The organism is Cyclobacteriaceae bacterium (assembly GCA_025808415.1).
In the GTDB taxonomy this organism is placed as follows: Bacteria; Bacteroidota; Bacteroidia; order Cytophagales; family Cyclobacteriaceae; genus UBA2336.
Genome location: CP075525.1, coordinates 1,842,272 through 1,957,614, shown reverse-complemented (window position 1 = coordinate 1,957,614; position 115,343 = coordinate 1,842,272). Strand labels below are relative to the sequence as shown.

The window sequence follows — 115,343 nt, the reverse complement described above, 5'->3', positions numbered from 1 at the left end:
ACCTTAGTGGATGGGAAGGGGAAACAAGCCAAAACTTATAACCTCAACGCTTTCTTTATTGAAGATGACGACCTTGTAGCAAAACGTCACAAAGCCAAAATAATGGATGAACTCAAAATCCATCCGTTGCAGCTATCGGATACTGCCTCGGTAAAACAGGATTTCTTTCAATACATGATTTCCAATTCCGATTGGTCTGCCGTACAGCAACACAATGTTAAAGTTATGCAACTGAAATCCGGTGGATACATACCACTTCCTTATGACTTCGATATGTCGGGGGTGGTGAATGCCCCATACGGCCAGGTGAGTGAACTTGTGGGCACATCAACTGTACGTGAACGGGTTTATCGTGGCTTTTGCAGAAACCCTGAACTTTTTGAATACGCGCGAAGAGAATACCTGCAACTGGAACCTTCCATAAAAACCGTAGTCAGTGGATTTGAAAAACAACTGAACGCAAAAGAAATAACCGGTTTAAGCAAATACCTGGATGAGTTCTTTGCTGTGCTGAAGAGTGATAAAATTTTTAAAGAAGAAATTACACAGAAATGCAGGACAAAATAGCAAAAGCACATAGAAGTATGATTGCCTTGTGGCTGGTCTGCTGCAGCGCAACAATCAGTGCCCAAACCTTTTTGGTACCCCCCTATCTTCAACCTGGCAATTCACCTAATTTAACAAAGGAACAAAAAGTGCTGATCTGGCAAACCGATAGTGTGCCGGGAAGTTTTACCGTGCTGTGCCAATCGTTGTCCACCGCTTCTGCCAAGCCCCTGAAAGTAAAAGTAACAGCCGATAGACTTCAACTGCTTAACAAAACATCTTTTCTATACAGGGCCGAACTTGCCGGATTGAAATTTGATGAGACTTATTCCTACGAAGTTATCCTCAACAACAAATCCATTTATAAAGGACAATTTGACGCGCGCACCAAAAAAACACAAACACGGTTTGCTGTTTTTGGCGATTGTGGAACGGGCTCACCGCAGCAGGCACAGATAGCCTACCAGGTTTATCAGCATAAACCACAGTTCGTATTGATTACGGGAGATCAGGTGTACTCCTACGGTCGTGAGCTGGAGTACAGGCATCGGTATTTTCCTTTTTATACTTCACCCGAAGCCTCACCTGACAAAGGAGCCCCCTTAATGAACTCCATCCCTTTCTATACCATACTGGGCAATCATGATATCTATAGCGCTGATTTTAACAAACATCCCGATGGCCTGGCCTTCTTTTATTACAATGATTTGCCCAGAAATGCGCCCGTGCCTGCCAACGTTATACAACCGGAAGGAAACACGGAGTTGATAAAGGCTTTTAAAAAGAATACCAGTCCGCGTTACCCGGTTATTTCCAATTATTCTTTTGATCACGGAAACGTTCATATTACCTGCCTGGATGCCAATACCTATGTCAATCCGCTCGACCCTGAAGTAATGGAATGGTTTAGAAATGATATCAAAAACAGCAAAGCCGACTGGAAAATTATTGCCTACCACCACCCTGCATTTAATGGTAGCCCAACGCATTATGATTACCAGGTGATGCGTTTGATTGCACCCATTTGTGAAGAACTTGGTGTTGACCTGGTGCTTACCGGCCATGTTCACAACTATCAACGAACTGTGCCCTTAAAATTTTCACCCAAGGTGGATGAGACCAATAATCGCTATGTCGTTACCGATGCCGGAAGTGTAGATGGAAAATTTTCCTTGGATAATACATTTGATGGAATTAACAATACACGAGCAAACGGAATCATTTACATTGTTACAGGGGCAGGCGGTGCAGGCTTATACGATAAGGACATCAGTGATAAACCGGAGTTATGGAAAAAAGGATCTCCGGAAAATTGGGTGCCTTATACGGTTAAACTCATATCCGATAAACATTCCTTTACGATGATTGAAACGGATGGAAAAAAACTCAACCTGAAACAACTTGATGTAAGCGGAAAAACCCTTGATGAAATAACCATCACCAAATAAATCTCTAATCAACTTGAAGAAATTATCTAAATGGCTAGGCTATGGCATTCTGATCGTTTTCGTTACCATTTTCCTTTTTCTTGCTTTCAATTACAAAGCAGATATACCTGTTGAAGCACTGGAAGAAAAATACTTCACTCCGGAATCAGCATATTTGGAGATTGACGATGTAAAACTTCACCTTCGGAAACGCGGTGAAGGGCCTGCCATTTTTCTTATTCATGGAAGTTTTGCTTCGCTGCATACCTGGCAGGGTTGGGAAAATGAATTGAGCAAATCCTTTACTACCATTTCCATGGATTTGCCTGGGCACGGACTTACCGGGCCAACAAAGGCAGAGGACTATACTACCGATTACTATGCTAAACTGATCTTTAACCTGGCTGATAAATTGATGATCGATACATTTTATGTAGCAGGCAATTCCATGGGCGGAAATGTAGCCTGGAAGATGGCCCTTCATCAACCTGATCGCATAAAAAAACTTATACTGGTTGATGCTGCAGGCTTTTGGAAAATAACATCCGACTCCACTATAAAACCAACCAAGCGTCCGTTTATCTTCACACTTCTATCAAATGATGCTGTTGGAAAAGTCTCCACCAAAATAACACCCTATTTCCTTTTCAAAAGTAATCTCCAACACGTGTATGGCGATAAAACAAAAGCAAAATCAGAAACCATTGAACGGTACTATGAATTAATGTTGCGGGAAGGAAATCGTGAAGCAACGCTAAAACGCCTGCGTAACTCCGGAAGGGATCTTCAGGATAGTATTCCCTTTATAAAAACACCCACCCTGATTTTATGGGGCAAAAAGGATGCATGGATTCCGGTCGAGCATGCCCATCGGTTTCATCAGGCCATTGAGCACTCCCGACTCATCATTTTTGATCATGCAGGACATGTGCCTATGGAAGAAACACCGAACCAATCTGTTGAGGCAGCATTATCATTTCTGAAAGAATAATGTGAGTATCTGCTTCATCTCCTAAAACTCATATACCCATGGTTCGTGTCCTCACGAACCACATACTTATTCGCACTTTCGGTCTGTGGGACACAGACCGAGAAGATTTAATCTTTATTTAGGACTTGAAACGGATACTCAGAAAGAATTCGTGATAGATTCAGCCAAACTGATTTCAAATCTTAATAGTGACATTATAAATACCCCTTGCTTTTGAAGCCGAACTGCCCTGAAGCATACCCGCATATTCCAGCTTAAACTTTTTGGCATTCAACGCCAGCAGCGAAGCAAAGTGATCGCTGGCCACAATTCCTCCACGGGGTGAAAGGCGGTTCATCTCCTGTATCAACGTTATATTTTCACCCTCCACCATTTTAGCATTCCTCTGTCCATCATCCTCCAGATAAACCGGGCCGGCATGAAGGCTTAATTTAATGGGATGATCAACTTTCGGCTGTTGTACCATAATCAACTGGACAAAATCGATGGCACTGGTTTCCGCATCAAAAGAAATGAAGATTGAATCTGGCTTTTGCTCAAAGGCTTTATAGGGTATTAGCTCGTCTGCCAGCTTTGTTTGTACAACTTTATTCACCCGTTCTCTTTCCAGTACGGGTAGTTGCGACAAATCGGCAAGCACCAGGTACAACACCGGGCGGGCAATTTTCTTTTCTATTGTTGGAAAATCACTTGAAACGGGCGCTGCCACCGTTTCCGGGGCAACAAACTGATCGGGGTTAACATTGATATACTTATCCGCAAAAGGCCACACCCGTACGGTATCACGCGTACCGCCTTCCTTTCTCCTTAAATCTGTATCCGAAAGAACGGTTAACAAGGTAGGCTCCTGGTGGTACGATGCACTGCGCAAAACAGCAGTGCCAAAAATTATCCGGCTTTGAAAACTAAAGAGGTCATCAAATCCACCATACTGTTCTTCCGTAACATAGGTAACCGGAAATTTATTCATCAAGCGTTCAAACCGTTCAACCCAGTGGTCACCGGCAAAACGCACACTGATGTTTACAAAATCATCCTTGGCAAATGGAAGAAACAATTGCACCTCTCCACCTGCCTCTTCCATGGCTTCTGCAAACAGAATGTCGCCACCGCAAGCCAACGAACAATAACCTATGCTGGCATTCAATGTTTTGATGGCACCTTTGATTGCCTCCTTAACGTTGCTTTCAATAGACGCAGGGAACCTGGGCACGGTCCGCTCCGGATGATCAATCATATGACCTACAAAGGCCACCACAGCAGGCGGACTGAATACCTTTTGAATTTCTTTGGGTACCGGTGCATAATGGTTCAGCAACCAAAGCTGATTGTAAACGCTGGTAACTTTCCCCCAATCCGTTCCGGCCAATTGCCGTGCTTTAATAAAAAACTCAACCGACTGTGTTCTGTTCTTGGTTAACAGGTGAGCCTCGCCCAACGTGGCCAATTCCCAAAAGTCGGTAGACTCCGGATTAAGCAATGCAATCACCTGAGAAGCAATCTCCCGCCCCTGCGCTGCCCTGCCCGCAATGGCCGACATGGTAGCGGCATTAATGCCAGGATAATAATTCTTAGTAGTCTGAAAGTTTTTTAAGTACGTGTCGCGGGAGAGAATGGCATACTTTGAATCCTGATGTTTTTTGAATAAATCTTTATAGATACCTCCCATGATCCCTGCTGTCTCCGGATCATCGGCATGTTGCTTATAGACCGGTTCCAGATGCTCCAGCGCTGACTCCGGTGAGCCAGACTTGGAAAGACTTAACGCAAGCAATTGATCTACCCGAACCTGATTGACATCTTGAGAACCTTTCAATTTAGTAGTAAGCTGGCGTGCTTCCAGGTAGCGACCGGAACTAACTAATTTCTCGAGAAGTTGTATGGATTCAGACACGTGCGTTTCACTTTTTATCGGAACTTACATGACGCTCAATAAACTTATCATACATTTCTTTAAACTCCTCATGCTTGTACTTACCATCAACCGGTTTCTCCTCCCCTGATTCAGCCTGATTTACCAGTTCAAAATACTTTTGCGGAAACTCATCAGAATACATTTTAGGAATAAAATCAATTTTGGTTAATCCCATATAGGCGGTAAACAAAAGAAATAGAGCGATTAGTACAATAGAGCGATCCCTAACACGTGAAACAAAAGTAAATGCTGATAATTTCTCGCCTTCCACCAACATTTCCCGCTTTAGCCATCCCATAACCAAAAACAACAGCAGCAATAATAATCCAGCACCACCCAATGGCTCAGCCAGTGCGGGTATAAAAGGAACGAACGTCATGGACGCAACATAACACAGTATGCTGCCATGGAACATCACCAAAAGAATAGCCAGCGCACGATTTTTTGATTGCAGATTTTGCCACGTTCGAAATAACCTTAACGAATACGCTGCTAAAAGAATCAGACCAGCCAGACCAAACACTGCTTCCACAAGCGGAAAGCGTATATAGAATACACGCATGGAAAGAATAACCGCTATAACGGTTAAGCCTAGTAATTCAGCAACGGTAACGACTTCCGTTTTGTGCTTTGACCTTAGCTCACCCATTAGCTGGATCAGGAACAACAGACCAAACACAAAAGCTGCGCCTCCCAGAATTTTAATGCCGTAATCATTCTGTGCCATGGAGGCAAATGCACCGAAAATCAGTAGCACAAAAAGCAGGTAGTAATATGGATTATAACGACTCATAGCTGAATTCCTGAGTAATTAATATAGTACGTTTCCCATTCTATAAACCGATCCATGGCTGCCCAACGGGTATCACCTGCAAGGGCATCTCTCTTTTTACAGGCTTCATACAAAATCTGGGTACGGCATATCAGGTCTTCAAATTCGGTAAGGGTATTGGGTATAGACATGCGTGCCCGGAAGAAATTCCCTTCATACGCCACCCCGGTAACCCGGGCAAAAATGGCGTCAAACTTGGCGCCTTCGGGTATTTCGCGTAAAATTTCTATTGCTTCATTGTTGATTGTATTGCTCCCGATGCGGGAGAGTACTAAGATCAGGTTAACACGGCTGTCAAGCCCGTTGGCCAGCGGAGTAAAATCAATCCGGTTTGCATACGTAAATGCAGAATCCAGGTAAACAAAGGTCTCCGGATCAGCATTTTGTTTGAACAACTTTTCTGCAATAAAAATGTAGGAGAATATACGCTCTTCGTTTGTTATAAACTGCCGGATAACCTTTTCGGCATCTTCACGGTAACCAGCCATAATTAAATTTATGGAGAGTTCCTTGAGCATATTCAGGAAGAATATCTTCTCAATGTACTCATACCTATTCTGGGAGCTTTCTATAGTGCCGAAGCTCATCTGCCGGTAATACTCCACACCCACAGTTTGATCACCCCGGTCGAAGGCTCGATTGGCCAGTATCATCAGCGGTAAATTTTTATCGAATGATTTTCCCTGCGGATGCTGAGCGGCAAAGCTTAAGGCATCCTTCAGCACCTGATCAGAAAGCGGATAATGGTTACGCAGGGTAAGTGGTGGCCGGACCGGACTAAAATCGAAGGGCCTGGTTATCCAGGCATGCAATAACTCCATATCCTCAGCCGACCTGAAATGCTCCGACATTCTGCCTGTTCGCTTTAGCCAGTTAAAAAAATAATCAGAATGGTAGTTAGCACTGAACCACCCGTCACGGTAATCAGGATAAACAAATTGCTCCCTGCGGGTAACATCGGTGGTGCGCACACCATCGGAATAATAAGGCAATGTGGTTGAAACCTTGCCTTCCAGGTGAGCAGGATTAACATTTTTATAATGTGTCCAGGCCTCTTCCAGCCAGGCATCCAATTGTTTTTCATCAACCGGCATCTGCCGGTCGTACCAGTATTTGTGTCTGTATAAGGCTTTTCGCTTGCCGTTAAACGCCAGTTGAAATTCCCGTTCATTGGGATCCTTGATGGCGCGGATCACTTTTTCATAATCTTCCATGATCTGATCAAAGAGGGCGCGATCCATGAAATACAAGTTCGGGTAGAGGTAGCCCCGGTACGATCGGAAAGAAGTCTTTTCAATATTCGCCTCTACATACATGGGACTGATGTACCCACCCCTGAGAATCATATTCCGGTAAATCGTAAGGCGTGGATTGTCATCGGTATTTTTTTCGATCCAGTTCAGCACCCGGTCAGCTTTGCTGCGGTGTCCGAACTGGTAAAGAATGGCCAGAATATGCTGATGGTTGTTAAACATGCGGCCCAGTTCGAAGTAACTTCGCTGACCCTCCTGCAACAATGTATTGAAGCACTTTTCCAGGCCGTCAATATCGCCCAGGGCGGCATGTAACGAGGCTATCGTATGATACCCGTTGTTAAAATCATTGGGCTGGCGGCCATTGGGTTCAAAGCTGCCTTTCGGGTAATACACATCAAAGACAGTTTTTGCCTGCGGATTACTGAATGGTGAAATAGCCTGTGCAAGTGTTGTGATCTTTTCCTGAGTTGGATTGGCCAGGGTAAGCCAGTACTGAATGGCCACGTTCAGTTCGAAAGGAACGGCTGGTTTAAATAAGGAAGGCTCTTTGTAAAACCGAAGCACCAGGTTGTTGTTCAGTTCCAGCGCCTTTTGCAATAACTGAAATTTGAAATTATCAGGAGTATAGTACCAGTCGCGTGAAAGGATAATGATAAACTTGTTGCGCTCCAGCAATACGTTTTCAGGCTCCGCTGAGTTAACTAACGCTGCGGAACTTTCATCAATAAATTTCAGCAGATTGGTTTTCAAATCGCCCTCCAGCCGCTTGTCGATGTACATCAGCACGTTGTAGGTTTCTATTGCAAGGCTAAACCGGTTTTTCAAATCAAGTGTCTGCAAGTAGGGCATCAGCGAACCTGAATTGTACCGTTCTTCCATTAACAGATGAAAAGCCTTTGCCTGCAGGTTTACCTCTTCGCTCTTCATCAGGGTCATGGCTTCACTACGCACCCGCTCAATTACCCGCTCATTCTTTTTTTGCTCGGCATCGTACCAATAAAACCCGCTCAGTACCAGCATAATGATAACGGCCATAACCGTAGCGATGCGCTGGGGGCCATACTTCATAAATGCACGGGTCACCATCACTTTTCTCGCGCTCCGTTTCAGGAACGATTGAATATCAGTCAGGGTCTCTTTTGCTTCAGTTGTGGCTTGCTTCTTGTCATCCTGAATATCGGAGTACCTCCGGAGCCAGGCCACATTGGGTTTACAGGTGTTATACCAGTTTTCAAAATAGGTAAGCGGACCGATGGGCAACAGGAAACCGCTGCTCTTTCCACTTTGTTTCCATCGGTTAAGCTGCTTGCGGAAGTCCAGATAAGTGGAGTAAAACTCAAATTCTTTTTCGGCCCACCGGGTGAGTTTGCTCCAGTTGCGTATCAGGCTTTCATGCGTGATGTCCAGCACCGTTTCGGTAGCTAAGGTCTGACTGGTGGGATCATCGGTGATGAACGGCCGGATAAACGAGTTACCCTCCTGCCGGAAAATATTAATCACATCACCAACCACATCGGCTGTAAACTCAGGCGTATTGATAATCTCCGTAATCTCACCGAGCGTCATCCGGTTGCGCACAGCCCGGCTGTTATCAATTTTGGTAAGGCAGCAAAACGCATTCACAATAATGCGTTTGGCATCGTGCTGGCTTAACGGTTTATCGGGATGCTTTTGATTATAAAACTCCCATGCATTTTCGTACAACGTGCTCGCATGTATTTCGATGATCTTGTTCAGCCCGGTTGCCTGGTAAAACTTTTTCTGATTCTCGGGCAAAGCCGAAAACCACGACTCAAATCGCTCCTGCTCCTCATCGGGCAACTCACCGGCAGGCATACCGCCTACCATGGCATAATGAATGAGGTCCATCTCTTCCTGTCCGTTATTGGCTGCGCGCCACACCTGGCTCAGCGCATGCTGAAGTATGGGTAACTGATCTACTCCCTCAGCAATATCAAAAACCAACCGCTCGATCAGTCGTTGCGAGATGCGATTACCACTTAAGATAGCTGGTTCTTCAATAACCTGCTTCAGGTCTTTGCGTTTCAATCGCGGCACAAAGAATTGTGAGAAGCCAATATACTCCGGCAGCCCGCGGAAGGCCGAGCACTGCCCGATGTAATCAGACCGCATGGTGCACACAATGTACACCGGCAGGTTGCGCTTCATGGCAATACGTGCCGTTTCCAGAATCAGATTAACCACCACCTGCGAATCCTGTGATGGAACCTCGTTGTGGTAATTTTCCGGATTGGTGAAAAATTCTTCAAACTGGTCAACAATCACCATCAGGTTGGCGGCATTTCGTTTGCGGTCGCGTTTGTCTGCATCCGAAAGGTTTTTCCAGGCGGAATCTTCCTCATCGGTATAAAACTCGGAATTGGTGTACAGGTCAATCAGTGATGAAAAGCCCCGCTTCAATTCGGTTTCAACAGTTGCTGTGCTCTTGTCGAACTTGTCGGCCAGCGCTACAGCCATATTCCTTACCGGGCTTCGCTCAGGCCTGAAATCAGCCACCACCCAGTTGGTGTACTTCGCTTTAAAAAAGCCGGCACGGGCATTGGGAATTAACCCGGCATAAATCAAGGATGATTTACCTTCACCCGAGGCACCGGTAACCATCAGAAACTTGTTCTGCTCTAACAAGGCAGTTATCTGGTCAACCTGGTAGTCGCGGCCTTTAAAATAAAGACTCTCCTCTTCGGTAAACGACCGGAGGCCGGTGTACGGGCAAACCAGGGTTAACTCAGATGTTTTCATCTATGTAAATTATAAATTCAGTTTGTGGCCTCGGTATGTTCCGGTCAACTTGTTTCCACGATTCGGGCAAGGTGTTTAAGCCAAGCCGATAGCCATACAACAGGTACCAATTAAAAATGGCCTGGTCCGTATCGCTGATCAGCGGTGGAAAATATTGCCTGCCTTCATACAACTTTCCATGAAACCCGTGCGCGGCCGTTACGCGTTGTTGCGCATTGGATTTTCCAAACAGGTTTTTGATAAGACGATTGGCTTCTTCTGAGTTCAATACAGGATCACGCAATGTTAAGGCGTAAGCCACCACCTGCCGGTGAGGCTGGCCTGTGGTAATGCTTCCCACACGATGCAACTCCACCATGGCCGAATCCAGCAACTGTTGTGAACGCGCTTCATCGCCTTTCTCCAGTTGCAATAACACCGATGCCAGTGCATAGACCGATGAACGGTTCAATGGTTTTTTAAATGCACTCAACAGGTTGTAGCCTTCATCAAAGTAGCCGTGTTTGGCAAAGGCTTTTACGGCATACGCGATCAGCCGAAGCGATTGGCCGTTAGCCTGGCCCGGAAATTCCTTTGAACGCAACAGGTTCAGGAACGTAGCCGGTTTTAAGTTGCGGTAGTAGCGCAGCATGCCGGTGGTATCGCCCGCCAGCTCGGCATCACGGCCGGCATACAAATGCATCCAATTGAGGTCGGCCGCTCCGGCATAGTTGTGTTTTGAAATTTCGGCCTCCAGCTTTGCAAAAACTTCAGTCCGTATAGGTTTCGCTACAAAATAAATGGGTGCCCATATTTTCTGGTTGTAATCTTTGAACCAGGTGGTCAGATAACCCAACTCGCTGGCAGTCGGGTAAAACTGGCTGAACAGGTTACGGTCAAGAATATAGCTCATCCACACATCGCTGTAATAAAAAAACATGAAGCTACGGGGCTCCTGGGGATGGAACGGGTAGCGAATATCGGGGTATACAAAAAGGTATTTGCGCGGCACAACAAGCTGGTCAGCGCCCGACACACCCAGCATAGTTTCGGATTGATTAAGGTAGCCGGCATCAATCTTTGTAAAGTAGTCAACGGCCTTATCGAAATAACCGGTTACAGGAAGTTCACCCGCAAGCGGGCTTTCTTTGTTAAACGATTTCATGATACCCTCATTTTTATAGGAGAGCGCCAGTTGATAGTACTGCTGATTCCGGTCTTTGATTGTTGATTCAATGACGGTGCGGAGTTTTTGAAAATACCGGGTGAGGTAGCTCCTTCCGGGAAACTGCAGAATGAGGTTGGAGTTTACATCAAAAAACGGTAGCAAGTGAAGGTTTGACGGTGCACCAAGATAATATTGAAGGGTACGACCAATCATCCGGTCATAAAAATTCTCTTCGCTGATGCCTTTCTTCCGGCAATAGCCTTGCACAAACTGGCCCAGTTCATCACCTGTTTTTCCATACCTGAAGTACATGGCTGCAATGTTCGCTGCATTGTCAGCTCCTGTCGCATAATCCAGCTGAAAGTTCTGCTGGCTGTAACGCAGCAGGGTATCCATACACTGCAGTGATTTGGGTGAATTCCCTGAAGCTGCATATAGATAGGCCAGCACCTGGTACAAGCCGTTATGCCGGAAGCCGTAATCCTGCGCTCCACGCACCAGGAATTTTTCCCTATCGTAGTTTGATTTAACCCAGGAAGACTGTTCATTGCTTTCAAATGGCGATAAAACAGCTAGCCATTCTGCAACCTGCTTTTCATCAACCTTGTGAATGAGCGCATTTTCCAACGCCAGGTTAAAATTCTGGATGTCGTGGAAATCAGCAGGTTGTTTGGATAAAATGTAATTCACCCAATCGGCCGAACGCTTGGCATTTTGTTTTCGCCAGGCGTCAATCTGTTCATCCGGGTTGTGCTGGTAAGCAAACTCCAGCGTTACCCGGAATTCAACTATCCGTCTGAGTATTTTAGAGAGTTCCGCAGTTGAAAGTGTCGAGTAATCAAACTGGCTCAGCAGGCTATCGGTAAGGGCAAGGCTTTCGAAAATTTCCTTCTTCGGCTCATCACCACCGTAAAAGATAAGCATAGTTGAAATCCCTGCAGCAATGTGCTCGCGCTCAACCGGATCGTTAATGGAAGAAACTACTTTCGGGATTGTTGTTATTCCCTGCTTCAACTGCTCCACAATCAGGTTAATCCGGTCAAAGTAGTTTACCTTGGGGTTAGCCGCCAAGGTCAGTGTTTGTTCATAAATGGACTTTAGCACATAGCTGTTTTGCCTTTTGAAATAATCGCGTACAGCAAACGAACTGAGTGTTAACACAATGAGTACGCCCAATACCGCGGCAATTCTTCGCGCCCCATAGCGCATTACAGTGCGGGTAACCGCATGCTTACGTGCGCTTCGTTGCAAGAATTCCTGCGAGTTGCTCAGCACCTGCCTCGCCCGGGTCAGTTTCTTGTTCTGCGCAATGTCTTCGGGCAGGTAGCGGGCAATCCAGTACACATTGGGCTTCACCTTGTTGTACCAGTTTTCAAAATAGGTAAGTTGCCCGATGGATAATAAAAAGCCATTTGATTTTTTGCTTTCCACCCAGCGGCTTAGCTGTTGCTCAAAATCAAGCGACACCGTGTAGTTATCAAACTCTTCTTTCGCCCACTGTTCCAGGTACTCCCAGTTACGAATTAAACTTTCATGGGTAATGTCAAGCACATCATCATCCCGCAAGGTTTGGGTATCCGGATCATCGGTAATAAACGGACGAATAAAAGTATTGCCGGGCTCGCGGAATATATTCAGTACAACACCAACCTCCTTCGATGTGTATCGCTTATCGCCAAGAATGTTGGTTATCTCAGCCAGTGTCATCCGGTTACGAACAGCACGGCTCTGGTCAATTTTTGTGAGGCAGGTAAACGCAACTTTTATAATAGCCTTTGCATCGTCATCGGAAATAACTTGCCCCGTTTTGGTTTGATAGTACTGTGCGGCCTGCTCATAGAGTTTATTGGTGTGCGTATCCAGTACATTCTGAAGGTTCGGTTCATGATAGCAATCTTTAATTTCAGGGGTTAACGATTCAAACCATTTTTTAAAGCGATCAACATGCTCATCAGGCAACTCATTCACCGGCATACCACCCACCATGGCATAATGGATCAAGTCCATTTCTTCGTTGCCGTTGTTGGCGGCCACCCAGATCTGGTTCAGGGCATGTTGTAAAATAGGAAGTTGATCCACGCCCTCCGTAAGATCATGAATCAGGCGCTCGGTTAACCTGCGGGTAATTCTATTACCACTTAGCGTGGCGGGTTCTTCAATAACCTGCTGAAGCTGGGAGCGATTCAATCGCGGAACAAAGAATTGCGAAAACCCGATATACTCGGGCAAACCCCTGAAAGCCGCACACTGACCGATAAAGTCAGAGCGCATGGTGAACACTATATATATTGGGAGATTTTCCTCCAGCGCTATACGGGCTGTTTCGAGCAATATATTGAGTACCAGGTTGGAATCACGCGAAGGCGCACCACGGTGATAATTTTCGGGATTGGTGAAGAATTCCTCAAACTGATCGACCAGAATAATCAGGTTTGCCGAATCACGCTTCAACGCTGCCCTGCCGGCTTCATCAGCTTGCTGCCATGCAACAGAATCCGGATCGGTATATCGCTTCGAGTTTCTGTACAAATCGACCAATGCCGAAAAGCCATGCTGCAATTCTGATTCAACCGTGTTTACATTGGCTATATCCAGTTGATTGGCTACCGACTTACAGAGATTCTTGAATGGTGACCGCTCTGGACGAAAATCCGCCACGCACCACTGGGTATATTTTGATTTTAAAAATCCGGCACGTGCATTTGGGATGATACCTGCATAAACCAACGAAGACTTACCATCACCTGAAGCACCGGTGAGCATTAAAAACTTATTGCGCTGCAACTGCTCGGTTGCCGATTCGATGTTTTCTTCTCTGCCTTTAAAATATAGTGACTCCTCTTCTGTAAAAGAACGAAGGCCGGTGTAGGGGCAAATCTGGTATTCTTCGAACATTTAGGATTGAAGAGTTTAGAGTTTAGAGTTTAGAGTTTCCATATCCCTTCAATTATTTCAGATCAATCACCGTAGTATAAACTTTCTTTACTTCAGCCGGCACTTTGTCTTTGGGCACAATGGTAGAAACTACTTTAGGCGCTTTGAAATTTCGGGCGAGGTTACTCTTGGGATCATCCTCCCCTACCAAAAATAAAGGTGTTGGTGATGAAGCTCCTCCCACTTGTTTCCAGACTTGTTTAATAAAGGGCAGCGCCCAGTCGGCTGCATATTTAAAATAAACAACCGCAAGCTTGCTCCTGGGAATTTGTTGTGTACTGATTTCGCGGTATTGATCCTCACCATCCGGCATAATATTCATGATTTCCACCGGGTACTCATTGCTAAGCTGATCGGTTATTATTTTTGCTTCCACTTCATCCTGCTGATTAAAGATGAAGAATATATCGGTATCCTTTGAGTCATAAACGGTTACGTCCTGCTTCATCATCACCACCCTTATATCATCAACCAATTGCATGGGCCCCTGGCTGTTCGAGAACATCATGTTTCGGGTAATGTTGTTACGGATGTATTTTATAAAGCTCTGCTGGGCAGGCTTAATAGATCCGGCATCCGGATAGAGCCAGATGAATGTGTTAAATTCACCTGATGAATCAATACACTTTTTGGCCTCCAGAAACTGATACTTTGGGAAAGAAACTTCATCATCTGATTCAAATCGTCTTCCATATTCACCGCTGAGCATATGCAGGGAACAAGAGCATTTGGCCAGGTCTTCGGCTACTTTTTTCTTAAATGTTTCGTCATCCGCGGGGCAATCCGTTGCGGGCAATACATTAAAGCCGGCCTTCTGTAATATGATAGCCATCTCCTCGCGCTGCTCTTTTAAATCCGATGACGTCCAGGCCAGGTATATACTCGGGCGTTGGCGGTCTATCACCTGAACTTTTATAGCCGAAGGCAAGGATGTGGTGAATGTTGTGGGGATAATTTGACGGGCGGTAAGATCATGTGCCGAAACAGGAGTGACCGCTTTGCGTTCATTTTGTTTAATTCCCTGAACAATTTCCTTTATGGCATTGGCCAGTTTATTGATCTGGTTTCTATACAGCACTTTGCCGCTGGCTGTTCCGATTTCATCATCTACCGGTCGTAACGGGCGATTTACACCGGCATCGCGGTAAATAAAATCAATGGAGCGCAAAACCCCATTTAATTCCGACTCGAGCAATTTAGTGTCTTCCGTTTCTATCTCATGAATTTTAATAGGCAAAATGCGCGACCCCACATTGCCATTCGGTAACTTAACCATTCTTCCAATGGAATCGCTCTCCGATTCCCGTTTGAAAACTTTAAATTCCTGATTCCAGGCGAAGGATTTCGTATCACAATAGGTTTGTGATATGATGGGAATAAAAATAAGGGACTTAATCTTGGAGTTGATAGACTGATCAACATGATGGGTCTCTTGCAAGCCTTCCTTAGGATTTTTATCAAAAAAAATGGACAGCTTATCTTTTAAGGTAGCGTCCAGTTCCTGATTGAGTTTTTCAACAAACTCGGTTACCCATCCGTCATACTTATTGTCATTGTGCCTGTAACTAACGAAAATATCGTATTCGAAGCCAGAAAGGATAGAGGGCATAGGTGAGGTCTTTTAGTGGCTGTAAGTAATTTACAGTTTAGGGATAAAAAACCAGAAAAGCAATGGAAAGATTTTGTTGAAGTGTTGAATACGATTGCTGAACGAATTGTTCGGGCATTTTAAGCAAGCACCAGGTTAAGCAAACCACTACCCGTTTTTTAGGATTAGTGCGGCATGTTTACCCTGGTGTTTCTATTATATTTGAAACATGCCTTCTATTATCCCCGGTTACGAATACGACATCTTCATCTCTTACCGTCATAAAGACAACAAATACGATGGGTGGGTAAGCGAGTTTGTTAACAATCTTAAAAAAGAAATCTCGGCCACTTTTAAAGAAGACCTGTCAATTTATTTTGACGAGAACCCGCAAGATGGTTTGCTGGAAACCCAGCATGTTGATAAAAGCCTGGAAGGTAAATTAAAATGCCTGATCTTTATCCCCATACTTTCACAAACCTATTGCGATACCAAAAGTTTTGCATGGAAGCATGAGTTCTGCGCATTCAATGAACTGGCCACCAACGATCAGTTCGGCATGTATATTCGGCTGGCAAACGGAAATGTAAACAGCCGAATTTTACCCATCCGCATCCATGAACTGGACGACCAGGACCATGCCTTACTGGAGCAGGAACTTGGCGGAACCCTTCGTGCCATTGATTTCATTTACAGGACACCCGGTGTAAACAGGCCACTTCGTGCACAAGAAGATGAGCCCAAGGAAAATCTCAACCATACCTTTTATCGCGACCAGATAAACAAAGTTGCGAACACCATAAAAAAGTTAGTGGCCGGTATCCGCATGACAAACCCCGGCAGCGAGAAAGTTTCACCTGAGACCAATGCATTTGCAGAAGAAGAGACAAAACAGCCCTTGCGGAAAAGATATCTGTTTCTTGCAGTACCCATGCTTGCCTTGCTATGTGCTTTGTTTTTCTATTTCAAATTTGGGAACGACACAACTACCACAACAGTTGAAAAATCAATTGCCGTACTTCCGTTTGCCGATTTAAGCGCGGAAAACGACCAGGAATATTTCTCTGACGGCCTAAGCGAAGAGTTACTCAACTTACTGGCCAAAATTCCAAATCTTAAAGTTATCTCCCGCACATCGGCCTTTTCGTTTAAAGGTAAAAATGAAGATATACGTGAAATCGGAAAAAAACTTGGCGTTGAAAATATATTAGAGGGCAGTGTACGAAAGTCGGATACGAAAATCAGGATAACAGCACAGCTTATAAAAGTTAAGGATGGGAGCCACATTTGGTCAAAAACGTATGACCGTAACCTGGATGACATCTTTAAAGTGCAGGATGAAATTGCGAATGCCGTTGTTCAGGAATTAAAAATTACCCTTTTAGGGCATGAACTTCATGTTGCACCTGCAAATTCCGAAGCCTTCAACCTATACCTGCAAGGCAAATATTTCTTCGCCAAACGTGACCGGGATAATGTAGAGCGTGCAATTGATCGGTTTAATCAGGCACTGGCCTTGGAAGAAAACAACCCAACCATTTGGGCATCGCTTTCCATTGCTTATGCTTCGCAGGCCAACAACGGTTATATCGATGCAGCAACAGGTTTCGATAAAGCACGTGAAGCTGCACTCAAGGCAATAAACCTGGATGATAATGTAGCCCTTGGGCATTATGCATTGGCCTATATAAAAACATCCTACGATTGGGACTGGGCCGATGCCGATGCCGAATTTAAAAAAGCCCTTTCGCTTGACCCCGCCAACATCGGTGCCATTAACGGTATGGCTAACCTGGCCCTTGCCCTCGGGCGGTTCGATGAAGCCACTGCCCTCTACAAAAAAGCGCTCGAACTTGATCCGCTGCGTCCCATTATCCGGATTAACCTGGGCATGACGATGATGCACAACAACCAACCCCGTCAGGCAAGCGAAATACTTCAGCAAGCACTTGATCTGAATCCTGGATTTCCAACAGCCCATTACAGGTTGGGTTTAAGTTACCTGTTGCAAAACAAAGTTGACGATGCCATTCGTGAATTGAACCTGGAAAGAATTGAAGACTGGAGACTACATGGCCTTGCGTTGGCTGCATCAAAACAAAGCATGAATAAGGCAGATTCGCTCCTGCAAACATTTATCAAAAACTATGGTAATGTAAGTGCCTTTCAGGTTGCCGAAGTTTACGGATATCGAAATGAAAACGACCGCGCTTTTGAATGGCTTGAAAAAGCTTACCAACAACGCGATGGCGGTTTGGGTACACTGCTTGGAAACCCCTGGTTAAGGGGACTTGAATCCGATCCGCGGTATTACTCTTTTCTAAAAAAAATGGGGTTTAAAACCAACTAAATCCACTTTTAGAACATTTCAGGCAGCTACAACCCCTCCCAACTTTAGGATGGGAAATGAAATCTTTTTACATTTATTATCCTCATCTCTCAATAAACCTAAACAATCAAAGTCTATGGAAAAGTCAAAGAAAGTATTCCTTGGCGTGGTGGCTGTAGCCATTATTGCAGCCGCAGGATACTACATGGCCGGTGGCACCTTCAACTTCTCGGCCGAAGATGCTGAAGGCTCCGGCATTGGCGGAGTTAAAAAGGCCAAGAAGTACAAAAGCGAAAATGCAACCGCTGAGGTTGACCTGGAAGGAACCGATGTACAGCAATTGTTGCAGAACGATCAGTTCCAACGCATGATGAACGACCGCAACTTTCGCGAGTTGATGAAATCGCCCGAGTTTACTGAATTGGCGAAGAATGCACAGTTTCTTGATCTGGCAAAAAGCCCAGCCTTTACCGACCTGGCAAAAAATGCACAGTTTCTTGACCTGGCCAAATCATCAACCTTTACGGACCTGGCAAAAAATCCGGCCTTTGCCGAACTGGCGAAAAACGCGGAGTTCATGGAGCTGGCAAAGTCACCCGCTTTTGCCGAGTTAGCAAAGTCACCTTCATTTGCTGAACTTATGAAGTCATCGCAATTTATGGATGTGGCTAAAAATCCAGCCTTCGCTGAACTCGCAAAAAATCCCGCTATGATGGACCTGGCACGTTCCAGCCAGTTTTCAGAGCTCGCAAAAAATCCAGCCTTCGCTGAACTCGCAAAAAATTCCAGCTTCCAGGAATTGGCCAAAAACCCGGCTTTTGTTGCGCTGGCAAAAAATGCGCAGTTTGTTGACCTGGCGAAAAATCCTGCCTTTGCTGACCTGGCCAAGAACCCGGTGTTTGTGGAACTTGGTAAGAATGCCCAGTTTATGGAACTGGCAAAGTCACCAGCCTTTGTTGACTTAGCTAAAAATGCACAGTTTGCTGACTTGATGAAATCACCTCAATTTTTGGAAGTGGCCAAGTCACCTCAATTTGCTGACCTGGCACGTAATGCCCAGTTTGCCGACCTGGCGAAGAATCCGGCATTTGCTGACCTCATGAAAAATCAAACCTTTACCGAGTTAATGCGATCATCCCAATTCTCGCAGCTTGAAAAAATGGCATCGGCTAATTTCGAATAACCAAAAGGTTAACCCATAAAAAAGAGATAACAGTAAAGTTATCTCTTTTTTTTCAAGATGATTTTTTGTGGCATGCTTAGAAAATTAACCTACCTGCTCATTCTTTCAATCATAAGCCCTGCGTGGGCTCAATTAAACATGATTGAAACCAAAGACATGCGGTTGGTTTCGTACGACTTTGGCCATAAATATGTACTACCGCATGCTGGCAGATGCTTTCACAATGCCCTGAACTACCACCGAAAACTTTTCGAGTACGAGCCCACTGAAAAAATAACCGTGCTTATTCAAGACTTCGGTGATTTTGGAAATGGCGGGGCCACGGCTGTTCCACGCAATGCCATAAGCATGGGGCTATCACCCTTCAGTTACACCTTTGAAACCAGCCCGGCTGGCGAACGTGTTTTCAGCTTAATGAACCACGAATTGGTACATGTTGTGGCGCTTGACAATTCCAGCAGCAGTGATCGGTTTTACCAGAAATTTTTTTTTGGAAAAGTGTTGCCCACCAATTCCAATCCAATATCCGCCTTCTACAGTTACCTCACCAGCCCCAGGCGCTACGCTCCACGGTGGTATCATGAAGGTATTGCCTCGTATGTTGAAACATGGATGAGCGGTGGTGTAGGCCTGGCTATGGGCAGTTACGATGAGATGGTTTTCCGCACAAAAGTTTTACAAAACGACCGCATTTATACGGCACAAGGTCTCGAGTCGGAAGGAACCACTACTGACTTCCAGGGAAAAACCAATTCTTATTTATATGGTACACGTTTTATGGGCTACCTGGCCTATGAATATGGACCCGATAAAATTATCGATTGGGTAAAACGGAAAGACGGCAGCCGCAGATCGTACTCAGCAAATTTTAAACATGTATTTGGTCAATCGCTGAATGAAGGATGGAGGAACTGGATTGAGTTTGAACGCACCTGGCAAGAATCCAATATAGAACGCCTGAAAGAATTTCCCATTACAGAAGCCCAACCGGTAACCACCAAAACAATCGGATCGGTTTCGTATCCCTACTACGATCGTAAAAGAAATAAGGTATACATGGCCGTAAATTATCCGGGCCAGGCACCGCACCTGGCAGCCTTGAACTTGCAAAATGGCAGGATGGAAAATCTTACCGATATAAAAGGGGCAGCTTTGTTTTATGTTTCGTCTGTTGCCTTTGATGAAGACGCTGACATACTTTACTTCACTACAGACAATGATGCCTGGCGCGACCTTAACAGCTATAACATCAAAACAAAAAAGGTTACCCGTCTTCAAAAAGATTTTCGAACCGGTGACCTCGCCCTCAATAAAACCGATAAATCCATTTGGGGCATTAAACATTTAAACGGTTTCTCCACCATTGTAAGGATTCCGAAAGAAAACCCTGAAGAGACACAGGCACCCTACAGCTTATGGCAACAAAAGTATACCCTACCCTACGGCCATGACATTTTTGATATTGATGTATCGCCTGACGGAAAAAAACTCAGCGCAGCGGTGTCGGACTACAAGGGCAATCAATCCCTGCTGATTTACAACCTCGACAGCCTGATGCTCAACAAAGTTTCAGTTGACACCGTGTTTAATTTCGAAGTATCATCACCACAAGGGTTTCGCTTCACCGATGACGGAAAATACCTGTATGGGTCATCGTATTACACAGGGGTGAGCAATATTTTTAAAGTTGACTTAACCGACTCGCTGCGGATAAGCGCCATGAGCAACGCCATTACCGGCTTGTTTCGACCTATCAAAATTTCAGATGAAAAGCTCTTTGCTTTTAATTTTACCAGTGATGGCTTTCAGCCTGTATTCGTGCCCAACAATCCACTGGAAGATGTTCCGTCAATCGAATTTTTAGGAAATGAAACCATTGCCAAACATCCCGTGCTTCAAACATGGGAGCTTCCTATTGCAAATCCCCAACAAATAAAAATCGAAGAACTTGTTACGAAAGAAGGCCGCTATCAACCCGGCAAATTAATCCGTTTAAATTCGGCCTACCCAATCCTTACCGGTTATAAAAACTTTGTTGGTGCCGGTTATACCGTAAACCTTGGCGATCCGCTAAGCTTCAGGGAAATTGAAATTACCGCAGCGTACACACCACAAGCGTGGCGCAACGGCCTGGCCACCGAAGCCGACACCACCAATCTTGTTATTGATAAAGACGAGCAGTTTCATTTTGCGGTTACTGGCAAAATCGGTCGGCTCAATTTCAACTTCGCTTACAACCCCACCAGTTTTTACGATCTTTTTGGCCCTATGCGCACCTCCCGAAAAGGTACCATGGGACGCGTGGATTTTACCCGAACGCTACTGTGGGATTTGCCCCGTAGACTTGATTTGACTGTTGGCCTTGGCGGATTCTATGGGCTGGAAAAATCGCCCGAGTTCCAGCAGATCGAAACAAAGGGGTTTGACAATAACCTGTTCGTAAATTTCGATGGTACCTTGTTATACACCAACCTGCGTGGCTCGCTTGGGGCTGTTGATGCAGAAAAAGGCATTAAGGCTATGGCACGGTCCATTTCGGCAGTATCCAATGGAAAAGCCTACAGCAGTGCTATTGCATCGCTTGACCTGGGCTTTCAATTGCCTATCAATCATTTCTCGCTTTGGTGGCGAACTTCCGCGGGTCACTCATTTAGCGATTCGTTCAATCCTTTTACACGCTTTGGCTTCGCAGCCTTCGGCAATAACTATATCGACTACCAAAGCGCCAGGCGATACCGTAATATTTTTTCGTTTCCGGGTTTAGGCTTTGAAGCAAGCAAGTTTATCATCGCCAAGTCTTTTACTAAAAGCATGGTGGAATTTGTACTGCCGCCTATCCGCTTTCGCGAATTCGGTGGCCTTAACCTGTATTCCAATTGGATGCAGTTCACCCTGTTTTCATCCGGCATAGTAACGGGTGACCGAACAGCTTCCGACAATCGTTTTATCAATGTTGGTTCGCAGGTTGATTTTAAAATCGTAATTTTCTCCCTGATGGAATCAACTTTTTCTATCGGTTACGCCAATGCATTTGATTTGAATGACAACAATAAGCGGTTCAGTGAATGGATGGTTTCTTTAAAATTGCTTCGCTAACTTTTAATTACTAACGATTGTGCATACCTTCTTTCTTGTCACCATTGCACTAACGCCCGGCATTGCCATTGCCATTTACATGTATACGCATGACAAACATGAACCTGAGCCAATACAATTGCTATTACTGAGTTTCTTTTATGGGGCGCTTAGTTTAGGCGTTAACCTGGCCATAGCCCTTCCGGTGGATTCACTCATTCACATTAGCGAAAAGAACCTTACCAACCAGGCGGTATATGCTTTTGGCGTAGTGGCCTTCCTGGAAGAGTTCAGCAAATTTATTTTTGTTAGAGGAATTCTGTATCGAAACAATAACTTCAATGAACCACTTGATGGTATCGTATATTCCGTAATGGTGGGCATGGGCTTTGCTACAGCCGAGAATATCATTTACGTTTTACAGGGGGGTGGAGGTACTGCCATTGTTCGGATGTTTTCGGCCATACCGGCACATGCCCTCTTTGCCGTGCTGATGGGCTATTGGTTAGGCAAAGCAAAGTTCACAAATACCCGCGAGTTTTATTATGGTACGGTAGCCTTAGTGGTGGCCACACTTTTCCATGGTATTTACGATTACTTTCTTTTTATTTCCTTCGTTCCCGGTATTTGGGTATGGTCATTTGTTTCCCTGATTATTGCCTTTGCATTGGCGCGGAAAGCTGTGCGGCTCCATCAAGCGGCATCGCCATTTATCGATACCAAAAAAGAAACACAAGAAATTGTCATTAAACCGGATTAATCTTGATTATGGACAAACGAACATTTTTAAAAAGCATTTCATTGGTGGCCGTAAGTAGCAGCCTACCAACATTAAAGGCCATGGATAAAATTATTAACAAGGTAAGCCACTTGCCCGCTGAAGCTGTGGCCAGCGATGAGGACTTTTGGGAAACCGTTCGCGATGGCTACCGGCTTAAGCCGGATTACATCAACCTTGAAAACGGATACTATTGTTTTCTGCCACAGGAAACATTAGAAAACCATATTGATCATATTCGGGAAATCAATTACCAGGGATCGTACTACATGCGTACGGTACAATGGGAGAACAAACGCAAAGCCGCAGCTCGCCTGGCCAGTATTGCCGGATGCTCACCTGAGGAATTGATCATTACCCGTAACACAACCGAATCGCTGGATATGATTATAGGCGGGCAGGATTGGAAAAAAGGCGATGAGGCAGTGATGGCCGAACAGGATTATGGCTCCATGCTGGGCATGTTCAAGCAAGTTCAAAAACGCTACGGTGTTGTACTGAAAACAATTTCAGTACCTAATCATCCAAAAAGTGATGAAGAGATAGTGCAGCTTTATGAAAAGGTCATTACGCCAAAAACAAAATTGCTGATGGTTTGCCACATGATCAACATCACCGGGCAAATACTTCCTATCCGTAAGATCTGTGACATGGCCCATCGAAAAAATGTAAAGGTGATGGTGGACGGAGCGCATGCCTTTGCGCACATCAAATTTTCTATTCCGGATTTGGGCTGTGATTTTTATGGATCAAGTTTGCATAAGTGGTTAAGTGTACCACTCGGAGCAGGAATCCTGTATGTAAAGAAAGAACACATCAATTCCATATGGCCGGTGTTTGCACCTTTCGATGACAAAGCGGATGACATTTACCGGCTCAACAATGTAGGAACGCACCCCGTCCACACCATATTGGCCATTAATAATGCCATTGATTACTACGAAAAAATAGGGGCAGAAAGAAAGGAAGCAAGGCTTCGGTATTTGCAAAACTACTGGACTAGTAAAGTTCGCGATTTACCGCACATTGTTTTTAACACACCGGCTGATCCTGGGCGCTCGTGCGGTATTGCCAATGTGGGTGTTAAGGGAATGAAGCCACAAGATCTGGCCAAGACACTGATGGATAACTACAAGATATTTACCGTGGCTATTGATGGAGCCAACGTGCACGGATGCCGGATAACCCCGAACATCTACACCACCACCCAGGAACTGGATGTGTTTGTTAAAGCTTTGAAGGAATTAGGATGAGGCGCTAGCTGCGAAGCACTTTATTCAAAATACGCCTGGCATTGCCACCGGCAATTTTGGCAACATCTTTATCACTGAGCCCCTTCGCTTGCAGACCGTTAAGCCACTCGCCCACCTGCAGGTAGCTGGAGAGTACAGGCCTGAAGTTGGCATCCATGTCAGTACCCAGCCCAACGTGATCAATACCAACCACGTCAACCAGTCGCAGGGTGTTGTCAACAAAATCAGCGAGGTCCGCATTCAATCCGCTGGGCCACACACCGATAACACCATCGGTGCCGGCTACAACACGTGCATGATCAACCGATACCATTCGCTTGGCTACGGGGTGCTGACTGCCGTTATGAAGCATACTGTGCGACAGCATGATGGGATGCGTTGTGACTTCGGCAACCGCTTTGGTTGTTTCATAACTGGCATGCGCCACATCAATGAGCATACCGAGTTTGTTCATTCGTTTTACCGCTTCAACACCCGCTAGCGAAAGACCGTTGTGCTGCGGGGATTCGGTTTGTAAATCGCCCAACTCGTTTGGGTGGTAGTGAACCAGTTGAATGGACCGGATGCCATCGTTATACATTTCTTCCAGGCGGCCGGCATCGCCCTCCAGGTAATCGCCACCTTCAATTGAAATGAAGGCCGATACCTTTCCTGGATTTTTATCAAACGTACTCTTTTCCGTTGCCAACACAACGGACGTGGAAGTCTGAATTGCCTCCCTCACCAAACCAAGCTGGCGTTTGTAATCTATCCAGGCCTCGCCTTTTGCAAAATTTCCAAAAGGCCGGACGCCATCCGGGCCTACTTTAATGATGCGCGCATCGGCCACCAGCGAAAAAAATGCTCCGGCCACATTGCCATCTTTCATCTCTGATAACGTCTTCTTAAACGCGGCATCACCCGGATACTGCTCACTGCCTTTGGCAAAAAAAATACCCGGGTGGGTGTGTAAATCAAAACACGGTATTGTTACGAAAGGGGTAAAACTGAATAACGGTTGAACCAGCGCTGCGCCTGTTGCCAGGGTAGCAGTTGATTGGATAAATTTTCTGCGTGTCACCATAATGTAAAAATAAAACATCCCTAATTATTTCCAGTAGAGTCCTATTTTGCAACTATATAAAATAATATTCCTATGAGACGCCATTGGATTTTTGCGCTGATTGTGCTGCTTTCTTGTGCCAAAAGCCCGGAACCCTTTAAACACGAAATGAACCCGGGCGGTACATACCCATGGACTTATAAGCCGGTCGGTAAGCAAACGGATGATTTCAGCTTTGCCGTTATTGGCGATTTACACAGTGGTGAACGGGAAGGAATATTTGAAATAGCCGTTGAACAACTGAATTTAATAAGACCTGATTTTATTCTCAGCGTTGGCGATTTAGTAGACGGTGGCACAGAAGATACGGTTGTACTTAAACAACAATTCGATCATTTTGATAATCGGGCCAACAAACTCAAATCACCCTTCTTCCACGTGGTCGGCAATCATGATATCACCAACCTCACCATGCGAAGCTATTGGGAGAAAAGATATGGCAAGCGCTACTATCACTTCATTTACAACGATGTACTGTTCCTGGTTTTAGATTCAGAGGATTACAGCGAAAGCAGAATGCAGGAGATTTTTGTTGCCAGGGCCAAGGCTATTGAAGTGTTGGAAGGGCCAAATCCGGAATTGGCCCGGCAAATGGATTACTTCAAAATGACCGAACGTGCTACAGGAGAAATTGGTGCTGAACAATCAGCCTACTTTGAAAAAGTTATTGCCGATAATCCCAAGGTGCGATGGACGTTCCTGTTTATGCACAAGCCGGTATGGAAAAGAGAAGGTGATGGAAATCTATCCCGTATTGAAACGGCTTTGGGAAATCGCAATTATACTGTGATCAACGGTCATTTTCATGAATATTCACACACCGTGAAAAATGACAAGGACTATATTATGGTGGCCACAACCAGTGGTGGGCAAAATCCATTAAGCCAAAATGCATTCGATCATATTACCTTGATCACGCTGGATAGTGAAGGTCCACACATAGCCAATCTCCGCCTCGATGGCATTCTGGACAAAACAGGAAAAATACCGTTAGGGGGTGATAGCTTATGCTTTCAGGCATCAAGATGCAGGGAAAAGTAGCCACAACATTTAATTATACCTTACCGATATAAGGTTCTGATTAGCTAGGTATAGGTTTAACAGAACACTGAAGGCAGTCTTTAGCATCAACTTTTTTACTAACTTAAGGCAATGTATCACCTTGTTTATACGAGCCATGCCACCAACCCACTTACCCCGGAAGAACTGATTCAGCTTTTGAAAGAATCAAGGTTGTACAACAAACAACATCACATTACCGGTATGCTCTTGTACCTCAATGGTAAGTTCATTCAAATATTAGAAGGCAAAAAAGAAGATGTTACCGGGGTTTACGCAAACATATGTCGTGACAAGCGCCACCATCGGGTAATCACCATTATGGAGGGCAATTCACCAAGTCGCATTTTTCACGATTGGTCAATGGGCTTTAAAATGCTTTCCCATTCAGAGTTTGAAGACATTACTGGCTTTAAAGATATTGATCACTTCTTTGAACGTAATAAAGCCAAAGACAAGGGTAACTTGCTTTACACCTTTCTTACACTTTTCTACAAAAAAAACATTGTGGATTATGCTGAGTTACCTGAATGAATCCATGATTTTTATCATATCCTGAACGATTATCCCACCAGGCCTGTTGCCCTAATGTAGTCATACGCGTGATTACCGGATTGTTCTGAAAGTATCAGAATGGTAAAACTACATTAAACCTTAAGGTATGAATACAACAACTAAAGTAGCGATTGGCGTTTTGGCCGGTGCATCGGTAGGCATTCTGACTGGACTCCTGCTCGCCCCCAATAGCGGCAAGAAAACCATCAAAAAACTGATGGGAAAAACAAACGAACTGAAGGATCAGATGACGGATTCAATGCTTGATGTAAAAAAGGCTTACAACAAGCGTGTTGATGTACTGGTAGATGATGGGAAAACAGCCATCAATTCGTTAAAAAGCAGCCTGAAAGTATAGCGGCAAATCACCATAATTCTTTAGAGGGTTAAGGCCCTGCATACACCGCCAAAAGGCGGTGTATTTTTTTACCCGGCAATAAACCAGGGTATGATGGCAATGAGTAAACTAACCAAAAACCAAAACAGGAGTTTCTTATCTGTCTTCGACATATAACGATTGGTATGCACCTTGGAACGGAGGAGTGTTTCAAAAGTTTGAAGATTAACTACCCGTTAACAAATTTTAACCTTCAAAAAAGAGGTGTTATACTTGTCTTTTCAACCACCAATAACCATCATGACCAAATTTACCTTTACCGAAAAAAAAGATACCCGCTCAGGCTTTGGTATCGGGTTGCTGGAACTAGGCCGTAAAAATCCCAATGTGGTTGGCCTTTGTGCCGACCTTACAGGCTCGTTAAAAATGGATGCCTTTAAAAAGGAATTCCCTGAAAGATTTTTTCAAGTGGGCATTGCCGAAGCAAACATGATGGGGCTTGCAGCCGGCATGACCATTGGCGGCAAAATTCCCTTTACCGGAACGTTTGCCAACTTTTCTACCGGACGGGTTTATGACCAGATTCGTCAGTCAATAGCCTATTCACACAAAAACGTTAAGATATGTGCATCTCACGCGGGTGTAACCTTGGGTGAAGATGGTGCAACACACCAAATACTGGAAGACATTGGCATGATGAAAATGCTGCCGGGCATGACGGTGATTGTTCCGTGCGATTATAATCAAACCAAGGCCGCTACTTTGGCACTTGGCGATCATCATGGGCCTGCCTACCTGCGCTTTGGCCGCCCTTCGTGGCCTATTTTTATGGCGGCCGATAGGCCATTTACAATAGGCAAAGCCGATAAACTGATTGACGGAACCGATGTAAGCATTTTTGCCTGTGGCCACATGGTGTGGCAGGCTATTGAAGCTGAAGCTGCATTGGCCGAAAAAGGAATCCGTGCAGAAGTCATTAACATTCACACTATTAAACCATTGGATGTAGAGGCCGTTCTGGAATCCGTACAGAAAACAAAGTGCGTTGTTACCTGTGAGGAACATCAGATCAATGGCGGTTTAGGCGACAGCATTGCCCAGGTTTTAGGTCGGCATTTCCCGGTTCCCCTTGAAATGGTAGCGGTAAACGATTCGTTTGGGGAGAGTGGTACACCCACTCAATTATTAAAGAAATATGGTCTTTCGCCTGAAAACATCGTTAGCGCAGCCGAGCGAGCGGTCGCCCGGAAAAAATAAATTGTAAAATTTCGTGAGGCAACGAAACTTAAATCGTAATATTACGATTAATCAAGCATGGGATTAACCAAAACCACAGGCTTCAGCAAAGCCGAAATTGAAACTGCCGAACTGGCCAAAGCACTGGCACATCCTGCCCGTATCGCTATCCTCAAGCACCTGGTCAATACAAAGAGTTGCATTTGCGGTGATATTGTAGATGAACTCCCCCTCTCCCAGTCTACAGTATCGCAACATCTAAAGGAACTCAAAGATGCAGGCATTATTAAAGGAAACATCAGCGGCACCAGTGTGTGCTACTGCATTGATGAAAAGATGTGGAACAAAGCCCGCAAAGTATTAGTTGATTTATTTGAAAGCTACAAAGGCCAAGACTGCTGCTAAAATTTTTTGCCTCGTTGAATCGCAATATTACGATAATACACTTTAACTTTATACCATTATGAATACCAGCACAACATCCGAAAATCTTAAACAACTGGTTAAAGAAAAATATGGTCAGATTGCCGATCAGAGCTATACCGAAAACGCAACGAGCTGTTGTGGTGCCGGTGGTAGTTGTTCCACCATTGATTACGCTATCATGGCAGAAGACTACACCAAACTAAAAGGTTACGTTGCCGATGCTGACTTAGGATTAGGCTGCGGCTTACCAACTGAGTTTGCCCTGATTAAAGAAGGTGATACGGTTATTGATTTAGGATCAGGAGCCGGCAACGATGCCTTTGTTGCCAGAAGCTTAACCGGAGAAAAAGGGAAAGTGATTGGTATTGATTTTACGGAGAAGATGATTGATAAGGCCCGCATCAACGCAGAAAAGTTGGGATTCAATAATGTAGAGTTCCGGCATGGCGATATTGAACGGATACCCGTTACAGCGAATGTTGCCGATGTGGTCGTGAGCAATTGCGTACTCAACCTGGTGCCCAACAAAAAACAAGCTTTCGCAGAAATGTTCCGGGTAATAAAACCCGGTGGCCACTTTAGTGTTTCAGATATTGTTCTTCAGGGAGAATTACCTTCAGGTCTTCAAAAAAGTGCCGAGATGTATGCCGGATGTGTAGCCGGGGCCGTTCCTCAGGAAAAATATCTTCAACTGGCTAAAGATGCCGGATTTGAAAACTTAGTTATTCAGAAGGAAAGAAAGATTACCATTCCGGAGGAGATACTTTCAGCATACCTGAACAAAGATGAACTGATAAAATACAAAGACGGAGCATTGGGCATCCTTAGCATTACCGTGTATGGAGAAAAACCAGGAGCAGATCGGGTTAAGGAGTTGGCTGAAGAGAAAAAAGCCGCTTGCTGCGGACCAGAATCGAATTGTTGCTGAACCGTTACTAACTAATACTTACGCAGTGAAGAAATTGGTGTTTTAGTGCTATTGTGGCAAAGAAAATTTTTCATGCCACGAAAGCACAAAATCCTAAAAAGATTTTTAGATACGCTACACGTTATGATTTTATGAAGAAGAGAATTTTAGTCCTCTGTACGGGTAACTCATGTCGTAGCCAGATAGCACACGGTTATCTGGAGTATTTCGGTGGCAAACAGGTTGAAGTACGAAGTGCCGGAATTGAAACCCATGGTGTAAATCCCCGCGCCATTGCTACCATGAAAGAAGATGGCATTGATATATCCCATCACACTTCCAATAATGTTAATGAATACGCAAACGAGTCGTTCGATTATGTGATTACCGTTTGTGACAACGCAAAGGAAAACTGTCCCTACTTTCCCGCAACCGTTAAATCCTTTCATCATAACTTCCCCGATCCGGCCAAAGCCACAGGTTCCGAACAGGAAATACTGAATGAGTTCCGAAAAGTGAGGGCTATGATTAAAGATTATATGAAAACTTTCATTGAGGCTAACGTTCATTAGTCTGTAGTCTTTCAAAGTATTTAAACAATATCTTCTTACGGTTTATATATTTGAGTTTTCAAGCGCCCAATGAAACTCAACAAGTACATCGTAATCGATTTCGATAGCACCTTTACCAAAATAGAAGCCTTCGACCTCTTGGCTGAAATCAGCTTAAGGGATCATCCGGAAGGAGAAGAAAGAAAAAAGATGATCCGTGAAATCACCAACCAGGGCATGGATGGTTCCATCTCTTTTCGTGAATCACTGGAAAAACGTGTAGAACTTCTGGCACCAAACAAATCGCACTTATTGCAATTAGCAGAGCGTTTAAAAGCACAGGTTTCCGAATCTTTTAAACGTAACCGCGAATTCTTTAAAAAATATGCCGATAATATCTATGTGATCAGCAATGGCTTTCACATGTTTATCGATCCTGTAGTCACCGAGTTTGGCATCAAGCCTGAGAACATCTTAGCGAATCGTTTTCATTTTGATGAGAAAGGGGAAGTTATTGGTTTTGATAAAGAAAATCCACTCTCCGCCAACAATGGAAAAGTTGAACAATTAAAACGACTCAACTTACCAGGAGATGTTTATGTAATTGGCGATGGCTATACCGACTATGAAATAAAACATGCCGGTCTTGCCAATAAGTTCTTTGCGTTTACTGAGAATGTTGAGCGCGAAAATATTATGGAAAAGGCTGATCACATAACCCCCAGCCTGGATGAATTTCTATACCTCAATAAATTAAACACGGCTATCTCCTACCCCAAAAACCGAATACACGTTTTGCTTTTGGAAAATGTGCATCCGGTGGCGGTGGAATTAATGCGGGCAGAAGGCTTTACTGTGGAAACCTATCCGGCAGCACTGTCAGAAGAAGAGTTGTGCAAAAAAATCAAAAATGTATCGGTACTGGGTATCCGTTCCAAAACCCAAGTTACTGAAAAAGTATTGGAGCAGGCCAACCGGCTAATGACCATAGGAGCCTTTTGTATCGGCACCAATCAAATCGATTTAAAGGCAGCCACACAAAAAGGTGTTGCTGTGTTTAATGCACCCTTCAGCAACACACGCTCGGTGGTAGAGCTGGTGGTAGCGGAGATGATCATCCTTATCCGAAAGATTGTAGAGAAGTCAAACAAAATGCACCAGGGTAAATGGGATAAATCCGCTGCCGGAAGTTATGAGATACGCGGAAAAAAACTTGGGTTAATCGGTTACGGGAATATTGGTGCACAACTTTCTGTGTTGGCTGAATCAATGGGAATGAAGGTTCTCTATTATGATATTGAAGAAAAACTTTCACTGGGCAATGCCACCCGTTGTAAAACCATGAAAGAAGTTTTGGAGCAGGCCGATGTTGTTTCCCTGCATGTTGACGGCCGTGCTGCAAACAAAAACCTGATCGGTGAACGCGAATTCGGTTGGATGAAAAAAGGCGTTATCTTCATAAACCTGAGCCGGGGCCACGTAGTGGATATCGCGGCACTAAAAGCGAATATTCTTAATGGAAATGTTGGCGGTTGCGCTATTGATGTATTTCCTGTTGAACCTAACAACGAAGAAGAGTTTATTTCCGAATTAAGGGGTTTACCGAATACAATACTTACACCGCACATCGGAGGAAGCACGGTGGAAGCACAGGAGAACATTGGCAATTTTGTTCCGGGTAAATTCATGGATTATATAAACACCGGAAGCACTTCCAACAGTGTAAACTTTCCAAACCTGGTTTTACCAACACTTGAAAATGCCCACAGACTTATTCACATTCACGAAAACGTTCCGGGTATACTGGCGCAGATCAACAAGGTATTGGCCGATCACAACATCAATATTGCAGGGCAATACCTGAAAACAAATGAACAAATCGGGTATGTGATCACCGATATCGATAAAGCATACAGCAAAGATGTAATTAAAGAACTTCGCAGTATTGCACACACCATAAAATTCAGGGTGCTATATTAGCCCTTATGGAAGAAAAATACAGACTAACTGGTCTAAAACTCAAAATCTACGAGGTCATCTTCGAGTCGGACACACCCGAAGGAAGATACTTCGACATCATATTATTAGTAAGCATTATTCTCAGTGTTGTTGTTGTATTGCTGGAGAGTGTTCATGACATAAAAATCGGATGGGGTAACTGGCTGCTTGGACTGGAGTGGTTCTTTACCGGAATATTTACGCTTGAGTATCTGGCCCGTATATGGGTGGTGCTGCACAAACGAAAATACATTTTCTCCTTTTTTGGCATTGTCGACTTACTTTCAGTTTTACCAACCTATCTGACGATCTTCTTTGTGGGTGCTCAATCCCTGCTTGTTATCAGAAGTTTACGCTTACTCCGGATCTTTAGAATTTTCAAGTTAGCCCGATTTATTGGTGAGAGTCAGAACCTTACCACAGCCTTAAAAGCAAGTCAGTATAAAATCATCGTATTCCTGACTACGGTGATGACCGCAGTGATCATATTTGGTACATTAATATTCCTGATAGAGGGGCCCGAAAATGGTTTTACCAGCATACCGATAAGTATTTATTGGGCCATTGTTACCATGACAACCGTTGGCTATGGCGATATAGCACCGCATACTACACTGGGGCAAACACTGGCATCCATCATTATGATTATGGGCTATGGTATTATTGCTGTGCCCACAGGCATTGTTTCTTCGGAAATGATAAAATTAAAAACGAAGGAAAAGATAACCACACAGGTATGCCCGCATTGTCTGAAAGAAGGGCACGATAGCGATGCGATTTACTGCAAGTATTGCGGTGGAGAGATTAATTAAAATAAAAAATCCACCGAATTTGGTGAGGAGTTTCTGAACCTCATAAAAGACAAGTTTTGAGCTGCCAACAACCGCAACCTTCTTCTGTTATCCTGCTTTTTGGGCGAGGTACTGACGGTAACCGTCAGCATGAGGCCTGATTTTGGTTGTAAGCTTCACTCGGTATTGTAAAAATGTTAGGTTCAGCAAACGTGTCCCAAATTCGAGTGGATTCTTGCATCAAAGGAAAATAAAAGATAGCCACTGCGAAACATTGATTAACTACTTATTTTTTAGTAATCAGCAGGCTTAACAAACTATGAAACCAACAATAAATTTTACACCCGGTCCCTCACAACTTTTTTTTACGGTAGAAGACCATATGCGCAAGGCTTTCCGCGATGGTATACCCTCCCTATCCCATCGAAGCAAAACCTTTGAATCCATCTATAAAGAAACTGCCGAAGGATTAAAAGAACTTATCGGTATACCGGAAGATTTCACGATTGTATTCACATCATCAGCAACAGAAGTATGGGAAAGGATTATTGAAAACCTGGTAGAAGATTCTTCGCATCATTTTGTTAACGGAGCTTTTTCAAAACGCTTTTATGAAATCGCACAACAACTAAACCGTAATCCTCAAAAAACTGAAACGAAAGAAGGTTATGCTTTTTCAAAACCAGAGGCACTACCTGCAACTGAACTGATTGCACTTACACAGAATGAAACCAGTACCGGTGTTTCCTTGCCTGTATCTTTTATCAATGAATTTAAACTAGTGCAACCAGAGGCGTTAGTGGCTGTGGATGCCGTTTCGTCTCTGCCCTATCCTGAATTTGATTTCACCAAAATCGATACATTATTCTTCTCGGTACAAAAAGGATTTGGATTGCCGGCAGGGCTTGGGGTTTGGATTGTCAACCATCGGTGTAAAGAAAAAGCAGAAGCACTTCGTTCAAAAGGAATCTCCATTGGTTCCTACCACAACTTACCAGGGTTGCTTGAACTTGCACAAAAGAATCAAACACCCGAAACACCAAATGTGTTAGGCATCTACCTGTTGGGAAAAGTAGTTCAGGATATGTTGCGCAGGGGTATTACTACCATCCGCAGAGAAACAGATTATAAAGCAGCCATACTTTACCAAGCCTTAGAACAACACCCCGTACTACAACCATTTGTGTCGGACAAAACCATTCAATCCAAAACAGTAATTATTGCCGATTGCGGAGAATACACCAGTCAACTTTCAGATTATCTGCAATCAAAAGGATTATTTCCGGGTGAAGGTTACGGTTCATTCAAAAAGCAACACCTGCGATTCGCCAACTTTCCGGCTCACTCAAAAGAGCAGTTTGAACTTCTTGTCGATTCCATTGAAGCCTTTAAACCATAATGGTTACCATTAACCCAGATTATGCATTAGGAATAGGTTACGACATAAATAACTGACGAATGCTGACGGTGCCATCAGCATTGTCAGGGTTTAATCTTGACAATGAAAATCACCAAAAGGTCTAAAGTCTTTACGTGTAAGTTGTTGATTTTCATTCGTCAAATTATGCAATAGAATATCCTATTGCATAATTACGGTTAAACCTTTCAAAAGTATCTTTGTCTAACGTAAGCCTTTAACCCTGCCTTCTTTGGAAGACAACGAACTCCTGTCGAAAATCCGTAACCCGGAAACCCGGAACTATGGCTTTAACATGCTGGTACGCACCTATCAGCAGCGGGTGTACTGGCACGTGCGTAAAATGGTTATCGACCACGATGATGCCGATGATCTCACCCAGGAAGTGTTTATCAAAATCCACCGCTACATAGATACATTCAGGGAAGACTCCCAACTTTTCACCTGGATCTACCGCATCGCCACCAACGAATGCCTGAGTTTTTTAAACAGGAAAAAGAAAAGGTTTTTCCTGCCCATCGGTGATGTAACGGCTGAGTTATCGGGTAAACTCGACAGCGCAGCGCACATCTCCGGGGATGAAATACAGTTAAAACTTCAAAAAGCCCTGCTAAAACTACCCGAAAAACAACGGCTGGTTTTTAACATGAAATACTTTGATGATCTTCCGTATGAAGAAATAGCAAAAATCACCGAAACCAGCGTTGGAGCCCTGAAAGCCAGCTATCACCATGCGGTGAAGAAAATTGAAGATTTCTTAACCGCAGATTAAACGTTTCCTCTATATATATGTCTAAGCACCGATAATGAAAAAGCTCGAAAACATACCTAAAACGAACATTTTTGAAGTACCCGAAGGCTATTTCGATAAGCTGCCCCTTCAGATTCAGGCACGTGTAGCGACTGAAAACCCTGCGCCCCAACAACAGCCCTGGCTGAGGTACTCGCTGCGATACGCACTACCCATGCTGGTATTTGCCCTGGCAGCCATTTTTGTTTTCAGGCCAAAGGTTGATAAAGTGGAAAAAATTCTGGCTTCCGTGAGCACTGAAGAACTGGTAGCCTACCTGGAAAGCAATGCGCTCTCCACCGATGAACTTTTGGATAGCTATGATTTTGATGACGCAAGTGCTGAAGCCATTGAGCAAGAAGTTTACTTCAGCTTTGATTTTGATACCGATGATGTAAATGAACTTCAAGACTTAGAACTTTGAAATTTTTAACGGTGTGTTATGAAAAAAATATTTAAAATTTTTCTGATGGTGTGGGTTGCCCTCCCGCTGTGGGCACAAGATGGTGACGCAGGGAAAATGGATCCGAAAGCGCAGGAAAAAATAAGGGCTGCACGCATTGCCTTTATTACAGATCGATTAGGGTTAACACCGGAAGAGGCAGAACGCTTCTGGCCCATCTATCGTGAATTTTCCAATAAACGATTAGAGTTAAACCAACGATTTGAACAAGCCAAACGTAACCCGGAGATAAACAGACCTAAAGAGGAGCATGAACGAGAACTGGTCGAGTTGGGCTTTAAACTAAAACAGCAGGAACTCGACCTGGAGAAAGAATACTCAACGCGCATTCTTAACGTAATACCGGCTCAAAAACTTATGGCGTTGCGAACGGCTGAAGATGATTTTAGAAGATTATTGATGCAACAAATACAACAACGCCAGTTACAAGAGCAACGAAAACAACAAGCACAGGACCGAAACGAACAACGCCTGCGCCAACGCAATAACTGACCCACATATGCATGCGCTGTAGCGGGCAATGGTTTTTAACCCTAATCATTTCAGTGTCCTCGTGTAAACTTTTCGCGCAGGACACTACTGCTTTATTATCCAAACCAGATTCCACGCTCACCTTCAGCGATTCACTGAACATCTTCAGACTGATTGATAGTCTGATGAACATGGAAGAATTTAACAGTACTTCTCAACTTGCCGTGCGCCTGACCTACAACAGTAATGTACTTTGGACGGGTCGAACCCTGGGCATTGAACAATTTGGATTGTCGCCTGGGGTATCCTATTATCACAAAACGGGTTTGTTTGCGGACCTTTCCTCCTTCTGGAGTAAAGACTTTGAACCCAAATATTACCTCACCATTTTTACGGGAGGATACATGCACTCCTTTTCCAAGCGATTTTCCCTCATCGCCAGTTACGACCACTACTTTTACAATCTTGAAGATGACTATATCCCCTACAACAATGCAATAACCATTACCCCTTTCTATGATCTGAAACCAGTCAACTTCAGGTTAGATTATTCGTTCTTCTTTGGCGACTACTCCGTTCATCGCCTCATGCCCTCGATAGGTGTAACATTAGAGAAGAGGAACATCTTTAAACTAGATCGCATTTCATTTTTCCCTACTGTATTTATTCTCTTCGGTGATCAAACGTTTTCTGAAATCAAATTCCCAACCACGCGACAGGAATGGATTGCTGCAGCCCTGCGTGTTCGTCAGGGGCTGCCTTGGTATACCATTGAAACTAAACGTGTTTTTGGTTTAATGAACTATGCCGTCTCGGCACCGCTTTCGATCAGAAATAATCACTGGAACTTTACAGCCAGCTATGTATTCAATATTCCTAAGGCGCTACCGGGCGAAACCCTTACCCTTGAAAACAGTAGCTTTATCACCGCTTCCTTCACCTGGTTTTTCGATCTGAGTCGGAAAAAATCACCTTTGTAGAATCAGCGGGTTTGGATATTTTGCGGCCAAACCACGCTTACTATGATTCGCTTATCCTTATTTCTCCTCTTTGTCATTTCAATAACAGCAACCATGGCCCAGGACTTCCGCTGGCAACAACGCGCGGAATATACAATGGACGTTCGGCTGGACGTAAAAACCCATAAAGTTACCGGTACACAAAAATTGGTTTACTACAATAACTCACCAGACACGCTAAGCAAGGTTTATTACCATCTTTACTTTAATGCCTTTCAACCGGGTAGTATGATGGACGTACGGTCAAGAAACATTCTGGATCCTGACGGACGTGTTACTGACCGCATATCAAAATTAAAGGATGAAGAAATCGGTTATCAGCGCATCCAAAGCCTGAAGCAGGATGGAAAAGATATAAATTTTCATGTTGAAGGAACAATCCTGGAAGTAACCCTAGCCAAACCTATTCTGCCAAAAGGCAAAGCGACATTTGATATGAAGTTTGAATCCCAGGTTCCGATACAAATCAGAAGATCGGGAAGAAACAGCCGTGAAGGTATAGCCTATTCCATGACGCAGTGGTATCCGAAAATGGCTGAATATGATTTTCAGGGATGGCACGCTTACCAATATGTGGCCCGTGAATTTCATGGTGTGTGGGGCGATTTCGATGTAAAGATTACGCTTGATCCTTCCTTCATTATCGGTGGAACGGGTAAACTTCAAAATGCCGACAAAGTTGGGTATGGTTATGAAAAGCCTGGTGTAAAAGTAACGCGCCCGGCTGGCGAACTTACCTGGCACTTCCTGGCTAAAAATGTAATTGACTTTGCGTGGACAGCCGATCCGGATTATGTACACGAAATAGCCCAGGTACCTGACGGGACCGAAGTGCATTTTTTCTATCAACCCGGTGAGAAGACCACAGAAAACTGGAAAAAGCTTAAGGACTATACCGTAAAGCATTTTGAGTTTATGAACAAAACCTTCGGCAAGTATCCGTACGAAGTCTACTCGGTTCTTCAAGGTGGTGATGGCGGTATGGAATACCCGATGTGCACACTCATTACCGGTGAACGATCATTGAACAGCCTGGTTGGCGTAATGGCGCATGAAGTAGCCCACAGTTGGTACCAGGCCGTACTCGCTTCAAACGAATCGTTATACGCGTGGTTTGATGAAGGCTTTGCCGATTTTGCCACCAATGAATCGATGGCGCTGTTGTTCGATGAAAAAAATCCACACGGTGGAAGTTATAACGGATATTTCTCGCTGGTAAGAAGTGGCCTTCAGGAACCGATGAATCAACATGCCGATCACTTCACCACAAATCGGGCTTACGGAATATCAGCGTATAACATGGGAACTGTTTTCCTGCATCAACTGAAATACATTATCGGTGATGCAAACTTTTACAAAGGGATGAGAAGGTATTACAACGCATGGAAATTTAAACATCCTGAACCCAATGATTTTATCCGCATAATGGAAAAAACAAGCGGGCTCCAACTAAAATGGTATATGACCTATTGGGTAAATACAACCAAACGAATTGACTACGGCATCAAAAATGTTGTGGCAGATAATGAAGCTACTTTTGTAACCCTTGAACGGATTGGAGAATTTCCAATGCCCGTTGATTTGATGATAACATATGCCGATGGTTCAAAAGAACTGTTCTACATCCCCCTAAATGAAACCTTGGGAAATAAACCGGCAGAAGATACAACCCTGGCGCGAGTAGAACTTGAAACCTGGCCGTGGGTTAACCCAACCTACACGCTTAAAATAAACAAACCTGCCAAGGGCATTGCAAAACTCGAAATTGATCCATCCTTGCGTATGGCTGACATTGACCGAAAGAACAATGTAGTGGATATGAGTGCGGCATTTAAAGCGTATCAAGATCCGACACGGAAGTAGCTTTATTTTATTACCCATTTTCGATACAAAAAATGACAAGGGAGCAAGCCCAAAACGAAATACATGAACTTGTACAAGCAATAAACTATCATAACGATCTATACTATCAGAAACACAAGACTGAAATAAGTGATTATGAGTTTGATCAATTGCTGGAAAAACTTATTGCTTTAGAAAATGAATTTCCGGAACTAAAACAGCCCGACTCCCCCACTCAACGGGTTGGCGGCACCATTACTAAGGAATTCCAAACGGTATACCATAAATACCCAATGCTTTCGTTGGGGAATACGTATTCGCAGGAGGAGCTTACAGATTTTGACAGTCGGGTGGCAAAAGGATTGGATGGCGATCCGTATGAATATTTCTGTGAACTGAAGTTTGATGGCGTTTCCATCAGCTTGATTTATGAAAATGGTTTGCTGGTTCGCGGGGTTACGCGTGGCGATGGCGTGCGCGGTGATGACGTGACTGCAAATGTTAAAACCATCCGTAACATTCCGCTCAAGGTAAGTGGAAAAAATATCCCTCAGAGCTTTGAAGTGCGTGGTGAAGTTTTTCTACCGAAAGATGTTTTCACACAACTCAATAAAGAACGGGAAGACATTGGCGAAGAACGTTACGCCAATGCGCGCAACACGGCATCGGGTACGATGAAAATGCAGGACTCCTCCATTGTGGCACAGCGTAAACTGGATTGCTTCGCGTATTACCTGTTGGGGGAAGATCTCGGCATTGAAACGCATGAAGCAGGAATCCATAACCTTGAGAAATGGGGTTTTAATGTTTCGGATACCTATAAAAAGTGTAAATCAATAAAACAGGTATTCGATTACATTGATCATTGGGAAAATCGCAGAGGAGAGTTGCCGCTGGAAACAGATGGTGTAGTCATCAAGGTAAACAGCCTCGAACAACAGGAACGCCTGGGCTTCACAGCAAAAAGTCCGCGGTGGGCCATTGCCTACAAATACAAAGCGCAAAGCATCAGCACGCGACTAAATGGAGTAACCTACCAGGTGGGTCGTACTGGCGCTATTACACCGGTTGCCGAGTTGGAACCCGTATTTCTATCCGGCACAACGGTAAAGCGCGCCTCCCTGCACAATGCCAACGAAATCAATCGCCTCGACTTACACATTGGCGATTATGTATTCGTAGAAAAAGGCGGAGAGATTATTCCCAAAGTAACCGGGGTTGACCACACCAAACGCAAAGGAAAAACCCAACCCATACACTACATAACACGTTGCCCGGAATGCAACACGCCACTGGTGAGGCAGGAAGGTGAAGCCGCGCATTATTGTCCGAACATAAACGGCTGTGCGCCACAAATAAAAGGGCGCATCGAACATTTCATTCAGCGCAAGGCTATGGATATTGATTCGCTGGGGGAGCAAACCATCCGACAGCTTTATGAGCTTAACCTGGTGCGCAGGCCATCCGATTTGTATTTTCTTACGAAAGAAGATTTGCTTCGGTTAGACAAGGTAAAGGATAAGTCAGCCGAGAACATGCTGAAAGGCATACGCGAATCCAAACAGGCGCCTTTTGAAAATGTGTTGTTTGCCATTGGCATACGGTACGTTGGCAAAACCGTAGCCGAAAAACTGGCCCGTCATTTCAAAACCATCGACCGGTTAATGGATGCCACGTATGAGCAATTACTGGAAGCCCCTGAAGTGGGAGAAAAAATCGCGCAAAGCGTAATCCTTTTTTTCAGCCATCCGGAAAACCGGGAAGAAATTGAACGGTTGCGTCAAGCCGGGCTGAATCTTGAAGCGGTGATTAAGGAAGTAGTACTCGACAGCCATGTGTTAGAAGGAAAATCCTTTGTGATTTCGGGTGTATTTGAGAAATATGAGCGCGATGACCTAAAGGATATCATCCTTAAAAATGGCGGAAAAGTGCTATCGTCCATTTCGGGCAAGCTGGATTACCTGCTGGCGGGCGATAACATGGGGCCGGCCAAGCGCGAAAAAGCCGAAAAGCTTGGTGTACCGATTATTTCAGAAGCTGATTTTAATGTTTTACTTTCGGGCGGAAAATTGTAAGGGGCATGAAAATGAGTTTTCTGAACATCCGCACCAAATCACAACTCAAAAGGAACAAAACCGTTCGGACCTCCATCCCCTACACCCAGGTGCAATCGGTAGGTGTGCTGTTCAGCATTGAAGACAAGAAAAAGCACGATGAGATCAAAGACTTTATCCACCGGCTTGAACGCGATGGAAAAAAGGTGAAAGTGATGGCCTACCTGCCTCCCAACAAGGATAACTACGAATTTCTGTTCGATTTCTTCACTCAAAAAGAAATTTCTTTTTGGGGAGCGTTTACTTCTGAAACAGCCGTAAAATTCTTTAACACCCCGTTCGACTACCTCTACTACCTCGATACCAAACCAAACCCCATGATGCTGAATATACTGGCACGCAGCAAAGCCCGCTGCCGTATCGGTGGATATTGGGAAAACAACAAATCGTTTTTCGAATTCATGCTTAGTGAAACCTCCACGACCAGAAACCTGATCGATAGCATGTACAAATATTCAACACAACTGAAGTAATATGAAAAAGTTATACGGAACCGGTGTTGCGCTTGTAACACCCTTCGATTCAACGGGCGCAATTGATTACAAGTCATTAAAAAAACTGTTAACCCATACCGCCAAAGGCGTTGATTATTACGTGGTAATGGGCACAACAGGCGAATCGGTGACCGTTTCATCTGCTGAAAAGCAGGAAGTGCTGAACTTTGTGAAGAAGAGCAATACCGCTAAACTTCCTATCGTGTATGGCATTGGTGGCAATAACACGCAGGCTGTATTGGATACGATTCGCAGCACCGATTTAAAAGGCGTTGATGCCATCCTTTCGGTAAGTCCGTATTACAACAAGCCCTCGCAAGAAGGAATTTACCAGCATTTTAGTATGATTGCTGATGCTTCACCTCTTCCAATAATACTGTACAATGTTCCCGGAAGAACCGCATCGAATATTACTGCGGAAACAACCCTTCGGCTAGCAAGACATAAAAAAATAATTGGTGTAAAGGAAGCCTCGGGCAACCTGGAGCAGTGTATGCGCATTGCCAAATCGATGCCGCAGGATTTCTTGCTGATATCAGGAGATGATTTGTTAACTGTTCCGCTCTACGCGATTGGTGGCAAAGGCGTGATCTCTGTTTTGGCCAATGCCTTGCCCATCCCCTTCAAGAAAATGAAAGAATTCGCCTTTGCCGGTAACTATGCAAAAGCCAGTCAGCACCAGTTTTCCTTGCTGGAGATCAACGGCCCCATGTACGAAGAGGCCAATCCTGTTGGTGTGAAACAATTGCTGAAGGAAATAGGAATTTGTGAAAACTATGTACGTATGCCTTTGTTGCCGGCTTCGCGCGGGCTCCAGCAAAAAATAAGTGCAGCATATGCTGAGCTCAGAAAAGGGTAACAATCTCACCTGCATATCAACGCTATCGAACGTGACTAACTAAGGGAGCTTTCAGGCGGAATTGGGAAATTTACGCTTTGGGTAAACCAATTTTAAACGAGAGTGTAAACCTGGCCTTAAAAACAGAAAAGGATAACCATAGGGTTATCCTTTCCAACAATCTTTACAAAGTAACCAGGTTACTAAGCTTTATTCTTTAGATCCTGAACCTCAGACCTGATTTGCTGGGCCAGGTTTTTCAATTCCTGCATGCCTTTCCGTAGACGCGTACCTGCAGCGCTGTTGCCCTTTGCATAGAACTTGTCAGCATCGCCTTCCAATGAAGCAATGAGGTTTTTGAGGTCGTTGAATTTTTGCATTTTTCTATTGTTTAAGATTAAAAATGTTTGATTTCTAATGCCAATTTAAAGAAAAACCTTAAAAATCAACCCAAAAAGGCATTTTTTTATTAAACCTTAGTTACGGCAACCAGTTCTTCGTTTCGGTAAAAACCGCTATCCAACTTGTCCTTTAGCACCGAAAAGGCCTTTAAGGTGCGCTCCACATCTTCCATGGTGTGGGCTGCGGTGGGGATTATCCGGAACATGATAACATCCTTAGGCACAACGGGATAGATAACTACCGAACAAAAAATATTAAAATTTTCACGCAGGTCCATGGCCATGTTGGCCGCCTCGCCAACACCGCCTTTAAAGAGTACCGGGGTAACCGGAGAAGTGGTGGTCCCAATGTTAAAGCCACGCTCTTTTAACCCATTTTGCATGGCGTTTACAATCTTCCAAAGGTTATCCTTTAGTTCGGGGCGGGTACGCAACAACTCCAATCGTTTAATGGCACCAATCACCAATGGCATAGGCAAGCTCTTGGCGTAGATCTGCGAACGCATGGAGTAACGCAAAAACTTGATAATGCGAGCATCGCCTCCCACAAAGGCGCCTATGCTCGCCATTGATTTGGCAAAGGTTGAAAAATACAAGTCAATCTGATCTTGTACGCCTTGCTCCTCGCCTGTTCCGGCACCGGTTTTACCCATAGTTCCGAAGCCGTGTGCATCATCAACAAATAGTCTGAAATTATATTTCTTCTTAAGCTCAACAACACCTTTCAGGTTACCCTGCTTACCCGACATACCAAAAACACCCTCGGTGATAACCAGAATACCTCCCCCAGTTTCAGTGGCCAGTTTGGTGGCACGCTGCAATTGCTTGTCCAGGCTTTCCATATCGTTATGCTGGTACACAAAGCGCTTGCCCATATGCAGGCGAACACCGTCAATAATACAGGCGTGAGATTCAGCATCGTACACGATCACATCTTTACGGTCAACAATGGCATCAATAATGGATACCACACCCTGGTAGCCATAGTTGAGCAACATCACATCCTGTTTACCAATAAACTCGGCCAATTGCTTCTCCAGAGCAATGTGGTGCACCGAATTACCCGACATCATACGGGCGCCCATCGGGTGACCCATTCCATACTGGGCCGCTGCTTCGGCATCCACCTTGCGCACTTCGGGGTGGTTAGCCAGCCCGAGGTAATTGTTCAAACTCCAGTTCAATACTTCCTTACCGTTAAACTTCATATGTGGGCCGATGTCGCCCTCCAGCTTGGGGAAAAAGAAATAATCGTCAGGTAAATGTGAATATTTGGCCAGCGGACCAGCCTCCATCTTAAGCTTTTCAAATAAATCGACCATTGCGTGTTCTTGGTTAAAAATTGCGGCAAAAATAACGAAAAAAGCTCAGGAACAAGTGATTAAGTTGGGCTTTGGCTGCACCACTCTTTCGGGTTGGCCTAACGGCAATTATTGATTAGCATTGTATTTTAAGCCTTTTTGAATGACGAAGATCAAGAAATTACTGGTTGCCAACCGTGGTGAAATTGCCTTAAGGATTATGCGCAGCGCCCGCGAGCTGGGCATTAAAACAGTTGCCGTTTATAGCGAGGCCGACCGCCAGGCTTTGCATGTAAGGTTTGCAGATGAAGCGGTTTGCATAGGTCCTCCTCCCTCAAACGAATCGTATTTGCGCATCGATAAACTGCTTGAGGCTGCGCGGGAAACCCAGGCGGATGCAATCCATCCCGGCTATGGGTTTCTGTCGGAAAATGAGGACTTTGCCCAGCAGGTAGAAGATGCCGGGCTGATCTTTGTTGGCCCATCGCCCAAGTCTATTGAGGTTATGGGAAATAAACTGGCCGCCAAAGAAGCGGTTTCAAAATTTAAAGTACCCCTGGTGCCCGGTACGGCCGAGCCGATTGGTGATGTAGATAAAGCAAAGAAAATTGCAAAGGAAGTTGGCTACCCGATTTTAATTAAAGCAGCGGCAGGTGGTGGCGGAAAAGGTATGCGCATTGTTGACCGTGAGGAGGATTTCGTGGAGCAAATGGACCGCGCAGTAAGCGAAGCAACCTCATCGTTTGGTGACGGATCCGTTTTCATTGAAAAATACATTACCCAGCCACGGCACATCGAGTTTCAGATATTTGGCGATAAGCAGGGTAATGTTGTGCACCTGTTTGAGCGGGAATGTTCCATCCAGCGAAGGCATCAAAAAGTAGTAGAGGAAGCCCCGTCTTCGATTTTAACACCCGAAATCCGTAAGGCGATGGGCGAGGCTGCTGTAAACGTAGCCAAGTCGTGTGATTATTATGGTGCAGGAACGGTTGAATTCATTATGGATGAAAAACTGAATTTTTATTTTCTCGAAATGAATACGCGGCTACAGGTGGAACATCCGGTAACAGAAATGATTACCGGCATTGACCTGGTAAAACTTCAACTCAGTATTGCCGAAGGAAATAAACTCCCCTTTAAACAAGGTGACCTGACCATGCATGGGCATGCCGTTGAAGTGCGCGTTTATGCAGAAGACCCTACCAATAATTTTCTGCCGGATATCGGAACATTAAAAACTTACCAGCGGCCGCAAGGCAATGGTATACGCGTGGATGATGGTTTTGAGCAAGGCATGGCAATCCCATTCTACTACGACCCCATGATTGCCAAACTGATTTGCCATGCCGAAACCCGCGAGCTGGCCATGGACAAAATGATACGAGCTATTGATGAATATGAGATAACCGGACTTGAAACCACATTAGGCTTTTGCCGGTATGTTATGCAGCACCCTGCTTTCCGAAGCGGGCAATTCGATACCAAGTTTGTTGAAAACTATTTCAAGCCGGAAGTTCTCTCTTCAAATCCTTTGCAGGAGGAAGAACTACTGGCCGCAGCATTATCATCAATACTTGAACAAAAACCCGTTTCAACCGACACGATAAATATTGGAAACGGCTCGGTAAGTAAATGGAAAAAAAACAGGCTGTAAAACCAGTCAACTGATCTTTGAAGAAACATATCCATGGCTGAAATAAAACCGGTACGTGCCTGGCGGTACAACCAGGAACTGGCACAAACTATTGAATCCCTTGTCTCACCGTTGTTTGATGTGGTCTCTGAAAAACAACGTAAAACCCTATATCAAAACCCGTATAACAGCATTCATTTATCGGTCCCCTTGGGATCTGCCCATCATGCCCGCGAATTATTGGACCAATGGAAGCAAGAGGGAATAATTAAACAGGATAAACTGCCGGGCATCTATGTTTATTACCAGTACTTTAAACTGCCGGGAAGTAACAAAGAGTATTGTCGTAAGGGATTTGTTTGCCACATCCGAACCTATGATTGGAATGAACAAGTGATCCTGCGCCATGAAAATACAATACCCAATGCCGTGAACGATCGTGTTGAATTACTGGAAGAGACGCAACTCCACGTTAGCCCAACGCATGGCCTGTATACTGATGCAGATCATGTTTTAGAGGCATATATGGACGAAGCCATCCAAACACCCATTTACGAAACGGAAGACTACCAGGGTGTACGCGATGTATTGGCCTTCATCCATGATGCCACGGTAATCCAGAAATTTATTGATGTCATTAAAGGCAAAAACATCATTTTGGCTGATGGCCACCACCGGTACGAAGGATCGTTGCTGTATAAAACCAAAATGAGGAGCACTCAGCCGCATCATTCGGGTAATGAAGGCTACAACTTTCACCTCATGTACCTCACCAACACCGAAGCGGACGACCTGCACATTCTGCCCACCCACCGGTTAATCAGCGGATTACCTGATTTTAATGAGGAGGTCATCCTTAAAAAGCTGGAGCCGAACTTTATGATTAAGCCCATTGAAGATGCCGATACATTAAATGAAATAATAATTGGTAAACCCTGGGCCTTTGGGTTAATGTTTCGTGAAAATAATTACAAGGTTAGGCTAAAACCCGAAGTAATTGACTCCATGACCTGGCATTTCCCTGAAGTGGTAAAACGATTGGACCTTACCGTTATGCACTATTTTATTATTGAAAAAGCGTTGGGTATTCCGGGCAAGGAGCAACGCCAAAGCAAAAACATATCCTTCGACAGGAGTTTTTCCGACTGTCTGAAAAAAGTATTGACCAGTGAAGCCCAGCTGGCCATTATTACCAACGAAGTTTCCATTGAAGATGTAAAGAAAGTTTGCGCCAGTGGGGCCACCATGCCGCAAAAATCAACTTACTTTTACCCCAAAGTTATTTGTGGTTTTATGTTCAGCTCGATAAAAGAAGATGAATTTCAAACACCCGCTTATTCTCGCTTCTAGCTCTCCGCGCAGGCAATACCTGATGAAGGAAGCAGGCTTTCAGTTCACCATTGAAAAGCCCGAGGTTGACGAATCGTTTCCGCCAACGTTGCCCGTTGAGCAAGTTGCCCGTTACCTGGCTTTAAAAAAAGCCGAATACTTCCGGGGGGCAATCCAACATCAAATTGTGGTGACGGCCGATACCGTGGTGATCCTTGAAAACCAAATCCTAAATAAACCCGAAAACCGTATCGAGGCCATTGGCATGTTGGAAAAACTAAGCCGAAAAACGCACCGGGTAATGACGGGTGTTTGTATCCTGTCGGCTGAAAAAGAAGAGAGCTTTGACGATACCACTGAAGTAACTTTTAAAAAACTTTCCCGCGAGGAAATCGAGTACTATGTCGATCATTACAAACCTTACGACAAAGCGGGTGCCTATGGCGCACAGGATTTTATCGGCATGATTGCCATTGAGAGAATTGTCGGGTCGTATTTTAATGTGATGGGGTTGCCCATTCACAAAGTGTACACGCACCTGATCAACTGGTGATGAAAAAACTCTGGCAGTATCTTCTAAACCATCTAAAATCCGATTTTAAACCTCGCGCCTATTTGTACATAGCCACGTTTCTGGCACTAAGCATTGTGCTTAATTATTACTTCGATTTTGAAGACAACGTAATTGACCGGCAACAGGGCATACTGAAATTCTCCCTCTTCTTTATTACTCATGCTGGTGCTTATTTCATTCCTGTATTAATACTGAAAGCATTTAAAACTGATTCCATAAAACTTAACAGTCAGTTCTGGATAAGAAGTGTGCTGGCCCTGGCTTTATTAAGCGCAGACCGCAGCCTGCTGCTGGTTGAAACCTATATATTTAAATTGCTGGATGCCCGGGTTTTTCTGTGGGGTTTTAAAGTAATCAATAACCTGGCTGGGTTACTGTACATTATGTTGCCCCTGTATATCTTTTATAAACTTAAGGATATACAGTCCAAAAACTTTTACGGCCTTTCGCAGGGCTCATCCGCTGTACTGAAGCCTTATCTTATTATTCTGGCAACTATGCTTCCGGTTATTGTTGCAGCGTCATTTTTGCCCGGGTTTCAAAAACAATACCCGATGTACATCACCACAACAGCACCTAGCTACCTCGGCATTCCCGAATGGTTAACCGTTGCCGGTTATGAACTGGCCTATGCCCTTAACTTTGTAACGATCGAATTTTTTTACAGGGGGTTTCTCGTACTGGGCATGCTGGCCTGTCTCGGCCGCTCGGCCATTTTGCCTATGGCCTGTTTGTATTGTTCGCTACACTTTGGAAAACCTATGCCCGAAGCCATCAGCTCAATTTTTGGCGGCTACATCCTGGGTGTGTTCGCTTATGAAACAAAAAGTATATGGGGCGGTGTTGTCGTTCATGTTGGCATTGCCTGGATGATGGAAATCGCTGCATTCATGCAATCCCTTTATCACCGGTAAACTATTGCAAGAGGCGATGCAGGGCGGCTTGCATCCGTGCCTGGTCCGAACCAAGCTTGTTTCTTCCAAGTTTACCCGTGGTGTAGATATTGGGAAGGTGGTGGATAATGTTTTTTTCAAACTCCGAAATACAAATTACTTTTTTCATGCCGCAATGCTGATAAATGTCCGTATTGACCTTGGGTATGGTTCTGTAGTGATCGTTACCATAAAACCGGGCAAAGTTTCCGTGCATCAGTTTAATCCGATGGAGTTGTTCTTTAGAAATTATAAAACACGATTGATTCAGGTTAGTGAAATGCGCAAACTTCTTTCCGGAATATTCTTCTACGGAATCAAAATCCCAGTCATAATTGCCGTGATAAGCCGGGTAATAAAAACCCGATGCATCATCAAATTCTTCATACTGAATCAATCCGGCTATCCTGTTTTCCGGAAGAATACGTTCATACTCGATAAAACTACTGATGTGATCCTCACGCCACAGGTGATCATTCTCAGTAAAAATGAAATAATCAAAATTTTCCGATTCCTGGTCGATGACCTGACGGCAGGTCATCGGAAGTAGCTTGTAATCAAATACCTTTCCGTTCCAAAAGCGTTTATCAATCTTGAAGAACAAGTTGGAAATATCCCACTTTGTGTATCGCTCAATTACGTTTACACGGTCAATACCGGTAATATCTGGAAGGGAAATATTCGAATTGACAAAAACAGTGATTTTAAAGGCTTTAATTTCTTTGAGTGCAGTGACCACTTGTTGAAGGTATTTTTTCTGCTCCGATCCGAAATTTACGATTACGGCTAAGACGTTTTTCATGAATAAGCAGCAAAGGTTAGTTTTGTAAAATTACTGAATTTGTATTCCAATATACTATGAATCAGTTGAGAACAAAATCAGCTTCAAATTCTTTGGCGCATATTTCTTCACTATTTTTGTTAGTTAATAACTGCTCATGTTCGCATTAAAGAAACTATTCTTATCGCATAAAAACATCAAACTCTTTTATTACGCAGGGTGCATCTGGCGCGAACTGTACCCCAAATTTCTTTGCCGGCTTGTCATGAGGCAAAAACTTAAATCGATCGATTCCTACGACCTCAACTACATAAACTATCGGCTTAACTACTACAACAAACTTACTGATAACGTTACGCTCGGTAATAATGCCATTAAGCTTGAAGCCTTGAAAATGCCGAAGCGAAAGCGTGTTTATTATTTTGATGCGGTTGAATTTACCCGCTTTTTCAACCATCAGTTAAAGGCAAGTTTCCTGTTTGGCGATATAACCCATGTTCCGGATGAACCCTCCATTACCAAGAGCCGCCCGGTGCAGGGGGAAAATAAAAATTCAGTCATCCTTAAACTTGAAAAGTCGCGGCATTTTATGTTCGTGAAGTACGACATGCCCTTTGTGAACAAAAAAAATATGATGGTTTGGCGTGGCGTAACCGGCAGCGCTTCCGAAAACCGACAACACCGGCTGAAGTTCCTTCAAATACATTTCAACTCGCCCCTGTGCAACCTGGGTAAAGTGGGTGGCGGGCTGGGGCCTGATGAATGGTTAAAAGGCAGGATGACTATTGATGAACAATTAGCGTATAAGTTCATTCTTTGCATAGAAGGCAATGATGTAGCCACTAACCTGAAATGGGTAATGTCTTCCAATTCATTGGCGGTAATGCCCCGTCCAACGTACGAGACATGGTTTATGGAGGGCACATTAATCCCGGATTATCATTATGTGGCTATTAAGGATGATTATTCGGACCTGGAAGAACGGCTAACCTATTACATTAACAATACAGACAAAGCACTGGAAATCCTAAAAAATGCACACGACTATATCAACCAGTTCCGCAACAAAAAGCGCGAAGACTTGCTTTCCCTTCTGGTGCTTGAAAAATATTTTGTAAAAACGGGGCAACTGAAACCCATTAGTAAAGCAGGAATTTAATACCTTTCAAAGATCTAATTAATGTATGAAAGCTTCCCTATTTGAACGCATAACGGTTAGCAAAAAGAAACGACTTCAGCGGCTAAAGGATAGTGTTATCGCTTACCTTTCCGCAATTCCGCAAAACAAAATTAAGGATGAGCAAAAGCAGGTGCTCGAGTTTCTGAAACATCATGATATGGCCGTATTCCCATATGAATTTACCGGAAAATACAATCCGGAAGATATTCCGATTTCGTATGATGATGCGCAAAAATTATTTTTTACCCCATGGGAAGGTGGAAACCTGTACTACAAAAACGGTTCGCAAAAAAAGAAAGCACAACGTTATTTCAACAGCCTTCGGTTAGAACAAGATATTCAATCGCCACACCGTTACTTAACCAGCGATTTTACGGTATCGGAAAATGATATTATTGCCGATGTTGGTGCAGCCGAGGGAAACTTTTCATTGAGTGTGGTAAACAAAGCGAAACATATTTATTTGTTCGAACCCGAACCGGGTTGGGTGAAGGCCTTGAAGGCAACTTTTGCCCCCTGGAAAGAAAAGGTGACAATTGTGCAGAAATTTATTTCGGATAAGACGGGCGGCAACAGCATTACACTGGATGATTATTTCAGTGGTGATAAAGTTGTTGATTTTATAAAAGCTGACGTTGAGGGGGCCGAGCACAGTCTTATCCGTGGGGCTGCCGGTCTTATACAACGGCACCAAAAGTTAAAAATAGCGTTGTGCACCTACCATAGCCAGGATGATGCTACACAACTGGAGGACTTGTTAAAAAACCATGGCTTCACTACTCGGTTTTCTGACGGATACATGCTTTACTATTACGGCAAACAAAACATAGTAAAGCCACCTTACCTTCGCAGGGCTGTTTTACGGGCCACCAAACCATAAGCAAATCGTGGACCTTTCTATTGTTATCGTCAACTTTCGCGGGTGGAAGCGCCTTCGCCAATGTCTCGAATCGTTAAGTTGCCTTAGTGATGCCCCCTTTACATGGGAAGTTATTATTGTTGACAATCAAAGTAATGATGGCCAGCTTGGTTCTTTTGAGTACGAGTTTCAACATTTTACGTTTGTTGAAAATACGGGCAACAATGGCTTTGCCAATGGCTGCAATGTAGGCGCTGCGCAGTCAACCGGAACATTTCTTCTTTTCCTAAATCCAGATACCATTGCGAACCTGCATGCCCTTAAAAAGCTAATGGTCACGGCTTTGAAAAACCCAGACCTCACTATACTCACCTGTCACCAACTTAACGACAAAGGAAAAGACACCAAGCCCTATGGGTTGTTTGTACGTCCGGGCACATTAACCAGCCTGTTCCGTTCTGTTTATCGGCTAACCCACAATCATTTACCGCAAATCCAATTGCAGTCGGGCGAAAAGGCCTTGTCACCCGAATGGGTTTCCGGTTCAGCCATTTTTATAAAGCGAACCAACTTCAATCAACTGGGCGGATGGTGCGAAGATTACTGGATGTATTTTGAAGATGCCGATTTGTGCAAGCGCGTAAGGAATACAGGTGGACAGCTTGCTTTGCTTACGGAAATCAGCATAACCCATAACCACGGTGGGGCATCGCGGATTAATCCGGTAACCAAAGCATTGACCAAATCGGAGGTGCTGATTTCAAAGCATGTTTACATCAGTAAACATTTTAGCGGGATAACGCGTTCGTTAATGCAGGCCTATATGGTTGTTGATAACCTTTTTATCAGTCATTTACTGATTAGCCTAGCAGGGCTTCTTCTGTTCTTTGTCCCCTCGATCAATGCCTATACAAAGCTATACGCAAACCTTGTCAGGTACTACCGGCATGCTATTTCAAACAAAACCTGGCTAAGTCCGCGATCCATGAGTTTCCGGCAACTTGCGAAGAAATAATCTTCACTTCTTGTAAACTTCCTTATAGTAAGTGATGCTTCGTTCAATGATCGGTAAGGCGTGTGCCCTGCTCAGGAATTCATCCACTACTACCTTTTTGTTTTCAAGTGTTTTATAATTTTCAAAAAAATGTTTGAGCTCTACGCGAAAAAAATCGGGCAATTCACTTACATCACGAATGTGGCTAACGCTGGCATCTTGTTCGGCAACTGCTATAATTTTGTCATCTGCTTCGCCACGGTCAATCATCCGCATCACGCCAATCACTTTAGAAGGAATCATACAGCGTGGAACTACAGATACCTGGGTAAGCACAACAATATCCAAGGGGTCATTGTCTTCGCCCAATGTTTGCGGGATAAATCCGTAATTCAACGGGTAATACATAGATGCGTAAAGAACACGGTCGAGTTTAATCAAACCGCTTTCCTTATCAATCTCATATTTGGCGCGCGACCCGCGCGGGATTTCAATGATCCCGTTTACCTGTTCAGGCGGATTTACACCAATGGAAACTTCATGCCAGGGATGCTGTACCATAATTTTTTATCTGAAAGGTATAAAAAACTCCCGGAAGGGTGTCCATCCGGGAGTTAAATGACAATACGGAAATGAGCTGATTATTCGGATTTATCTTCCTTCTTCGTTGATTCCTTTTTTTGTGCCTGGCGGATTCTATCGCCTTCCTTTAACCGCTTTGATACCATCAGAAAGGGACCGGTTATCACTTCGGTTGAATCGGTAATACCAGAAGTTATTTCAATGTTGTCGTAATCACTGATACCCGTTTTTACTTCAACCATTTTAGCAACACCTCCTTCATTTACGAAAACAACAATTTTATCCTGCTTCTTCTCTGATGATGGTTGATTTCCTGCTGGTTGTGATGTGCCGGTTGATTTCTTTTTATCTTCCGGGAGGCGGGTAGTGACCGCTGCTAGCGGAACCGAAATAACATTCTCCTTTCGCGTGGCCAGTATTTCCACGCTGGCTGTCATGCCGGGCCGGAAAGGGTATCGCTTGCCAGACTCGACTAAATCCTTGTAAGAAGAATTGAGGATCAATATCCTAACTTCAAACTCTGTGATCGCATCGGAAGAAACTTTGTCCTTGGCTGTATTGGCAATGTGCGTAACAATTCCCCTGAACTGCTTATTGGTGTTTGCATAAGCATCTACATCGATAATGGCCGTATCGCCAATGTGCACACGCACAATATCGTTTTCGTTCACATTTACCCGGACTTCCATGGTGCTCAAATCGGCTATGCGCAACATTTCCGTTCCTTGCATTTGGGCTGTACCCACTACGCGCTCACCCTTTTTTACATTCAGTTTCGAAACAAACCCATCCATGGGCGCTACCACACTGGTAAGCCTCACGTTTTCCCGCGCTTCGTTTACGGTAGCTTCACTGCTCCTTACGATAAATTTTGCTGCTTCTAGCGATTGCCTTGCTGATTTCAAATCGTTCTCGGCAACTTTAAAATTTTGTTGTGCCAGTTGCCAATCCGCTTCTGCAATAACTTTTTCGCCCCATAATTTTTCCTGCCGCTCAAAATCCTGTTTAGCGCGAATGTACGTGGCCTCTGCACGCGACAGGGCGGCTTCCGATGCAACCATGTTAGCGCGCTGTTGGTTAAGCGAAGCCTCTGCCCGCTCCAATTGCGAAAGCCAGGTATCCGGGCGGATCTTTACCAGCAACGTACCCCTGGAAACCGAATCACCATCCTCTACCATCAATTCCCGGATTTCGCCTGAAACTTCGGGTGCCAGTTTAACTTCCGTAACAGGCTGAACGGTGCCGGAGGCGCTAACCTTTTCAATAATGGTGGTGCGCTTGGCTTTGGTTAGCTCCACTTCAAGGTCTTTCGGTTTACCAATCCAGCCTTGTGAGCGGCCAATTGCAATGAACAGCAGCAGCACTACCACTGCCGCAATAAGTATATAAATTAATTTATTCGACTTTTTTTTCTGCTTTGCCATTATTGTAAGTGTAAAAAGTGGTTAAAATTCAAGTGGAAGGCCCTGGTAAAAATCCAATACCTTTTTTCGGAATATGAAATCATATTTAGCGCGCAAATAATCGGATTGTGCGCGGAACAAATCGTTTTCGGAAACCTGGTATTCAACAAAATTAATTGCCCCCAGGTTAAATCGTTGTTTGTTCATCCGGTACGCTTCATCAGCTGCCTGCACCTGGCGCTGTGCCGCGGAATAAGTTTTTGATGCAGCTACCGCATCGTTATAAGCTGTTTCAACAGCCTGTCGCAACGTATTGCTTGCTTCCAGAAATGATATGTCGGCTAAATCCCTGCTTATGGCCGCCCGCTGAACGGCCGAACGTGCCTGCAAACCATTAAAGATGGGTATTTGAAGGTTGAATCCCAGGCTCTTACCAAGATTGTTATCAAACTGTGTGGAACGCGATGGGAGGATAATTTGCCCGGTTGGCGTAACCACATCGGCAAATACAGGTGTTAACGAACCGGATACATAACCAATCTCACGGGTATCGATTGAAAAACCGCCATCGGGTTGAAATTGCCTGCGCTGGTCTGAATACAGGGTGGTGATGTTGCCGTTTAGGGTTAACCTTGGATACAGATTACCTTTTGTAGAGCGCAACGCATACAGTGAACTTCTTTTCCGCAACTGCGCGGCTTTAATTTCAGGCATTGTTTGTACGGCAATATCAAAAATTTCATCCGCGGTTTTATTGAGCAACAAATTATCATCAATGCTCACCTCAAGGGTTTCAACATCCAACGGTGTGGATCCGGGAAGTTGCAAGGCTTGCTTCAACTGAAGTAAAGAAAGATTCAAGGCATTCTCGCGTTGTACCACCGTTAACTCATTGCTGGCCGCCTGCGATTCCAGTTGCAATACATTTGCCCGCGGAAGGGAACCCGCTTCAACAAGTTTTCGGGTTTGTTTCAATTGCTCTTCGGATGACCGAAGCTGAAGCTGGGCATTGTTATACAACTCTTTATTAAAAACGATGTTCAAGTAAAGGGTAATGACGTTAAGGATAACATCGTTTCGGGCACGCATCAGGTCTTCGTTAACGGCATCAAGTTCCGTTTCATTTTGCTTCATACTGTAAAACAACCGAAAGCCATTCCACAACAGCAGTGAGCTACTGGCGTTCATGTTTATTGAGTTCACGCGTTGTTCGGTAAAGAGGTTGGTTACCGGGTCGATGGTACGCCCCCAGTTATACCCGTAATTTCCACCCGCATTCAAGGTTGGCAACATGGCCATTTTGGATTGGCGATAGTTGATCTCCCCCGTTTCTACCCCATAGGTGCTTCGCTTTACGGTAAGGTTATTGGCCACAGCATAGTCGATCAATTCGCGGAGCGTCCAAACTTTTTTGTCTTGTGCCGAAGCAGAAAGGAACAGGCACACACATGCCAACAACAAGATTTTTTTCATAATCACTACAAATCAATATCCGGAATATAAATTACTTCTTTCACCCAGGTTAGACTCCGCAGGTAGTCCAATGTTACAGGCTTAATACCAGAGTCCATTTCAATAACCAAACAGGCCTGATCATGTTTACCGCGCCTGGAAACCGACATGGTGGCAATGTTGCAATCATCGTGTGAAAGTATGCTGGCAATAAAGGCAATGCTGCCTTTTACGTCATCGGCAAAAATTACCAGGGTGTGAAGACTGGCACTAAAATCAGCCTTAAATCCATCCACCTCGGCAATATTAATAATTCCCCCACCTTTGCTTTCGCCCAGCACCTCAATTTCACGCTCGCTACTCTTAATGGATACCCGTATGGTATTCGGGTGCATGGTTGAAGCATTACCAACCGATTTAAACTGATATTTAAGTCCCATTTTACCGGCCAGGTCCAAGGCATCCTTAATTCGTTTATCATCGGTTTTAAAATCAAGCAACCCGGCAATGATGGCCCGATCGCTTCCGTGGCCTTCATAGGTGCGGGCAAAGGAGTTATAAAATATTATCTCGGCCTGCTCGGGCTGGCTACCCAAAAGCTTACGGGCAGTGCGGGCAATCCGGACTACCCCGGCCGTGTGTGAACTTGACGGGCCGATCATTACCGGGCCAATCATGTCAAAAACACTGCTTTTTTCGTGCATACTGGGTAAGAATACGGGATTTGTCGCGGGTGCGGTATAAATGTTACAGCAACAGGTATTTTTTAGATAATTATCTACTGCATTATCTAAACCGCTATGGGCGCTTTAATGCCCGGGTGCGACTGATAATTGACAATCTCAAAATCTTCAAACGTATAGTCAAATAATGATTCAGGCTTTCTGTTGATTTTTAGTTGCGGCAATGGATAAGGTTCACGGGTTAACTGCAACTTTGCCTGTTCTACATGATTGGTGTAGAGATGAACATCACCCCCGGTCCAAACAAATTCGCCAGGCTCAAGGTTGCATTGTTGTGCAACCATATATGTAAGCAAGGCATAGGAAGCAATGTTAAAAGGGACACCCAAAAAATAATCGGCACTGCGCTGGTAGAGTTGACACGATAACTTGCCATCGGCCACATAAAACTGGAACAAAGCATGGCATGGCGGAAGGGCCATTTTATCCACTTCTGCCGGATTCCATGCTGAAACAATATGCCTGCGCGAATCGGGTTTGGTTTTTATTTGCTCTACTACTTTGGAAACCTGGTCGATGGTCGTTCCATCAGGAGCAGGCCAGCTTCTCCACTGGTGTCCATATACAGGGCCAAGGTCTCCATTTTCATCCGCCCACTCATCCCAAATCGATACACCATTGTCTTTAAGGTACTTGATGTTGGTGTCGCCATTCAAAAACCACAACAATTCATAAATAATAGAGCGAAGATGCAGTTTTTTGGTAGTTACCAGCGGAAAACCTTCGGCCAGGTTGAAACGAAGCTGCCTGCCAAAAACCGAATACGTGCCCGTTCCGGTCCGGTCGGTTTTAAGGCTTCCGTTTTCAAGTATATCCTGCATTAAATCAAGGTAGTTTCGCATGGTGTAGTTTTGAAAAGCAAATAAAAGAAAAAGTCCCGACCCCTTAAGATAAGGACCAGGACTTTTCACTAAAAACCAACCCTACTTACCCTCTTTTGTTTACGTTCACGTTTCTTGAATTTCCATCAACGGTTATGGTGATAACCCGGTCACAGGAACCGTCACCATAGTTAACAGTGATCACTTTATTGGTTGCCACATCCGTGAATTGCTTAATGCCACTTACCGCTATAGGGCAGCCGCGTTTATAAATGACCGGCTCAACAATGGACATGGTGTAAGCCCTTCCTCTACGGTTATTGCCCGAAGCCGTAATATTTTCATCCGCACATTGGGTAATGACCAGTTCATCCAAAAGCAGGTTATTCTGGTTCCTCTTCCACTCCCGTTCAAGGCAATGTGCACGGGTTGCTTCTGTACCGTCAGGCCATATTGCTTTGCCGTTTTCCAACCGGATGCGAAACTTAGCTGAATTAATATTAGCGCAGGGCGTAAGCACCGTTAATGTGCGCGTACCCGACAACTTAATTCCGTTCACAGAATAGTTTTCGAACGTGGTAACCACCGTGGTATTGGCACAAAACCTGCGGCCAGTAAAGCGAACATGAATCTTCCCTTTTCGTTCATTGCCAATAACATCAGTGCAACCATTCCCAAAATCGATCACAATTTCACCTTTTGGGGTATTAGGGGTTGAGTCCTCATCCAGGGTGATGGTAACAGTAGCACAGGTAAAGCGCTGGTCATTAACGTTAACATTTCTGGCGCCACTCGCCACTCTTCCTCCATCATCCGTGCCGCTATCGGAAATGATTGCCAGACCGGCCATGTCATCAGCATCTTCAAAATAGTAGTCGGTAATGGCATCTTCTGCAACATCGGCAGCTTCTTGTTGGAGTTGGGTTGATTCATCGGAACAGGATACAACACCACCAAGCACAGCAACAACCATTATAGTCATTGCCCTCTTAAACATCGAAATTGTTTTCATAAGCATAGGTTAAATTTATCAACGAAAAACAACCCTTAGACAACATGCGGGACAAAGGGTTTAATTGAAATTTGGCATTATTTTGGCGTGCGAAACAATTGTTTTAACTTTAACTAACTAAAAACCAAATCCCTTTATGAAAAAAACACTATTAATTGTTTTAGTGGCATGTTTCATCGGTGTTTCCGGTGGCTTGCAAGCGCAAAATGTTGTAAAAATCAACATCTTGAGCCCAATCGTGAAGACCATTAACGTATCGTATGAAAGGGCCATTAATGAGAACGGAAGTTTTCAGCTTGGATTCTTTTACACCGGCTGGTCGAATGACCTGACCAAGTTTAGCGGTTTTGGTATCACCCCCGAGTACCGTTTCTACCTGTCCGACTCCCCTGCACCGGAGGGTGTTTATGTTGCGCCTTTTATCAGGTACCAGAAGTTCAATATTTCTGATAAAGATGTCTCCGACAGTGAAGCTGATTTTTCAGCGTTTGGTGGTGGCGTGGTAATTGGTAAGCAATGGGTATTTAAAGATAAGATCACTTTAGATCTGTTCCTTGGTCCTGCTTATTATTCAGGGAAAGTTTCTGGTCAGTCGGGTAACACAACTTTTGACACCGATGCATTTGATGGCTTCGGATTGCGTACCGGCATCAACTTTGGTTTCAAGTTTTAACGAGATCAAATTTTTTAATGTAATATAGGGGGCAGCATTTAGTTGCCCCCTTTTTATTTCAACATGAAAGTTCTACTTACCACGTTAATCGTGCTATCGATTTACTTTTCCGCATTGGCCCAAAAGAAACCCATTGCACTTGCAGACTCTACATTCTTCCGGGCAAAGCTTTTTAAGGTAAACCTTTTGAGTCCCATCGCACAAACTTTCTCCGGGGCATTCGAAAGCGTACTAAGCCCGGAAAAAAGTATCCAGGTTGCCGTATTTATTAATGAGGTTGGCTTTGGCGTAACTCCTGAATACCGGTACTATCTTTCTTCCACATCGGCCCCACAAGGTGTATACATTGCACCGTTTGTACGCTACCAGCAACTGGATGGTTTTGATGCCACATTTGGTGGCGGACTTGTTATCGGCAAGCAAAATTTCTATAAGAAGAAAATATCTATCGATGCTTATTTCGGTCCCTCGTATAATACCTTTGTATTTGATGAAGTTTTTAAATTTGGAATACGGGCCGGCATTATGATTGGCCTGAATGTTAAATCCCCAAACCGATGAGGTTAATTGTTCTTTTCTTAATTATTTTTTCGGCAACGCCAGGCAGCGGGCAAACCCTTAAAATTGCCAAACTTAAGTACAACGGTGGCGGTGACTGGTATGCCAACAAAACTGCATTACCTAATCTGATAGCCTTTTGTAATACTGAGCTTGGTACTATGCTAGCCCCCGAAGAAGACATTGTAGAGGTTGGCAGCAAAGACCTTTACCTCTACCCTTACATTTACATGACAGGCCATGGCAACGTAGTTTTTTCCGATGCGGAAGCCACGAACCTTCGCAACTACCTGATGGGTGGCGGGTTTCTGCACGTTGACGATAACTACGGATTGGATAAGTACATCCGGCTGGAGTTGAAAAAAGTATTTCCAGAACTAGAACTTAAGGAATTGTCGTTTGATCATCCCATCTACCATCAGAAATTCAAATTTCCCAAGGGTTTACCAAAAATACATGAGCATGACGGCAAGCCTGCCCAGGGCTTTGGGTTAATTTATGAAGGTCGCCTGGTGCTTTATTATTCCTATGAAAGCGACCTTGGCAATGGCTGGGAAGACAGGCGCGTGCACAACACCCCTGCCGAAAAACACCAGGAGGCTTTGCAGATGGGTGCTAATATTATTGCCTACTGCTTTACGAATTCCATGTAAACAAGAACACCCGGGAAGTGCATAGTTTTCTTACTTCCCACCCAAAACTTCCTCCAGTTTATCATCCAATGCCTGGCCACGAAGGTTTTTGGCTATGATCTTACCATCCGGATCAAGCAAAAGCGAAAAAGGAATAGCCGTAATGTTATAGGTTTTTGCGGCTTCTGATTGCCAGAATTTTAAATCCGAAACGTGTGTCCAGGTTAAACCATCTTCACGAATGCCTTGCAACCAATCGTCTTTGGTACGGTCCAATGAAACACCATATACGGTAAAGCCTTTGTCTTTGTACTGATTATAAGCCCTGACAATATTGGGGTTTTCTTTACGGCAAGGGCCACACCACTTCGCCCAGAAATCTACCAACACATACTTGCCACGCAAGGATGAAAGTGGAACAACCTTGCCTTCGGGGTTGGGCAAAGAAATTTCGGGCGCCACTTGCCCGATGGCAAGTGTTTTCATTTTATCCACCATGTCTATAAAATCTTTTGCATGGGTGTAGGTAGGCCATTCTTTGCGAAGCTTTTCTGCCGTGGCCACATACACATCGAAGTAAGCATCCTTATCCAGTAGCTGGCCCTGTAAAACATTAATTACACCTAACGATGGTGCGCTGCCTTTAACCAGTGCAGCAACTTTATCGCTGGCATTGGTCAATAATTTCTGATACTCCTTTTGTATAGCCAGTATAGTCTTTTCATCATTGGCAACCTGGGCTTTGTTGAACTCTGCGATAAGCTTTTGTGCCTCTGGTGTGTTCTGCACGCCATTAATTATTGTTTGGGCATTGCGGATAAACTCGATTTCAGGTGACCCCTTCACTTCAAAAAAGCCTGTAGCTTCGTTGCCATCAACATTTACTTCCAAATCGTTTTTATGGAGGATAACATCCACCACCTGACGGTTATAGAAGTTAATTTTATAATACCCCGGCTCTTTAAGCTTTACTTTTTTCGAAAATGTATAATTGCCTTTCAGCTTAATAGTATCCTGCCAACCCGTACCTGCTTTAGTGATTTCCATGATGGAAATGGTACCCCCTTGTTGGGGAAAGCCTACCTTACCTTTCAAGGTAACTTCCCAAACGCCATCGTTTTTGGATTGTTGCCCGTTTGACGAACAACCCATCAACACCAACACACTGATCAATACAAAACTCACACTAACGTTTAATCGCTTCATTTTTCTTCAAGTTTCTTTAGTAGTAATTGATTGGCCACTTTCGGGTCGGCCTTACCCTTACTGCGTTTTATCACTTCGCCCATAAACATAGCTAATATTCCCTTTTTACCGCGCTTGTACTCCTGTACTTTATCCGGAAAGTCAGCCACAACACCTTCGATAACCGGTAAAATAGAATCTTGATCACTGGATTGCAGAACATTCAATTGCTGTGCCACTTCAAGTGGCGAGTTGCCAACGTTTTTTAACAATTCAGGCAAAACCCGCTGAGAAGCAACTGAAAAACTGAGCTTACCCGATTCTACCAATTGAATAAGTTCGGCTAAGGTAACAGCAGTTACGGGAAATTCGTTTACCGCTAATGAAAGATCATTCAAAGCCGATTTTACGGGCCCCATGATCCAGTTGGAAACGGCCTTATAATTTGAAACATGGCGGCACACCTCTTCAAAATATTGGGCCACTTCTTTCGTGTCCGTAAGCACCTCCGCATCGTACAGGGGTAGTTTGTATTCCGTGGTGAATTTCCGTACAAGTTCATCCGGCAAGGCGGGCATGGAAGCCTTTATTTCTGAAAGCCAGTTTTCGGATATCGCCACGGGGCTTAAGTCAGGATCAGGAAAATAACGGTAATCATTCAGCTCTTCCTTGGCACGCATACTATAGGTAGCGCCCGTATCGGCATTAAATAAGCGTGTTTCTGAAATAACCGGGGTGCCTGCCTCCAATGCTGAAATTTGGCGGGCTATTTCCGAATCAATAGCACGCTGTACATGGCGTATGGAGTTCATGTTCTTGATCTCCACTTTTTTACCAAATGCAGTTGCATTTTTTAACATCACCGATACATTCGCATCGCAACGTAACGAACCTTCTTCCATGTTGCCATCGCAAACATCGAGGTAGCGAACCAGTTTTCGAACTTCTGTAAGGAACGCATACGCTTCTGCAGAACTCCGGAGTACCGGATCCGTTACGATCTCAATCAACGGAACACCCGCACGGTTGAAGTCCACATAGGTATCTTCAGTGCCTTCTATGTGCATGGATTTACCCGCATCCTCTTCAAGGTGTATGCGGTTTAACTGAATGTTCCTCTCCTCACCGTTAATTCTAATTTTAACATAACCACCTTTGCAAATAGGAGTACGGTCTTGCGTTAACTGGTAGCCCTTGGGCAAATCGGGGTAGAAATAATTCTTACGATCGAAGATCATGAATTGCGTGATTTGCGAATGACACGCCAGGCCCATCCGAACGGCCAACTCAACAACCTTTCGGTTAAGCCTGGGGAGCGTTCCCGGATGTGCCAGCGTAATGGCACTGATGTTGGTATTGGGGGCACTTCCGTAGGTGGTATAATCAGACGCAAAAATTTTGCTGGTAGTGAGAAGTTGCGCGTGAACCTCCAGGCCGATAACTGCTGTATATTTTTCGATGGTCGAAATAACGAATGCGGTTATGAATTTGAAATCAGTTCCTTGGCCCTGGTAAGGACGGCATCAAGGCCAAGAAGATTTTTGCCCCCTGCAGTTGCAAAGAAGGGTTGTCCTCCTCCTCCTCCGTCAATCTCTTTCGCCAATACTTTAACCATTTCACCGGCATGATATTTTTTTAAGGCCATCAACTTTTCACCGATCATTACCGATACCTGCGGTTTACCCTCCACATCGGCAGCCAATATCAACAGCAGATCATCAAATTGATTGCGCAGGGCATAGGCTATGTTTTTCAGGGCATCGGCATTGGGTACCGATACCTTTTCAATAATAGTGTGTGCCCCGTTTGACTTTAAAGCTTTCTTAGCCAGTTGATCCTTAAGGTTATTCGCATACTCCTGGTGAATGGCCTCAAGCTTTTTTTCTAAAGCATGTTTTTCTTCAGCCAGGTTTTTAACGGAAGCGATCAAGTCCTTAGGGTTTTTCAAGAGCGAGCGTACCTCCTCCAGAACCGAAAGCTCCTGGCGCACATAGTGTTCGGCCGTTTCTGCCGTAATCGCTTCGATCCTGCGCACACCGGCAGCCACCGAACTTTCAGAAATAATTTTGAACAAGCCAATATTTCCGGAGGAAGGAACGTGGGTACCACCACAAAGCTCGACCGAAAAGGAAGGGTCGAAAGTTACTACACGTACATAATCACCATACTTTTCGCCAAACAATGCCATAGCGCCAAGCTTTTTTGCTTCCTCAACCGGCACATTCAGTTTAATATCAGCATGTATGTCTTCACGGATTTTTTCGTTTACCCGATCTTCTACTTGCCGGATTTCTTCGGGTGTCATGGCTGTAAAATGTGAGAAGTCGAAGCGGGTAATTTTTTCATTCACCAACGATCCTTTCTGTTCAACATGCTTACCCAGTACTTCACGCAACGCTGCATGAAGCAAATGCGTAACCGAATGGTTACTCATGGTAAGCTTGCGTTTCTTCTCGTTAACAACCGCATGAAATAAAGCTGTTAAGTCAGTTGGGAGCTTATCAACAAAATGAACGATCAACTCATTTTCCTTTTTAGTATCGGTAATGCTGATTTTATCGTTACCTGCCTGAATGTAACCCGTATCCCCTACCTGGCCACCGCTTTCGGCATAAAATGGTGTGCGATCAAAAACCAGTTGATAGAGTTCTTTACTCTTCTGAACTAACTTCCTGTACTTAACTATGCGCACATCGGCTTTCAGAAAATCGTAACCTATAAATTCGGTTTTCTCATCATCACCCACTAAAATCCAATCCCCGGTTTCTTTTGATGCATCGGCCTTTGAGCGTTCCTTTTGCTTTTGCATCGCTGCCTGGAAACCCTTTTCATCAACCGAAAAACCCTTTTCACGGGCAATCAAGGAGGTTAGGTCAAAAGGAAATCCAAAGGTATCGTAGAGTTCAAAGGCCAGTTCGCCAGGCACGATGTTATTCTTGAATTGCGATTCAACTGATTCAAAACGTTTCAATCCACGCTCCAACGTTTTCAAAAACGAAACCTCCTCCTCGTGGATTACTCTCCCCACATAATCTTTTTGCGCTTCCAATTCAGGGAATACATCTTTCAATTGCCCGGAAAGGATAGGAACCAGTTTGTAAAGGGATGGTTCATGAAAATTTAAAAAAGTATAGCCGTAGCGTACGGCCCTTCGCAGAATTCTGCGAATTACGTACCCGGCACCAGCATTTGCGGGCAACTGACCATCAGCAATCGCAAAAGCCACCGCGCGTATGTGGTCAGCCATAACACGCAGGGCAATGTCCGTTTTCTCGTTCTGCTTGTAGGTTACGTTTGATGCCACTGCAATAAAATTGATCAACGGGGCAAACACATCGGTATCGTAGTTGGAAGTTTTACCCTGTATGGCCATGCACAAACGTTCGAAACCCATACCGGTATCAACATGTTGTGCAGGAAGTTTTTCCAACGAACCATCTGCCTTTCGGTTAAACTCCATAAACACCAGGTTCCAGATTTCAACCACTTGCGGATGATCATGGTTAACCAATTCCTTACCGGGGATTTTACTTATTTCTTCTGCCGGTCGTAAATCAATATGGATCTCGGAACACGGACCGCACGGGCCGGTCTCGCCCATCTCCCAAAAATTATCTTTTTTCTTGCCTAAGATGATCCGGTTTTCATCTACTATTCTACTCCACAATTTCTTTGCTTCTTCATCTACCGGAAGGTTATCGGTTGAATCACCACCAAAAACGGAAACGTATAATCTTTCTTTTGGAAGTTTGTATACTTCAGTGAGCAACTCCCATGCCCATTCAATGGCTTCCTTCTTAAAGTAATCGCCAAACGACCAGTTACCCAACATTTCAAACATGGTGTGGTGGTACGTATCAATGCCAACTTCTTCCAGGTCGTTGTGCTTACCACTTACGCGAAGGCATTTCTGTGTATCGGCTATACGCTTGCTTTTCGGGATACCATGCCCTAAGAAGTAGTCCTTAAACTGCACCATGCCCGAGTTGGTGAACAACAACGTTGGGTCATTTTTTAAAACAAGGGGTGCCGAGGGCACAATAAGGTGTGCTTTGCGCTCAAAAAACTCTAAAAACTGCTTTCGAATCGATCCTGAATCCATGAAGGGTTTCCGCTCTAAGTATCTATATTTTACTATATTTGGCCGCCATTAAGGCCTAAACTAAGCCAAGGCACAAAATTAAACGGCAACACATGACATCATGCCTATTTCAGTGATTTTTTTAAAACCCTGATGCGTCACCTGAAATACCGATACAACCCCACTACTTGCCGGTATGAACCGGTACCTTTTCAACTCACAACTATCCTGGGCAAGTTGTTTGCCTTTACGCTACTTACCGGCTCACTCATAATCGCTTTTCTGTTTGTGCATAGTGCACTTTTTACTACACAAACTGAACAAGCCTTGTTAAAAGAAAATAATGTATTGAAAGTTCACCGGACAGTTCTGAAACAAGAATTAAATCAAGTGCACGAGTCCCTTACCAAACTAAAGAAAACGGAGACCCTGGTGCACGAAAAACTGGCCAAAGAATTAACACCACCAACGCTGCTTGGTTCACTTACTTCCAGCCGTTCAAAAAACCATGCTCTTGACTTTGACGAACTTTTTAACAAAACCAAAGCACAGGCCGAAAACCTTTTGTATAAATCACGCTACACCAACTTTCTACTGGGCGATAAATTAACGATTAAATCGGACGATCTTTTATTACTCTCCAACATACCATCCTTACAACCCATCGAGAATAAAGAATTAACAAGACTTGTGTCCGGTTATGGCGAGCGTACACATCCCTTTCATAAAGCCAGGTACTTTCACAAGGGACTTGACTTTGTTGCCCCGCGCGGTACTGAAGTTTACGCCAGTGCCTCGGGCAAAGTAAGCGAAATTCGTTTAAGCGAGCTGCAGATGGGCATGGGCAACGTTATTGAAATCGATCATGGCAATGGCTATACAACGCGCTATGCCCACCTGGGTGAAGTAAAAGTAAAATCAGGTCAATCCGTTCAGAAAGGCACAGTAATCGGAACGGTAGGCATGACTGGCGGTGCCGTATCGCCCCATTTGCATTTTGAAGTATTGAAAAATTACAAACATGTTGACCCCATCGACTTTTTAATGGAAGGATTGGGAAGTGCTGAATATGCTGTGTTGCGTCTATTAGCCAAACAAAAAAACCAGGCGTTGGATTAATATGGCAAATCTCTACTATCGCTATAACCCTGAAACCTGCCAATACGAAAGGATACTTCCTGGCGGTAAAAAGTTACTAAAGCAGATAGCCGTTTATTTTCTGTTGTCAACACTTGTGGCCATTCCGGCAACAGGTTGGTATATCCACCAGTACTCCTCTTTACAGGAACAATACCTGATGCAGGAGAACAATACATTGTTAGCAGAATGGACCACGTTGCAGGATGAGATTGATGATGCTTATTCATCGCTCTCAGAATTCAATCGGAAAGATGACCAATATTACAGGACTTTGCTTGACCTTAGTCCGCTGTCGCCCAGCATTCGCGAAGCGGGTGTAGGGGGTATTGAGCGAAAACTGAATGACGTTGCCGATCATGCCCTGGTGAAAGAAAGCTACGAGCGTTTAGAGAAATTGAAACACCAGGTACAGGTTGAGCTACAATCCTTTGATGAGCTTAACCTGAAGGCAGACATCCAGCTGAGCAAACGGGCATCGCGTCCGGCCATATTGCCCATACACAGAAAAGACCTGGTGCACCTTCATACTACGTTTGGAAACCGCTTCCACCCGTTGTTACGGATTTGGCGCGACCACCGCGGACTAGACATGACTGCCCCCAAAGGAGCCCCGGTTTTTGCCACAGGTAACGGTGTGGTATCGCGGGCCGATTATTCAGAAACCTATGGCCTGGTAATTTATATCGACCACGGCTTTGGCTATGAAACGCGGTACGCCCACCTGCTTAAATATGAATTGAAACAAGGTCAGGAAGTTAAGCGTGGACAATTAGTAGGGTATGTTGGCACAACCGGGCAGAGCGATGCCTACCACCTTCACTATGAAGTTCTCCATAACGGTGTGCAGGTGAATCCCATCAATTTCTTTCAACGCGACCTAAGCCATCAGGAGTATCAAAAAATCGTACAACATCCTAAATACAAACCTTCCGGCAACTAACGCCCCGGTACGAATTTTCCCTTATAGCTTTTCTCGATTAGTTTTACACCCGACATAATGAACTAACCAGCTTGCATAACATGACTATGTTGAGAAAATTATTGTTTACCCTTTCGTTGCTGATCGTGACTATTGAATGCTTCGGGCAAACGGATAAAAAAGAAGAGGCTGTTTACAATACATTGGGGATTACATCACTTCCATACAATGCACCGGTTGCCCTGGAATTGGTGGCACGGTACCAGCATCGGGTTGCCACAACAAAGAATCCGAATGATCGATTTGACCGAAGTATTAACTCTCCTAAATCAGTCAACTATTTACCCGATAAAAAAAAATTCTACGTACAATCTTTGGAAGGCAACGAGACCGTTGTATACGATATCCAAACCTTTGAAAAAATAAAAGTTATACGTCACGTTTTCAATGCCTCCAACCAACACTTGTTTAAAAATGGAGAGCATACCGTTTTCGATTATCAATACCGTTACCGCAAAAGCGATTTCAATATTTTTAGCGGCAAACCCGTTGAAAGCTGCTTCTCGCACAATGGTAAATACCTTTGGGTAACCTATTACCGCAGAAGTTATGACGCCAATGCTGAGAGCCCCTCGGCAGTGGCCATTATTGATACAGATACAGATGATATCATAAGGGTAATGCCCACCGGCATACTTCCGAAAATGATCGCAGCATCGCCCGACAGCCGGTTTGTTGCCGTTACCCATTGGGGCGATAATACCTTAGGGATTATCGACACCCGTGGCGATGATCCTTTTGAATTCAGGTACGTAAACCATGCCATTGTTGATAAACGATTAGAGGTTAAATTTCAACCGGGCATAAAAGTGGACCGGGATAATAACTGCGGTTACTGCCTCCGAGGCACCGTATTTACACCCGATTCCAAATATTTATTGGTTGGACGAATGGGCGGTGACGGTGGCATTGCAGTATTTGATATGGACAACAACTTTCAATACCTGGGAGTAAGCTATAGCCCTTATTACAATATCCGCCATTTGATTATCTCGGGCGATGATCTCATCATCAGCAGTAACTCCACCGGTTATGTGCAAAAAATAAACCTTCAGGATTTTATACAAGACCGGATGGAGAACCCCGGCAGGAATACAGCACCAAAAGAAGCCTGGAAAAGTTGTTATGTTGGGCCCGGTGCCCGCACCATTGTTGCCTCATCGGAAGGGAGTTATGTTTTTGCATGTGTCAATGACGATAGTAAAATCGTAGTTGTTGACAGGCAAACCATGAAGAAAGTAGCCGAGATTGCTGCCGATTCATTTCCGGTGGGCATGGAAATCACAGCTGACGACAAGTACCTTCTGGTAACCGCACAAGGTAAAACCGGCAAAGGAGGCGGCCATTCCGTAATGGTCTATAAACTCGTTATACACTAAAATATTTTTCCCGGTAAGGGGTGTTGGCCGTAAAGGATTAATTGTTTACTTTGCTTCATCGCATGGCGTATAAGGAAAAAGAAATCGAAAAACTCTACTACTCTATTGGAGAAGTAGCCGAAATTTTCAACGTAGCCCCTTCCCTCATCCGCTTTTGGGAGTCAGAGTTTGATTTGATCAAACCAAAAAAGAACCGCAAAGGCAATCGTCAGTTTACCAAAGAAGATATTGAGAGCGTTCGCACCATTTACCACCTGGTAAAGGAAAAGGGCTTTACCCTGCAAGGCGCCAAGGAAATGCTTCGCAACGATAGCAACTCGGTAAAAGACAAAATCGAGCTCATCGATTCGCTTAAGAGTGTTCGAAGGTTCCTTGTCGAACTTCGCGACCAATTGCATTAACCTGAATTTTTAATCCGGTAATGAGCCTGTTACCAGGATTTCAGAACAAATTAGCATTCTTCTGAAATGATGGATCAAAACAGAGTTGCCTTAGTAGCCCTTCATTTTATTTCGGGTATTGGCGATTACACCATTCGCCAGCTTATCAGCTATTGCGGCTCAGCCGAAAAAGTATTTAAAACCCCTAAAGGAAAGCTCCTTAAAATACCGGGCATTGGGCCGGTGATTGCTGAAACGATAATCAAAGGAAGCCCATTCGAAAAAGCTGAAAAGGAGATCAGGCGCGCTGAAAAAGAATCTGTTGAAATTATTTTCTATATCGATAAAAAATATCCCTTACGCCTTAAGCATATTCCCGATGCACCGTCTATGTTGTACGTAAAAGGCAACATTGATTTTGAAAACGCAAAAACAGTTGGTATCGTAGGCACTCGTCAAGCAACTGCCTACGGCAAAGAACAGGTTGAAAAACTGGTAGCCGGCTTGGTGCCACACGGTGTTTTGATCGTAAGTGGCCTGGCGTACGGCATTGATATTCAAGCGCACAAACAAGCTTTAAAAAATAATTTGCCCACTGTAGGGGTGATGGGCAGTGGCATAGACATTATTTATCCGGCCGCTCACAAAGAAACCGCACAACGCATGCTTGAACATGGGGGATTGATTACTGAGAACCCCTTTGGGACAAAACCCGATGCGCACAATTTTCCTGAACGCAACCGCATTATTGCGGGGTTATCCGATGCCCTGGTAGTTATTGAAGCTGCCGAAAAAGGAGGTGCATTGATAACAGCCGAGATAGCGAATGGCTATAATAAAGACGTCTTTGCCTTTCCCGGCAGTGTTGGTGTAACCTATTCGGTCGGGTGCAACAACCTTATTAAAACGAATAAAGCACACCTCATCACCTCCGTAAAAGACCTGGAATACATTATGAATTGGGAGGCAACCAAGGTGACGCGGCCAAAAAAGGTCACTTCACTTGCCTTGGATGGCTACTCGGATGAAGAGAAAACCATCCTGAACCTGTTGCTGGAAAAAAGCCCGCTCATGATTGATGAGCTTAGTTGGAAATCAAATCTACCCGTTAGTCAGTTGGCTTCGGTATTATTGGGGTTAGAGTTCAACGGGGTGGTTAAATCGTTGCCCGGTAAACTGTATGCCCTTAATCGTTAGTCCTTTTCCTGGTTTTTCTGGTTGCACTTTTCTTTAATGAGTTCGTAGGCTTTTAAATCGCCTAATTCACCGGCTTTACTCAAGTCGAGGCAGCCGTTTTTCAAGTCACCGAACTCAATGCGTAACAAACCGCGCATGTAGTATGCATCAACATTCCTCTTATTAATAGCAATGATTTTCGAACAATCGTTAATGGCATCCTGATAGGCCTGCAAATATTGTTTTGCCTTGCCACGGTTATAGTATGCCTCCACAAAATTTTCATTTAGTGCAATGGCTGCAGAATAATCGTCAATGGCGCCATAATAATCCTGCAACTTCATCTTCACATTGCCCCGGGCAAAAAACGCTTCCGTTAGTTTGGGATTCTTTTCGAGTGCTGTATTATAATCTTTCATGGCTCCGTGGCGATCATCAAATTGCGCCTTTATGTTTCCACGGAAATAATAAGCCGATGCATAATTCGGATCGAGTTCTATAGCCTTATTTAAGTTTAGAAGCGCCTCAACATGTTCTTCCTTTTCTAAAAGCTCGCGCCCCTTTTGGGTATATTCTTTCGCGTTTTGTGCTAAACTGAGCAACGAAAAACCAAGCAACCCGGCCACTACAATAATCCTTCTCATAACGATTTGATCTTTTGAGAACAAAAGTAGCGGGTTGGTATCCCAAATGCCCAACAACGTAATATTTTCAGTGCTTTGGAAATATTTCATGGGCCATCAGCAGGCTTTTTTGAAAGGCTTGCTGGTTTATAACAGGGGCAGCCCCATAACGGGCAAGGCATTCCACTATGGTTTCGGTTGCCAGGTTGCCTACCAATTCGTCTTTCGCCATCGGGCAACCGCCAAAACCTTTAATGGCCCCATCAAACCGCTTACAACCGGCTTTAAAAGCTGCTTCTACTTTTTCGAAGGTCGATGTTGGGTTTGAATGTAAGTGAGCACCTAACTCAATTTCAGGGAATTTTTTTATGATACTGGTAAATAGAAATGTAATGTTTTCAGGATTTGATACGCCTATGGTATCGGCCAGCGAAATTATCCGGATTCCTAACGTGACTAAAATGTCTACAAACTGCTCCACCGTTTTAACATCGTACGGATCTCCATAAGGGTTGCCAAACCCCATGCTGATGTAAGAAACCAATTGCTTGCCCGACTGCCCGCAAAGTTCCTGGACTTCAGCAACCGTATTCAAGGCTTCCGCAATCGACTTGTTGGTGTTTCGCTGTTGAAACGTTTCGGAGATGGAAAGCGGGAAACCCAGGTAGGTAATCGCCTCATGCTTACAGGCTTCTTCGGCACCACGTGTGTTTGCCACAATCGCTAAAAGTTTTGTTGGGCTCGTTTTCCAGTTTAGCGCGTTCAACACATCCACCGTATCGCGCAACTGGGGTATGGCTTTCGCGGAAACAAAGCTCCCGAAATCAATTGTATCAAAACCTACTTCAAGCAGTTGATTGATGTATCGGATTTTTTGTTCCGTTGGGATAAATTCCGCGAGGCCCTGCATGGCATCACGCGGACATTCAATGATCTTCATGTTTCAAATTTACTGGGCACCGACAATTAACCTTAACATAAAATGCTGGTAAATTAAAATTGCAGGAAAATAGCTACAATAGTCGGCTGTATAAGCACTTTATCTGTGAAATGAGTTTATTTTAGAATTTTAAAGGATAAAGTTGTCGCTATTGATCATTTTACGCTATGCCACTACCCGAATACTCCGGCCCTCTTGGTTTTAACCGCGCAGCGCACCTGCTAAGGCGCGCTTCCTTCGGCCCGACAAAACAGCAAATTGAAGCGTTTGCTGTATTAACACCTTTGCAAGCTACTAATCTTTTGTTTCGTCAGGCACTGCCGGCCCCTTCTGTTCCGGTAGATCCGGATACAAACAGTCAGTGGGTAATTACCGGTGTCACCGATCCGGAGAAAATGGAATTTCAATACGAAGAATACTTTAAGCGATGGTTTGTTGGGCAAATGCTAAGTATTGGCGTACCGCCCGCCCTTAGCCTTGCGTATTCTGCGCGTGAAAAGTTGGTCATGTTTTTACATACCCATTTCACCGCCATTCAGGAAAAAATTGCCAGCAGCCGCGCACTGTACTTCCAAAATATGTTATACCGGCAGTTTGCACTGGATGCAACTGCCTTGCCGGAAGTGAATTTCCGCGAATTGACCAAAAAAGTAAGTGTTGACAACGCGATGCTTCGTTTACTTGATGGTAACTTAAATGTGAAGGGAAGCCCAAACGAGAACTACGCGCGTGAACTGTTTGAGTTGTATTCAATTGGCAGAGGGTTAGAAGGTTCACTCCCGCCCACACCTGGCCCTGGCGATTACATTTTATACAAAGAACAGGATGTTCAGGCCGCAGCACGTGTATTGTCAGGATTCGATTTTGATAATACGTTTTCAAACATCGATCCGGATACCAACCTTCCTCGGGGCCGCGTTCGGGGAAGCAACACCAATGCCTCCAGTCACGATAACGGCATAAAGCAATTCAGCGATAGTTTTATTGATGTCAATACCGGGCAACCGTATATCATCCAGCCCGACCCAACCTTGCTGAACGGAGCAAACCCAACATTAGAAAGCGCACTGGATGAAATCAGCCAACTGATTGACATGATCTACGAGCAGGAAGAAACGCTTCGCCACATCTGCCGAAAAATCTACCGGTACTATGTTTATCACGATATACCGGCAACGCTGCACAACACCATTATTGCTGAAATGGCCAATACCTTCAGGGCAAATGGCTTTAAGTTGCAACCCGTTGTTGAAAACCTGTTGCGCAGCCAGCATTTTTATGAAGCTGCTGCCGGAGTGGAAGACGATAACTTTGGCTGCATTATTAAATCCCCTATTGATCTGATTGTAGGATCACTACGGTTTTTCAACTATCCGATACCTGACATTACCGTTTCCGCAAATGAGTTTTACCAAAAAACTGGTGAGATCATCGGTTTAGCCGATAACCAGGGCATGTCGTTTTACCAACCCTTCGATGTGGCCGGCTATGATGCATACCACCAGTTTCCAATTTATTACCGTAGCTGGATTACCGTAAACTACCTGGCCAACCGGTATGAGTTTATTCGTAAGTTGATTTCACAAATGGAAGGCGGCATGCTAAAGGTTGATGTTGTAAATTTCGTTCAAACCAACTTTAGCCCTGCCATTGCCTCCAATGCCCGCAGCCTGATCATTGAACTTGCGCGCTTGTTGTTGCCGATTAGTAATAACCTGACGTTTGACACCGCAGCCGATGATACTGCTACCATTACCGCTGAACGGTTAAATTATTTCCTGGTGTCCTTCCTGGAGAATCCTAAAATTGATGATAACCCCGAAGGCGCATGGACCATACGCTGGACCAATGGGTTTGATCCAGAAACCGTGAGGCGCCAACTTGAAAATTTATTTAATGCCATGATGCAATCTCCCGAATACCAACTCCACTAACATGAAGCGCAGAAATTTCCTAAAGAAAATACCCCTAGCCCTAAGCTTGCCCTTTGCCATTAATGGCATTCCGTTAAAGGTAATGGCCAACAACCCGCTTTCACGGTTGGCACAACAAGGCGACAGCGACCGGGTATTGATCATCCTTCAACTTCACGGTGGTAATGATGGATTAAACTCGTTGATTCCGGTTGAACAATACGACCAATACTATAGCCGAAGGGCCAACATTGCCATCCCCAAGAGTAATAGTTTACGCAAATACATTCCCCTGGACAGCACATTGCCGGCCAACAGGCAGGTGGGCCTTCACCCCGACATGCAGGCCATGAAAGGCCTGTACGACCAGGGCAAGGTTGCCTTTGTGCAAGGTGTTTCCTATCGCAACAACAACGGCTCTCACTTCCGCGGCCGCGATATCTGGTTTATGGGGGGAGGTTCCGATGATTACTTTTCTTCCGGTTGGGTGGGCCGTTACCTGCAGCAGGAGTACGCCCCGTTGCAATACCCTGCCGACTTCCCCAACAATGACATGCTTGACCCGTTGGGCATTGAAATGGGGAGCGATGTTTCCCTGATCTTCCACCAGGAAAACAACATACCCACTTCTTTGTCATTAAATGATCCGGTTGGTTTTGCCAACCTGGTAGAAGAACTGGAAGGCTTTCAGGACAAAGACATCGACCCGCGCGGAAAACCCCCGGAATTCCTCGATAATTCTCCGTACGGAAAAGAAATGAATTGGATACTTGGTTTGGAAAAGAAAACCGATGACTATGCCAAGCGCTTGTACGAAGTCTTTCAGGCCGGTGGAAACACAACTGTAACCTATCCGGAAATTTATCCCTTTAATGCCCCTACAGGAAGCAAGCGCAACCATCTCTCACCACAATTAAGGCTTATTGCCCGCCTCCTTGCGGGAGGGTGCAAAACCAAGGTTTTTATGGTTAAGATTGGCGGTTTCGATACACATGCTTCGCAAGTGGAAAGCTATGACCCCACCATGGGTATACATGCTGCCTTGATGTACCACATATCAACGGCTATGAAGGCTTTCCAAGACGATTTGAAAGCCCGTGGATTGGAATCAAGGGTACTTACCGTTACCACATCTGAATTTGGCCGAAGGGTCCATTCAAACGGAAGTTATGGAACTGACCACGGAACCGGTGGCCCCATTTTCGTATTTGGCCGTGGCGTAAACCCGGGTGTTATTGGCAATGTGCCCGACATGACTCGTGATAACATTGAAATGCAATACGACTACCGGCAGGTGTATGCTAACCTGTTAAAAGACTGGATGCTGGTGGATGAACAAAAAATCACCAACGACATCTTCTTCGGTAATTTTATAGATGGCCCCCGTGAAGAGGGTGGATTTTATCAGCCCCTTCCACTTGCCGTACAGGTTATTTCCAGTACAGAACCATTTGTAAACCAGCGCTTCAACCTTGGTGATTGCTATCCAAACCCAGCAAAGGGGCAAACCGCCTTTACCTTCAGGACAAATGCCGAGGGTATGGTGCAAGTAATGCTTTACGATCGAACCGGCAAACCAACAAAACAACTGGTAAAGCAAAACTTTGAACCTGGTGAACACAGTATTGCGGTAGACCTGACAGGAATACCTGCAGGATTGTATATTTATAAAATGAATATGGGTTCGTTCGAACAAACGAAAAAACTAGTTGTGATACATTAGCGCATGAAAAAACTCTACCCCCTCGGTTTACTTCTTCTGCTTACCGCGTTAGCCTTCGGTCAGCCTTCAAAAAAGAAAAACCCGCAGTCCTTCAACAGCCGGGCACCAAATACCCCGGGCGGGAATTTTTTGGACAAACAATGGTGGCTTGGCCTTAAAGCCGGAGTAAACCTATCCGATGTGACCATCGAGAAGCGATATTCAGCTTTATCTCCAGGCAATTATCCTGCTTCCCTTACCGATAAAGCGTACGATTCATACAACGCCTTGGGAAGCCAGGTTACCCTTGAGGTCAGCTTTTACTATAAAGGATTTTCATTCAGCCTGCAGCCCGCTTACCGGCATTCCATCTTTACCTACTCCAATAATTATGAGTGGACTGATCCTGAAAATGCAACCAACCGGTTAGAATTGCTGTACAACAACGAACAAAAAGTTGATCACGCTGAACTTCCGTTGATTTTCAAATACGACATTATTGGAAACCGGTTACGTCCTTACGTGCAGGTAGGTATTTATTACGGTTTCCTCATAAACGCCAATAAATCGGTAGAAGTATCTGGCACCGATTATGCATCGGGCGGGATTAATAAATTCACAAACGACCCCGTGATTATAGGCGCTAAAGATCTCTTTGCGAAAAATCATTGGGGCTTGTTAGGTGGCATTGGCGCCAATTACAACCTGGGCAATGTTCGGTTAAACCTTGACATTCAATATCGGAAAGGTATGAGCTTGCTGAATTCAACCGAAAACCGCTTCGGCAGCGACAGGCTGTCGGGCATTGGTGAGGCAATGGATGATATTAAACTCAATAACCTGGCTTTCTCCTTTGGGTGCCTGTTCCCCATGCGTTACCTGGCCAGCGGATTTAAAACATTGGATCAACGATGACAAAGTTCCTACTCCCCCTCCTGCTTACCGGATTGCTGATCGTTACTTCCTGCGTGGAAGAAACCAATCCTGAATTTGATCAAAAGTCGTTTACCAAGATTTACGACAACAACCTGTTTACAACAAACTACTTTCCCATTGATATGGCACAAACACCCGATGGCGGATACCTTATTTTGGGAGGGCGCAGGTTGGCTGATTCCAATTTTACCGGTATTTACCTGATGAAGGCCGACAAAGAAGGCAACTTTGTAAAAGAAATAGAGGTTGATAACAACGTGGTTAACCCCATTGCACAACTGGCGGCTTTCAACAATTCCTATTACTTCTTTTGCATGGATCCGCTCACTTTACAGGTGCAATTGGCGCAAACTGATGCAGACCTTGAGGCCGTAAGTTTTACCGCAGCCGCTGGCGATCTTTACTACCCGTGTGCCGCAGGCATTGACGGTAACAATTTCGTGCTACTGTCCTACGATCATCTCACCAAACAATCGGTTATTGCCGTGGTCAATGCAAGCGGGGCTGTTAGCCAGTCGAAAGCATTTACCATAGGGGCGGGCGACAAAGTGGAAGAACCCATTATCAATCATTTCATTCGCACTGGCCGGCAATATCCGTTTGATGCCGGGCGCATCCCCGGTGGCCTCTTCTACTTCAATGGTTTTTATAACTATACCTTTTCGCTTGTCTTTACCGACCTCTCCCAAAACGATCCCCGGGGTGTCGTACAGGGCATACAGGACGATGGTGGCTTTAGCGCCATACAGCCACTTTCCACCACTAAGTTTGCCGGTGCCAGGTTTAACTTTGGCGATAACTATTTACTACCGAATGTAAACCTGAACCCAACCGGAATATCCTCCAGTGTTGATTTGGGTGGCAATACCTTGCCCGAACTTGAACCAAATGCCAAAGTTCGTATTCTCCGTGCCACCATCAATTCAAAAAATGTGTTGGTTTATGGAAGCAACACGCGCTCTAAGCAAATTGGTTTGTATTTCTACGATGAAGCCAACGGCACATTCTTATCCAGTAAGTACCTTGGATTCTCCAATCCCTTCGAGATCTCACAAGTCATCAGTACAGAAGATGGTGGATTAGCGGTATGCGGCACAACCTACCTTGCCGGGCGCTTCCCCAGGATTTGCCTGATAAAAATTGATGCAAAGGACATAACCGGACTCCAGTAATTCAGGCAGCCCAAACTTTCATCTACACTGCGACTTGGTATACCTGAGGTTTTTTGTGCACCTTCGCGGGTAAACCTATTATGCTTGCAATCCGCAACAATATTGATCTTAAGCCCTATAATACTTTTGGTATCCACGCGGTGGCGCTTCATTTTGTTACTATAAATACGCTCGCTGAACTTCACGAACTCATCCATACCGATTTATTCAAGAATGAAAAGCATTTGATTATTGGCGGAGGAAGTAACCTGCTGCTAACGCAAGATTTCAAAGGCATAATTATACACAACAACCTTAAAGGGATAGCGGTACAAAAAGAGACGGATGAAACAATAACCCTTGAGGTATCATCCGGTGAACCGTGGCACCCATTTGTAGCGCATTGTGTACAGCACGATTGGGGTGGCATTGAAAATCTATCGCTCATACCCGGTACCGTGGGTGCTGCCCCCATGCAAAACATTGGTGCCTACGGTGTAGAACTCTGTGAAGTAGTCGATACTGTTAGTGGAATTGATCTGAAAACCGGTGACCTGAAAACATTTTCGAACCGCGAATGTATGTTCGGCTACCGCGAAAGTGTCTTCAAAAAAGAGTTACGGGAAAAATTTTTTATTTCAAGTGTTACTTTAACCTTAAGTAAAAAAAATCATCGGTTAAACATTGAATATGGGGCAATCAAGCAGACCCTTGATAGCATGCACATCACTACGCCAACAATTCAGTCCATCAGCGAAGCAGTGATTGCAATTCGTAGAAAAAAACTTCCCGATCCATCTGCAATTGGTAATGCAGGAAGTTTTTTCAAGAATCCCGTTATTACCGATTCACACTATCAATCATTAAAAAAAACGTATTCAGAACTACCTGGTTATTCAACTGAAAATCAATTAGTTAAAGTGCCTGCGGCCTGGCTCATTGAACACTGCGGATGGAAAGGAAAACGATTTGGTGATGCCGGTGTGCATGCCCATCAACCACTCGTTTTAGTAAACTATAATCACGCTACAGGTGAAGAAATTTTTTTGCTGGCTACGCGTGTCCGTACTTCCGTTCGCGAAAAATTTGACATTGATTTGGTGCCGGAAGTGAACATCATTTGAATGACATATCACGTCACTACCGAAAAGTTTTTGACTGCAAAAAAAATCACACGTCCAAAAATTTTTGCTTAAAAATTTTTGCGTATTAATTTTTTGTTATAACTTTTCACAACTTTTTAACCTTAAACATTTAACGCTATGGCAAAGAAAGCGAAAAAGGCAGCTAAGAAGAAAACAGCTAAGAAAGCTGCCAAGAAGAAGAAGTAATTAGGTAACCCCTAAAAACTTTGCGAAGGGAAGTAATTCAGAATTACTTCCCTTTCGTCATTTTAGAGGGTCATCATTCCATCTGTTTAAGTTCCATTCACACGGTTGCGGAAATTTAATGGGCCTATAGCTTGCACCACCTTGTATAGCAGCCGTAATTTTGAGTGAAAATATTTCATCTTTTAACTAAATATGATTGACATGGCTAAAGCAAGTGAAAAGAAATCAACTCAACCTCCCGCTAAAAAAGCTGCTGCTCCCCGCAGCAAAGCTAAAGCCACTTCATCCCTTTCGCTTGAGAAAGTAAGCGAACAAGTAATTGAAAAGTTTCAGGCGCTTAATGCCGAGCCTCAATTGCAAGCTGACATTGCCTGGTGCCTGGGAAGTTACCGGTATGATAAAAACCCGGTAGGCCTGTTACAGAATTGCACGTTGGCATTGTCGGCATTGAAGTCTCTAAAAGAAAAGAGTGCTAAGGCGGTTCCTGCTAAGCTCATCACCGACCTGGAAAAGGTGCTGGCACAAAAATAATTTCAAATCATGTGTGTTACGTTGGTGAGTTGGCCGTGGTACTTTTCGGCTACCACACCAAACCGGTGAAGGAAATCAACCCCTTCATCCGATTCCAGGCCTTTATGTTCGGCATAGGAGTTCAGGTAAATAACCCGTGTAATGCCCATAGAGTAAATAATGCGCGCACACGCCAGGCAAGGCGATAAGGTTACGTATAGGGTTGAGCCCTCAACAGCAGTTTTATTCTTAACCGCATATAAAATGGCATTTTGCTCAGCATGAATGGCCAATGAACAGCCCCCCTTTGAATCACGTGGGCAACCTTCTTCGGGCCACTCCTCATCGCAATTGTGCGTACCCGAAGGCGGCCCGTTATACCCGATTGAAATTATGCGTGTATCTTTAGTCAGCACAGCACCTACATGACGTTTAATGCAATGCGACCGCTTGGCAAGGTTTACTGCCAGCTCCATAAAAATATCGTCAAAAGCAGGTCGGTTCATAGGTAGTTTTGCTGTTACGATGTAGTAATTATTCGGGTAACACTTTTATAGTATATTCGCCCAAGTTAATGTTGCTTAATGGTTCAAACAACGTATAGCATTTTAATTATTCTTTTCATCACGTTTACGGCTCAGGTAACTGAAGCACAGCAAGCTATTAAACCGCGCTCAAGTCCAACCGCAATAATTTCAGCCAGGTATAAGGATACCTACATTAAAATTACCTATTGTCAACCGCACAAGCGTGGCCGCGAAGTATTTGGAAAACTGGTGCCCTACAATGAAGTTTGGCGAACCGGTGCCAATGAAGCTACCGAAATAACAACAACGCGTGATATCTATTTCGGGGGAAACCTGGTGCCCGCAGGAACCTATTCTATTTTTTCAATACCCGGACCGGATGAATGGACCATTATCCTGAACAAAGAAAACGGCTTGTGGGGCTCCTATAATTATAATAGCAAACTCGATTTGCTGCGCTTTAAAGTACCGGTTACGGATACAGGCAATACAACGTATGAAGCTTTTAGCATGGTGCTTGATCAGCGAAACAATGTGGCCGACCTTTTGCTTCTATGGGATAAAACCAAGATTATTATTCCAATCCAGTTTATTGAATCCAAACCATGAAACACGCTTGTATTATCCCTTTTTTATTTTTATCACCCCTTTTCGGTTTTACCCAAGATGACCTGACCGAACTGGATAAGCGAAACGGCTTCAAGAACATTAAAATGGGCATGCACATTGATTCGGTGGCGGGCTCAAAATTCAAAAAGGACTTTAAAGAAAAAGGCCATTACCCAGCTAAATTGTATGAGGTAATCGATCCTGAAAACGCTTCCATTGGCGAAGTGGCCGTAAACAAGATTGAAGTTAAAACCTACAAAGACCTTATTTATGAAATCTCGGTGATCACAGCAAAAGATACCCGTCTGATGAAAGGGATGGAAAGCGCATTAGGAAAACCCATTTACGATGTGCGTAACGAAAGCTATACGTGGATGGGCAAAAACCTCACCCTCAAATTCAGGCCTGCTTCCAAAACCACGCTTGAATTGCTTTATTCCTCCGCGATTATCAGGCGCATGATGGAAGAAGATAAGAAGAAAAAAATCGATGATATAGCAGATGATTTTTAGATCGTTCTCACAGCTTAAATAAAGGCTAACAAAAACCGGTTAGCCCTTTTTTTTTCTTATCACCACCACCTTATTTCTTTTAGACCACTTTTGGTACACAATTCCTACAACTACCAGTATGCACAACGCAATAAACTGTGAGTTTGAAACATAATCATCAATCACAAACCCCCTGGCCTGATCACCACGGAAATACTCCAAACCAAATCTTCCAAGGGCATAGAGCATCAGGTATACCAAAAATAATTGTCCGTGAAACTGCTTTCTCGATCGGAGAAGCAGTAGTCCGATCATTACCAGAAGAATAAAACCAGCTTCCATGAGCTGGGTAGGAAACAAGGGGGTATTCAACGGGTTGGCCTGGCAAGCAGGATCGGTAAAGGTGACACCAAACGTGCCGGTTGTAGGTTTACCATAACAACAACCGGCCATAAAGCACCCTACCCGTCCAAACATATGCACCAGGCAGGTTACCACCGCCATAATGTCGAGCATTTGGTATACCGGTAATTTGTTGCGCTTAAAGTACCAGAACATTGTAGGTACAGCAAACAGGAACGAACCATAAAAAACAAAGCCACTTCCGGTAAATAATTTTTTTGGATCAGACAGGTATAAAGAAGGGTTCTCAAACAGCAGGAAAACCTTTCCACCCACAACAGCTGCCAAAAAGATAAACAAGAATAAATTATTGGCCTGGTCAAACGTTAGGTTTACCTCCTTCCTTCCTCGAATGGTCAGATAGGAAACAGCAAAGACAACACCAACGGCAATCATGAAGCCGTAGGAATAGATCGTGAAGTTTCCTGATTCAATTAATACCGGATGCATTAAAACTGAAGTTTATCCTACCCTACTTCGAATAAGAAATTCGGTACACTACATTGGCCTGGTCGTCCGATACCAACATAGAACCGTCATTTAAAACCAGCACATCAACCGGCCTGCCCCAGGCCTTTTGGGTTTCATCATCCAGCCAGCCACTGGCGAAAGTACTGTAGCTGGTGGATTTGGTGTTTCCTTGCACATTCACCAGTGTAACACGATAGCCGATTTTTTTTGAGCGGTTCCACGAACCGTGTTCAGCAATAAAGAGTTGGTTTTTATATTGATCCGGGAACATAGAGCCAGTATAAAATTTCAAGCCTAACGGGGCAGTGTGTGGCCCCAGGTTTTGCGCAGGCACAGTGAAGTCGCTGCAGGGTCTTTTGCTGCCAAATTCAGGGTCTTTAATCGTACCGCCATGGCAGTAAGGATACCCGAAGTGCATACCGGGCTTTGGTGCATAGTTCAATTCGCAGGGTGGTATATCATCACCCATCATGTCGCGGCCATTATCGGTAAACCACATTTCTTTTGTGTCGGGATGCCAGGTAAAGCCCACGGTATTACGAACGCCCTGTGCAAAAATTTCCCTGCCGCTGCCATCAGCATTAATTCGGGTAATCGTAGCAAAAATTTCTTCTTTTGATTCGCAGATGTTGCACGGTGCCCCTACCGGAACATAGAGTTTCCCATCAGGACCAAAAGCAATGTACTTCCAGCCGTGATGGGTCTTATCCGGATAGGTATCATTTACAACACTAGGTGCGGGCGGATTAGCCAGTTTGGATTCTATACCCACATACTTCAGTATACGACTCACTTCCGCCACGTATAAATCACCATCTTTAAAAGCTACACCATTAGGCATGTTCAAGCCAGAAGCAATCACCCATTTTTTATCGGCCTTAAAATCACCATCGGTGTCTTTAACCGCATAAACTTTATCGCCATTACGGTTACCAATGTATAGAACACCAGAAGGGCTCATAACCATGGAACGGGCATTCTCAACTTCAGCAAAAACATCAATCTTAAAACCAGCCGGCATTTTTATTTTTTCCAGGGGCAACGTTTTGGAGTATTCTGTTAACGCCTCCACACTTCCGTCATCACCCACCGGAAGCTCCACAACAGCAGGTTTTGAGCCACTGTTGCATTGCAACAAGGCAACGGCTAATAAAGCAACAGGAAATACAAATTTTGCTATCCGCATAATCATAAGTTTAAGCCGGAAGATAAGCCTAAACGCAATGAATAGAAACCAAATTTTTTGGGGTGGTCTTTCCAAGTGATTTAGGTTTCCATGAAGTTTAACCCGTACAAAAATTATCTTTGCGGTTAAATGCTATCGATAACTAACCTTTCATACTTTATAGGAGGGCGCGCCCTCTACGAAAACGCCAATATGTTCATTAAGCCGAAAGACAAAATAGGGCTTATTGGGCTAAATGGCCGGGGAAAATCAACCTTATTGAAGCTGATTAACGGTGAATTAACCCCCGATTCAGGTAGCATTAGCAAAAGCAACGAATGCTCCCTGGGATTCCTCAACCAAGACCTGCTCTCCTACCAAACGGATGATTCCATCCTTACGGTTGCCATGGGGGCTTTTAAAGAAGTGGTGGATATGGAAAGGCAAATGGAGGTACTCATTCACAAGCTGGAAACAGAATATAAGGAAGCCCTGGTAGAAAAACTTTCGAAACTGCAAGAAACGTACGACCACCTTGGTGGTTACGGATTACAAGCCAAAGCGGAAGAAGTGCTGGAAGGGATTGGCTTTACCACAGCCGATTTACACCGGCCCTTAAAAGAGTTTTCAGGGGGTTGGCGAATGCGGGTAATGCTGGCCAAACTTTTATTGGAGAAGCCCGCGTTATTGATGCTGGATGAGCCCACCAACCACCTTGATTTACCTTCTATCGAATGGGTGGAAGAATACTTAAGGAATTATGATGGTGCAGTAATCATCGTATCGCACGACAGACGATTTTTAGATAATGTGGTAACAAAAATTGTTGATGTTACCCAGCAGCAACTGATCACCTATGAAGGCAACTATTCCTTTTATTTAGAAGAAAAAGAATTACGCGAAGAGATACAGCAAAACGCTTACGAAAACCAGCAACAAAAAATACGACAGACCGAGCGCTTTATTGAACGCTTTCGGGCAAAAGCCACTAAGGCGCGCCAGGTGCAATCGCGGGTAAAAGCGCTCGACCGGATGGAGAAAATTGAAGAAGTGGTGAACGATACCGCTACGGTAAATTTCAGGTTCACCTTTAACCAGCAACCGGGTCGCTATATTGTTACGCTGGACAACCTATCCAAGGCTTATGGCCAGCTTCAAATACTAAAAAATACTTCCATCTCCATTGAGCGCGGTGATAAAATAGCGCTGATCGGTGCTAACGGAAAAGGTAAATCAACCTTGCTCCGTATAATTGCCGGAACTGAACCCATAGAAGGCAACCGTACTTTAGGGTACAATGTCATCCAGGGATTTTTTGCCCAACACCAACTGGAATCGCTACACCTTGAAAACGAAATGCTGGATGAACTAAAACAGGCAGGGTCGGGCAAAACAGAGCAGCAACTTCGTAATGTGCTGGGCTGCTTTCTTTTTTCGGATGAAGATCAATTCAAAAAAATAAAGGTGTTATCCGGTGGGGAAAAATCACGGGTAGCACTTGCCAAAACATTGATATCCGAAGCTAACTTCCTTATGCTGGATGAACCTACCAACCACCTGGATTTCATTTCAGAAAATATCCTCATCCAGGCCCTTCAGCAATACCAGGGAACATTTGTAGTCGTATCGCACAACCGTCACTTTATAAGCCAGGTGGCCAATAAAATCTGGTACATTGAAGATTACCAAATAAAGCAATATCCCGGTACTTACGAAGAGTATGACTATTGGAAAAAAAGAAGAGAAGCGGAAAATAAAATCCAGCATGACGCCCCTAAGCCGGGCAAACCTGAAAAAAAACAAGAACAACCTGTTGCAAGCGCTAAACCATCTAACGGTCAGTCCTTAAAACCGCTTCAACGCGAGCTGGATAAAGTTGAGCAAAAGATTGAACAGCTTACGGCCGAAAAAAATAAGTTGGAAGAGCAAATGACACGACCAGAGGTCTTCAGCAATTATGAAAAACTTAACGATGTGCAGGTTGCCTTTGATAAAGTAGCAACAGCGCTTGATGAAGCCAACAGCCAATGGGAAAAAATTGCCCTTGAATTAGATGAGCGCTCTAAATCAGTTTAGGGGTTACAATGATCACAATACATAGGATCTTCAACCTCTCTGTTTTTCGGAAAAAGTTTTCGCTCTTTAAAACCACATACCTTGCAGGCATAATGATGCGCCAAAATACTTTGTGTGGGTGAAGCGCACTGCGAGCATGGCAACCCACGCTCTAAGTCGGTAAGTTTGAAATGTACAGCATGACATGACGGGCATCGGTTGAGCAGTACGTTAAGCATGGCTTCCGTAGCCTTTTCAATAACGTTCATGCGCGAGGGATTAAACATAGCCCGCATATCCGTTTCTGCGTACACCCTGCCGTAGCGATCCTTCATTTGGTTAAAGGCATCCATCAGGTAATGATAATCCTGAATGCCTTTCTGTATTGTTGTTGGCTTATAGAGATCGTTTTTTAGGATTATGGCATGGGTAGGAAAGTGTACTGCCTTTGCAAAGTCGAGCAAAGCATCGGTGTTGGTAATTTCAGCGTGTAAAAAATTAGTTTCGGGTGAAATGGATTTGCCGATGCAGTGAATATCCAAAGCGCGATCGAAAAAGTAGACCAGCTCTTCGTTAACAGGTACCCCGAACAGATAGGGATGTGGACCGAAACTTCCTTCACTGGCCACGGCCAAATCAAAACCCGTTTCTTCCATGGCCCATTCGCACTTACGCCTGGCTACTTCTTCAGGGGTTCCTATCCTTGCAACCTCTCCGCTAAAAGTTCCGAGCAGATCGGTATTCAGTTTTGTGGTTACATGAACCCTTACACCCAGCGTTTGCTCCAGCAAGGACCGCATTACGCGATCCTTGCCGTGCATGGTGGCAATAACCAGGTTTCTTTCCCGAAACTCCGGAACCATTACTCAAAAGAGTTAAGATTATTGGCCTTGCCCTAATGAATAAGCTGCTTTACCATCGAAGTGATAAAGATTTTCTGTTTTGACAATATCGATATTAGCATCCGTTGCGCGCTGCAACAATTGGATAATATCATTTTTCTTCAGTAAACCATCTTTGGGTTTGAACCGGCAACGCCAATGGTCGGTACAAAAGGTTTCCTCAAAACCTTCGGGCCAAACCTTTATGCCGCGGTTGGTAATCATGGATAACGTTACATCTGCTAATTGAACGGGTTGGATGATTTTTGCCAACTCATCAGCCGAAGTACCGCTCCAGTGAACGAATAAATCAACACCAACAAGTTCCTTCTTAGCCGGAGCTTTACGGCTATATTTCTTAAGGTTCAGTGTTGCATTTTTTGCATAGGTAACCGCCTTCAATTGCGATGGCTTTTTGCCGAGGTTAGCGATTACGGCATCGGCAAACTCGTTGGTGCCTACTTTTTTCTTGCTAGTCTCTTCCTTGTAGATATCGTAGGTATGAATGCCGTCTTCAATAGTTTTTAACCAGGCGTTTTGTACTTTCTCCGCAACATCGGTTTGGCCGATGTGATTTAACATCATAATAGCACCTTGCAGGAGCCCTGACGGATTAGCCATATTCTGACCCGCCCTCCGTGGCGCAGAACCGTGGATCGCTTCGAACATGGCGCATTGCTCACCAATATTTGCTGAACCAGCCAAGCCCACTGAACCCGCAATTTGCGCGGCTACATCGGAAAGAACATCCCCATAAAGGTTAGGCATTACGATCACATCAAAAGCCTCTGGCGTATCGGCCATTTTTGCAGCCCCTATATCGATGATCCAATGTTCATTTTCAATTTCCGGGTATTCTTTGGCGATTTCATCAAACACCTGGTGAAACAACCCATCGGTTTGCTTCATGATATTGTCCTTTGTAAAGCAGGTTACTTTTTTACGGCCATATTGTTTTGCATATTCAAAGGCGTAATGTACAATTTTCTCACAACCAGGACGACTGATCAGTTTTAAACATTGTACCACTTCATCGGTTTGCTGGTGCTCAATACCTGCGTACAAATCTTCTTCATTCTCGCGCACGATAACAACATCCATTATAGGATGCTTGGTCTTAACGAAAGGATGCAGGCTAATGCAAGGGCGGATATTGGCATACAAGCCCAGAAATTTCCGGGTAGTTACATTAAGGCTTTTGTATCCACCGCCTTGAGGAGTAGTAATAGGAGCTTTCAGGAATATTTTATTCCTGCGTATAATATCCCACGATTCTTTTGCTATGCCGGAAGTATTACCCGACAGGTATACTTTTTCACCAACTTCAATTTCATCAATCTCAATATTTGCACCGGCAGCCTTAATGATGGCGAGTGTGGCATCCATAATTTCCGGGCCGACACCATCGCCTTTCGCAACTGTTATTCGTGTCATAGATAAATGGGTTTTACGGCCGCAAAAATCGGCAAACCCATTTATTAGTTGTTATTTATAATTACTATATATACCATAATAAATACTTATATATCACCACAACCCGAAACCCATTTGTACAACAATGCGGTTTAGGTCAGCGTGTTAGTTACACCGCATCCAATAGTGGCAAAGGGTGCATAAACCGGTTCATAATACGTATAGGCTACCGATTCCGTGCATTTATTGTTACAACCTTCCAGTAAAATACTTAATCCTAAAAGTGCTGTTAAAATAAGCAACGCCAACAGGCGGGAGTTTTTAACGGTAATGGTGTTCATGGGAGCAGGCTTTTTTCGTTAGACCACAATCTGTTTCACCGGGTTGTAAGGCTATCGGAAAATATACCTGAAACGCAAGGACACATCGAACGTAATCGGTGCTACTTCAGCATTTGCATCGCTTTTGTAGATCGAGTTTAACGCGTAACGCATGCCTGGATTGATGGCGATTCGGTAGTGATCCGAAAATTTATAACTAAATTCGGTACCGGCCAACCCACTGAAATTTACGTTTCGATAGGGTGAGTCCGCTCCCGCTCCCTGGGTGGTTTTATTGATACCGGGAGCATCCGGTGTAAGCGTGTTCAAAATAAAAAAATCCGTAGATACGCCTCCGTTAAGTTGAATAGAAAAATCCCTGTCGATAACGAGATAACCTGCCTGCACCGGTAAGCTTATAAACTGCAGGTTACTATTAACCCCATAAGGGGTGCTGGCGTAAGAAAGCGATTGGTTATTGGAGAAATCATTCAGCGATGCTTCCCTGTAATTGGCACCGGATACCACGGTGGAAACGTAGGATGCATTTTGGGAAAGGTAACTCAGTCCGCCCTGCAGCACAAAGCGGTCAGCGATGCGACCCCCAACCTGCAGGCCGAGGGAATAACTTGAGCCTGCGGATGGGCCCGCATTCGCGGAGGGGCTTTGGTTGGAGCCTGATGAAAGACTGTTATTTACAGAAACCGATGAGTTTGTGTTGGGGTTAAAACTTCCTGCACCTACCCCGAGGGAGGTCCAGATGTTTTCTGTGTTCCTGCGCTTATCAGTGGCTGCATACTTCTTTTCTTCAGCATTTAATTGTGCCAATAACTGCATCCCAAGGTCAGGTTCAGAATAGGGTTTGTTGACAACCAACTTAGGTTCAAGGTTCTTCACCAACAAGGGCAACGGCCTTTCGGTAAAACGGTCTGCTATACGGGTGTAAAATCCGTTTTCAAACAAACCATTCGAACTGCCATCAACTGTAGGTTTGGTATCCACGGCTAAAACATGGGTTGATTTACTGCTACCGTACTTATCGTCCAAAGTTGGGTACTTGTTATTTGTTAAGGCGGCATTCCTGATCTCAGCTTGTACATCCATTTTTAAGGAAGTATCTTCCTTTGAATTCACTGTATTCTTATCAGTTGCTTCATTCAACTCCGTGCTGTTGTCAGCCTGTACAATGGTTGTTTGAGCACCCTTGCCCCCAGGTTCATTCACGCTACTTTGATTAATGGCCCTTCTGCCTGATGCAGGCGGGTTATGTTGAATAGCCAGATAATATGCCCCGCCAATGCCCATGGCAAAAACAAGTGAAGCCGCAGCCAATACTTTATAAAACAATAATCGCTGCCTCATTCTTCCACCGGCAGATTTTTCCAGGCCAAGTTCAACGTTTGCCCACACCGCATCGGATGGTGCCACTTCAGCCCCATCAAAAGCTTCTTTCCACGCCTTCTCAAAATTTCCCTTCTCCATATACTCTATACTGTGATGATTCCTTCTTCAGCTTTTCTTGTAATAAACCACGGGCGCGCGCATACTGCGACTTTGAGGTTCCCTCTGAAATACCGAGCATGTCTGCAATTTCTTTATGGCTATAACCTTCTATGGCAAAAAGGTTAAACACAACCTGGCATCCTTGCGGAAGCGATTGGATCATGGTGAGCAGTTCGGTGAAATGTAAATTTGATACACCCATTTCGTCTTCCGGGAGATCTGTCTTTTCAATATCTACCATCGGAAAGAGGTAAAGCTTTTTGCGATGGTGGTTGAGGGCCGTGTTCACCATAATCCTCGTCATCCACGTTTCAAGTTTAGCGTCTTGCCTAAAACCGTCTAACCCTTGAAAAACCTTAACAAAGCCCTCTTGTAAAATGTCTTCGGCCTCAGCACTTGACTTGGAATACCGAAGACACACCACCATCAATTTTTTGCAATAACGATCGTACAAAGCCTGCTGTGAGGCCCTGCTACCCTTCCGGCACCCTTCAATAAGCTCCTGTTCATTGAGCATGTACCCGATATAACGGCCGTTTTGCATGTTTAGACACCCCTATACAGAAATAAGTTGGAGCCGTAAAGATTAAAATTTTAGTTTTAGAACGATGAAAAAAGTAGTTTGGATCCTATTCGTGTTCAGTGCTTGTGCCCCGGTTCCTTATGGGGGTTCAACTAGTCAAAGCGGGCAAAAAAGATTGAACCTGGACGACCAGGTGTATGAGAAAAATATAAAGACTGTTCGCCTTTTCAGGGCCGAGGCAGACCCTATGAGCCAGCAATTTCCTGCCGTTACGCGCATTGGCCAATGGAACCTGATTTTGGAGTTCGATGACCTGCACACCGAACGCGATAATTACTACTTCAGGATTGTACACTGCAATCAAAACTGGACAAAGTCTGTACTAATGGACCTGGACTTTCTTACCGATTACAACGAATTCCCGATCAACAACTTTGAATTTTCGCTTGACACCTGGCTCCCCTATGTGCACTATTGGGCCCCTATGCCTGCTGTAAAACTTCCGGGGAATTATGTGGTTGTGGTTTACCGTGGATCGGACAAAAATGATATTGTCCTAAGCAAAAGGTTTATGGTGTTCGATCCACGCATAAGCTTTTTGCGCGATGGCAACCTGATCAGCTCAGGCAGTGCCGCCATCCGTAGCCAGCAACTTAATTTCACGCTCAATTACAAAAACATTGAATTGATCAACCCCATTGAAACCGTTAACGTAACCGTGCGCCAAAACCAACGGTGGGACAACCTGGTGCAGGAAATTAAACCCAGCTTTTTGCGCGAAAACATCCAGGAACTTGAGTACCGTTTTTTCGATGACAAGAGTTTGTTCAGGGGAGGCAACGAGTTTCGTTTTTTTGATTTACGATCGCTGAACTACCCCGGAAGAAATGTGGCCTACATGGATAAGAACCGTGTGCCGTGGATAGCCTATATCGACAAAGATAAAAACCGCTCAACCGAAGCGTATTCACAATACCCCGACTACAACGGAAACTTCCTGCTCGACAATTACGACTACCGAAGGGTAAGTGCATCCAACTATATAAATGTGGCATTTACCCTGGTCTCGCCTCAGCCAGTTGATGGTGATGTGTATGTAACAGGTGCCCTCACGCAATGGGGCTTTACGAACGAAAACCTTATGCGTTATGACAGCCTGAAAAAAGAATACTCAACAACGCTATTACTCAAACAAGGGTGGTACGACTACCAGTATGTGTTGAGATCAAAGACACAACCACCGCTGTTCTTTGAAGGAAGTCATTTCCAAACAGAAAATTTTTATGAAGTATTTGTTTACTACCGTTCGTTCCAACCTGCGGCCGACCTGCTAATTGGTTATATGACCTTTTTTGAAAATCCTCGTTAGGCGTAGATGGCATCACACTGCTGTTCACGTTTTTTATTTAAATATTTTTATACGTCTTACTTAACATCAGAGTCTCCTGAGGGTGACTCTGGTGTTATAATTTTAATTCTTATTCCTCCTATCCCGCAGAGTCCCCTTCGGGAGACTCTGCGGGGACAGAATTTTTATGAAGTATTTGTTTACTACCGTTCGTTCAAGCCTGTAGCTGACCTGCTTATTGGCTATATGATGTTTTTTGAAAATCCGCGTTAGGCGAAATAGCATCACACTGCTGCTCACGTTTTTTATTTAAATATTTTTATTCGTCTTACTTAATATCAAGAGTCTCCTGAGGGTGACACTGGTGTTATAATTCCTCCTATTCCGCAGAGTCCCTTGCAGGAGACTCTGCGGGGACAGAAGATAATAATAGACTTGCTGCCGCAGAGTCCCCTACGGGAGACTCTGCGGAGAAGTAATTTGTTTCTATTCATTTAAACATTTTCACTTGTGTTCTTAACATCAGAGTCCTCTGCGAGTGACTCTGATGGGGCGTAATTATTAATACACGTGTAGCATCAGATTCTTCATAAGCCATTGCCATTGGAAAAATTATTATAAATGAGAATACTCTACCAATAAATGGCATATCAATGGAGATTGACAAGATTGAGAATAGAATAATTAGCAATCCTGCTATACCTGCTGTGATTTCCCTTTTATAGCGCTTTGTCATGATCTCATTTATTCATGGCTCAATAGAATTTCCAATCAATAGGTTTAATCTGATAACTACTACAAGAATATTAAACATAAAATGAGCACATAAAATAAGGCTAATAGAATATTTGAAATATTTTTTGCGCGTTCCGCATGTAGAAATTTTGATTTTTTCAAAATAAACCATGCACTTCTCGACTGAGGCTTATAAGAGCTATGTTTGGTTCCGAAAGTAAAATCCACAAAATCAGAATTGAATTCACTAAGGTCATCCATTACAATAAATCTAAATGCATAATAGCTCTTAACATGAAAAAGCAATAGAATGATTAGAGCGAAAATTATCCACATGATGTTTATTTCTTTAAGTATTTAGTTGGAATTACAAATGTAGTTGCATCACGCTCAACTTTCGTAGGATCTTTATACGGCTTTAAGTCCCCGCAGAGTCTCCCGAAGGGGACTCTGCGGAAGGCGCAGTCAGATCCTTATCTTTCAACTCCGCATAATTCAGTACCTCATAAATTCCTTGTTCACCGAAAGTATAAAATTTAGCCGAACTATGAGGGTAATCCCATGGTTGCCTGACCAGGTTCCACTTTCCACGGCATGGATTTTCGTGTATATACCTCAACTTTTGCTCAATGAAGTCATCTGTGTAACATTCCTTCCAGTCGAATGAGGGTTCAAATACATCGTGGAGCTTTCCTCTTTTTCTTTCAGTAGTGTTAACATGCAAGGCGAGTTCCAATAGCAGATTAGCCTCCTTTCTTTCCTCCAAACGCCTAACAAGTTCATAGGCCATAAAGCGCTTCCCGTTACCAACGATGGAATTTATCGATTTTCCAGTATTTCGAAATCCAATCAAGGCATGAAAATGATTAGGCATAATGACAAAGCCTAAAATAAAATGCCCCTTCCCTTTCAGGTAATCAAACCATTGATAGACCACAGAATAGCCATCGGTAATTGAAAATAAGTGATGCCAGCCTCGGCACGTTATCGTGATAAAGAAAATACCACTCTTTTCAGTTATGGCTTTACGTACACTCATCTCTCAGTAAAGATAATATATGAGCTGCTACCGCATAATCTGCAGCCTCGTGCTTACTTGCTCACACGATACTTAATAGGAGAACCAGGTGTTATAATTTTTATTAATCCTACTCCTGTTCCGCAGAGTCCCTCCCGTTTCCGCAGAGTCCCTTGGAGGAGACTCTGCGGGGACAGAATCTCTTTATACAAAATAATTTTATTTTTTAAATACAAGCTCATAATGAATTGAATCTCAATCTTCTTATCATCGATCAAAACTCTAGTGTAACGATATTGTCCTATCAAATAGAAAATAATTATCCAAGTCACTAAAAACAATACATCAAGTAATATTAGTCCATACACATCAAAGTATCTAACTCCAACAAAAGCTAGCATTGGCGGAATATTTCTACCTAGTAACATCCATAGCGGATAGGTTATCTGAATTTTATCATTATTCTTTGTCACTTCCAGAGGATTTGTTGCGCACATTATACTTTTCGGCCACATCGTCAGACAGGTATAGAGATGAGCCAAAAAGCCTTAAAAACTCTGTCGCTGTAGCTTCATCTTTAAAAGTTAATGATGATCCTACAGATTTCCCTAAAGAAATTGTTGATCCTGCCAAATTTGCCACGCCAATCACAATTTTCCCATTCTCAAAATATTCCCCTGCTTTTGGCCCTAACTGCCTTGTCAGTTGACTCTTTATTAAGTCAACATCCAAATTAAGACCATCAGTAACATCTACTGTTGCGCTAAAAATGTCATTTGCTGCCAATCCGATATCCGTGACTCCAAGTAATAGAGCAACTCCACCTTCAGCAATACCTCCTATACCAGTCGCTGCACCTACAATACCAAAAACATACTTTCTAGCAATCCTCGATTCTTCGTCATCGCTTAGAGCGAAGTCCTTTAGCAGAAGAAAACCATGATAACCGCCTTTCTTTACATCAGATAATCCTCTTTCGAATCTCGTTTTGGGTTTCCTCCATGACGGGTCGTAGTTTAATATAGTTGATCCATCCCTTCTTTCTTCAATCGTTAAAAGTCCATAACTGGGCGGATTCGAGGATTGCACAAACTTATTATCTTCCCTAACATATTCACTCCATCCAGATTCAAAATATTGGTTAGGAGAAGGTGAACTATGAATTAGGTACGTTAAGAAAATATCATCTTTGTTTGTCACCGTTCTAATTTTCCCAAGCCTATCTTTAATTACAATTTTTTCCTCCAATCCATCGAGATCAATTGCCCATATTGGTTTATTCCCCGCAAACTGGTATGGTGTATACCACGGGTAAGATTGTGTGAGCGGATCCACACTCAAAAACCTACCATACCGCGGGTTATAAATTCTAAAGCCGTAGTCGTAGCTGGTATCGCCCCAGGTGTTTTCGGTGTCTTTCTCTTTGCCGTTAAATCCATAGCGGTAGGCTCCAGCTGGGGAGGAATAGGTGCGGCCGGGCATTTTCGCTGCCAAAGGCGTAGTAGTCGGTAGCGGCTACAATTTTGGCAAAGGCGCAGTCGGGCGAGATGTTGATGTTGTCGGTAACTACGCTGAGTACGTTGCCCAGGTGGTTGGTGAGTTCGTAGTGTTTAAGGCCAAGAGTTTGCATGGCGTGTGCACGCCCGCCCCGGTACTGGCCCAGGCGCGAGCTGCCGTAAATGGGTTGTTCGGCCATTTCCAATGCATCTTCAACACCTGCCGTTATGGTTGCCGCATATATTCCCATAATGTTACCACTGGCATCGCGCACATAGCGCGTTACTTTTCCGGTGTTGTTGCTGTTCAGCATCTTTTTCTCTATGCGGTTACCCGCCCCATCGTACCGGAACTCCAGCTTGCTGCCATCGCCTTTGGTTACGCTGCGTACTTTGCCGTAAGGAGTCCACGCAATGCGCAAGCCTTTTTCCTGGTCCAACACCAAATTACCAATGGCATCATAATTAAACTGGCCTTCGTCATCGCCAATAATATACGCGCGGAAGTTGGCAATAGCCGGAGTTCACCAATAACGAATTATGTCTTGTCCACACCTGATCGCGTGTATCGGCCAGCACCTCGTTGGGGTTGCGAGGCTTGAAGTCGCCATCGTAATAGCCCAGCGTATAGGCAAACACATCGCGCCCGGTTTTGCTGGTGCCGTAACCGTCATTGCCCAAGTCACTGGCGTAGGGCATGTTCACCCCTTTTATCCAGCCTTGCAGGGTGTAATAGTAGTCGAGGCCCTGCACACCGGTATGGGGCCCGAGCCATACCCGCGCCAGCGGGCCGTGCAGGTAATAATAGTATTCGGCCTCCCTGTCCCACAGGTATCCATCCACCGAAGTTTCAACGCGTGTAATGCGGTTGTCGGCATCGTAGCTGTACTTGTGTATAAACTGGTCGGGTTCGCCATACTGGTAGAGTACGTAGTTTACTTTTCCGCTCACCAGGTCGTACACGTAGTCGGTGCGTTTTTGGCCCATGCCCGGTATTTGCTGCAGCAGAGATTTCACGTTATCGTGAATATCGTAACTGTAGTAGGTAGCTACAACCGAAGGTGCGTCTTTCTCGTGCACTTCCACCCACGCCACGCGGTTGCGCAAAAATTGCTGCGGGAATTGCGGCAGATTGGGGTGCGGAAAGTCGTAGAACGTTTTGGTTACATCTTTCAGTGTATAGGTAGCGGCATTTGGGAATGCCTGGTCTTCCAGCAAGGCTGTAAATGATTGAGGCGGTGCCGCGCTGTACAGTTCGCCTACTTCCACAATGCGGCCCTGGTTGTCGTAGCGGGTGTAGGAATATTTACCGTCAATAAGTTGTTGCGCATTTTGCGACAGGCGGAGCTGACCCCTTTGATTATACCAGAATTGTGATGTGGCGGCATCGGGTGTGTTTTGCCACGTGCTTTGGTTGAGCGAGTTGAACCGGTAGTGTGTAATCAATTGATGGTTCGGGTAAACGGCTTGACCGCTCAACACCTGGTTAATTCCGGTTTGATCAAGCGGCACTACGCCTTTGGGCGGCACAGTTTGCACGAGGTTTCCGGCCTGGTCGTAATAATAAAGTGTGTAGTGGTGTTCACCGGTGTTGTAGGTATAGCTCAGCGCTTCGGTGGCATTGACCATGCAGTTGGTGCTTTGGCGCGTGTAGAATTGTGTAGCCACGGAGTCGATAACACGGGAGATGGCGAAGTCTATTAATATAGAGTCTTCTTTGGCGGCATTGGCCAGGCATTGTTGCACCACTTCGCTCCAGTCCACGCTGAATTTCCAGTTTCTGAGTGTTACGTTGAGCGAGTCGTATTCGAGGCAGAGTACGAGGCGGTGGTAGCTGGTGTCGACCGGAGCGAGTTGAACATTAATGTTTTGGCTGCGCAGGGTGAGGCCAGGTGCATTCGGGTTTTGGATTTCGTAGTAGTGTGCGAGGCTCGCATCGGCTGCCTGGAAGTTTGATTTGGTGTAGGTATGGCCCGTTTCAGTAAAGCTTGGAGCTAAAGCCACACCGGCTTTGTACCAGCGATATCTACTCAGCGGTGAAGTGGCGCGATCGATGGTGGTGGTGAGGCTAAGGGTTTCACCGGGGAAGAAGTAGATGGTTTTGGGATTATCGATGAAGCGTTGGCCTGCATACCTACTTGCCGGGCTCCTCGCAATAATAGAGGCTTACGTGAACTGCGTTTCTTCCATTCCAACAGGCTTTGATAGGCTTTTCTGTTAAAATTCATCGATTTGTAACAAAGAGTATTTAAATATACATAATATCTGTAACAAATAGTATCATAAATAATGATTACAAGGATCGAAAGAGGATGCAATTGTGCTAAAATCAACACAATTGGAAGTAGGCAACATAACCTTGCTGACTACGCCATAAGAATAATGATTATCCATTCATGCGACACAGAAGCAGGCCTGTTCACGGTCTGTATTGACGCTACGAAAAAACTATTTTCAGCAATAACTGCTAAGCATAAATCGCATCACGCTGCTGCTCACGCTTGATAGAGTCATTGCCGGCTACATCCAGCATACCAAAGCCTTTGTGGCAGAAATACCCCAATCCGTTTTCATAGACAAAACGCTGTACTTCCGGTGCAGCATACAACGTAAAAGGGAAGGTGTAGCCCCTTACTTCGAATTTTACATCGCTATCGTAGAGGGGATAAATACGTGCAAATTTTTTTCCGGCTGCCTGCAGGCGCTGTAAATAACCGGGATCGGGCACCAATTGAAATTTATAAAATGAGGTTAGTTGTTCAGGCGTATACTTACCTGTGGCTTCCATCCGGCTAATGGTGGAGTCATAGAGTAAGTCAGAGAATTCATCGCTCTCAGGCATGATAAACTTTTTACCCTGCTCATTATTGAATGCAGCAGGCACCGGAACAATGGGTGAAATGCATAAAAATTTAGCCTCTGTCTGAATCTCAACCGGGGGTTCCTCTTCTATGGAATCAGGCACCAGGTGAAGGCTGCCAATCATAATATCCTTTTGCTCAAAAAGCTGGGCTGTAAAATAGCTCAGAAATTCCCGATCGGCACACGCAAAAACCAGGGTAACTTTAGACGAATAGTAATGTAAACCTTTGCGGCTGATCTTAGTCTGCCCTTTTAACCCGGAGAAATTAAACTGGGTGTACGCCTGGTATGATTTATCAGGCCCAAACATTAACAACCCTTTTATGAATTGCGCCAGCAAGTACTGATGGTGAAACGGAACATAGGCTCCCCTGTTCTTCAATGAAAAAATGATCCTGGTTCTCAAGCTTTAAAAAATAAAAAAGGGTTAAAAAATACCTAAACCTAAAGCCCCGCTGTAACCTGATAATGAGCGGTTTATAAAACTACGAAAAAATCAAAAATTCAAAAAGGGTATGTAAGGAATAATTAGACATTGAACCGAAAATGCATGATATCGCCATCCTCCACCACGTACTCTTTGCCCTCTATGGCCATCTTACCGGCTTCGCGGCAGGCGTGCTCAGACTTATAGTGCTGATAATCAGGAAGCTTAATTACCTCAGCTTTGATGAAGCCTTTTTCAAAATCGGTATGGATTACCCCGGCAGCCGCAGGTGCTTTCCACCCCCTTTTTATAGTCCAGGCGCGTACTTCCTTCTCCCCGGCTGTAAAATAGGTTATCAGGTTCAGCAGGCTGTACGAGGCCCTGATCAATTTGTTCAATCCGGATTCTTCCAAACCGTATTCCTTCAAAAATGTAATGCGGTCTTCTTCCGTTTCTAACTCCGCTATTTGAGCCTCAATGGCTGCGCTGATAACCACCACTTCTGCATTTTCACTTTTCACCAGATTCCTCAGGGCCTCCACATGCTTGTTGCCTGTAAGCACCGAAGCTTCATCTACATTGGCAACATAAACAACCGGCTTAGCGGTTAATAACTGTAAATCCTCAATGGCTTTCTTATCCTCTTCAGGCACCTGCACTGCCCGTGCGTTCTGACCGGCCAGTAAGGCATCGCGGTATGCTTGCAGAACGGCCAATTCCTTTTTGGCCTTGGCATCACCGCTCTTCGCAATCTTCTCCGAACGGGAGATTTTCTTCTCAACTGATTCTAAATCCTTTAACTGTAACTCGGTGTCAATGATCTCTTTATCGGCTATTGGATTTACCTTTCCATCAACATGAACAATGTTGTCATTATCAAAGCAACGCACCACATGCACAATGGCATCTACTTCACGTATGTTGGCCAGAAACTGGTTCCCAAGCCCCTCGCCCTTACTGGCTCCTTTTACCAAGCCGGCAATATCCACAAACTCAATGGTAGTAGGAACTACCTTTTGCGGGTTCACTAACCCCTCCAATATCCGTAACCTGGGATCAGGAACGGAGATCACGCCCACGTTAGGCTCAATAGTACAAAAGGGGAAATTTGCCGCTTCGGCTTTGTTGTTGGACAGGGCATTAAAGAGTGTTGATTTTCCTACGTTGGGCAAGCCCACTATACCACATTGCAATCCCATGGGTTGAAAAGATTAGTTAAAAACAGGCCGCAAATATACTCGGTTGAGCAGGAACGGAAACAGAACACAATAAAAAAGCCCTCGCTAAGGAAGGCTTTACTCTATAGGTTAAGGGTAGTTAGTCCCATTTAAGATCGCTATCGGCTGAGGATTTGGCAACCGGGGCGGTTGCCGCTTCTTCATGGTGCTCGTCAGCAGGGTGATGTTGGTCGAACTGGTCGAAATCAACTTCGGGCATAAGCTCCTGTTTTACGTGGTTTACGGTATTGGTCAAGGCTTCCATAAACTTATTGAAATCTTCCTTGTACAGGAAAATCTTGTGTTTTTCGTAGGTAAAACCGTCTTCTTTAAATCGTTTCTTACTTTCGGTAATCGTCAGGTAGAAGTCGTTTGAGCGTGTCGACTTTACATCAAAAAAATAAGTACGCTTACCAGCTTTCACTTTGGCCGAGTATATCTCATCCCTGCCGTTCGTCTTGTTCTCTTCCACAATCCTGCAAGTTTTAGGTTAGGTTAGGGTAATTTTATTGTGTTAATATAGTATTTTGAATAGTCATTGCAAATACTGTTTACTATTCAGACTTGTTCACAATAAGGCAATACCGTACAGAAGGGCTTGCAAGCCCCATTTTTTAAGATAACCATGCCCGTAAAATGAAAGTTAACTTACAGGATATCAGGCAATCAGCCAACCTTGAACTTTTGGCGAGGCAATTGGTAGAGGGCTTTATTACCGGTCTTCACAAGTCGCCCTACCACGGTTTTTCTGTTGAATTTGCCGAACACAGGCTTTATAACGAAGGGGAAAGTACCCGGCATATCGATTGGAAAGCCTATGCACGTACGGATCGGTTATTTTCCAAACAATATGAAGAGGAGACCAACCTCCGCTGTCTTATTGCCATAGATACTTCTCCCTCCATGTTCTACCCTGCCGAGACAAAGGCTAAAATCAGGTTCAGCGCTATTGCTGCTGCGGCTATGGCTTATATGCTAAACCTGCAGCGCGATGCCGTGGGGCTGTGTTTGTTTTCCGATAAAATTGACACGCTTACACCTATTAAATCATCCCGGTCGCACCTTGAAAAGCTTCTGTTAATATTGCATGGCCTTATGGAACAACAACCCATGAAGGTGCAAACCGAAATTGCCAGGGTGCTCCATGAAGCGGCTGAAAAAATCCATAAACGTTCATTGGTGGTGCTATTCAGCGATATGTTTGATGGTGACCCGGATAATACCGATGAACTTTTTAAAGCCTTACAACACCTGAAACACAATAAACACGAAGTGATTGTTTTTCATGTAATGGATTACGACACTGAGCTGACTTTTCAATTTGAAGACAAACCCATTGAATTTATAGACCTGGAGAGCAATGCAAAACTGAAGCTAAACCCCGGTGACATACGGCTCTCCTACCAGCACGAGGCTAAAAACTTCTATGACACCCTGAAGTTACGCTGCCACCAGTACAAAATTGATTTCGTTAAAGCGGATATCCGGCAAGATGTAAATACCATCCTGCAAACTTACCTGATAAAACGGGCTAAGATGCGGTGACCTTACTCCTGGTGCAGGTAAGCTTTACGGGCAGCCAATACCTCTTTTGATTCTACGTGATCCGGGTCGGGCACGCAACAATCCACTGGGCAAACGGCCGCACATTGCGGCTCTTCATGAAACCCGGTGCATTCGGTGCACTTGCCCGAAACGATATAATAAAATTCATCTGACACGGGCTTTTGTAAAATTTTGGCATCCTGCACTGATCCATCCTCCAGTTTAACCTCCGTGAGCTTGGTTCCGCCAGCCCAGTTCCATTCGCGGCCTCCTTCATAAATAGCCGTGTTCGGGCATTCGGGTTCACAGGCCCCGCAATTGATGCATTCGTCAGTAATTTTAATTGCCATGCTTTCAGTAATTTCGCGCGTTACAAGTGTTGCAAAAGTAATCTGCTTCAACCATCCGTCAAACAACGTAAATACTTTAAAAGTTTTCTTTCATGACCCCGGATCAACGAATCAATGCCTTCACCGCATTAGGTCATCACCTTCAAAACCTGAACGAGAATACGGTAGATCAACTTGTTATGGAAGCTGGCCAGGAAAACCCCTGGTTTACCCAAGCCAGTATTCGTAAGGCTATAAAAGGCATTGTAAATTACCTGGACCACAAGAAGTTAAAACAATGGCTTCAGGACTACAACCTCCAAAACAGTAATCCCAAAACAATTGCGCTCATTATGGCGGGCAATATTCCTTTGGTGGGCTTTCACGATCTGTTGTGTGTATTGCTAAGCGGCCATAAAGCACTTATAAAACTGAGTTCTAAAGATTCAAAACTAAACCGCTACCTGATCGAACGGCTTATCGGCATAGCGCCTGGTTTTGAAAGCCATATTACAATTCAAACGGAAACACTTAAAGGTTATGATGCGGTAATTGCTACCGGTAGTGATAATACGGCCCGTCATTTTGAATATTACTTTCGGAATGTGCCCCACCTGATCCGAAGAAACAGGACATCGTGCGCCATACTCTCCGGTACTGAAACCAAAAATGACTTTATAAACTTAGGATACGATGTATTTGATTACTTTGGCTTAGGTTGCCGGAATGTATCCAAACTATATATTCCCGTAGTTTACGACTTTAAGCCCTTACTGGAAGCATGGAAAAGTTTCGGACCGGTAATCCAACATCATAAGTACGCCAACAATTATGATTATCAAAAATCAATTCTACTGGTAAACCAGCTTCCTTTTTTAGACACAGGTTTTATCCTTTTGCAGGAGAGCGATAAACTGGTTTCGCCAATTGCCGTATTGTATTACGAACAGTATAGTGATGATAACTCATTAAAAAAAGCGCTGGAGGCCAGCGCTTCTAAACTTCAATGCGTAGTTGGTGAAAAATTTCCCGCAACAATTCCCTTTGGTAAAACCCAACAACCGGAACTGTGGGACTATGCTGACGGTATCGATACCATGGCCTTTTTGAGTTCCATTAATTAAGGTTTAACCCCTCTTAATATTTCTACCCAACCGGTAAACACCTGTCCGTTAGCCTGCAGACGATAATAATATATACCATCACTTTCACTTCCTCCATCCCAGGCCGTATCATTCGTGTAATTGTTTGAAGAATACACCTGGTTACCCCATCGGTTGGATACAATAAGCTTGGCGCCAGAGCCCGGCAGGTTACGGATCGCAAAAGTATCGTTAATACCATCGCCATTTGGCGTAAACACATTCGGGATAAATATGTCCGTATCAACCGGTATTTCTATTTCGGTTGTTACAATACATCCCAAAGCATCGCGCACCGTTAAGGTGTAAATACCGGCATATAGATTATTGTATTGAGCCTGCATGCGAAGGTTGCCGGGGTTGCGCGTAACAACAGCAAAATCGCGAATGATAAACTGACCGGGAACTACCGGTGTGGTCAGTTCAATCTTCAGTTCATAATCAACTTCACCACTCTCTTGCAACACTACCAGCATTGATCCGGTAGGCAGGTCAGGATAAGATTCTTTAATGTGTTCAACAGCCTGGAACCCTAGTGCCGCTGAAGGTCCTGAAATATTCAAGGATTGGAACAACGTAGCTACACTACAGCCATTGATGCTTGTTTGATCCTGTATCAACCGCAATTGATAACTTCCGGGAGCGAGGCCGGTAACAGTATACGTATCGAGCGCTTCCAGGAAAGTAATTGTTCCGGTAACCGGAACCCCTCCGGTTACCAACTCATAGGTGTAATTCAATGCCGGGGCACCAAAAATATTGCTAATAGCTATCGAGCCTCCATCACCAAAGCAAACCTCATTCGCTGCTGTTGCTGTAAAGCCGGTTTGGAATACACCTTGCACCGTAATCGGGCCAAGTTTTGTAGGACATTGCGAACCCAATGAGCGCAACCAAACAAAATAATTTCCATTAACCAGGTTTGGAATAATAACCGTTAACCCTCCCGTTGATGTATAATCCGAAACAGCCGGAACAAATACCGGATCGGTGGTCACTGCATACTCATAAGTGCCTACGTCAAGCAAGGTTAAAATTATACTGCCGTTTGTACCACCCGATACACAATCCGGGGCATTGACAACCGGAGGAGCAACATTAACAAAACCTGGAAACGCCACCGTGCGGGTGAATACCTGAGAACAACCACTGTTATCGGTTACAATGAAATTATACGTTCCGGCTGAAAGGTTATTGAAAACATTTCCGGCAGGTAAGCCCACCGGAACTTCAGCCCCGGCTAAACCAAATTGGAAAGTATACGGCCCACCATCGCCACCGGCAGGCAATGTATTTATGGTAATTGATCCATCATTATTGTTACACGTAGCCGGTGAAGCTGTTAATGCCGCTGTAATGGCCGGATTAAGATTATTGATGGTAACCATAACGGTTGCCGGGCACTGATCGGCCGGGTTATCGCGGATGATCACCGGGTAAGTACCATTTGGAGGTAACGTTGTAATGGTTTGACCCGACAAAAAAGTTATCCAATTTATTCCATCAATGGAATATTGAAAAGGAGAAGTACCTCCGGAAATAACCGTAAACACGGCCTGACCGGTAGGTTGGCCGAAACAAGATGCATCAACAAAGTTAGTGGCTGTTGCCTGCACCGTTACCTGAACATCCAAGGTATAGGGTTGCTGACAAACGTTACCTACCGCATCTTCAATTCTGTACTGGTATGAATCCGGTGATAATCCGTTAAACGTGTAAATACCGGAAGGACCAACCTGGGTTAGCGTACCGGATGTTCCGATAAGTTGAATGATGTAGTTGCCCGCAGTAAGCCCGGTAATATCCAACGTAATCTGGCCATCGTTTTGGTTGCTACACGAAGGACGTTGTGTTAAGGCATCCACCACAGTAATGGTGTAGGCAAAGCAATTTAAACCACCACAACCAATAGTCGCATTAGGTACTGTAAAAGATGCCACGTTGGTGCAGCCCAATAAAACATCAGTAACTGTTATTGTATAACTACCATGCACCAGAGCAGAGATGTCTTCCGTAGAAGCTGTAAACCCTGAAGGCCCGGTCCAGGAAATTGTATAAGGGCCAGGGGTTCCACCAATGGTTACATTAAGTGCTCCGTTGAAAGGTCCGGTACACCTATCGTTGGCTGTTGCACTTACCAGTGAGATAGAAACCGTAGTTGCATTTTGGGGAACGTTGAGAACAAATACATTGGAACAGCCAATATTCTGATCGGTTATGGTTACTGTATAATCACCGGCATCCAGATTATTGATGTCTTGTGTTGAGGCAGTGAAGCCACCGGGGCCCGCCCACGAGAAATCATACCCACCGGGAGTACCCGTAACGGAAGTGAGCTGAATCGCTCCGTTGAATGGCGCTAAGCAATTTGAATTTGGCGTGATGGTTTGTGTGATGGCAATAACCGGAGCTGCATTAGGAACATTAATAGTACTCACTGTTTGACATCCCAAAACCTGATCAGTTACGGTAACATCGTAATCACCCGGTTCAAGCGCTGTTATGGTTGCACCTGTTCCAACAAAACCATTGGGGCCCGTCCATGAAAAATCAAACGGTCCGGCTGTACCACCACCACTTACTGTTATTGATCCATTGAATGGTGCAATACAGTTCGTGTTGCTGGTGATATTATCAACAGACACCAAAACTGGTGGTGTGTTATCTAAAACAGTAAATGTAACAGTTGCCTGACAACCAATTCCTGTGTCCGTTACGGTAACGTCATAGTCACCATGAACAAGTGCTGTAATATCTTCATCGGTTGAAGTAAATCCACCTGGGCCCGTCCAAAAATAATCAAAAGGCCCGGGAGTACCGGAGGCGGTAATATTCAATGAACCTGTGAAAGGTGCCTGACACGTTGTGTTTGGTGTAGAAGCGTCAAGCGTTACCAAAACAGGTGGCGTTAAATCACCAACCGTCAGCACATATACATCACTACAACCGTTGTTCTGATCCTCTATTGTAACTGTATAATTTCCTGAGCGAACATCGGTTATAGCTGGTCCTGTAGCTGTAAAGCCAAGCGGCCCGGTCCAGTTAAAAGTATAAGGTCCGGGGGTTCCTCCTGCCGTTATAGCAATCGATCCGTTAAACGGAGGTTGGCAATTCGAATTATCAATAATAGTTTGAGAAGTAATGGAAATCGTTGGTGTGTTATCGCCAACTGTAAATACTGCACTTACTGCACAACCAAGCGTTGTGTTTGTAGCCGTTACCATGTAGTCGCCATGCTCAAGACCGGTCAGATCTTCACTGGTAGAGGTAAATCCATTAGGGCCTGTCCAGGAGAAGGTATACGTTCCAACCGGTGAAGCTGAAATTAAAATGGCTCCATTAAACGGTGCAGTGCAGGATGAATTATCACTGATGGCATCGGCCGTTACGGTAACAACGGGAGCGTTATTGCCGACCGTGAACGATTGAATAACTGCACAACCGGTAGTATTGTGGGTTGCCGTAACTTGGTAAACTCCTGGTGCCAATGCCGTTATATCTTCAGCCGATGAAGTAAAACCACCAGGGCCAATCCAACTGAAGGAATATGAACCTGCGGGCACAACATTGATCAATATTGCACCATTGAACGGTGCATTGCAACGATCATTATCTACAACAATTGATGTAAGGGTTGGTAATACCGTATTGTTACCGACAGTAATGTTAGAAGTAATATTACAACCGGTAGGCCCATCAGTTACCACAACTGTATATAGCCCATCCGCAACATTGGTGATATCTTCGGTAGATGCAGTAAAACCGCTAGGCCCCGTCCAACTAAAACTAAACGGACCGGTTGAACCACCAACAGTAATATTTATAGAACCATTAAAGGGCGCAGTACAACGACTATTATCAGTTGTGCTGCTGGTTAAGGTTAGCGTAGGCGCATTATTTAAAATGACAACACTGGCTACTTCAAAGCAACCCGAAACATTGTGCGTAACCGTTACAGTATAAGTTCCGGGTTCAAGGGCATTAATATCTTCTGTTGATGCCGTAAATCCACTAGGGCCGGTCCATGCAAATGTAAAAGGGCCTGGCGAGCCTGCAACCGTCAGGTCAATAGATCCATTAAAAGGAACTGCGCATTGATTATTGTCAACAGAAGTGGTTGTCAAAACAAAAACCGGACGATTGTCGCCAACGGTTATTGTGGCACTTACTGTACAACTTGTAGCCGTTTCCGTTACGGTAACATCGTAATCACCATTTTCCAATGCTGAAATATCTTCCGTGTTTGCCGTGAATCCATTTGGCCCCGTCCATGAGAACGTAAAAGGACCTGCAGAACCACCAACGGTAATGTTAATGGCACCATTAAAGGCCGGCAAACACCTTGTGTTGTCTGTTACAACAGAGGTAATCGTTAACGTTGAAGTTACATCCGGTACATTAATTACCGAAATAACTTCGCAGCCACTGATGTTGTCGGTTACCGTAATGGTGTAGTTGCCCCCAATCAAACCCGAAATATCTTCTGTGCTGGCCGTAAAACCAGAAGGGCCTGTCCAGCTAAAGGTAAATGGGCCAACCGAACCTGCTACCGTGATGTCGATAGAACCTGTAGGTGTTCCGCACTGATCATTTGGAGTTACTGCACTGGTAAGTGTTAAGGTTGGTGCAGCATTACCAACAGAAACATTCAATGTGGCGGTACAACCACTGGGGACGTCCGTAACCAATACTGAATAATTTCCATCCTGAAGGGCAGAAATATCTTCTGTGCTGGCTGTAAAACCTGATGGGCCTGTCCATGCAAATGTGTATGGACCCGCTGATCCTGCCACGGTAAGATTAATTGCTCCGTTAAAGGGTACAACGCATCGACTATTATCTGTTACCACACTGCTCAATGTTAACGTTGGGGCAGTGTTGACAATATTAACATTGGTAGTTGCGGAACATCCGCTGGTTACATCAGTTACAATAACGATGTACAACCCACTCTGTAGGTTAGAAAGATCTTCTGTTGAATAGGGACCGCCCGGGCCTGTCCATGAGTAAGTAAATGGCCCAGCCGAACCGGCAACCGTTAAATCAATGGATCCATTAAAGGGTGCAACACAGCGGCTGTTATTGGTAGCAACTGTTGTTAATGTTAACGTAGGTGCAATGTTGTTAATCGTTACGTTAGCAATTGCTGAACACCCACTGGGCACATCCGTTACCAAAACAGAATAGTTACCATCCTGTAAGTTAGAAAGATCTTCTGTTGAATAAGGTCCACCGGGGCCGGTCCATGAATAGGTGAACGGCCCTGCTGAACCAGCTACTGTTAAATCAATGGAGCCGTTAAAAGGTGCAATGCAACGGCTGTTATCAGTTGTAACCGTGGTTAAGGTAAGAGTAGGCGTATTATTTCCAACAATGGCATTGGTAGTTGCTGTACAACCACTTGCGTTATCCGTTACCAAGACATTATAGACACCCGGCTGAAGATTAGCGAGGTCTTCCATAGCATATGGCCCACCCGTGCCCGTCCACAAAAAAGTAAAAGGGCCAGTTGAGCCCGCAACAGTCAGGTCTATTGCACCATTGAATGGAGGAACGCACCGGCTGTTGTTTGTTACAACCGTGGTTAACGTAAGCGTAGGTACAACGTTATTGATTGTAACATTGGTTGTAGCGGTACATCCGCTGGGTACATCGGTAACAATAACAGTGTAAACACCATTTTGTAAGTTGGCAAGATCCTCAGTTGAATAAGGGCCGCCAGGGCCAGACCAATCAAATGTAAATGGCCCGACAGAACCCGCCACAGTAAGATCAATGGTACCATTAAAAGGAGCTACACACCGGGTATTATCGGTTTTGGTAGTTGTTAGTACTAAAGTTGGTGCAGCATTATTTACCGTTATGTTGGTAGTAGCGGTACAGCCGCTGGCATTGTCTGTAACCAACACAGTATAAACACCATCCACTAAAGCAGTAATATCTTCAGTATTGGCGGTAAAGCCCGAAGGCCCATTCCATGCAAAAGTAAAGGGGCCTGCTGAACCCGCCACGGTAAGATTAATTGCTCCGTTAAACGGGGCAATACAGCGTGTGTTGTCAGTAACCACGCTGGTAAGCGTTAGCGTAGGTGAAGCATCACCAACAACAATGTTACCAATAACAACGCACCCGCTAGGCACATCGGTAACAGTAACCTGGTAAGCCCCATCTTCGAGGGCTGTGATGTCTTCGGTATTGGCGGTGAAGCCGCTCGGCCCGGTCCATGCATAGGTGAAAGGGCCTGCAGAACCTGCCACGGTTAAATTGATTGCACCGTTGAAAGGAGCGACACACCGTGTATTATCAGTAACCACAGAAGTGAGCGTTAGCACAGGCCGATCATCACCTACTACAATGTTAGCCGTTTCAATGCATCCGCTTGGCACATCGGTTACCTGTACGGTGTATGTACCTTGCTCAAGGTTCGATATGTCTTGTGTGTTAGCGGTAAAGCCACTTGGGCCTGTCCATGAATAAGTAAAGGCTCCCGCGCTTCCCGTTACGGTCAAATCAATTGCCCCATTAAAAGCTACGCAACTGGTGTTGTTTGTGACTGAATTGGTCAGCACCAATGCCACAATATCCGCTGTGATAAACCCATTCATGATGCGTGGGGTACAAACACCCAGGCGTGCCTCGACATTTAAAATATCGCCATCGGAAAATGAGCCCACCGGCACCGGAATATTGATCGGTCCACCGGTTCCGATAACCGTAGGAATGCCCACTGATGAACCGTTAACAAGCACTTCATAAACGACCCCCGACTCTGAGCCCGCCAGGCTAACCGTAGCGCCATTACCCACACAAATCAGTTGAGTGCCTGGATTACTAATATTTTGTAAGGCTGGTTGAGGATCAGTTACTGCTATTGGGCCCAACGAGAACGTACAATTTGAACCATTGTCCGTTACTGTAAGGTTGTAATTGCCGCCTGCAAGCCCGCTAATGTCTTCAGTGTTGGCCGTGAAAGCACCGGGGCCAGTCCATGAGTAGTTGTAGGAACCCGAACCACCACTTATTGTAACATTGATCTGGCCATCCGGGGTGTTACAACTGCTGTTATTTATAGGAAATCCGGGATCGACAGAACCAGTGATTACTGGTGATGAAGCGATGGCAAAAAAGAAATTGAAATTTGGAGCGGGGTCGCCATCAGAAACAACCAACACATAGTTGTCCGGGCGAAGGCCAGTAACTGTTGCCGGCACACCTGTGTTCAGCGGGCCAAAATGCGTGTCACCGAAGCCTAAGCCAAGTATGAAATAAGAAAATGGCGGGGTTCCACTGGTTACTGTTATCCGAACCGATCCGTTAAAAGATCCACCGCAAGCATTTCTGACTTGATCAACGACTACCGTTGCAGGTTGGGCATACGCAATACTGGAAACCAGTGAGAGAAGAAGAACGATTAAAAAATAGTTGGCCTGGCGCATCCTGATGAGTTTAAATTCCTTTAAGGGTTACGGTGAGCTGTTTGGTACATCCCCTATCATCCACGATGACAAAATCATAAAAACCAGCCTTCAAATCACGAATTTCCAAACCCTTCATGGGATTTTTGGCATCTTTTGGATCCTTGTTAATCAAATAGATTTTATAGGTTTTCGATTTTTCCCGGAAGATAAATTCAATTTTTCCGTTTGTTTTACCCGTGGATGGTTGTGACAATTTTGTCTCAACGTTAATTTCATCACAGCCTGCAACCTGGGCAGGAACTTTGCCTGAAAGCAGGAATAATGCAAGCAAAGTACTGAATAGTAATACCTTAGTATAGTTCATCTCAAGTGAAAATAAGAAAAATCAACTTAGTATATATAGTTTCCAAAAAATTAATGTAACCAAAAAATGCCCTTTAAGGCTAATCGTAAAGATCAGATTAATTGATCTTACTGCAAAAAAGTAGTGTTACTAAAGAAACTCATCCCCAATCCATGTACTATTTAAAGCAAAAAATCAATTTTTTAAGTTTTAAAAATGCTTCCGGTTTAATATTTCGCTCATGATTATGGCCTTTCTAAACCCTTCCGGGTCGCGTAAATCATCAACATAGCCTTGCAAAACAGAACCGCCCTGCTGCCCTGACTCAAACTCGGTAAACCTCCCGTATTTCATACTTACATTTTCCAACTTGAGTGATTCCTCCAGGGAGTCTCGTGAATAATCATGAATCTTGGCTTCTTCGTATTTCTGGTATATCGGATCAGTTTTCCGGTAATCGGGTATTACAGGTTTGTACTCGTCCTCTTCATCCTCCAAGTCATCATCATAATCCACATATTCGGGTTGCTTGTAGGGCGCGTATGTTGGCGGCCCTTCTTGCTTCGGTTTTTTTGCTTCTGTAATCTCCCGAAGCAAATCTTCGAACGATATAGGCTTTGGGGAAGACTGTTGTGGCTCCGGTTTAAACTGAGGCGCAGCAGGCTGTTGTCGCTGGGCAGGGCGCTTTGGTGGTGGGGCCTGTTCCCTGGCTTTCTTTCTAACTTGGGTAATCAGGTATATCACCCCGATGATTACATAAAGCCAGAATTGCAGGTTATCCATACGTAGCAAATGTATCCAAAATATTTGAATTTATACCATTCTAACGGGTTTTACCGCAATCCAAACATCCTGTGGCAGGCTTGCTTGGCTTATGTGGTTTTCATTTTATCTTTGCTGCCTTCATTTTTTCAACAACCACAATAAGCGATATTTATTCATGCAATTAGCCAAACTGGAGATCAAAGGTTTTAAGAGTTTTGCCGATAAAATAGTTATCAATTTTGATGAGGGTATTACCGGGATTGTAGGGCCAAACGGCTGTGGTAAATCCAACGTGGTAGACTCTATACGCTGGGTGCTGGGCGAGCAGAAAACCAGTGCTTTGCGCTCTGAAAAAATGGAGAACGTTATCTTTAACGGTACCAGCGGGCGCTCCCCACTTCAGATGGCCGAAGTTTCGCTTACCATCAACAACACAAAAAATATACTCCCGACAGAATACTCGCAGGTAACCATAACCAGGCGCTTGTACCGCACGGGTGAGAGTGAATACCTGCTAAACGGGGTAACCTGCAGGCTAAAGGACATTACCAATCTATTCATGGATACGGGCATTGCTTCCAACAGCTATGCTATTATAGAGTTGGGCATGGTGGATGATCTGCTGAACGATAAAGATCACTCACGCAGAATGCTTTTTGAAGAAGCTGCCGGTATCTCAAAATTCAAAAAACGCAAAAAAGAAACGCTTAAGAAACTTGAAGATACTGATGCCGATCTTGAACGGGTTGAGGATTTGCTTTTCGAAATAGAAAAAAACATGAAGAGCCTGGAAAAGCAGGCCAAGCAAACGGAGAATTATTATAAGATTAAGGAAGAATATAAGGAGAAAAGTGTTACCCTGGCCAAGGTTGTCGTAAGCCAGCAAAAACAAAAGTATGATAGTCTGCAAAAGCAGATACAGGAAGAAAACGATCGCAAGCTTGCACTGACCAGCGATACCGCAGAAAAAGAGGCACAAATTGAACAGGCAAAAGCGGAGTTGATTACAAAAGAGAAAACACTTTCCGCTCGGCAAAAAGCGATTAATGAATTCGTGGCCAAAATCAGGCACTACGAAAGTGAGAAGCAAATCAAGAATGAGCGATTAAAATACCTCAACGACCGTGCATCTAACCTGCGTGAACAAATTGAACAGGATAAGAAGAGCAACGAGCGGGCACGTTTCAGCATTCAGAGTCTGGAAAACGAAAAAGAGTCAGCCGGTCAGATTCTTGCCGAGATAACGCAGAAACTTGACCTTCTTAAGTCAGAATACGAAGAGCAGAAAAATGCTACCGCCACCCTGCAGTCTGAAGTAGATGCACTTCGCCAGGTGCAACGCGAGAAACAGGAAGAAAGCTTCCAAACCAATAAAGCAGTTGAGATTCGGGAAATACAAGTAAGCTCCTTCAAACAGGAACTTGATCGTACAGCCACGGATACCAATAAGCAAAGTGCAAGCCTTGTTGAGTTTGAAAACAAACTGGTTGAACTTCAGCAAGAGATCAATATCAGAAATACAGCTCTTGAAAATTTACGAAAAGAAGAGGAAGACAACCTAAGCCGGATTCATTCCATGGAAAAAACCATAGAAATGATACGCGAAGAGATGACCTCCATTGGCCGAAAATTAGATGCGCGCCAGAATGAATACAACCTGACAAAATCATTAGTTGAAAATCTGGAAGGTTTTCCGGAAGCCATCAAATTCTTAAAAAAGAAAATCGCCAAAAACGCTCCGCTACTCTCCGATATTTTAACCTGTCCGGAAGAGTATCGCGTTCCGATTGAAAATTATTTAGAGAATTACCTCAACTACTATATTGTAGAGCATGAGGCGGAAGCATATGAGGCCATCAATATTTTAAGTGATGCTTCTAAAGGCAAGGCCAACTTTTTCATTCTTGATTCCTTCGAAAAATTTGACCCCACCCCTACCCGCATTTACGACAATGCTTTCCCCGCTACACAAATTATTGAGTTCGATCCGAAGTATCGCAAACTCATGTCGTACATCCTTGATCGGGTTTATGTTTACGAAGGCGATATTAAAGGAATACCTACTGACGATGACAACACCTTCATCACCAAAAGTGGCAAACTTACCAAACGCAGATTCAGTCTTTCGGGTGGTTCAGTTGGGTTGTTTGAAGGAAAGAAAATCGGAAGGGCTAAGAACCTCGAGAAACTGGAGAAAGAAATTAAGGAGCTTACCGGCAAATTGAATGAAACCCGTGAAAGTCTCGTTCAACGTCAAAGCGATCTTGAGAAATTAAGGAATACGAAAATCCGCCAGGAGATTGAAGAACTGCAAAATGGTATTCGTCAGGTTAACGAAGAGTACGTTTCCTTCCGCACCAAGCGTGAACAGTTCTCTCAAATGCTCAGCAATTCGGATTTGCGCAGGGAGGATATCCTTGAAAAAATTGATTCACTGTTAAAAGAGCTTGATGAACTCAAGCCAAAAGCTGCTGAGCTTAACCATGCTGTATTAACACAAGAGGAGCGCTTTGCCGAGATCACCGGAAGACTTGCCGCTCAGAATGAGTTGCTCAGTCAAAAATCAGCAGCGTTTAATGAACAGAATATTTTCTTCCATCAGCAGGAAAACCGTGTCAAGAGCATTGATCAGGAAATCGGCTTTAAGAAAGAGTCAATGGAGCAAAGCAGTGTGCGCATTGAACTCAACGTTGAAGAACTGAGAAAAAACGAAGACGAGGTTAAGCACATCATTGAAACCACCCAAACCAACGACACAGAACTCATTGGCATGTATGCCGAAAAGGATGAGATGGAAAAAGGATTGAGTGAGGCTGAAAAAGAATATTACGAAGCACGCGGCAACATCGATCAGGTTGAAAAAGATTTGCGTGAAGTACAACATACCCGCAATACGATTGATAACCTGTTGATGGAGTTGCAAAACCAACTCAGCGAAAGTAAACTTCACCTGAACTCGGTGAAGGAACGTCTCTCGGTTGAATTTAATATTGACCTCGATTCCGTTACTCAGCAAACCACTCCGGAAGAAAATGAAGCACTGGCAACGTTGAGTGAGGAGAAACTGCGCAACGATGTTTCGCGCATTCGCGAACGCCTGGATAACATGGGACCTATCAACCCCATGGCCATGGAAGCTTACACAGAAATTAAAGAGCGCAACGACTTCATCATCGCTCAGAAGGAAGATCTCGCGAAAGCCAAAGAATCGTTGTTAAATACTATTCAGGAAATTGAAGGTGCCGCCAGCATTACATTTATGGAGGCTTTCAACCAGATTCGCGATCACTTCAAGCGGGTATTCCGTTCACTGTTCAATGAAGAAGATGATTGTGATTTGAAACTAGCCGATCCGAATAGTCCGCTGGAATCAGAAATTGACATTATCGCGAAACCGAAAGGCAAGCGTCCGTTAACCATTAACCAGCTTTCAGGTGGAGAAAAAACCCTTACAGCAACAGCCCTTCTATTCTCCATGTATTTATTGAAGCCTGCGCCCTTCTGTATTTTCGATGAAGTGGATGCTCCGCTGGATGATGCCAACATTGATAAATTCAATAACATCATTCGCAGCTTCAGCAAGGACTCACAGTTTGTGATCGTTACCCACAACAAGCGCACCATGACTTCTACGGATGTGATTTACGGAATCACCATGGTAGAGAAGGGTGTTTCTAAAGTAGTACCAGTAGATTTACGCGAACTGGCCTAAGTACTTCCTGACATAAATCAGATGGCTACGTGATAAAACCCGTAGCCATTTTTTATTTACCGGGTTAGCTTTAACAAGCATTTAGGATTCGGTAGATCTTAGAAACCGCAATGACGCTAAGTCGCAAAGAAATCGCACTTACTTTGCGTCATTGCGCCTCTGCGGTAAGGTAAATACGCGTACTTAACGGATTTAAAATTCAGGACTAAATGGAAACTCCTATAAAAAATGAAAAAGTTAGTCTTCTTTATCTTCATCATTGGAGCGTTTAGCTGCGATACTGTTCGAACAGAATACGATACCAGCATAGACTTTAGCCAATACAAAACTTTTTGCTGGCTGGAAGGTTGTGCGTTTACGTTTACAGGCCCTGCCTACCTGGATGATAGCGTTGTCCAAAGTCATGTAAAGGAGTCTATCATCTCAACAATGCAAAAGAAGGGAATACAGTATAATGATAATGATCCAGATCTGTTGGTGGATTTTCACATTACAATTGAAAATGAAAAGGCAATCTACTACCATGGTGTGCAGGATGATCCGTATTACTACCGGACAACTTTTCTGCAACCTGAAGAAGTGATCCTTACCAGGGGAACATTGCTGATTCATGTTGTTGACCGGCAACGCAGCGAAGTAATCTGGCAAAGTCATGCCGAAGGATACCTGGAAGATCCGCCCGACTTATCAAAGAAAAATATTCAACGTGGTATCACCCGTGTACTGAAGGATTTTCCACCTTCCAAAAAGTAATTCTTAATGAAATAACTGAAGAATATCCTCCTCAATTCTTCGAGGTCGCATAGTATTGGCATCGAGCAAGCACCAGTTGGTTTTCGCCCGAACCAAAAGCTTATTGGTTTTTTGATTGTAAAACTCAACATGCCTTTCGGAGCGGACACCTTCCGATTTTTCA

General features: G+C 44.4%; 97 protein-coding genes (2 of these 97 running past the window's edge). 55 read left to right on the top strand and 42 right to left on the bottom strand.

The window, feature by feature from the left end:
- The 3 genes in view from KIT51_09140 to KIT51_09130 are tightly spaced (at most 13 nt apart) and all read left to right on the top strand, a layout consistent with a single transcriptional unit that may run on beyond the window.
- Positions 1–567, top strand: partial view of a hypothetical protein gene (locus tag KIT51_09140; protein ID UYN88388.1) — the 3' portion only. It extends 459 nt beyond the left edge of the window; the window shows 567 of its 1,026 coding nt (coding positions 460–1,026); its start codon lies off the left edge, out of view; the stop codon is at positions 565–567.
- Positions 552–1,994 carry a metallophosphoesterase gene (locus KIT51_09135; protein ID UYN88387.1) on the top strand — a complete coding sequence of 481 codons (1,443 nt, stop codon included), beginning with the start codon at positions 552–554 and terminating at the stop codon, positions 1,992–1,994. Before KIT51_09140 ends, KIT51_09135 begins: the two co-directional genes overlap by 16 nt.
- A gap of 13 nt (positions 1,995–2,007) precedes the next feature.
- On the top strand, positions 2,008–2,964 hold the full coding sequence (locus KIT51_09130; protein UYN88386.1) for an alpha/beta hydrolase: 957 nt from the start codon (positions 2,008–2,010) through the stop codon (positions 2,962–2,964).
- Positions 2,965–3,139: 175 nt separating this feature from the next.
- On the opposite strand, the gene KIT51_09125 is transcribed toward KIT51_09130, so the two are convergent.
- Genes KIT51_09125 through KIT51_09105 form a run of 5 tightly spaced genes read right to left on the bottom strand, consistent with a single transcriptional unit; the run spans position 3,140 to position 15,417 of the window.
- Positions 3,140–4,858 (bottom strand): DUF4071 domain-containing protein, encoded by a 1,719-nt coding sequence (locus tag KIT51_09125; protein UYN88385.1) that lies wholly within the window; start codon positions 4,856–4,858, stop codon positions 3,140–3,142.
- 7 nt (positions 4,859–4,865) lie between these two features.
- Positions 4,866–5,672: a hypothetical protein gene (locus tag KIT51_09120; GenBank protein ID UYN88384.1), complete on the bottom strand. Its 807-nt coding sequence runs from the start codon at positions 5,670–5,672 to the stop codon at positions 4,866–4,868.
- The gene (locus KIT51_09115) at positions 5,669–9,727 is read right to left on the bottom strand and encodes a hypothetical protein (protein ID UYN88383.1); all 4,059 of its coding nucleotides are present in this window, start codon (positions 9,725–9,727) and stop codon (positions 5,669–5,671) included. Before KIT51_09115 ends, KIT51_09120 begins: the two co-directional genes overlap by 4 nt.
- Positions 9,714–13,769: an ATP-binding protein gene (locus KIT51_09110; protein ID UYN88382.1), complete on the bottom strand. Its 4,056-nt coding sequence runs from the start codon at positions 13,767–13,769 to the stop codon at positions 9,714–9,716. The genes KIT51_09115 and KIT51_09110 overlap by 14 nt, the downstream gene beginning before the upstream one ends.
- A gap of 52 nt (positions 13,770–13,821) precedes the next feature.
- Positions 13,822–15,417 carry a hypothetical protein gene (locus tag KIT51_09105; protein ID UYN88381.1) on the bottom strand — a complete coding sequence of 532 codons (1,596 nt, stop codon included), beginning with the start codon at positions 15,415–15,417 and terminating at the stop codon, positions 13,822–13,824.
- 208 nt (positions 15,418–15,625) lie between these two features.
- Between KIT51_09105 and KIT51_09100 the strand changes: the two genes are divergently transcribed.
- The 5 genes from KIT51_09100 (at position 15,626) to KIT51_09080 (ending at position 24,014) form a co-directional block, all read left to right on the top strand.
- Complete coding sequence (locus KIT51_09100) at positions 15,626–17,746, top strand: tetratricopeptide repeat protein (GenBank protein UYN88380.1); 2,121 nt, start codon at positions 15,626–15,628, stop codon at positions 17,744–17,746.
- 115 nt (positions 17,747–17,861) lie between these two features.
- Positions 17,862–18,908, top strand: a complete 1,047-nt coding sequence (locus KIT51_09095; GenBank protein ID UYN88379.1) for a hypothetical protein — start codon at positions 17,862–17,864, stop codon at positions 18,906–18,908.
- Between the two features lie 72 nt (positions 18,909–18,980).
- Positions 18,981–22,004, top strand: a complete 3,024-nt coding sequence (locus KIT51_09090; GenBank protein ID UYN88378.1) for a hypothetical protein — start codon at positions 18,981–18,983, stop codon at positions 22,002–22,004.
- A gap of 19 nt (positions 22,005–22,023) precedes the next feature.
- On the top strand, positions 22,024–22,743 hold the full coding sequence (locus KIT51_09085) for a PrsW family intramembrane metalloprotease (protein ID UYN88377.1): 720 nt from the start codon (positions 22,024–22,026) through the stop codon (positions 22,741–22,743).
- Positions 22,744–22,751: 8 nt separating this feature from the next.
- Positions 22,752–24,014, top strand: a complete 1,263-nt coding sequence (locus tag KIT51_09080; protein UYN88376.1) for an aminotransferase class V-fold PLP-dependent enzyme — start codon at positions 22,752–22,754, stop codon at positions 24,012–24,014.
- Positions 24,015–24,018: 4 nt separating this feature from the next.
- Here KIT51_09080 and KIT51_09075 read toward each other — a convergent pair whose 3' ends face one another.
- Positions 24,019–25,077, bottom strand: a complete 1,059-nt coding sequence (locus tag KIT51_09075) for a membrane dipeptidase (protein ID UYN88375.1) — start codon at positions 25,075–25,077, stop codon at positions 24,019–24,021.
- Between the two features lie 72 nt (positions 25,078–25,149).
- On the opposite strand from KIT51_09075, the gene KIT51_09070 reads away from it, so the two are divergent.
- The 18 genes from KIT51_09070 (at position 25,150) to dapA (ending at position 42,445) form a co-directional block, all read left to right on the top strand.
- Positions 25,150–26,157 (top strand): metallophosphoesterase, encoded by a 1,008-nt coding sequence (locus KIT51_09070; GenBank protein UYN88374.1) that lies wholly within the window; start codon positions 25,150–25,152, stop codon positions 26,155–26,157.
- A gap of 111 nt (positions 26,158–26,268) precedes the next feature.
- A complete protein-coding gene (locus KIT51_09065) occupies positions 26,269–26,709 on the top strand; it encodes a BLUF domain-containing protein (GenBank protein ID UYN88373.1) in 441 nt (146 codons plus the stop codon).
- 127 nt (positions 26,710–26,836) lie between these two features.
- Positions 26,837–27,088 (top strand): YtxH domain-containing protein, encoded by a 252-nt coding sequence (locus KIT51_09060; protein ID UYN88372.1) that lies wholly within the window; start codon positions 26,837–26,839, stop codon positions 27,086–27,088.
- A gap of 279 nt (positions 27,089–27,367) precedes the next feature.
- Positions 27,368–28,324: a transketolase family protein gene (locus KIT51_09055; GenBank protein ID UYN88371.1), complete on the top strand. Its 957-nt coding sequence runs from the start codon at positions 27,368–27,370 to the stop codon at positions 28,322–28,324.
- 57 nt (positions 28,325–28,381) lie between these two features.
- Positions 28,382–28,708 (top strand): winged helix-turn-helix transcriptional regulator, encoded by a 327-nt coding sequence (locus KIT51_09050; GenBank protein UYN88370.1) that lies wholly within the window; start codon positions 28,382–28,384, stop codon positions 28,706–28,708.
- 58 nt (positions 28,709–28,766) lie between these two features.
- Entirely contained in the window at positions 28,767–29,657 is an 891-nt protein-coding gene (locus tag KIT51_09045; protein ID UYN88369.1) for an arsenite methyltransferase, read from the top strand.
- A 131-nt stretch (positions 29,658–29,788) separates the two neighbouring features.
- On the top strand, positions 29,789–30,208 hold the full coding sequence (locus KIT51_09040) for an arsenate reductase ArsC (protein ID UYN88543.1): 420 nt from the start codon (positions 29,789–29,791) through the stop codon (positions 30,206–30,208).
- 69 nt (positions 30,209–30,277) lie between these two features.
- Entirely contained in the window at positions 30,278–32,167 is a 1,890-nt protein-coding gene (gene serA / locus KIT51_09035; GenBank protein UYN88368.1) for a phosphoglycerate dehydrogenase, read from the top strand.
- Between the two features lie 5 nt (positions 32,168–32,172).
- Positions 32,173–32,997, top strand: coding sequence for an ion transporter (locus KIT51_09030; protein UYN88367.1), 825 nt, complete (start codon positions 32,173–32,175; stop codon positions 32,995–32,997).
- A 298-nt stretch (positions 32,998–33,295) separates the two neighbouring features.
- Positions 33,296–34,375 (top strand): alanine--glyoxylate aminotransferase family protein, encoded by a 1,080-nt coding sequence (locus KIT51_09025; GenBank protein ID UYN88366.1) that lies wholly within the window; start codon positions 33,296–33,298, stop codon positions 34,373–34,375.
- 250 nt (positions 34,376–34,625) lie between these two features.
- On the top strand, positions 34,626–35,165 hold the full coding sequence (locus KIT51_09020) for a sigma-70 family RNA polymerase sigma factor (GenBank protein UYN88365.1): 540 nt from the start codon (positions 34,626–34,628) through the stop codon (positions 35,163–35,165).
- A 34-nt stretch (positions 35,166–35,199) separates the two neighbouring features.
- Positions 35,200–35,607, top strand: a complete 408-nt coding sequence (locus tag KIT51_09015; protein UYN88364.1) for a hypothetical protein — start codon at positions 35,200–35,202, stop codon at positions 35,605–35,607.
- An 18-nt stretch (positions 35,608–35,625) separates the two neighbouring features.
- Complete coding sequence (locus tag KIT51_09010; GenBank protein UYN88363.1) at positions 35,626–36,138, top strand: hypothetical protein; 513 nt, start codon at positions 35,626–35,628, stop codon at positions 36,136–36,138.
- A gap of 53 nt (positions 36,139–36,191) precedes the next feature.
- Positions 36,192–37,097: a hypothetical protein gene (locus KIT51_09005; GenBank protein UYN88362.1), complete on the top strand. Its 906-nt coding sequence runs from the start codon at positions 36,192–36,194 to the stop codon at positions 37,095–37,097.
- Positions 37,098–37,139: 42 nt separating this feature from the next.
- The gene (locus KIT51_09000; protein UYN88361.1) at positions 37,140–38,999 is read left to right on the top strand and encodes a M1 family metallopeptidase; all 1,860 of its coding nucleotides are present in this window, start codon (positions 37,140–37,142) and stop codon (positions 38,997–38,999) included.
- 32 nt (positions 39,000–39,031) lie between these two features.
- The gene (gene ligA, locus KIT51_08995; protein ID UYN88360.1) at positions 39,032–41,053 is read left to right on the top strand and encodes an NAD-dependent DNA ligase LigA; all 2,022 of its coding nucleotides are present in this window, start codon (positions 39,032–39,034) and stop codon (positions 41,051–41,053) included.
- Positions 41,054–41,058: 5 nt separating this feature from the next.
- Positions 41,059–41,565 (top strand): hypothetical protein, encoded by a 507-nt coding sequence (locus KIT51_08990; GenBank protein UYN88359.1) that lies wholly within the window; start codon positions 41,059–41,061, stop codon positions 41,563–41,565.
- A 1-nt stretch (position 41,566) separates the two neighbouring features.
- Positions 41,567–42,445, top strand: coding sequence for a 4-hydroxy-tetrahydrodipicolinate synthase (dapA, locus tag KIT51_08985; GenBank protein ID UYN88358.1), 879 nt, complete (start codon positions 41,567–41,569; stop codon positions 42,443–42,445).
- A gap of 182 nt (positions 42,446–42,627) precedes the next feature.
- Here dapA and KIT51_08980 read toward each other — a convergent pair whose 3' ends face one another.
- Positions 42,628–42,804 carry a histone H1 gene (locus KIT51_08980; protein UYN88357.1) on the bottom strand — a complete coding sequence of 59 codons (177 nt, stop codon included), beginning with the start codon at positions 42,802–42,804 and terminating at the stop codon, positions 42,628–42,630.
- 89 nt (positions 42,805–42,893) lie between these two features.
- Positions 42,894–44,147 carry an aminotransferase class I/II-fold pyridoxal phosphate-dependent enzyme gene (locus KIT51_08975; GenBank protein ID UYN88356.1) on the bottom strand — a complete coding sequence of 418 codons (1,254 nt, stop codon included), beginning with the start codon at positions 44,145–44,147 and terminating at the stop codon, positions 42,894–42,896.
- A gap of 142 nt (positions 44,148–44,289) precedes the next feature.
- Here KIT51_08975 and accC point away from each other — a divergent pair, with 142 nt between their 5' ends.
- Genes accC through KIT51_08955 form a run of 4 tightly spaced genes read left to right on the top strand, consistent with a single transcriptional unit; the run spans position 44,290 to position 48,576 of the window.
- On the top strand, positions 44,290–45,780 hold the full coding sequence (gene accC, locus KIT51_08970; protein UYN88355.1) for an acetyl-CoA carboxylase biotin carboxylase subunit: 1,491 nt from the start codon (positions 44,290–44,292) through the stop codon (positions 45,778–45,780).
- A gap of 33 nt (positions 45,781–45,813) precedes the next feature.
- Positions 45,814–47,109: a DUF1015 domain-containing protein gene (locus KIT51_08965; protein UYN88354.1), complete on the top strand. Its 1,296-nt coding sequence runs from the start codon at positions 45,814–45,816 to the stop codon at positions 47,107–47,109.
- Positions 47,075–47,641, top strand: a complete 567-nt coding sequence (gene maf / locus KIT51_08960; protein UYN88353.1) for a septum formation protein Maf — start codon at positions 47,075–47,077, stop codon at positions 47,639–47,641. The genes KIT51_08965 and maf overlap by 35 nt, the downstream gene beginning before the upstream one ends.
- Positions 47,641–48,576 carry a CPBP family intramembrane metalloprotease gene (locus KIT51_08955; protein ID UYN88352.1) on the top strand — a complete coding sequence of 312 codons (936 nt, stop codon included), beginning with the start codon at positions 47,641–47,643 and terminating at the stop codon, positions 48,574–48,576. The genes maf and KIT51_08955 overlap by 1 nt, the downstream gene beginning before the upstream one ends.
- A gap of 1 nt (position 48,577) precedes the next feature.
- Here the strand turns inward: KIT51_08955 and KIT51_08950 are convergent, their stop codons facing one another.
- Positions 48,578–49,396 carry a hypothetical protein gene (locus tag KIT51_08950; protein UYN88351.1) on the bottom strand — a complete coding sequence of 273 codons (819 nt, stop codon included), beginning with the start codon at positions 49,394–49,396 and terminating at the stop codon, positions 48,578–48,580.
- Positions 49,397–49,640: 244 nt separating this feature from the next.
- Between KIT51_08950 and KIT51_08945 the strand changes: the two genes are divergently transcribed.
- The 3 genes from KIT51_08945 to KIT51_08935 are packed head-to-tail and all read left to right on the top strand — an operon-like array spanning position 49,641 to position 52,429.
- Positions 49,641–50,534, top strand: coding sequence for a lipopolysaccharide A protein (locus tag KIT51_08945; protein UYN88350.1), 894 nt, complete (start codon positions 49,641–49,643; stop codon positions 50,532–50,534).
- Positions 50,535–50,559: 25 nt separating this feature from the next.
- Positions 50,560–51,435, top strand: coding sequence for an FkbM family methyltransferase (locus tag KIT51_08940; protein ID UYN88349.1), 876 nt, complete (start codon positions 50,560–50,562; stop codon positions 51,433–51,435).
- Between the two features lie 7 nt (positions 51,436–51,442).
- A complete protein-coding gene (locus KIT51_08935) occupies positions 51,443–52,429 on the top strand; it encodes a glycosyltransferase family 2 protein (protein UYN88348.1) in 987 nt (328 codons plus the stop codon).
- A 3-nt stretch (positions 52,430–52,432) separates the two neighbouring features.
- On the opposite strand, the gene KIT51_08930 is transcribed toward KIT51_08935, so the two are convergent.
- The 6 genes from KIT51_08930 to KIT51_08905 all read right to left on the bottom strand — a co-directional run bounded on the left by KIT51_08930 (position 52,433) and on the right by KIT51_08905 (position 58,421).
- The gene (locus KIT51_08930) at positions 52,433–52,969 is read right to left on the bottom strand and encodes an inorganic diphosphatase (protein ID UYN88347.1); all 537 of its coding nucleotides are present in this window, start codon (positions 52,967–52,969) and stop codon (positions 52,433–52,435) included.
- 80 nt (positions 52,970–53,049) lie between these two features.
- Positions 53,050–54,414 (bottom strand): efflux RND transporter periplasmic adaptor subunit, encoded by a 1,365-nt coding sequence (locus KIT51_08925; protein ID UYN88346.1) that lies wholly within the window; start codon positions 54,412–54,414, stop codon positions 53,050–53,052.
- A gap of 21 nt (positions 54,415–54,435) precedes the next feature.
- A complete protein-coding gene (locus KIT51_08920; protein UYN88345.1) occupies positions 54,436–55,866 on the bottom strand; it encodes a TolC family protein in 1,431 nt (476 codons plus the stop codon).
- 5 nt (positions 55,867–55,871) lie between these two features.
- Entirely contained in the window at positions 55,872–56,549 is a 678-nt protein-coding gene (gene sdaAB / locus KIT51_08915) for an L-serine ammonia-lyase, iron-sulfur-dependent subunit beta (protein ID UYN88344.1), read from the bottom strand.
- A gap of 86 nt (positions 56,550–56,635) precedes the next feature.
- Complete coding sequence (locus KIT51_08910; protein UYN88343.1) at positions 56,636–57,430, bottom strand: thymidylate synthase; 795 nt, start codon at positions 57,428–57,430, stop codon at positions 56,636–56,638.
- A gap of 85 nt (positions 57,431–57,515) precedes the next feature.
- The gene (locus KIT51_08905; GenBank protein UYN88342.1) at positions 57,516–58,421 is read right to left on the bottom strand and encodes a hypothetical protein; all 906 of its coding nucleotides are present in this window, start codon (positions 58,419–58,421) and stop codon (positions 57,516–57,518) included.
- A 136-nt stretch (positions 58,422–58,557) separates the two neighbouring features.
- Here KIT51_08905 and KIT51_08900 point away from each other — a divergent pair, with 136 nt between their 5' ends.
- The 3 genes from KIT51_08900 (at position 58,558) to KIT51_08890 (ending at position 60,305) form a co-directional block, all read left to right on the top strand.
- Complete coding sequence (locus KIT51_08900; protein UYN88341.1) at positions 58,558–59,094, top strand: DUF3575 domain-containing protein; 537 nt, start codon at positions 58,558–58,560, stop codon at positions 59,092–59,094.
- 63 nt (positions 59,095–59,157) lie between these two features.
- Positions 59,158–59,655 carry a hypothetical protein gene (locus KIT51_08895; protein UYN88340.1) on the top strand — a complete coding sequence of 166 codons (498 nt, stop codon included), beginning with the start codon at positions 59,158–59,160 and terminating at the stop codon, positions 59,653–59,655.
- Positions 59,652–60,305, top strand: coding sequence for a DUF4159 domain-containing protein (locus tag KIT51_08890; protein UYN88339.1), 654 nt, complete (start codon positions 59,652–59,654; stop codon positions 60,303–60,305). The genes KIT51_08895 and KIT51_08890 overlap by 4 nt, the downstream gene beginning before the upstream one ends.
- A 30-nt stretch (positions 60,306–60,335) precedes the next feature.
- Here the strand turns inward: KIT51_08890 and KIT51_08885 are convergent, their stop codons facing one another.
- Genes KIT51_08885 through alaS form a run of 3 tightly spaced genes read right to left on the bottom strand, consistent with a single transcriptional unit; the run spans position 60,336 to position 65,571 of the window.
- Positions 60,336–61,436: a redoxin domain-containing protein gene (locus tag KIT51_08885; protein UYN88542.1), complete on the bottom strand. Its 1,101-nt coding sequence runs from the start codon at positions 61,434–61,436 to the stop codon at positions 60,336–60,338.
- A gap of 50 nt (positions 61,437–61,486) precedes the next feature.
- The gene (gene gatB, locus KIT51_08880) at positions 61,487–62,953 is read right to left on the bottom strand and encodes an Asp-tRNA(Asn)/Glu-tRNA(Gln) amidotransferase subunit GatB (GenBank protein ID UYN88541.1); all 1,467 of its coding nucleotides are present in this window, start codon (positions 62,951–62,953) and stop codon (positions 61,487–61,489) included.
- Positions 62,950–65,571, bottom strand: coding sequence for an alanine--tRNA ligase (alaS, locus tag KIT51_08875; GenBank protein ID UYN88338.1), 2,622 nt, complete (start codon positions 65,569–65,571; stop codon positions 62,950–62,952). The genes gatB and alaS overlap by 4 nt, the downstream gene beginning before the upstream one ends.
- A gap of 132 nt (positions 65,572–65,703) precedes the next feature.
- Here alaS and KIT51_08870 point away from each other — a divergent pair, with 132 nt between their 5' ends.
- The 5 genes from KIT51_08870 (at position 65,704) to dprA (ending at position 70,625) form a co-directional block, all read left to right on the top strand.
- On the top strand, positions 65,704–66,669 hold the full coding sequence (locus KIT51_08870; GenBank protein UYN88337.1) for a M23 family metallopeptidase: 966 nt from the start codon (positions 65,704–65,706) through the stop codon (positions 66,667–66,669).
- Between the two features lies 1 nt (position 66,670).
- Complete coding sequence (locus KIT51_08865) at positions 66,671–67,630, top strand: M23 family metallopeptidase (protein ID UYN88336.1); 960 nt, start codon at positions 66,671–66,673, stop codon at positions 67,628–67,630.
- An 80-nt stretch (positions 67,631–67,710) separates the two neighbouring features.
- Positions 67,711–69,048, top strand: a complete 1,338-nt coding sequence (locus KIT51_08860; protein ID UYN88335.1) for a hypothetical protein — start codon at positions 67,711–67,713, stop codon at positions 69,046–69,048.
- Between the two features lie 62 nt (positions 69,049–69,110).
- Positions 69,111–69,449 carry a MerR family transcriptional regulator gene (locus KIT51_08855; protein ID UYN88334.1) on the top strand — a complete coding sequence of 113 codons (339 nt, stop codon included), beginning with the start codon at positions 69,111–69,113 and terminating at the stop codon, positions 69,447–69,449.
- Positions 69,450–69,518: 69 nt separating this feature from the next.
- The gene (dprA, locus tag KIT51_08850) at positions 69,519–70,625 is read left to right on the top strand and encodes a DNA-processing protein DprA (protein UYN88540.1); all 1,107 of its coding nucleotides are present in this window, start codon (positions 69,519–69,521) and stop codon (positions 70,623–70,625) included.
- Here dprA and KIT51_08845 read toward each other — a convergent pair.
- Together KIT51_08845 and KIT51_08840 are read right to left on the bottom strand one after the other, a co-directional pair.
- Entirely contained in the window at positions 70,622–71,248 is a 627-nt protein-coding gene (locus KIT51_08845; protein ID UYN88539.1) for a tetratricopeptide repeat protein, read from the bottom strand. The genes dprA and KIT51_08845 overlap by 4 nt on opposite strands.
- Positions 71,249–71,315: 67 nt before the next feature.
- Entirely contained in the window at positions 71,316–72,167 is an 852-nt protein-coding gene (locus KIT51_08840) for a hydroxymethylglutaryl-CoA lyase (GenBank protein UYN88333.1), read from the bottom strand.
- Between the two features lie 167 nt (positions 72,168–72,334).
- Between KIT51_08840 and KIT51_08835 the strand changes: the two genes are divergently transcribed.
- The 6 genes from KIT51_08835 (at position 72,335) to KIT51_08810 (ending at position 79,731) form a co-directional block, all read left to right on the top strand.
- Positions 72,335–74,101, top strand: coding sequence for a DUF1800 family protein (locus KIT51_08835; protein UYN88332.1), 1,767 nt, complete (start codon positions 72,335–72,337; stop codon positions 74,099–74,101).
- A gap of 1 nt (position 74,102) precedes the next feature.
- A complete protein-coding gene (locus KIT51_08830) occupies positions 74,103–75,803 on the top strand; it encodes a DUF1501 domain-containing protein (protein ID UYN88331.1) in 1,701 nt (566 codons plus the stop codon).
- Positions 75,804–75,806: 3 nt separating this feature from the next.
- Positions 75,807–76,697: a PorT family protein gene (locus tag KIT51_08825; protein ID UYN88330.1), complete on the top strand. Its 891-nt coding sequence runs from the start codon at positions 75,807–75,809 to the stop codon at positions 76,695–76,697.
- On the top strand, positions 76,694–77,890 hold the full coding sequence (locus KIT51_08820; protein UYN88329.1) for a hypothetical protein: 1,197 nt from the start codon (positions 76,694–76,696) through the stop codon (positions 77,888–77,890). Before KIT51_08825 ends, KIT51_08820 begins: the two co-directional genes overlap by 4 nt.
- An 80-nt stretch (positions 77,891–77,970) precedes the next feature.
- A complete protein-coding gene (gene murB, locus KIT51_08815; protein ID UYN88328.1) occupies positions 77,971–78,993 on the top strand; it encodes a UDP-N-acetylmuramate dehydrogenase in 1,023 nt (340 codons plus the stop codon).
- Between the two features lie 525 nt (positions 78,994–79,518).
- Positions 79,519–79,731 carry a hypothetical protein gene (locus tag KIT51_08810; GenBank protein ID UYN88538.1) on the top strand — a complete coding sequence of 71 codons (213 nt, stop codon included), beginning with the start codon at positions 79,519–79,521 and terminating at the stop codon, positions 79,729–79,731.
- Between the two features lie 2 nt (positions 79,732–79,733).
- Here the strand turns inward: KIT51_08810 and KIT51_08805 are convergent, their stop codons facing one another.
- Positions 79,734–80,216 (bottom strand): dCMP deaminase family protein, encoded by a 483-nt coding sequence (locus KIT51_08805; protein ID UYN88327.1) that lies wholly within the window; start codon positions 80,214–80,216, stop codon positions 79,734–79,736.
- A gap of 78 nt (positions 80,217–80,294) precedes the next feature.
- Here KIT51_08805 and KIT51_08800 point away from each other — a divergent pair, with 78 nt between their 5' ends.
- Positions 80,295–80,846 (top strand): DUF2911 domain-containing protein, encoded by a 552-nt coding sequence (locus KIT51_08800; GenBank protein ID UYN88326.1) that lies wholly within the window; start codon positions 80,295–80,297, stop codon positions 80,844–80,846.
- Complete coding sequence (locus KIT51_08795; GenBank protein UYN88325.1) at positions 80,843–81,358, top strand: hypothetical protein; 516 nt, start codon at positions 80,843–80,845, stop codon at positions 81,356–81,358. Before KIT51_08800 ends, KIT51_08795 begins: the two co-directional genes overlap by 4 nt.
- Before the next feature lie 39 nt (positions 81,359–81,397).
- On the opposite strand, the gene lgt is transcribed toward KIT51_08795, so the two are convergent.
- On the bottom strand, positions 81,398–82,189 hold the full coding sequence (lgt, locus tag KIT51_08790; GenBank protein ID UYN88324.1) for a prolipoprotein diacylglyceryl transferase: 792 nt from the start codon (positions 82,187–82,189) through the stop codon (positions 81,398–81,400).
- 22 nt (positions 82,190–82,211) lie between these two features.
- On the bottom strand, positions 82,212–83,396 hold the full coding sequence (locus tag KIT51_08785) for a sorbosone dehydrogenase family protein (GenBank protein UYN88323.1): 1,185 nt from the start codon (positions 83,394–83,396) through the stop codon (positions 82,212–82,214).
- 129 nt (positions 83,397–83,525) lie between these two features.
- On the opposite strand from KIT51_08785, the gene KIT51_08780 reads away from it, so the two are divergent.
- Positions 83,526–85,451 (top strand): ABC-F family ATP-binding cassette domain-containing protein, encoded by a 1,926-nt coding sequence (locus tag KIT51_08780; GenBank protein ID UYN88322.1) that lies wholly within the window; start codon positions 83,526–83,528, stop codon positions 85,449–85,451.
- On the opposite strand, the gene KIT51_08775 is transcribed toward KIT51_08780, so the two are convergent.
- The 5 genes from KIT51_08775 to KIT51_08755 form a co-directional block, all read right to left on the bottom strand.
- Positions 85,448–86,293 (bottom strand): hypothetical protein, encoded by an 846-nt coding sequence (locus tag KIT51_08775; protein UYN88321.1) that lies wholly within the window; start codon positions 86,291–86,293, stop codon positions 85,448–85,450. The two genes, KIT51_08780 and KIT51_08775, sit on opposite strands and share 4 nt — an antisense overlap.
- A gap of 18 nt (positions 86,294–86,311) precedes the next feature.
- A complete protein-coding gene (locus KIT51_08770; protein UYN88320.1) occupies positions 86,312–87,745 on the bottom strand; it encodes an NADP-dependent isocitrate dehydrogenase in 1,434 nt (477 codons plus the stop codon).
- A 131-nt stretch (positions 87,746–87,876) separates the two neighbouring features.
- A complete protein-coding gene (locus KIT51_08765) occupies positions 87,877–88,065 on the bottom strand; it encodes a hypothetical protein (GenBank protein ID UYN88319.1) in 189 nt (62 codons plus the stop codon).
- A 51-nt stretch (positions 88,066–88,116) separates the two neighbouring features.
- A complete protein-coding gene (locus tag KIT51_08760; GenBank protein ID UYN88318.1) occupies positions 88,117–89,526 on the bottom strand; it encodes a hypothetical protein in 1,410 nt (469 codons plus the stop codon).
- Positions 89,507–90,064, bottom strand: a complete 558-nt coding sequence (locus KIT51_08755; protein ID UYN88537.1) for a sigma-70 family RNA polymerase sigma factor — start codon at positions 90,062–90,064, stop codon at positions 89,507–89,509. The genes KIT51_08760 and KIT51_08755 overlap by 20 nt, the downstream gene beginning before the upstream one ends.
- Before the next feature lie 91 nt (positions 90,065–90,155).
- Here KIT51_08755 and KIT51_08750 point away from each other — a divergent pair, with 91 nt between their 5' ends.
- On the top strand, positions 90,156–91,439 hold the full coding sequence (locus KIT51_08750) for a DUF5103 domain-containing protein (protein ID UYN88317.1): 1,284 nt from the start codon (positions 90,156–90,158) through the stop codon (positions 91,437–91,439).
- 1,132 nt (positions 91,440–92,571) lie between these two features.
- Here the strand turns inward: KIT51_08750 and KIT51_08745 are convergent.
- From KIT51_08745 to KIT51_08705, 9 genes are all read right to left on the bottom strand, one after another.
- Positions 92,572–93,192 carry a hypothetical protein gene (locus KIT51_08745; GenBank protein ID UYN88316.1) on the bottom strand — a complete coding sequence of 207 codons (621 nt, stop codon included), beginning with the start codon at positions 93,190–93,192 and terminating at the stop codon, positions 92,572–92,574.
- Between the two features lie 53 nt (positions 93,193–93,245).
- Positions 93,246–93,644, bottom strand: coding sequence for a hypothetical protein (locus tag KIT51_08740; GenBank protein UYN88315.1), 399 nt, complete (start codon positions 93,642–93,644; stop codon positions 93,246–93,248).
- On the bottom strand, positions 93,631–94,653 hold the full coding sequence (locus KIT51_08735; GenBank protein UYN88314.1) for a hypothetical protein: 1,023 nt from the start codon (positions 94,651–94,653) through the stop codon (positions 93,631–93,633). Before KIT51_08735 ends, KIT51_08740 begins: the two co-directional genes overlap by 14 nt.
- Positions 94,601–95,107 carry a hypothetical protein gene (locus KIT51_08730; protein UYN88313.1) on the bottom strand — a complete coding sequence of 169 codons (507 nt, stop codon included), beginning with the start codon at positions 95,105–95,107 and terminating at the stop codon, positions 94,601–94,603. Before KIT51_08730 ends, KIT51_08735 begins: the two co-directional genes overlap by 53 nt.
- 40 nt (positions 95,108–95,147) lie before the next feature.
- Complete coding sequence (locus KIT51_08725; GenBank protein UYN88312.1) at positions 95,148–96,671, bottom strand: hypothetical protein; 1,524 nt, start codon at positions 96,669–96,671, stop codon at positions 95,148–95,150.
- A gap of 26 nt (positions 96,672–96,697) precedes the next feature.
- Complete coding sequence (locus tag KIT51_08720) at positions 96,698–96,895, bottom strand: hypothetical protein (GenBank protein UYN88311.1); 198 nt, start codon at positions 96,893–96,895, stop codon at positions 96,698–96,700.
- Positions 96,896–97,134: 239 nt separating this feature from the next.
- On the bottom strand, positions 97,135–97,935 hold the full coding sequence (cas6, locus tag KIT51_08715; protein UYN88310.1) for a CRISPR-associated endoribonuclease Cas6: 801 nt from the start codon (positions 97,933–97,935) through the stop codon (positions 97,135–97,137).
- Between the two features lie 122 nt (positions 97,936–98,057).
- Positions 98,058–99,155 (bottom strand): redox-regulated ATPase YchF, encoded by a 1,098-nt coding sequence (ychF, locus tag KIT51_08710; GenBank protein UYN88309.1) that lies wholly within the window; start codon positions 99,153–99,155, stop codon positions 98,058–98,060.
- Positions 99,156–99,273: 118 nt separating this feature from the next.
- Positions 99,274–99,645 (bottom strand): PUR family DNA/RNA-binding protein, encoded by a 372-nt coding sequence (locus KIT51_08705; protein ID UYN88308.1) that lies wholly within the window; start codon positions 99,643–99,645, stop codon positions 99,274–99,276.
- A 164-nt stretch (positions 99,646–99,809) separates the two neighbouring features.
- On the opposite strand from KIT51_08705, the gene KIT51_08700 reads away from it, so the two are divergent.
- Entirely contained in the window at positions 99,810–100,718 is a 909-nt protein-coding gene (locus KIT51_08700; protein UYN88307.1) for a DUF58 domain-containing protein, read from the top strand.
- A gap of 2 nt (positions 100,719–100,720) precedes the next feature.
- On the opposite strand, the gene KIT51_08695 is transcribed toward KIT51_08700, so the two are convergent.
- Positions 100,721–101,068 (bottom strand): 4Fe-4S dicluster domain-containing protein, encoded by a 348-nt coding sequence (locus KIT51_08695; protein UYN88306.1) that lies wholly within the window; start codon positions 101,066–101,068, stop codon positions 100,721–100,723.
- Between the two features lie 92 nt (positions 101,069–101,160).
- Here KIT51_08695 and KIT51_08690 point away from each other — a divergent pair, with 92 nt between their 5' ends.
- Positions 101,161–102,171 carry an acyl-CoA reductase gene (locus KIT51_08690; GenBank protein ID UYN88305.1) on the top strand — a complete coding sequence of 337 codons (1,011 nt, stop codon included), beginning with the start codon at positions 101,161–101,163 and terminating at the stop codon, positions 102,169–102,171.
- Here KIT51_08690 and KIT51_08685 read toward each other — a convergent pair.
- The 3 genes from KIT51_08685 to KIT51_08675 form a co-directional block, all read right to left on the bottom strand.
- Positions 102,168–109,625: a gliding motility-associated C-terminal domain-containing protein gene (locus KIT51_08685; GenBank protein ID UYN88304.1), complete on the bottom strand. Its 7,458-nt coding sequence runs from the start codon at positions 109,623–109,625 to the stop codon at positions 102,168–102,170. The two genes, KIT51_08690 and KIT51_08685, sit on opposite strands and share 4 nt — an antisense overlap.
- Positions 109,626–109,635: 10 nt before the next feature.
- On the bottom strand, positions 109,636–109,971 hold the full coding sequence (locus KIT51_08680; protein ID UYN88303.1) for a hypothetical protein: 336 nt from the start codon (positions 109,969–109,971) through the stop codon (positions 109,636–109,638).
- 189 nt (positions 109,972–110,160) lie between these two features.
- The gene (locus tag KIT51_08675; GenBank protein UYN88302.1) at positions 110,161–110,733 is read right to left on the bottom strand and encodes a hypothetical protein; all 573 of its coding nucleotides are present in this window, start codon (positions 110,731–110,733) and stop codon (positions 110,161–110,163) included.
- A 157-nt stretch (positions 110,734–110,890) separates the two neighbouring features.
- Here KIT51_08675 and smc point away from each other — a divergent pair, with 157 nt between their 5' ends.
- Entirely contained in the window at positions 110,891–114,427 is a 3,537-nt protein-coding gene (gene smc, locus KIT51_08670; GenBank protein ID UYN88301.1) for a chromosome segregation protein SMC, read from the top strand.
- A 228-nt stretch (positions 114,428–114,655) separates the two neighbouring features.
- A complete protein-coding gene (locus KIT51_08665) occupies positions 114,656–115,180 on the top strand; it encodes a DUF4136 domain-containing protein (GenBank protein UYN88300.1) in 525 nt (174 codons plus the stop codon).
- A 3-nt stretch (positions 115,181–115,183) separates the two neighbouring features.
- Here KIT51_08665 and KIT51_08660 read toward each other — a convergent pair whose 3' ends face one another.
- Positions 115,184–115,343 carry the end of an acyl-CoA thioesterase gene (locus KIT51_08660; GenBank protein ID UYN88536.1) on the bottom strand. The gene runs 239 nt beyond the window's last position, so only the last 160 of its 399 coding nucleotides appear in the window; the start codon falls outside the window, past its right edge; its stop codon occupies positions 115,184–115,186.

Coding starts and splice junctions, on each gene's coding strand:
- KIT51_08845 (UYN88539.1), bottom strand. CDS start 71,248: ATGAGAAGGATTATTGTAGTGGCCGGGTTGCTTGGTTTTTCGTTGCTC.
- KIT51_08675 (UYN88302.1), bottom strand. CDS start 110,733: ATGGATAACCTGCAATTCTGGCTTTATGTAATCATCGGGGTGATATAC.
- KIT51_08950 (UYN88351.1), bottom strand. CDS start 49,396: ATGAAAAACGTCTTAGCCGTAATCGTAAATTTCGGATCGGAGCAGAAA.
- KIT51_08785 (UYN88323.1), bottom strand. CDS start 83,396: ATGCGGATAGCAAAATTTGTATTTCCTGTTGCTTTATTAGCCGTTGCC.
- KIT51_09065 (UYN88373.1), top strand. CDS start 26,269: ATGTATCACCTTGTTTATACGAGCCATGCCACCAACCCACTTACCCCG.
- KIT51_08980 (UYN88357.1), bottom strand. CDS start 42,804: ATGCAAAAATTCAACGACCTCAAAAACCTCATTGCTTCATTGGAAGGC.
- KIT51_09070 (UYN88374.1), top strand. CDS start 25,150: ATGAGACGCCATTGGATTTTTGCGCTGATTGTGCTGCTTTCTTGTGCC.
- KIT51_08940 (UYN88349.1), top strand. CDS start 50,560: ATGAAAGCTTCCCTATTTGAACGCATAACGGTTAGCAAAAAGAAACGA.
- KIT51_08830 (UYN88331.1), top strand. CDS start 74,103: ATGAAGCGCAGAAATTTCCTAAAGAAAATACCCCTAGCCCTAAGCTTG.
- KIT51_08900 (UYN88341.1), top strand. CDS start 58,558: ATGAAAAAAACACTATTAATTGTTTTAGTGGCATGTTTCATCGGTGTT.
- KIT51_09025 (UYN88366.1), top strand. CDS start 33,296: ATGAAACCAACAATAAATTTTACACCCGGTCCCTCACAACTTTTTTTT.
- murB (UYN88328.1), top strand. CDS start 77,971: ATGCTTGCAATCCGCAACAATATTGATCTTAAGCCCTATAATACTTTT.
- KIT51_08820 (UYN88329.1), top strand. CDS start 76,694: ATGACAAAGTTCCTACTCCCCCTCCTGCTTACCGGATTGCTGATCGTT.
- KIT51_08910 (UYN88343.1), bottom strand. CDS start 57,430: ATGCGAAACTACCTTGATTTAATGCAGGATATACTTGAAAACGGAAGC.
- KIT51_08695 (UYN88306.1), bottom strand. CDS start 101,068: ATGGCAATTAAAATTACTGACGAATGCATCAATTGCGGGGCCTGTGAA.
- KIT51_08825 (UYN88330.1), top strand. CDS start 75,807: ATGAAAAAACTCTACCCCCTCGGTTTACTTCTTCTGCTTACCGCGTTA.
- KIT51_08795 (UYN88325.1), top strand. CDS start 80,843: ATGAAACACGCTTGTATTATCCCTTTTTTATTTTTATCACCCCTTTTC.
- KIT51_08745 (UYN88316.1), bottom strand. CDS start 93,192: ATGAGTGTACGTAAAGCCATAACTGAAAAGAGTGGTATTTTCTTTATC.
- KIT51_09100 (UYN88380.1), top strand. CDS start 15,626: ATGCCTTCTATTATCCCCGGTTACGAATACGACATCTTCATCTCTTAC.
- KIT51_08665 (UYN88300.1), top strand. CDS start 114,656: ATGAAAAAGTTAGTCTTCTTTATCTTCATCATTGGAGCGTTTAGCTGC.
- KIT51_08685 (UYN88304.1), bottom strand. CDS start 109,625: ATGCGCCAGGCCAACTATTTTTTAATCGTTCTTCTTCTCTCACTGGTT.
- KIT51_09090 (UYN88378.1), top strand. CDS start 18,981: ATGCTTAGAAAATTAACCTACCTGCTCATTCTTTCAATCATAAGCCCT.
- KIT51_08770 (UYN88320.1), bottom strand. CDS start 87,745: ATGACACGAATAACAGTTGCGAAAGGCGATGGTGTCGGCCCGGAAATT.
- KIT51_09060 (UYN88372.1), top strand. CDS start 26,837: ATGAATACAACAACTAAAGTAGCGATTGGCGTTTTGGCCGGTGCATCG.
- ychF (UYN88309.1), bottom strand. CDS start 99,155: ATGGGATTGCAATGTGGTATAGTGGGCTTGCCCAACGTAGGAAAATCA.
- KIT51_09050 (UYN88370.1), top strand. CDS start 28,382: ATGGGATTAACCAAAACCACAGGCTTCAGCAAAGCCGAAATTGAAACT.
- KIT51_08860 (UYN88335.1), top strand. CDS start 67,711: ATGACTATGTTGAGAAAATTATTGTTTACCCTTTCGTTGCTGATCGTG.
- KIT51_09095 (UYN88379.1), top strand. CDS start 17,862: ATGGAAAAGTCAAAGAAAGTATTCCTTGGCGTGGTGGCTGTAGCCATT.
- KIT51_08765 (UYN88319.1), bottom strand. CDS start 88,065: ATGAACACCATTACCGTTAAAAACTCCCGCCTGTTGGCGTTGCTTATT.
- KIT51_09075 (UYN88375.1), bottom strand. CDS start 25,077: ATGGTGACACGCAGAAAATTTATCCAATCAACTGCTACCCTGGCAACA.
- KIT51_08865 (UYN88336.1), top strand. CDS start 66,671: ATGGCAAATCTCTACTATCGCTATAACCCTGAAACCTGCCAATACGAA.
- KIT51_08805 (UYN88327.1), bottom strand. CDS start 80,216: ATGAACCGACCTGCTTTTGACGATATTTTTATGGAGCTGGCAGTAAAC.
- accC (UYN88355.1), top strand. CDS start 44,290: ATGACGAAGATCAAGAAATTACTGGTTGCCAACCGTGGTGAAATTGCC.
- KIT51_08840 (UYN88333.1), bottom strand. CDS start 72,167: ATGAAGATCATTGAATGTCCGCGTGATGCCATGCAGGGCCTCGCGGAA.
- sdaAB (UYN88344.1), bottom strand. CDS start 56,549: ATGCACGAAAAAAGCAGTGTTTTTGACATGATTGGCCCGGTAATGATC.
- smc (UYN88301.1), top strand. CDS start 110,891: ATGCAATTAGCCAAACTGGAGATCAAAGGTTTTAAGAGTTTTGCCGAT.
- KIT51_08755 (UYN88537.1), bottom strand. CDS start 90,064: ATGCTCAATGAACAGGAGCTTATTGAAGGGTGCCGGAAGGGTAGCAGG.
- KIT51_09045 (UYN88369.1), top strand. CDS start 28,767: ATGAATACCAGCACAACATCCGAAAATCTTAAACAACTGGTTAAAGAA.
- KIT51_08955 (UYN88352.1), top strand. CDS start 47,641: ATGAAAAAACTCTGGCAGTATCTTCTAAACCATCTAAAATCCGATTTT.
- KIT51_08750 (UYN88317.1), top strand. CDS start 90,156: ATGAAAAAAGTAGTTTGGATCCTATTCGTGTTCAGTGCTTGTGCCCCG.
- maf (UYN88353.1), top strand. CDS start 47,075: ATGAATTTCAAACACCCGCTTATTCTCGCTTCTAGCTCTCCGCGCAGG.
- KIT51_08775 (UYN88321.1), bottom strand. CDS start 86,293: ATGGTTCCGGAGTTTCGGGAAAGAAACCTGGTTATTGCCACCATGCAC.
- KIT51_08800 (UYN88326.1), top strand. CDS start 80,295: ATGGTTCAAACAACGTATAGCATTTTAATTATTCTTTTCATCACGTTT.
- KIT51_08690 (UYN88305.1), top strand. CDS start 101,161: ATGACCCCGGATCAACGAATCAATGCCTTCACCGCATTAGGTCATCAC.
- KIT51_09030 (UYN88367.1), top strand. CDS start 32,173: ATGGAAGAAAAATACAGACTAACTGGTCTAAAACTCAAAATCTACGAG.
- KIT51_08975 (UYN88356.1), bottom strand. CDS start 44,147: ATGGTCGATTTATTTGAAAAGCTTAAGATGGAGGCTGGTCCGCTGGCC.
- KIT51_09000 (UYN88361.1), top strand. CDS start 37,140: ATGATTCGCTTATCCTTATTTCTCCTCTTTGTCATTTCAATAACAGCA.
- KIT51_08855 (UYN88334.1), top strand. CDS start 69,111: ATGGCGTATAAGGAAAAAGAAATCGAAAAACTCTACTACTCTATTGGA.
- KIT51_08920 (UYN88345.1), bottom strand. CDS start 55,866: ATGAAAAAAATCTTGTTGTTGGCATGTGTGTGCCTGTTCCTTTCTGCT.
- KIT51_08965 (UYN88354.1), top strand. CDS start 45,814: ATGGCTGAAATAAAACCGGTACGTGCCTGGCGGTACAACCAGGAACTG.
- KIT51_09115 (UYN88383.1), bottom strand. CDS start 9,727: ATGAAAACATCTGAGTTAACCCTGGTTTGCCCGTACACCGGCCTCCGG.
- KIT51_09110 (UYN88382.1), bottom strand. CDS start 13,769: ATGTTCGAAGAATACCAGATTTGCCCCTACACCGGCCTTCGTTCTTTT.
- KIT51_09010 (UYN88363.1), top strand. CDS start 35,626: ATGAAAAAAATATTTAAAATTTTTCTGATGGTGTGGGTTGCCCTCCCG.
- dapA (UYN88358.1), top strand. CDS start 41,567: ATGAAAAAGTTATACGGAACCGGTGTTGCGCTTGTAACACCCTTCGAT.
- KIT51_09105 (UYN88381.1), bottom strand. CDS start 15,417: ATGCCCTCTATCCTTTCTGGCTTCGAATACGATATTTTCGTTAGTTAC.
- KIT51_08735 (UYN88314.1), bottom strand. CDS start 94,653: ATGCCCGGCCGCACCTATTCCTCCCCAGCTGGAGCCTACCGCTATGGA.
- KIT51_08890 (UYN88339.1), top strand. CDS start 59,652: ATGAGGTTAATTGTTCTTTTCTTAATTATTTTTTCGGCAACGCCAGGC.
- alaS (UYN88338.1), bottom strand. CDS start 65,571: ATGGATTCAGGATCGATTCGAAAGCAGTTTTTAGAGTTTTTTGAGCGC.
- KIT51_08895 (UYN88340.1), top strand. CDS start 59,158: ATGAAAGTTCTACTTACCACGTTAATCGTGCTATCGATTTACTTTTCC.
- lgt (UYN88324.1), bottom strand. CDS start 82,189: ATGCATCCGGTATTAATTGAATCAGGAAACTTCACGATCTATTCCTAC.
- KIT51_09120 (UYN88384.1), bottom strand. CDS start 5,672: ATGAGTCGTTATAATCCATATTACTACCTGCTTTTTGTGCTACTGATT.
- KIT51_08760 (UYN88318.1), bottom strand. CDS start 89,526: ATGGAGAAGGGAAATTTTGAGAAGGCGTGGAAAGAAGCTTTTGATGGG.
- KIT51_08870 (UYN88337.1), top strand. CDS start 65,704: ATGCGTCACCTGAAATACCGATACAACCCCACTACTTGCCGGTATGAA.
- KIT51_09040 (UYN88543.1), top strand. CDS start 29,789: ATGAAGAAGAGAATTTTAGTCCTCTGTACGGGTAACTCATGTCGTAGC.
- KIT51_08905 (UYN88342.1), bottom strand. CDS start 58,421: ATGAAAACAATTTCGATGTTTAAGAGGGCAATGACTATAATGGTTGTT.
- KIT51_09015 (UYN88364.1), top strand. CDS start 35,200: ATGAAAAAGCTCGAAAACATACCTAAAACGAACATTTTTGAAGTACCC.
- KIT51_08885 (UYN88542.1), bottom strand. CDS start 61,436: ATGGGTTGTTCGTCAAACGGGCAACAATCCAAAAACGATGGCGTTTGG.
- dprA (UYN88540.1), top strand. CDS start 69,519: ATGGATCAAAACAGAGTTGCCTTAGTAGCCCTTCATTTTATTTCGGGT.
- KIT51_08990 (UYN88359.1), top strand. CDS start 41,059: ATGAAAATGAGTTTTCTGAACATCCGCACCAAATCACAACTCAAAAGG.
- ligA (UYN88360.1), top strand. CDS start 39,032: ATGACAAGGGAGCAAGCCCAAAACGAAATACATGAACTTGTACAAGCA.
- serA (UYN88368.1), top strand. CDS start 30,278: ATGAAACTCAACAAGTACATCGTAATCGATTTCGATAGCACCTTTACC.
- KIT51_08680 (UYN88303.1), bottom strand. CDS start 109,971: ATGAACTATACTAAGGTATTACTATTCAGTACTTTGCTTGCATTATTC.
- KIT51_09055 (UYN88371.1), top strand. CDS start 27,368: ATGACCAAATTTACCTTTACCGAAAAAAAAGATACCCGCTCAGGCTTT.
- KIT51_09080 (UYN88376.1), top strand. CDS start 22,752: ATGGACAAACGAACATTTTTAAAAAGCATTTCATTGGTGGCCGTAAGT.
- KIT51_08930 (UYN88347.1), bottom strand. CDS start 52,969: ATGGTACAGCATCCCTGGCATGAAGTTTCCATTGGTGTAAATCCGCCT.
- KIT51_08780 (UYN88322.1), top strand. CDS start 83,526: ATGCTATCGATAACTAACCTTTCATACTTTATAGGAGGGCGCGCCCTC.
- KIT51_09135 (UYN88387.1), top strand. CDS start 552: ATGCAGGACAAAATAGCAAAAGCACATAGAAGTATGATTGCCTTGTGG.
- KIT51_08700 (UYN88307.1), top strand. CDS start 99,810: ATGAAAGTTAACTTACAGGATATCAGGCAATCAGCCAACCTTGAACTT.
- KIT51_08720 (UYN88311.1), bottom strand. CDS start 96,895: ATGAATTTTAACAGAAAAGCCTATCAAAGCCTGTTGGAATGGAAGAAA.
- KIT51_08925 (UYN88346.1), bottom strand. CDS start 54,414: ATGGCAAAGCAGAAAAAAAAGTCGAATAAATTAATTTATATACTTATT.
- KIT51_08945 (UYN88350.1), top strand. CDS start 49,641: ATGAGGCAAAAACTTAAATCGATCGATTCCTACGACCTCAACTACATA.
- KIT51_08835 (UYN88332.1), top strand. CDS start 72,335: ATGCCACTACCCGAATACTCCGGCCCTCTTGGTTTTAACCGCGCAGCG.